General features: G+C 63.0%; 75 protein-coding genes and 3 tRNA genes (1 of these 78 running past the window's edge). 44 read left to right on the plus strand and 34 right to left on the minus strand.

The features are described 5' to 3' along the window. The 3 genes in view from makB to makC (M5G17_RS18685) are tightly spaced (at most 15 nt apart) and all read right to left on the minus strand, a layout consistent with a single transcriptional unit that may run on beyond the window. Nucleotides 1-1035: the 5' portion of an alpha-pore-forming cytotoxin subunit MakB gene (gene makB, locus M5G17_RS18675; protein ID WP_273894397.1), read on the minus strand. The gene continues 42 nt to the left of window position 1, outside the view; 1035 of the gene's 1077 nt are visible here — the first part of the coding sequence; the start codon lies at nucleotides 1033-1035; its stop codon lies off the left edge, out of view. Between the two features lies 1 nt (nucleotide 1036). After that, a complete protein-coding gene (gene makC / locus M5G17_RS18680) occupies nucleotides 1037-1429 on the minus strand; it encodes an alpha-pore-forming tripartite toxin MakABE regulator (RefSeq protein ID WP_273894398.1) in 393 nt (130 codons plus the stop codon). 15 nt (nucleotides 1430-1444) lie between these two features. Then, nucleotides 1445-1834 carry an alpha-pore-forming tripartite toxin MakABE regulator gene (makC, locus tag M5G17_RS18685; RefSeq protein ID WP_273894399.1) on the minus strand — a complete coding sequence of 130 codons (390 nt, stop codon included), beginning with the start codon at nucleotides 1832-1834 and terminating at the stop codon, nucleotides 1445-1447. Between the two features lie 700 nt (nucleotides 1835-2534). Here makC (M5G17_RS18685) and M5G17_RS18690 point away from each other — a divergent pair. The 9 genes from M5G17_RS18690 to M5G17_RS18730 all read left to right on the plus strand — a co-directional run bounded on the left by M5G17_RS18690 (nucleotide 2535) and on the right by M5G17_RS18730 (nucleotide 9340). Continuing rightward, nucleotides 2535-4187 (plus strand): phospholipase, encoded by a 1653-nt coding sequence (locus tag M5G17_RS18690; RefSeq protein ID WP_273894400.1) that lies wholly within the window; start codon nucleotides 2535-2537, stop codon nucleotides 4185-4187. Nucleotides 4188-4201: 14 nt separating this feature from the next. After that, nucleotides 4202-4402 (plus strand): hypothetical protein, encoded by a 201-nt coding sequence (locus M5G17_RS18695; RefSeq protein WP_273894401.1) that lies wholly within the window; start codon nucleotides 4202-4204, stop codon nucleotides 4400-4402. Further along, nucleotides 4399-5757, plus strand: a complete 1359-nt coding sequence (locus tag M5G17_RS18700; RefSeq protein ID WP_273894402.1) for a vWA domain-containing protein — start codon at nucleotides 4399-4401, stop codon at nucleotides 5755-5757. Before M5G17_RS18695 ends, M5G17_RS18700 begins: the two co-directional genes overlap by 4 nt. Before the next feature lie 145 nt (nucleotides 5758-5902). Beyond that, entirely contained in the window at nucleotides 5903-6127 is a 225-nt protein-coding gene (locus tag M5G17_RS18705; protein WP_038994517.1) for an MbtH family protein, read from the plus strand. A 9-nt stretch (nucleotides 6128-6136) separates the two neighbouring features. Next, the gene (locus M5G17_RS18710) at nucleotides 6137-6856 is read left to right on the plus strand and encodes a thioesterase II family protein (RefSeq protein WP_273894403.1); all 720 of its coding nucleotides are present in this window, start codon (nucleotides 6137-6139) and stop codon (nucleotides 6854-6856) included. 63 nt (nucleotides 6857-6919) lie between these two features. After that, nucleotides 6920-7471 (plus strand): hydrolase, encoded by a 552-nt coding sequence (locus M5G17_RS18715; RefSeq protein ID WP_273894404.1) that lies wholly within the window; start codon nucleotides 6920-6922, stop codon nucleotides 7469-7471. A gap of 73 nt (nucleotides 7472-7544) precedes the next feature. Further along, on the plus strand, nucleotides 7545-7853 hold the full coding sequence (locus M5G17_RS18720) for a hypothetical protein (protein WP_273894405.1): 309 nt from the start codon (nucleotides 7545-7547) through the stop codon (nucleotides 7851-7853). A gap of 35 nt (nucleotides 7854-7888) precedes the next feature. Beyond that, on the plus strand, nucleotides 7889-8200 hold the full coding sequence (locus M5G17_RS18725; protein WP_273894406.1) for a hypothetical protein: 312 nt from the start codon (nucleotides 7889-7891) through the stop codon (nucleotides 8198-8200). A gap of 60 nt (nucleotides 8201-8260) precedes the next feature. Continuing rightward, a complete protein-coding gene (locus M5G17_RS18730; RefSeq protein ID WP_273894407.1) occupies nucleotides 8261-9340 on the plus strand; it encodes a DUF1615 domain-containing protein in 1080 nt (359 codons plus the stop codon). A 280-nt stretch (nucleotides 9341-9620) separates the two neighbouring features. On the opposite strand, the gene M5G17_RS18735 is transcribed toward M5G17_RS18730, so the two are convergent. Genes M5G17_RS18735 through M5G17_RS18770 form a run of 8 tightly spaced genes read right to left on the minus strand, consistent with a single transcriptional unit; the run spans nucleotide 9621 to nucleotide 15732 of the window. Continuing rightward, a complete protein-coding gene (locus tag M5G17_RS18735) occupies nucleotides 9621-10529 on the minus strand; it encodes a metal ABC transporter solute-binding protein, Zn/Mn family (RefSeq protein WP_273894408.1) in 909 nt (302 codons plus the stop codon). Next, entirely contained in the window at nucleotides 10526-11425 is a 900-nt protein-coding gene (locus M5G17_RS18740; RefSeq protein ID WP_273894409.1) for a metal ABC transporter permease, read from the minus strand. Before M5G17_RS18740 ends, M5G17_RS18735 begins: the two co-directional genes overlap by 4 nt. Continuing rightward, entirely contained in the window at nucleotides 11425-12174 is a 750-nt protein-coding gene (locus M5G17_RS18745) for a metal ABC transporter ATP-binding protein (protein ID WP_273894410.1), read from the minus strand. Before M5G17_RS18745 ends, M5G17_RS18740 begins: the two co-directional genes overlap by 1 nt. Further along, nucleotides 12171-13088 (minus strand): metal ABC transporter substrate-binding protein, encoded by a 918-nt coding sequence (locus M5G17_RS18750; protein ID WP_273894411.1) that lies wholly within the window; start codon nucleotides 13086-13088, stop codon nucleotides 12171-12173. The genes M5G17_RS18745 and M5G17_RS18750 overlap by 4 nt, the downstream gene beginning before the upstream one ends. A gap of 28 nt (nucleotides 13089-13116) precedes the next feature. Next, nucleotides 13117-13686 (minus strand): DUF6162 family protein, encoded by a 570-nt coding sequence (locus tag M5G17_RS18755; protein ID WP_273894412.1) that lies wholly within the window; start codon nucleotides 13684-13686, stop codon nucleotides 13117-13119. Next, nucleotides 13683-13997 (minus strand): hypothetical protein, encoded by a 315-nt coding sequence (locus M5G17_RS18760; RefSeq protein WP_130266860.1) that lies wholly within the window; start codon nucleotides 13995-13997, stop codon nucleotides 13683-13685. Before M5G17_RS18760 ends, M5G17_RS18755 begins: the two co-directional genes overlap by 4 nt. Next, nucleotides 13997-14533 (minus strand): thiamine pyrophosphate-binding protein, encoded by a 537-nt coding sequence (locus tag M5G17_RS18765; RefSeq protein ID WP_273894413.1) that lies wholly within the window; start codon nucleotides 14531-14533, stop codon nucleotides 13997-13999. Before M5G17_RS18765 ends, M5G17_RS18760 begins: the two co-directional genes overlap by 1 nt. Then, complete coding sequence (locus tag M5G17_RS18770) at nucleotides 14530-15732, minus strand: PepSY-associated TM helix domain-containing protein (protein ID WP_273894415.1); 1203 nt, start codon at nucleotides 15730-15732, stop codon at nucleotides 14530-14532. Before M5G17_RS18770 ends, M5G17_RS18765 begins: the two co-directional genes overlap by 4 nt. Before the next feature lie 225 nt (nucleotides 15733-15957). Between M5G17_RS18770 and M5G17_RS18775 the strand changes: the two genes are divergently transcribed. From M5G17_RS18775 to M5G17_RS18800, 6 genes are read left to right on the plus strand one after another with little or no spacing between them, the layout of a single operon-like run. Next, nucleotides 15958-23787 carry a non-ribosomal peptide synthetase gene (locus tag M5G17_RS18775; RefSeq protein ID WP_273894416.1) on the plus strand — a complete coding sequence of 2610 codons (7830 nt, stop codon included), beginning with the start codon at nucleotides 15958-15960 and terminating at the stop codon, nucleotides 23785-23787. Further along, entirely contained in the window at nucleotides 23780-27139 is a 3360-nt protein-coding gene (locus M5G17_RS18780; protein ID WP_273894417.1) for an amino acid adenylation domain-containing protein, read from the plus strand. Before M5G17_RS18775 ends, M5G17_RS18780 begins: the two co-directional genes overlap by 8 nt. Before the next feature lies 1 nt (nucleotide 27140). Next, complete coding sequence (locus M5G17_RS18785; protein ID WP_273894418.1) at nucleotides 27141-38246, plus strand: non-ribosomal peptide synthase/polyketide synthase; 11106 nt, start codon at nucleotides 27141-27143, stop codon at nucleotides 38244-38246. Between the two features lie 13 nt (nucleotides 38247-38259). After that, nucleotides 38260-46158: a non-ribosomal peptide synthetase gene (locus tag M5G17_RS18790; RefSeq protein ID WP_273894419.1), complete on the plus strand. Its 7899-nt coding sequence runs from the start codon at nucleotides 38260-38262 to the stop codon at nucleotides 46156-46158. Next, a complete protein-coding gene (locus tag M5G17_RS18795; RefSeq protein WP_273894420.1) occupies nucleotides 46158-57965 on the plus strand; it encodes a non-ribosomal peptide synthetase in 11808 nt (3935 codons plus the stop codon). Before M5G17_RS18790 ends, M5G17_RS18795 begins: the two co-directional genes overlap by 1 nt. A gap of 53 nt (nucleotides 57966-58018) precedes the next feature. Further along, a complete protein-coding gene (locus tag M5G17_RS18800; RefSeq protein ID WP_273894421.1) occupies nucleotides 58019-58972 on the plus strand; it encodes an alpha/beta hydrolase in 954 nt (317 codons plus the stop codon). Between the two features lie 179 nt (nucleotides 58973-59151). Here M5G17_RS18800 and M5G17_RS18805 read toward each other — a convergent pair whose 3' ends face one another. The 6 genes from M5G17_RS18805 to pvdM form a co-directional block, all read right to left on the minus strand. Then, on the minus strand, nucleotides 59152-61641 hold the full coding sequence (locus tag M5G17_RS18805) for a TonB-dependent siderophore receptor (RefSeq protein WP_273894422.1): 2490 nt from the start codon (nucleotides 61639-61641) through the stop codon (nucleotides 59152-59154). Nucleotides 61642-61754: 113 nt separating this feature from the next. Beyond that, complete coding sequence (locus M5G17_RS18810) at nucleotides 61755-63404, minus strand: cyclic peptide export ABC transporter (RefSeq protein ID WP_273894423.1); 1650 nt, start codon at nucleotides 63402-63404, stop codon at nucleotides 61755-61757. Nucleotides 63405-63417: 13 nt separating this feature from the next. Then, nucleotides 63418-64752, minus strand: coding sequence for a lysine N(6)-hydroxylase/L-ornithine N(5)-oxygenase family protein (locus tag M5G17_RS18815; protein WP_273894424.1), 1335 nt, complete (start codon nucleotides 64750-64752; stop codon nucleotides 63418-63420). A gap of 114 nt (nucleotides 64753-64866) precedes the next feature. Further along, entirely contained in the window at nucleotides 64867-65733 is an 867-nt protein-coding gene (gene pvdO / locus M5G17_RS18820; RefSeq protein WP_273894425.1) for a dihydropyoverdine dehydrogenase, read from the minus strand. A 13-nt stretch (nucleotides 65734-65746) separates the two neighbouring features. Beyond that, nucleotides 65747-67018, minus strand: coding sequence for a pyoverdine-tailoring periplasmic protein PvdN (gene pvdN, locus M5G17_RS18825; protein ID WP_273894426.1), 1272 nt, complete (start codon nucleotides 67016-67018; stop codon nucleotides 65747-65749). A gap of 17 nt (nucleotides 67019-67035) precedes the next feature. Then, nucleotides 67036-68397, minus strand: a complete 1362-nt coding sequence (pvdM, locus tag M5G17_RS18830) for a pyoverdine-tailoring dipeptidase-like protein PvdM (protein ID WP_273894427.1) — start codon at nucleotides 68395-68397, stop codon at nucleotides 67036-67038. Nucleotides 68398-68582: 185 nt separating this feature from the next. Here pvdM and M5G17_RS18835 point away from each other — a divergent pair, with 185 nt between their 5' ends. Next, nucleotides 68583-69026, plus strand: coding sequence for a hypothetical protein (locus M5G17_RS18835; RefSeq protein WP_273894428.1), 444 nt, complete (start codon nucleotides 68583-68585; stop codon nucleotides 69024-69026). A gap of 38 nt (nucleotides 69027-69064) precedes the next feature. On the opposite strand, the gene pbpG is transcribed toward M5G17_RS18835, so the two are convergent. After that, nucleotides 69065-69988, minus strand: a complete 924-nt coding sequence (pbpG, locus tag M5G17_RS18840) for a D-alanyl-D-alanine endopeptidase (RefSeq protein WP_273894429.1) — start codon at nucleotides 69986-69988, stop codon at nucleotides 69065-69067. 216 nt (nucleotides 69989-70204) lie between these two features. On the opposite strand from pbpG, the gene M5G17_RS18845 reads away from it, so the two are divergent. Beyond that, entirely contained in the window at nucleotides 70205-70627 is a 423-nt protein-coding gene (locus tag M5G17_RS18845) for a GNAT family N-acetyltransferase (protein WP_273894430.1), read from the plus strand. Nucleotides 70628-70774: 147 nt separating this feature from the next. Here M5G17_RS18845 and M5G17_RS18850 read toward each other — a convergent pair whose 3' ends face one another. Further along, nucleotides 70775-70957, minus strand: coding sequence for a hypothetical protein (locus tag M5G17_RS18850; RefSeq protein ID WP_273894431.1), 183 nt, complete (start codon nucleotides 70955-70957; stop codon nucleotides 70775-70777). A gap of 130 nt (nucleotides 70958-71087) precedes the next feature. Here M5G17_RS18850 and M5G17_RS18855 point away from each other — a divergent pair, with 130 nt between their 5' ends. Further along, nucleotides 71088-71906: a shikimate 5-dehydrogenase gene (locus tag M5G17_RS18855; RefSeq protein ID WP_273894432.1), complete on the plus strand. Its 819-nt coding sequence runs from the start codon at nucleotides 71088-71090 to the stop codon at nucleotides 71904-71906. A gap of 105 nt (nucleotides 71907-72011) precedes the next feature. Here the strand turns inward: M5G17_RS18855 and M5G17_RS18860 are convergent, their stop codons facing one another. The 3 genes from M5G17_RS18860 to nhaR form a co-directional block, all read right to left on the minus strand. Continuing rightward, nucleotides 72012-72656 carry a YceH family protein gene (locus M5G17_RS18860; RefSeq protein ID WP_273894433.1) on the minus strand — a complete coding sequence of 215 codons (645 nt, stop codon included), beginning with the start codon at nucleotides 72654-72656 and terminating at the stop codon, nucleotides 72012-72014. A gap of 96 nt (nucleotides 72657-72752) precedes the next feature. Then, nucleotides 72753-73964 carry a serine/threonine transporter SstT gene (sstT, locus tag M5G17_RS18865; RefSeq protein ID WP_273894434.1) on the minus strand — a complete coding sequence of 404 codons (1212 nt, stop codon included), beginning with the start codon at nucleotides 73962-73964 and terminating at the stop codon, nucleotides 72753-72755. Nucleotides 73965-74109: 145 nt separating this feature from the next. Beyond that, complete coding sequence (nhaR, locus tag M5G17_RS18870; RefSeq protein WP_273894435.1) at nucleotides 74110-75006, minus strand: transcriptional activator NhaR; 897 nt, start codon at nucleotides 75004-75006, stop codon at nucleotides 74110-74112. A gap of 135 nt (nucleotides 75007-75141) precedes the next feature. On the opposite strand from nhaR, the gene M5G17_RS18875 reads away from it, so the two are divergent. Continuing rightward, a complete protein-coding gene (locus M5G17_RS18875; RefSeq protein WP_130265345.1) occupies nucleotides 75142-75393 on the plus strand; it encodes a hypothetical protein in 252 nt (83 codons plus the stop codon). Nucleotides 75394-75424: 31 nt separating this feature from the next. Then, the gene (locus M5G17_RS18880) at nucleotides 75425-76174 is read left to right on the plus strand and encodes a TerC family protein (protein ID WP_273894436.1); all 750 of its coding nucleotides are present in this window, start codon (nucleotides 75425-75427) and stop codon (nucleotides 76172-76174) included. Between the two features lie 111 nt (nucleotides 76175-76285). Here M5G17_RS18880 and M5G17_RS18885 read toward each other — a convergent pair whose 3' ends face one another. Further along, complete coding sequence (locus tag M5G17_RS18885) at nucleotides 76286-76447, minus strand: hypothetical protein (protein WP_273894437.1); 162 nt, start codon at nucleotides 76445-76447, stop codon at nucleotides 76286-76288. Between the two features lie 216 nt (nucleotides 76448-76663). Here M5G17_RS18885 and M5G17_RS18890 point away from each other — a divergent pair, with 216 nt between their 5' ends. Then, the gene (locus tag M5G17_RS18890; RefSeq protein ID WP_273894438.1) at nucleotides 76664-77341 is read left to right on the plus strand and encodes a peptidase C39 family protein; all 678 of its coding nucleotides are present in this window, start codon (nucleotides 76664-76666) and stop codon (nucleotides 77339-77341) included. 22 nt (nucleotides 77342-77363) lie between these two features. Here M5G17_RS18890 and M5G17_RS18895 read toward each other — a convergent pair whose 3' ends face one another. After that, nucleotides 77364-78647, minus strand: coding sequence for an NAD(P)/FAD-dependent oxidoreductase (locus M5G17_RS18895; RefSeq protein WP_273894439.1), 1284 nt, complete (start codon nucleotides 78645-78647; stop codon nucleotides 77364-77366). A gap of 186 nt (nucleotides 78648-78833) precedes the next feature. On the opposite strand from M5G17_RS18895, the gene M5G17_RS18900 reads away from it, so the two are divergent. From M5G17_RS18900 to M5G17_RS18920, 5 genes are all read left to right on the plus strand, one after another. After that, nucleotides 78834-78910, plus strand: a tRNA-Val gene (locus tag M5G17_RS18900). Nucleotides 78911-79069: 159 nt separating this feature from the next. Beyond that, nucleotides 79070-79146: transfer RNA gene (locus tag M5G17_RS18905), tRNA-Val, on the plus strand. 281 nt (nucleotides 79147-79427) lie between these two features. Next, the gene (locus tag M5G17_RS18910) at nucleotides 79428-80000 is read left to right on the plus strand and encodes an SPOR domain-containing protein (RefSeq protein ID WP_273894440.1); all 573 of its coding nucleotides are present in this window, start codon (nucleotides 79428-79430) and stop codon (nucleotides 79998-80000) included. 54 nt (nucleotides 80001-80054) lie between these two features. Then, complete coding sequence (locus M5G17_RS18915; protein ID WP_273894441.1) at nucleotides 80055-80570, plus strand: GNAT family N-acetyltransferase; 516 nt, start codon at nucleotides 80055-80057, stop codon at nucleotides 80568-80570. Nucleotides 80571-80583: 13 nt separating this feature from the next. Then, the gene (locus M5G17_RS18920) at nucleotides 80584-81009 is read left to right on the plus strand and encodes a GTP pyrophosphokinase (RefSeq protein ID WP_273894442.1); all 426 of its coding nucleotides are present in this window, start codon (nucleotides 80584-80586) and stop codon (nucleotides 81007-81009) included. Between the two features lie 3 nt (nucleotides 81010-81012). On the opposite strand, the gene M5G17_RS18925 is transcribed toward M5G17_RS18920, so the two are convergent. From M5G17_RS18925 to M5G17_RS18935, 3 genes are all read right to left on the minus strand, one after another. After that, nucleotides 81013-81705 carry an endonuclease I family protein gene (locus M5G17_RS18925; RefSeq protein WP_273894443.1) on the minus strand — a complete coding sequence of 231 codons (693 nt, stop codon included), beginning with the start codon at nucleotides 81703-81705 and terminating at the stop codon, nucleotides 81013-81015. A gap of 6 nt (nucleotides 81706-81711) precedes the next feature. Further along, entirely contained in the window at nucleotides 81712-81981 is a 270-nt protein-coding gene (locus M5G17_RS18930) for a DUF1654 domain-containing protein (RefSeq protein WP_130265288.1), read from the minus strand. Between the two features lie 165 nt (nucleotides 81982-82146). Then, entirely contained in the window at nucleotides 82147-83235 is a 1089-nt protein-coding gene (locus tag M5G17_RS18935) for an asparaginase (RefSeq protein WP_273894444.1), read from the minus strand. A 335-nt stretch (nucleotides 83236-83570) separates the two neighbouring features. Here M5G17_RS18935 and M5G17_RS18940 point away from each other — a divergent pair, with 335 nt between their 5' ends. The 7 genes from M5G17_RS18940 to M5G17_RS18970 are packed head-to-tail and all read left to right on the plus strand — an operon-like array spanning nucleotide 83571 to nucleotide 90492. Beyond that, complete coding sequence (locus M5G17_RS18940; RefSeq protein ID WP_273894445.1) at nucleotides 83571-84530, plus strand: sugar ABC transporter substrate-binding protein; 960 nt, start codon at nucleotides 83571-83573, stop codon at nucleotides 84528-84530. Between the two features lie 27 nt (nucleotides 84531-84557). Then, entirely contained in the window at nucleotides 84558-86108 is a 1551-nt protein-coding gene (locus M5G17_RS18945; protein WP_273894446.1) for a sugar ABC transporter ATP-binding protein, read from the plus strand. Continuing rightward, nucleotides 86105-87097, plus strand: a complete 993-nt coding sequence (locus tag M5G17_RS18950; protein WP_273894447.1) for an ABC transporter permease — start codon at nucleotides 86105-86107, stop codon at nucleotides 87095-87097. The genes M5G17_RS18945 and M5G17_RS18950 overlap by 4 nt, the downstream gene beginning before the upstream one ends. Before the next feature lie 4 nt (nucleotides 87098-87101). Next, complete coding sequence (locus M5G17_RS18955; protein ID WP_273894448.1) at nucleotides 87102-88124, plus strand: LacI family DNA-binding transcriptional regulator; 1023 nt, start codon at nucleotides 87102-87104, stop codon at nucleotides 88122-88124. A 13-nt stretch (nucleotides 88125-88137) separates the two neighbouring features. Further along, nucleotides 88138-89046 (plus strand): ribokinase, encoded by a 909-nt coding sequence (gene rbsK, locus M5G17_RS18960; protein WP_273894449.1) that lies wholly within the window; start codon nucleotides 88138-88140, stop codon nucleotides 89044-89046. Then, entirely contained in the window at nucleotides 89043-89447 is a 405-nt protein-coding gene (gene rbsD, locus M5G17_RS18965; protein ID WP_273894450.1) for a D-ribose pyranase, read from the plus strand. The genes rbsK and rbsD overlap by 4 nt, the downstream gene beginning before the upstream one ends. Before the next feature lie 31 nt (nucleotides 89448-89478). Continuing rightward, nucleotides 89479-90492, plus strand: coding sequence for a nucleoside hydrolase (locus tag M5G17_RS18970; RefSeq protein ID WP_420793393.1), 1014 nt, complete (start codon nucleotides 89479-89481; stop codon nucleotides 90490-90492). Here M5G17_RS18970 and M5G17_RS18975 read toward each other — a convergent pair. Beyond that, nucleotides 90464-90676, minus strand: a complete 213-nt coding sequence (locus tag M5G17_RS18975) for a hypothetical protein (RefSeq protein ID WP_273894452.1) — start codon at nucleotides 90674-90676, stop codon at nucleotides 90464-90466. The genes M5G17_RS18970 and M5G17_RS18975 overlap by 29 nt on opposite strands. Nucleotides 90677-90867: 191 nt before the next feature. Here M5G17_RS18975 and M5G17_RS18980 point away from each other — a divergent pair, with 191 nt between their 5' ends. Both M5G17_RS18980 and M5G17_RS18985 read left to right on the plus strand, forming a co-directional pair. Beyond that, nucleotides 90868-91170, plus strand: coding sequence for a hypothetical protein (locus M5G17_RS18980; protein ID WP_273894453.1), 303 nt, complete (start codon nucleotides 90868-90870; stop codon nucleotides 91168-91170). 130 nt (nucleotides 91171-91300) lie between these two features. Continuing rightward, a complete protein-coding gene (locus M5G17_RS18985; RefSeq protein WP_273894454.1) occupies nucleotides 91301-91621 on the plus strand; it encodes an I78 family peptidase inhibitor in 321 nt (106 codons plus the stop codon). Nucleotides 91622-91781: 160 nt separating this feature from the next. Here the strand turns inward: M5G17_RS18985 and M5G17_RS18990 are convergent, their stop codons facing one another. After that, the gene (locus tag M5G17_RS18990; protein ID WP_003179963.1) at nucleotides 91782-91994 is read right to left on the minus strand and encodes a cold-shock protein; all 213 of its coding nucleotides are present in this window, start codon (nucleotides 91992-91994) and stop codon (nucleotides 91782-91784) included. 160 nt (nucleotides 91995-92154) lie between these two features. Next, on the minus strand, nucleotides 92155-92451 hold the full coding sequence (locus M5G17_RS18995) for a hypothetical protein (RefSeq protein ID WP_273894455.1): 297 nt from the start codon (nucleotides 92449-92451) through the stop codon (nucleotides 92155-92157). Nucleotides 92452-92772: 321 nt separating this feature from the next. Here M5G17_RS18995 and thrS point away from each other — a divergent pair, with 321 nt between their 5' ends. From thrS to M5G17_RS19040, 9 genes are all read left to right on the plus strand, one after another. Further along, nucleotides 92773-94695: a threonine--tRNA ligase gene (thrS, locus tag M5G17_RS19000; RefSeq protein WP_273894456.1), complete on the plus strand. Its 1923-nt coding sequence runs from the start codon at nucleotides 92773-92775 to the stop codon at nucleotides 94693-94695. Continuing rightward, on the plus strand, nucleotides 94695-95246 hold the full coding sequence (infC, locus tag M5G17_RS19005; RefSeq protein ID WP_177414079.1) for a translation initiation factor IF-3: 552 nt from the start codon (nucleotides 94695-94697) through the stop codon (nucleotides 95244-95246). Before thrS ends, infC begins: the two co-directional genes overlap by 1 nt. Nucleotides 95247-95306: 60 nt before the next feature. Next, nucleotides 95307-95501, plus strand: a complete 195-nt coding sequence (gene rpmI / locus M5G17_RS19010) for a 50S ribosomal protein L35 (protein WP_002553160.1) — start codon at nucleotides 95307-95309, stop codon at nucleotides 95499-95501. Nucleotides 95502-95530: 29 nt separating this feature from the next. Then, entirely contained in the window at nucleotides 95531-95887 is a 357-nt protein-coding gene (rplT, locus tag M5G17_RS19015; RefSeq protein WP_010222414.1) for a 50S ribosomal protein L20, read from the plus strand. Nucleotides 95888-95991: 104 nt separating this feature from the next. Then, nucleotides 95992-97008: a phenylalanine--tRNA ligase subunit alpha gene (gene pheS, locus M5G17_RS19020; RefSeq protein WP_130265273.1), complete on the plus strand. Its 1017-nt coding sequence runs from the start codon at nucleotides 95992-95994 to the stop codon at nucleotides 97006-97008. Nucleotides 97009-97044: 36 nt separating this feature from the next. Beyond that, entirely contained in the window at nucleotides 97045-99420 is a 2376-nt protein-coding gene (pheT, locus tag M5G17_RS19025; RefSeq protein WP_273894457.1) for a phenylalanine--tRNA ligase subunit beta, read from the plus strand. Nucleotides 99421-99423: 3 nt separating this feature from the next. Further along, complete coding sequence (ihfA, locus tag M5G17_RS19030) at nucleotides 99424-99726, plus strand: integration host factor subunit alpha (protein ID WP_002553164.1); 303 nt, start codon at nucleotides 99424-99426, stop codon at nucleotides 99724-99726. After that, nucleotides 99707-100063: a MerR family transcriptional regulator gene (locus tag M5G17_RS19035; RefSeq protein ID WP_010222411.1), complete on the plus strand. Its 357-nt coding sequence runs from the start codon at nucleotides 99707-99709 to the stop codon at nucleotides 100061-100063. Before ihfA ends, M5G17_RS19035 begins: the two co-directional genes overlap by 20 nt. 106 nt (nucleotides 100064-100169) lie before the next feature. After that, a tRNA-Pro gene (locus tag M5G17_RS19040) sits at nucleotides 100170-100246 on the plus strand. A gap of 642 nt (nucleotides 100247-100888) precedes the next feature. Here M5G17_RS19040 and M5G17_RS19045 read toward each other — a convergent pair. From M5G17_RS19045 to M5G17_RS19060, 4 genes are all read right to left on the minus strand, one after another. Further along, complete coding sequence (locus M5G17_RS19045; RefSeq protein WP_273894458.1) at nucleotides 100889-101677, minus strand: M48 family metallopeptidase; 789 nt, start codon at nucleotides 101675-101677, stop codon at nucleotides 100889-100891. Next, nucleotides 101674-104949 (minus strand): type I restriction endonuclease subunit R, encoded by a 3276-nt coding sequence (locus tag M5G17_RS19050; RefSeq protein WP_273894459.1) that lies wholly within the window; start codon nucleotides 104947-104949, stop codon nucleotides 101674-101676. Before M5G17_RS19050 ends, M5G17_RS19045 begins: the two co-directional genes overlap by 4 nt. Nucleotides 104950-105116: 167 nt before the next feature. Further along, nucleotides 105117-105953, minus strand: a complete 837-nt coding sequence (locus tag M5G17_RS19055) for an HAD family hydrolase (RefSeq protein WP_273894460.1) — start codon at nucleotides 105951-105953, stop codon at nucleotides 105117-105119. Then, on the minus strand, nucleotides 105953-106616 hold a 664-nt coding region (locus M5G17_RS19060; RefSeq protein ID WP_273894461.1), incomplete at its 5' end, for a restriction endonuclease subunit S. The genes M5G17_RS19055 and M5G17_RS19060, both read right to left, overlap by 1 nt.

Here is a 106616-nt window from a genome sequence, read left to right on the forward strand (position 1 = left end):
CGGTGGTCCTGCAGCCCCGGTCAGGGCCGGGATGGCGCGGGCGAAGCCGGCAATGCTGTGCCAGTTGGCATTGGCGGTTGGCAAGGTTAGGAGGTCGAAGTAGTTGCTGGCATCGGCCCCTGCCTTGAGCGCGTCGATGACCATCTGCACTTTTGCGCGCTCGTTTCTCCACAGGGTCGAAATCTGTGGAAGGCTATTGCCCATCGAGGCAAAGGTCAGTTCAAGGCTGTAGAGCAGTTGCAGGACCATTTTGCTGCCTGCCGCTGCCTGGGCTTCTTCGGTTGCCTGAACTTGCAGGGTGGCGATGGAGCGCAAGGTATCGGCCACTTCGGCATTCTTGCTGATGATGTCGTAGTAGAACTTTCCGACGGTAATGGCCGACACCGCCATGCCGAGGAACGAGAAGCTGCCACCCGCTTCGGTGGCAACGTTGTAAAGCATGGTAACGGTGGTGCTGGTCACACTCTGGCCGGTGCTGATATCCGCCGTGGTAAGGGCGTCCTGCAGCGAACTGACCAGGTCTTGCAGGCGTTGCAGCTCGGCCGCGATCTTGACCATCTGTTTCTCTTCGCTGGCAAGTTCCGCCCAGCCGGCATTGATGCTCTGTTCAAGCAGCGGCTGGATGTTACTGAATGCCTGGCGGTGGCTTGCCAGTGCCTGGGTGGCGACATCGGTGGCGGCAATGGCACTGTCCAGCTGGCTGAGCAACACTGAACGTAGCAGCTCCACCCATTGATCGTTGGTGCGTATGCCGGGCGAGCACTGCATGTTGGCCAGGCCGGCGATGGCCGAGCTGTAATTGCAAAACTGCAGCAGGACATTGGCCCAGATCTGTGGCTTGTCCTCGATCCAGCTCGCGCCTGCGCTGCCCAGCATGCTTACCCGGCTTCGAACACTGGCCAGCCAAGCGGGATCCTTGGGCAATTTACCCACCAACAGGTTACCGGTGGTGTGCGCATAGCTGTCCAGTTGCGTCACTTCGTTGAGGGAGAGGGTCAATAGGTTCAATGTCGTATTGACGGAGGGGCTCAACATGTCAGCTGATCTCCAGGAACGGGTCGAAACTCATGGCCTGGCCATCCAGGCTGAGCTCCACCGAGTACTGCTGACTGCCCGTGGCGCCCTGCGCCTCGACGCGCCCTTGCCAGTAAATGCCATCAGGGGTAGTGACCTGGCTGGGAATGCAGAACCTGTCGTTGATCATCTGTCCGGTAAACTGTGTGATGCTCACGTCGCTCGAAGGCGAGACTGCGGCTACCCGCCAGTTGATGACCTGACCATCCTTGCACACCGTCTTGAGCTCGGCCTGGCCCTCGCTGCCGGACCCCACATGTTTATTGGTATCGATCAGGTAAACGTTGCTGCCGAGATCTTTCGACGCCAAAGCACCTTCTGCATCCACGACAATAAGTACGTCAATCTGGCTCATGGGAACCTCCCTGGTTCATATCACTTTGATTTGCGCATTAAGAGATAACTGCACCCCGCCAACAGCCAGGGTCAGCACATAGGAAAAGGCAACGAACTGCCCTCTGGACTCCACTCTAGCGAGCCACGGGTTGCCGTCGCTGGATTGCAACGTGGGTCTGCAGACCCCCTGCTCAAGCATTGCCCCGGAAAACCCTGCTATCGAGACATCGCCAGTGCTGGCGATGGGAATGACTGTCCAGCACACCAGGTCACCGTCCTCGCAGACGGTATGCAGCACCGGAGTGCCTTCCTGCCAGGAACCTAGAAAGCCATTGGTGTCGACGAGGTAGGCGTTGTCGATGGCGGATCGACTGGCGAGGGCGCCTGCAGTATCGACAACCACCAGCACGTAAATGGTTTTCATAACTGTCCCTAGCGATGAAAAGTTACCAAGTGAGTCCCAGTTAAGCAGGCGTCTTGATATGCGCAAATAGGAAAAAGAAGAAAAGGCAGATCATTAGAGGTTTGGGCAATTCGAGGGGGTTGAGTTCGAACAGGTGAACAAGTGCAGGGTGAAATAATTGTTCGATAATTTTGTTTTATATCAAAGTTTTGTATTTATATTTTGAAGATGGTTGGTGGCGGATGAAAGGCGTCTCATATAGCAAGTCGAAATAAAATGACCTTGGGAGGTCGCACTTTTATTGGCACTGAGAGGTGAATATCAGGTCGAGTGATTAATTATATAAGTTGTCAGCTTACAGTACGCGTGAGCGCGCGCGAGGGTTTTGTTAGCGTACTCGCCGACGAGTGGTGGCCATTTGTCACCCAGGGCAATTGACAGCGTTTTTACCGTGGCTAACATCCACTGGCAGCACATCACTGTGCTGCTCTGCCATGGAGGCACTGTCATGTCCGGATTCACGGATGTTTCACGTCTATGCTGCGTCGCTCGGCGCCCATCCTGCCTGTTCCCTTCGCCTCGATACTTGCTGGTTGCCTGCGGCGCGCCCTGAGCTGCGCGTGCTGATGCGTTGAACACTTGCCTTTGTAATCCGGTGCACTGTCTGCTGCTGTCGGTTGCGTGTGCCCGGGCTTGATCACAGTCAAAATGGAGACTGGAAATGACCGAAGCCAATAAGCCAACGGACCCTGGTACTGCTTCTGGCGGCAGGATCTACGAGCGTCTGGACCGTTTGTTCAGTGAAGAGGGCATCGCCATTCCCGGCGATGGGGCGGTGCTGGAACTGGTTGCCCTGGGTGAGCACACGCTCAAATACCACCAGATGGTCAACCCGCCACCGCAGTTGGCGATGGCCAGTGACAGCGTGCCACGCGAGCGATTCGAAGGCGGTGAGCACACGGCTATTGGCGACAGTGCAACGCTGTACTTTTCTGGCAGCGACAGTGGTACCCCGGCCTGGGAAGTGGAGCTGGACCTGCCGAACGGCCTGGCCCTGACCTATGGCCAGATCGTCGCCCTGGGCGGTGACTTCTACGGCGATCCGGACCGGCCGATCTCCGACGGTGGCACTGTCAGCGAGCGCATGCAGCGCTTTACCGCCGCCTTCAACTCGTTGGCCAGCTTGCCGGCCTCCAAGAGCGAAGCCGAGAAGATCCTGGCAGTGATGCAGGAAGAAATCCAAGCGGCCAACCAGGCGATCAACAACGGTGTGCAACCGCATGAAGCCTACGACAAGCTCGGTGATGAGCTGTCAGCCAAGTGGAACCGCATCACCGGTGGTGGCAGTATTTTTACCCCGTGGGTGCCGTTGGGCCGCTACCTGAAACTGGCGGCGACCAACTGGGACCATTTTGGCACCTGGGCGGTGGCCGCTTACAAGGCCGGTCACGCTGTGGCGCTGCAGCAGGCGGCCAAGGCGCACCGCAGCGGGCAGCGCAAGGACCTGGAACTGGCCTATGCGATGAACGCGTTCGCCGACCACTTCCTCTCCGACCTGTTCTCCGGAGGCCACCTGCGCACGCCGCGCAAGCAGTTGTACGAAACGGTTACCCCCAGCGACGTCGGTTCGCTGCTGTCGCGCTACATGCATGATGAAGACTGCAAGTTCGGCCTCAACGTGTTCAATGCCATGGATGAAAGCTGGCATGCCTATGGCGACAAGCGCTATTTCGACACTGTGGACGTAGCCAACCGCAACCATGTCAATGCCGTGGTGCAGACGTCGGTGGACGAAGTGTTCCAGAGCTTTAGCGATGGCACCGTGCCGTCTGAGGAGGCGTTTGAAGCCTTGCTCTGGTTACCCGATCTCAAGCAACTGCAAAACCACTTGAGCAACGTCAACTATTCGGCCCTGTTCGTCGCGCAGAACAATACCGTGCTGCGCCGCCAGGACATCAACAACCTCAATGATCGCAACTGGACTGACAACTGGTGGGGCAGCACCACCCTGGCCTTGCTGAAAAAGGACTACGACCCCAAACCGCCTGCCGGTTACCTCAACCCACCGCTACAAGCGCCAACGATCCAGGCCAGTGGCTGGCAAAGCCATAAGCCGAGCCCACCGAACTGGGTGGATGGCCAGGCGGTGCGTTACGCCTTCAGCTTCACCAATGGCCTGAACGAGTCGTACACCGGGCCCTGGTCGAGCTACGTCACCCTCGAGGGCAGCTACCACCCGACCCTCAACGTGCCCCTCGACGCTACGGGCAAATCCACCGGGCGCAACATCTTCCGCCAGTTCCGTGGCAGCGCGCCAGCCCTGGTCGGCAGCCTGGGCAGTACACAAACCTCGTTCATCGACCAGCAGAACTGACAAGGAGTCCCAGCATGTCTATCACCATCACGGTAAACCTGGCCTCGGGTGATTCAGCCAAGGGTATGGTCCTGGAGCTTTTGTCCGATGGCCTGCCGGTGGCACGCGCCAAGGTCGACGACCAGGGCAATGCGCTGTTTCATCCTGCCAGCACCGCTGGGCGCCTGGCAGTGCGGGTCGATCATTCGGACTTGAGCAGGGAGCATTCAGCATGAGCACTGTTTCAGTCGTGCCAATCGTCGATACCTCGGCCAGCATGAGCACCTATGGCTATGTGGCGCAGACGGTGATCGATACCAAAGCGTTCTTGCGCCTGCTCAAGCCCGGAGACAAGCTGGCGGTGGTGGCTTATGACAGCAACGCGCGCAATGTCTACGCCGATAACGGCGGCCTGGCCACGGTCGATCCGGCGTTGAGCGTGACCGCCAATGCGGCGGTAGCGGTCGGCGGCCTCAGCTTCGATGGCAATTCCACCGCCATTGGCCGCGGCCTGCAGCAGAGTCGCAGCTTTCTTGATAACGCCAGCGAACCGCGTGCTGGCGTGCTGCTGACCGACGGGTTCCAGAACGACGGGCCGCTGCCGCTGGATGTCTTGCCCAAGTACCGGATCATGACATGTGCCATGGGCCAGCTATCGGATCAGGATCTGCTTCTGGAGATCGCTCGGCGCACGGGTGGCACTTACTTTTTTGCACCGCGCGCCGCCGACATGATGAAGGTCTACAACACCATCCGCGCCACCACGGCGTCGGCAGCGCTGCTGGCCAATCAGCTCATCGATATTCCGCTGAACGACTACCAGTTGATCCCCGCAGTGGTTTCCCAGGGGCCAGGTGGCGCGCAGATTTCTGCGGTGTGGTCCAATACCGAGGTGAGTTACACCCGGGGCAGCCCATCGGGTAACCAGCTGTCGGTCACCCTGGTCGATCCCACAGGCAACACCAGTGCGCTGAACCCGACCATCATCGGCGACGGTTTTGTCATCTACAACGTCGATAACCCGGCGCCTGGGCAGTGGTACATCCAGCTTGAGTTCGCCGGCAGCGGGCAGGCCATCAACTGTACCGGCGGGGCGTTGCAGTATCGGTCGTCGGCACGCAGCAATGCCGCCAGCCTGCAATTGAGCGTCGAGCTACCTTCGTTGCACCGGGTTCGCCAGCCATTGCCGTTGAAGGTGCACCTGGATGCGGGGGGCGAAGTGTTGAGTAATGTGCGCGGGTACGCGATCGTGCAGCGACCGACAATCAGCATCGCCGACGCGCTGCAAAAGTACGACGATCAGCTGGGCTCTGTGCAGCCGCACGCACTTGATCTGGCCCGTGGGATTTCGCAGCCCATGGCCAGGCTGGCGGCCCTGCGTCAGGCCTTGTTGCCGGAGCTGGATATTCTCGCCCATCAACAGAGCGTTGTGCACTTCAACGCGGCAACCCATCAGTTCGGCGTACAACTCGACACACCGGTCGCGGGGTCGTACAGCGTGCAGGTGGTGGTCAGCGGCGAAAGCCAGGCATCGGGGCCGTTCCAGCGCTGTGGTCTGGTCAGCGTGCTGGTGAGCGACCAGCGTTTGTGAGCATGACGCTGCTCTGCAACCGGCCTGGCAATGGCGGGTCGGTTGCAGGACAGTGCGGACTAATTTGTTGCGCCCCTCGCTCGTTCTCTAGAAAGCAACCGTACGCCACTGGCGCGACGGGCCCAATCAATCCAGGAGACAGGCAATGACATCCGTATTCGACCGTGAAGACATCGTGTTCCAGGTAGTGGTCAACCACGAAGAGCAGTATTCCATCTGGCCTGACTACAAGGCCATCCCGGCGGGCTGGCGCACGGTTGGCAAAAGCGGCCTGAAGAAAGAGTGCCTGGCGTACATCGATGAAGTCTGGACCGATATGCGTCCCTTGAGCCTGCGCCAGAAAATGGCCGAAACCGCTGCGGCACAGTAAGGGGCGCGCGTGTCTGCATTGACCTTGCTGTGCCTGCCGTATTCTGGTGCCAGTGCCATGGTCTACAGCCGCTGGCGGCGCAAGCTGCCGGCCTGGCTGAACCTGCGCCCGGTGGAATTGCCCGGACGTGGGGCGCGCCTGGGCGAGCCGCTGTTGACCGACATGCAGGTGCTGGCCCGCCAGCTTGCCAGCGAGCAGCGCCTGGCGGCCAGCCAACCCTACGCCTTGCTCGGGCACAGCCTGGGCGCCTTGCTGGCCTTCGAACTGGCCCATGAGCTACAGGCCCTAGGTTGCCCGCCACCTGTGGCGCTGTTTGCCAGTGGCACGGCTGCACCAACCCGGCGCGAAGACTATGACGGCGGCAACTGGCGTGAACCCAAGAGCGATGGGGTATTGATCGACGAGTTGCGCACATTGCAGGGTACGCCGGAAGAAGTGCTGGCCAACCAGGAGCTGATGAGCCTGACCTTGCCGGTGCTGCGCGCCGACTTTCTGCTGTGTGGGCGCTATGTCTACCGTCAGCGTCCGCCCCTGCAGTGCCCCGTGCATGTATTGGGCGGGGAAGACGACAAGGCCAGCCAGGCGCAGTTGCTGGCCTGGCGGCAGGAGAGTGTCGGCGACTTCTCGCTGGAGATTTTCCCCGGTGGTCACTTCTTCATCCATGAGCATGAAGAGCGCGTGCTGGGTGTCCTCAGCGCCGCCCTTGAGCCCCATCGCCTGTCGGCTTGAACATTGACGCGGCGACGGTTAATGAACGAGCCTTGGTGTTTACCCATCACCAAGGTGCTCGCGATGTTGATCCAGCCGACCCAGGCCAGCTTGCTGGTCATCGATGTTCAGGAAAAACTCATTGGCGCGGTAAGCGACCCGGCCGGCACCCTGGCGCGTACTCGCTGGCTGTTGGCGGCGACCGCCACCCTGGGCCTGCCGACGGTGTTTTCCGAGCAGTACCCCAAGGGCCTGGGGCCGACCGTGGCGCAGCTCAAGGAGGCCTCGCCGGCTGCCCTGGTGGTGGAGAAGCTGCATTTTTCCTGTGTGGCGGCCGAGTGCCTGCCGGCGTCCTTGCTGGCGCGCGAGCAGGTGATCGTCTGCGGCATGGAAACCCATATCTGCGTACTGCAAACCGTGCTCGGCCTGCTTGAGCTGGGCAAGCAGGTGTTTGTGGTCGAGGATGCCTGCGACTGTCGCGGTGCCCACAACCGTGAGGCTGGCATTGCCCGCATGCGTGGGGCCGGGGCGCAGATCGTCACCCGTGAGATGGTGGTGTTCGAGCTGATGGGCAGCAGTGCCCACGCGCAATTTCGCCACATCAGCAAAACCTACATGGTCGGCGAGCAGCCATAGGCGCACGAGCAGTGGTGTTGCCTGCGATGCTGCATTACAGTGCGCGCCACCTCATTGCTTACAGGATGTTCAGATGAAACCGCGTGCACTGCTGACGATCGGCTCGGCCCTTGCCCTGGCCTGCCTGCCGCTGTTCGCCCAGGCTCAGGCCACGGTCGCCCGGGTCTTCAATGGTGAAATGCTCGGCAGCAACCTCAAGTACTTCGAATCGGTCGCCGGCGTCGCCCGTACCAGCTTCGGTGACAAGCACACCTACAAGGTGCAGGGCTGCGAAATCACCGCCGACGCAGCCGGCGGCAGCATCAACGAGCTGCGCCTGCAACTGTCGCCCACCTGCACTCGTTCATCGGCGACTTCGCCCCGGCCACCAAGCAACCGCTGACCGTCGCTGCTCTGCATGAGTCCACCGGCGGCCCGTTGGAATTCTATGCCGATTGCCTGGAAATGTGTGGCAACGCCGCCGATCCATCGGTGTATGCCCTGTGGGAAGGGCCGCGGGCGATTGGCTTTACCCAGGTCCTGGCCGAAATCATGCTCACCGATGACGCGGCCATCGCCGCCTCGAACCAATGGGCGGACGAGATGAAGAAGCACAAGGGCGAAGACTTTGTCATGGAAACCAAATTCAACTGCGAGCGCAGCTTCGACCCGGTCGCTCTGCAGAGCTTCAAAGCGGCGGCCATCACTGCCGTGACTATTGGCACGCAACTGAGCAAACCAGGCTGCTGATTGCAGTTGCGTCCCGCCGCCGTTACTGTGCAGCAATTGCCAGATGCGGCGGGAGAACCCATGCAAGTACCCGGTTGGCTGGTTGTGGTCAGCGTGCTGCTGGCAGTTCAGGGCTGTGCCACCCAAAGCGAAGCCCCTGAACAAGCCCCGGCCAAAGTGCGCGCGCTAATCGTGCGCCTGCTGCCAGCCAGTGCCAACGACCGTGAAGGCTGGGCGCGGGATATCCAGAGTGCCTTCGCCGCGCAGCAGATCAACCCCAGCAAGAGCAACCTGTGCGCGGTGCTGGCGGTCACTGAACAGGAGTCAACCTTCCAGGCTGACCCAAAGGTGCCGGGCCTGGGCCGCATTGCCCGGCAAGAGATCGACCGCCGCGCCGCCAGCCTGCATATCCCCAAGCTGTTGATCGACGCCACCCTGCAAACCCGCTCGCCGACCGGCAAGACCTACGGCCAGCGCCTGGAGGCGGTACGCAGCGAAAAGCAGCTCAGCGAGCTGTTTGACGAGCTGATCGGCGCCTTGCCCATGGGCAAGACCCTGCTTGGCGGCTTCAACCCGGTGCGTACCGGCGGGCCGATGCAGGTCAGCATCGACTTTGCCGAGCAGCATGCCCAGGGCTATCCCTACACCTATGCCGGGACCATTCGCCAGGAAGTCTTCAGCCGTCGTGGCGGCATGTACTTCGGTATTGCGCATTTGCTCGGATATCCCACTCACTATGATCGCCAGCTCTATCGCTTTGGCGACTTCAATGCTGGCTGGTACGCCAGCCGCAACGCGGCGTTCCAGAGCGCCTTGAGCCGGGCCAGTGGTGTGACGCTGGCGCTGGACGGCGACCTGATCGCGCCGGGGGCGATCATGCCAGGCAGCACCGAGCGTGCTGCCCGGCGCTTGGGGGTGAAGCTGGACTTGCGCAATCTGAGCATCCGCAATCAGCTGGAGCAGGGCGACAGCCTGGCGTTCGAAGACTCCCGCCTGTACAAGGGGGTTTTCGCCCTGGCCGATGGTGCGGCGGGCAGGGCGGTGCCACGGGCGCAGCTGCCGGGGATCGAACTGAAAAGCCCGAAGATCACCCGCAAACTGACCACGGCCTGGTTTGCCAAGCGGGTGGATGAGCGTTATCAGCGTTGCATGAAACGTTGAATCGGTGGTGAGCCCATCGCTGCATTGGTATCTACACATCTCTAATCCTGATCTATGAAGAGGGCTCAGGGTTGGCCTGCGCATGTGTGCATATCCACATCAACTGGATAAGCACGCATATCAAGAGCCAATAGGCTGACTCGCTAGAGATGTGTAGATACCTATGCCCATCGCTGGCAAGCCAGCTCCCACAAGACCTGCATCCATCCTGAGAGCACTGCAAAACCTGTGGGAGTTGGCTTGCCGACGATGGGCTGCAAAGCAGCCCCAAAATAGCCGATCAGCTGTTGCCCGCCACCAACGCCCCGACCACCTGCTCAACACTGGCCTTCAACCCCGCCAGTGAATCCTGGGCATCGGTCTCCACCACCAGCAGCTTGGCCCCCGAGGCGGCAATCACTTCAGCCACGTCCTTGCTCGGCTGCTTGTGATGCAGCACCAGCGCCACGTCCTGGCCTTTGAGCTCATCGCCCAGACGCTTGAGCGCTGCCGCATCCCATTGGTCATCCGCCACCTGAGGATGATCGATCAAGTCCAGGTTCAGGCCGCTGACCAGATAGTCCAGGCGCTCCGACAGGTTGACCACGCTCAGGTTGTCCGCCTCGGCCAGGCGCGCTTCGCTGCTGGCGCTGAGCTCAAGCAACTGGCGCTTGAGGCTGGCCAGGTTGCTCTGGATCTTCGCCTGGTCCGCCGGGCTCAGGCGCCCCAGGTCATTGGCCAGGACATCGGCCATGCGCCCAAGGTTGGTCGGGTTGAGCCACGGGTAGCCGGCGAAGCCGTTGTTGCCCTGCACGGCGATGCCCGGCAGGGCGCCGTCCACAGGCCGCGCGGCATCGATCTCGATGATGCGGATATTACTGCGCCGAGCCACCGGGTAGAGCGGATCGTCGCTCCAGATCGAACGCAGGCCAATCACAGCGTCAGCCCCGTTCGCCGCTTTCTGCAGGCTCGCACCGCCACGGCCACTGAAGTACGACGGCTGGCGCGACGCCGGAATGTTCGCCGGAGCTGCGCGCTGCAGCTGCACCGAGGTGCCGTCGAGCAGGGCGCTGGCCAGGGTGTTGGTCACCGGCAGCGAGGCCAGTACGGTGACCTTGGCCGCTGCTGTCGCAGGCGTCTGGGCCTGGCTCAGGATTGGCAGCCCGGCGAGCGCCAGGGCCAGGCACAGGTGCTGGAGTTTGAAGGTCATGCCGGGTTTCCTTGCAGGCGTGGAACAAGGCCGCGGGCGAGGGCGGCGAGGGCGAAGCAGCAGCCGGCGACGAGGATGATCGCCGCGCCCGAAGGCACGGGCAGATCGAACACGATCGGCAGCAGAATCCCAACCAGTGTGCTCACGGTGGCGATCAGTACCGAGGCCCAGAAAAAACCCTTGAGCGACTGGCTGATCAAGCGTGCCGCCGCTGCCGGAATCACCAGCAGGGCGCCGACCAGGATCGCGCCGATGACTTTAACCGCCGCCACCGTCACCAGAGTCACCAGCACCACGAACAGATAGTCCAGGCTTTTCACCGCCACCCCACGCACCGCCGCCAGCTGTGGGTTGAAACTGGCCAGCATGATGCGGTTGTACAGCGGCAGGGCCAGGGCCAGCACCAAGCTGCCGACGATGCCCAGCACCAGCAGGTCCTGGCCGCTGACGGTCAGCACTGAGCCGAACAGCACGTTCTCGAGGATGTGCACGTTGATCTTGCCTGCCAGCATCAGCAGCAGGCTGGCGCCCAGGGCCAGGGACACCGAGAGGAACACGCCGATCAGGGTGTCGGGCGACAGGCCGGTGCGGTTACGCAAAAAGTTCAGCAGGATGCCGAACAACAGGCAGTAGCCAAACAGGCTGCCGTATGGGCCGGTGTAGGGTTCGCCGAGCAGAATGCCGATGGCAACGCCGGTGAGCGCGGCATGGCCGACCGCTTCGGAGAAGAAGGCAAAGCGCTTGACCACCACCAGGGTGCCGAGGCCGCCGAGCACCGGGCCGATCATCAGGCCGGCGAGCAGGGCATTGACCACAAAGCCGTAGGCCAGGGCTTCGGGCAGGTAACCCGCGGTGGCCCAGCTCTGGATCAGCAGGCGAAACTCTTCGTAGTTCATCAGGCGACGCTCTCGCTGCGCGGGTGAATGGAGAACAGGCTGAGCAGACGGTCCGGGGTCAGCGCCTGTTTCGGCGGGGCGTCGAACAACACCCGGCGGCTCAGGCCGGTGACCTGGTCGGCCAGGCGGGCGACCGCTTGCAGGTCATGCTCGATCCACAGCACCGTGGTGCCGGCGGCGCGCCAATCGTGCAGCAGGCGCTCGAACACCTGGATGCCGGCCTCGTCCAGTGCCGACATCGGTTCATCGAGTACCAGCAACTGCGGCGCCGGGATCAGCCCCTGGGCCAGCAGCACGCGCTGGCGCTCGCCACCAGAGAGGGCGCCCATGCGCCGCTTGCGCTTGTCGAGCATGCCGACCCGCTCAAGCGCTGCGTCAATTGCCGGCGCAACCTTGCGCGACAGGCCGAGGAACGCCGGCCGGCGCTGGCACATGGCAGCCATGAAATCGTCCACCGTCATCGGCAGGCCACGGTCAAATTCCAGGGCCTGGGGCACGTAGCCAATCACCTGTTCATCACCCGGCCAGCTCAGGGTCAACTGGCCTTGGTGCGGCATTTGCCCGAGCAGGGTCTTGATCAGCGAACTCTTGCCGCCGCCGTTGGGCCCGACCAGCGCATGCACGCTGCCGGCGGCGACTGTGAAACTGACCTGGTCAAGGATCCGCGTACGACCCAGGGTCAGGTCCACTTCGCTGAAGGTAATCTGCGGCCCGCAGGCAGGGCTGATCAGTGCTTGGGCCATGGTCATGCCTGGGACTCCTTGATCGCTCGCACTACAGTGTCGAGGTTGCGCTTCATTTCGACCTCGTACTTTTCCTTGCTGTAGTCGCCGTAGGAGATGTGCGTCAGCGGGTAGATTTTCACTCCCGACTCACGCTGGATGGTTTCGACATAGGCCGAGGGGAAGTCCATTTCCGAGAAGATCACTTTGACGTCCAGCGCCTTGAGCTGGTCGATGGTCTTCTTCAGCTGGCTCGGGCTCGGCTCGATGCCGTGGGCCGGCTCGACCACGGCGGTGACTTCCAGGCCGAACTCGCGCACCAGGTAGTCGTAGGCGGCGTGAATGGTCGCCACGCGAAACTCGGCGCCCGGCGCTTCGGTGACCTGGGCCAGGGCCTCGGCGCGCAGCTTGCGCAGACGCTTGGCGTAGGCGCGGGCGTTCTGGCTGTAGTACTTGGCGTTGTCCGGGTCGAGCTTGCCCAGCTCACGGGCGATGTTGTTGACCTGGGCAATGCTGGCGCTGATCGACAGGAAGGTGTGCGGGTTGACCACCTTGCCGGCACCGCGCGCAGCCACGCCGGTGGCGGCCAGCAGCGGAACGTTGCTGTTGGATTCGATGGTGGCGATGTTTGGCTTCTCGCTGGCGGCGATCATGCGGTCGGCAAAGTCGTCATGGCCTACGCCGTTGAGGACGATCACGTCCAGGGTGCCAATGCGCTTGATGTCCTCGGCCCGTGGCTCGTAGGCATGAGGGTTGAAGCCTGCCGGAATCAGCGGCACCACCTCGGCCTTGTCACCGACGATATTGCTCACGTAGCTGTAGTACGGGTGCAGGGTGATGCCTATGCGTAGCGGCTTGCCATTCTCGGCCAGGGCCAGCGCGGGCAGGGCACAGGCGAGCAACACAGTCAGAAGGCGACGGGCGAGGGTAGCGCGAAACATGGGGCGTCCTTGTGTCAGTGGCGGTGTGTCAGTGGCGATGCTGGCGGGGGACGCCGGCGTCGTAGTGGGCGGCGATCTGTTGCCAGCCAGCGGCGATCAAAGCGGCCTGGCTGAGCTCAGCCGGTACGCTGGCGCTCGGGCTGCGCTGCAGCCAGACATCGGCGGCGCCGTCATGGGCCTGGGGCACCAGCAGCAGAAAGCTGCCGGCCACTGTGCTGGCCTGGCTCAGGCCAAGGTAGGCCTGCTGTGGCAGCAGTTGCCACTGGTGCTGGCCGCGGCTGGCGGCGCTGGCATCGGCGACGAAGGGCGGGAAACCTTCTTCGGCCAGGACCTCGACGGCCAGCAGTTGCGGTTCCTCTTCGCGGCGCGCCTGGATCTCGTCGAAGGCCACCCGCAAGTCGGCATACACCCCTTGCTCGGCCGCATTGAGGTCGCGGCGGGCATCCAGTTGATGGGCCTCGAAGCTGACCTCGTCATGGCGTTCGCCGCGCAGGGCGACGATGCCGGCGGCCAGCGCCAGGATCAGCAGGCTGACCAGCAGCACGTACAGGGTTTCATGCCCGGCGCCGGCCGGGCGCACCACCTGGACCCGGCTCATGGTTCGATATCTGCGTGGTCGATTTCCACCACGTGGCCGGGGCCTGCGTCGAACAGCACGTAGAACTCGCCTTCAGGGCGCTTGAAGGTCAGCTTGGAGTTTTCCCCCAGCTTGCCCGGCACCAGGATCGACTCGTCGTAGCCGATCACATCCAGGGTCACCCCCGGCGCGCCGCTGCCATCGGAAAAGCCGCCGGTACATTCGATCTGCCCGCCGTCGATCGGTTTGCATTCGCACATCGGGTTGTGGGCCAGCGCCTGGCCGGCAGCGCCGAGCAGCAATAGCGGCAGGAGCAGCGTGCGCAACTTCATCATTTGCCTCCTTGTTTGTTCAGCCAGGCTACGGTAGCCGGCGAGGCTTTGCTCAGGGGGATGGCCGCCTGTTGCATGCTGCCGTCCCAGCCTTCGAGGGTGATCCAGATTTCAGCGTCCGCGCGGGTCTTGACCGGGACCGGCAGGCTGGTGCCCATGCGGTACGGGGTGCCGAAGAAGATCGTACCGGCGGCGCGCAGGCTGCGCGGTTTGCCGATGCGCAGGTAAGCCGCCTTGACCTCGGGGATACAGGCCTGGCACAGGGCCAGATTGAAGGACTTGAAGTAACCGGCCGGGCCATCGGCGCGTGGCGGCTCATCGCGCAACTCGGCCAGTTGCACGCTCCATGGGCCGACCTTGATCTCGCCCAGCTCACGCTCGCCCAGGCCGCTGTCGCCGCGGAACAGTGCGGCATCGGCAAAGTACTTGGGCATGAAGCCGAGCGGAATCAGCAACAACAGGATGTTCAGGTGAAAGCGCCACTTGTGCCAGAAGCGGCTCAACGGGCTTTGCGGCGCAACTGCTGCCTTGCTCATAGGCTGGCCTCCGTGGCGGTATCGGTGGCAGTGGCGGTTTGCTTGCGTGGGCGCTGCTCACGCTTGAGGGCGGCAGCGGTGGCCTGGGCCGTGCGCTTGGTCCAGATCAGCAGGCCGCTCAAGACCATCATCGACAACACCAGGCCGAAGAAGGCCCAGATCAGCTTGATCGCCAGGCCGCCGAAGTCACCGGTGTGCAGCGGGCGCATGGACTCGGTGACGAATTCCAGGGTCGAGCGGTCATTGATCAGGAACTGCGCCTCGATCTTGCTGTTGTACGGGTTGACGTTGACCGTCTGGAACATCAGCGGGTACCAGCCGCGACCACCCAGGTAGACGTGGGCATAGGCGTTGCCGGGCAGGGAAACGAAGCTTACATCAAGGCCCGGGATTTGCTCTTTGGCGATGCGCGTGGCCTCATCCAGGCTGATGCGCGGGGCCGGTGCACCCGATTCGGTGCGTGGCACGTCTTCACGGGCAATCACCGGCACCACCGGTTCAGTGGAGATGGTGATGTGGTTGTCACCCAGGATCGCCTGGATCAGGAACCAGGTGCCGGTGATGGAAATCACGGCAATGAACCAGATCGACCAGATGCCGCTCAGGCGGTGGAAGTCGCCCCAGAAAATTCGTGCGCCGTGGTTGAAGCGCAAGGTCGGCTTAAAGAAACCCTTCCAGAACCGTTTATAGACCACAAGCCCGGTGACCAGCGAGGCCAGCATCGGCAGGCCGAGCAGCGACACCAGGTACCAGCCCCAGCTGTAGCCATTGGTGAACGGCACCAGCCACCAGCCATGCAGGGCGCGGGTGAAGGCCTCGAAACTGAACGACGGGCTCTTGCCCTGGATCGCCCCGGTGTAGGGGTTCACATACAGGGTTGGCGCGCTGCCGTCAGGGAACACCACCGAGGCGGTCAGGGCGAAGTGCGAGCCATCGGGCTGGCTGATGAAATTCACGGCCATGTCCGGCTCGGCTTTGTGCAGCGCATCGAGCACCTGCTGGAAGCTCAGCCGTTCGGCATCGCCATCAGGCTTGCTGGCGCGCACATCGGGGTTGGCCAGCCAGACGATTTCCTGGCTGACCACTGCCAGGGTACCGGTCACGCAGACGATCAGGACGAAAAACCAGATCGGCAGGGCGAGCCAGCTATGCACCAGGAACCACAGCCTGGATTTGGACTTTTTCGCTTTCTGGGACATTGCAGGTGTCTTTTCAGAGAAATTGAGGTCGAGCCAATGCTCAGCCTTGGGACTGCAATAGATAAGACGAACGAGAATCGTAAAACCCGCAGGGTTAGTTGAAAGCAAATGTTTCAAAGGCCTGTGACGAACTCGCGCTCGCGGCTAATTTTCAGGCGCTGTCATCCGTTTTTCTGGAACTACCGGGCCTGCAGGCTCGTTGTTCCCCTGGATGGATGAAAGTCGATGAATGCCGAAGATGCCCGCAAGCTTGCCCGCCGATTCATAGAGTTGCCGTTGGAAAAGCGCCGGATCTTCCTCCAGGGCCTGCGTCGCGAGGGCGTCGACTTCGCCCAGTTCCCGATCCCTGCGCAGGTGCCGGTGGCCGAGCGCGGCGGCCTGTCCTATGCCCAGCAGCGCATGTGGCTGCTGTGGCAGCTCGAGCCTGCCAGTGCCGCCTATAACCTGCCCAGTGCCGTGCGCTTGCAGGGGAAATTGCAGGTGGCAGCCCTGGAGCAGGCCTTCGCCAGCCTGGTGCAGCGCCACGAGACCCTGCGCAGTGTCTTCGTGCAGCAGGCCGACGAGCAACTGGCCCTGCTGCCGGCGCCGCAGTGGCCGCAGGTCGAGCACCTGGACCTCAGTGCCATGCCAGAGCAGGCGCGTGAGCAACGGCTGCGAGCGTTGGCCGAGGCGCAGTCACTGCAGCCATTCGACCTGGCCGGCGGGCCCTTGCTGCGGGTGCTGCTGCTCAAGCTTGCGGCCGACCAGCATGTGTTGCTGATGACCCTGCACCATATTGTTTCTGACGGCTGGTCGATGAACGTGCTGATCGAGGAGTTCAGCCAGCTGTATGCCGCGCACCTGGGCAACCAGGCGCCGACGCTCGCGGCGCTGCCGATCCAGTACAGCGACTATGCCCTGTGGCAGCGTTGCTGGCTGGAAGCCGGCGAGAAGGAACGCCAGCTCGAATACTGGCGCGCCAAACTGGGCGAGGAGCATCCGCCGCTGGAACTGCCGCTGGATCATTCGCGCCCGGCGCTGCCCAGCTATCGCGGCGCCCGCCAACGCTTTAGCGTGGACCCGGCGCTGGCCGAGGCGCTGGGCGCCTGGGCGCGTAGCGAAGGGGTGACCCTGTTCATGCTGCTGCTCAGCGCGTTCAACATCCTGCTCTATCGCTATACCGGCCAGGGCGACCTGCGCATCGGTGTGCCGATTGCCAATCGCAATCGCAGCGAGGTCGAAGGCCTGATCGGTTGCTTCGTCAACACCCAGGTGCTGCGCAATCAGCTCGACGCTCAGATGACCGTGCGCCAGTTGCTGGCGGCGGTCAAAGAGACCGTGCTGGGCGCTCAGTCGCACCAGGATCTGCCGTTCGAGCAACTGGTCGATGCTTTTGACCTTGAGCGCAGCCTCAGCCACACGCCGCTGTTCCAGGTGATGTACAACCACCAGCCACAGGTTGCCGACGTCACCACGCTGAAGCTGGCCGGTGGTTTGCAGATGAGCCAGGTCGATTGGCAGAGCCGCACCACCCAGTTCGACCTGAGCCTGGACACCTACGAGCAAGGTGGCCAGTTACAGGCGGCGCTGACCTATGCCAGCGACCTGTTCGATGCACCCACCATCGCGCGCATGGGCCGGCATTGGCTGAACTTGCTGCGCGCGATGCTTGCTGCGCCGAACCAGCCTCTGGAGCAACTGGCGATGCTCGATGCGCCCGAGTTGCAGCGGATCGTCGTCGACTGGAACGACACCGGCGTTGACTACCCGTTGCAGCAACCGCTGCAGCGGCTGATCGAAGCCCAGGTCGAGCGCAGCCCCGATGCCAGCGCATTGATTTTTGCCGGGCAGACCCTGACCTATGCCGAGCTCAACGCCCGCGCCAACCAGCTTGCCCATTGCCTGATCGAGGCCGGCATCGGTGTCGACAGCCTGGTCGGCATCGCCGTCGAACGCTCGGTGGAGATGGTCGTCGGCCTGCTGGCAATACTCAAGGCTGGCGCCGCTTATGTGCCGTTCGATCCGGACTACCCGGCCGAGCGCCTGGCCTACATGATCGAAGACAGCGGCGTGCGCCTGGTACTGACCCAGGCGGCATTGACCCAGCGCCTGCCGTTGCAGGCGGTACAGGTGCTGGTGCTGGACCAGGCCGGGGCCTGGCTGGGCGGCTACAGCACGGCTAACCCGCAGTTGCTCATTGACCCGCAGCAACTGGCCTATGTGATCTACACCTCAGGCTCCACCGGCCGCCCCAAGGGTGCCGGCAACAGCCACGCGGCCCTGGTCAACCGCCTGTGCTGGATGCAGCAGGCCTATGGCCTGGACGCCAGCGACACGGTGTTGCAAAAGACCCCGTTCAGTTTCGATGTGTCGGTCTGGGAGTTTTTCTGGCCGCTGCTGGCGGGTGCCCGCCTGGCGGTGGCGGCGCCGGGAGAGCACCGTGAGCCTGCGCGTCTGATCGCCAGCATCGAGCGCATGCAGGTTACCACCCTGCATTTTGTGCCATCGATGCTCCAGGCCTTTATCCATGAGCCGGGTGTCGAGGGCTGCCACAGCCTCAAACGCATCGTCTGCAGTGGCGAGGCGTTGCCGGTGGATGCCCAGCAGCAGGTGTTCGCCAGGCTGCCCCAGGCTGCGCTGTACAACCTCTATGGCCCCACCGAGGCGGCCATCGACGTTACCCACTGGACCTGCGTCGACGAGGGCCGGGACAGCGTACCGATCGGTCTGCCGATCGCCAATCTGAGAACCCTGGTCCTCGATGCCAGCCTTGCGCCCGTGCCGCCTGGGGTATCCGGCGAACTGTACCTGGGCGGGCAGGGCCTGGCGCGGGGTTATCATCGGCGCCCGGGGCTGACCGCCGAGCGCTTTGTGGTCGACCCGTTCGGCACGGGCGAGCGCCTGTACCGTACCGGCGACCGCGTCCGCCAGCGCGAAAGCGGCGTGATCGAGTACCTGGGGCGCTTCGATCATCAGGTCAAGATCCGTGGCCTGCGCATCGAACTGGGGGAAATCGAGGCACGCCTGGCCCAGCACGCACTGGTGCGCGAGGCGGTGGTGCTGGCGCACAACGGCAAGCAACTGATCAGCTACCTGGTGCTCGAGCAGGCGCCCGCCGACTGGCAGCAGCAGCTCAAGGACTGGCTGTTGCTGGCCTTGCCCGAGTTCATGCTGCCGAGCCAGTTGCTGGCGCTGCAGCACTTGCCGCTGACCCCTAACGGCAAACTCGACCGCAAGGCCCTGCCAGCGCCGGATGCCCAGGCCCAGGTGGCCTATGCTGCGCCACAGAGCGCTTTGCAACAGCAGCTCGGGGCCATCTGGCAGGCTGTGCTGGGGGTTGAGCAGGTCGGGCTGGATGACAATTTTTTTGCCCTGGGTGGCGATTCGATCATCGCCATTCAGGTGGTCAGCCGCGCCCGCCAGGCCGGCTTGCAGCTCAGTCCGCGCGATCTGTTCCAGTACCAGACGCTGCGCAGCCTCGAACCCTGGGTCGGGCAGCAGGCGCAGGTCGAGGCCGAACAGGGGCGGGTTAGCGGCGAGGTGCGGCTTACGCCTGTACAGCAGGGCTTTTTTGCCCAGGCCATGGCCGGCCGTAGCCACTGGAACCAGTCGCTGTTGCTGACCCCGCGCCAGGCGCTGCTGCCGGCGCTGTTGAACAGTGCGCTGCAGCAGCTGCTGGCGCAGCACGATGCCTTGCGCCTGCGCTTCGAACAGAGCGTCGATGGCTGGCACCAGTACCACGTTCAAGAACCTGCCGACGACCTGCTGTGGCTACGCCAGGCAACCGATGCCCAGGCGTTGGCCTCGCTGTGCGAGGCGGCGCAGCGCAGCCTTGACCTGGCCAACGGGCCGTTGCTGCGCGCCATGCTGGTGGAGATGGCCGACGGCGGCCAGCGCTTGCTGGTGGTGATTCACCACCTGGTGGTGGACGGGGTGTCGTGGCGCATCCTGCTCGAAGACCTGCAGCATTTCTACACCTGCCTGCAGGCCGGGCAAGCGGCGGCGCAACTGGCCAAGACCAGCGCCTACCAGGCCTGGGCCGAGCATTTGCATGACTACGCCACGCTTGCGGCGCAGCAGTTGCCTTACTGGCAAGCACAACTGGAGCAGGCGCTGGACCTGCCCTGTGACAATCCCCAGGGTGGCCTGAGCAATCGCGATGCCGGCAAAGTCGAGTTCACCCTCGATGCCGCCAACACCCGCCGCCTGTTGCAGGATGCTCCCGCCGCCTATCGCACTCAGGTCAACGACCTGTTGTTGACGGCCCTGGCCCGGGCGGTGTGCGACTGGAGTGGCGAAGACAGCATGCTGGTGGAGCTCGAAGGCCATGGCCGCGAAGAGTTGTTCGCCGGTATCGACCTGACGCGCACAGTGGGTTGGTTCACCAGCCTGTTCCCGCTGCGTTTACAGCCTGCGGCGCAGCTGTCGGCCTCGATCAAAGGCATCAAGGAGCAGTTGCGCGCGGTGCCCGATCGCGGCCTGGGCTATGGCGTGCTGCGCTATCTGGCGCCTGCCCAGGTGCAAGCCAGGCTCAAGGACAGCCCGGGGCGGGCGCGGATCACCTTCAACTACCTGGGGCGTTTCGACAGCCAGTTCGATGAGCGCTCGATGTTCGTTCCGGCCCAGGAAAGCCCCGGTGCCAGCCAGGCTGCCGATGCCCCGTTGGCCAACTGGCTCAGCGTCGAAGGCCAGGTCTATGGCGGGCAACTGAACCTGTCGCTGACCTTCAGCCAGGCCATGTTCGACACCTCGACCATCCAGTCCCTGGCCAATGCCTATGGTGCCCAGCTGCTGCAACTGGTGGAGCATTGCTGCAGCCAGGACAGCGTGCAGCCTACGCCTGCGGATTTCCCCCTGGCCGGGCTTGACCAGCGCCAGCTTGACGAGCTGGCGCCATTGCCCGGGTTGGTCGACGACCTCTATCCGCTGTCGCCGATGCAGCAGGGCATGCTTTTTCATGGCCTTTACGCTGAGCAAGGTAGCGCCTATATCAACCAGTTGCGGGTCGATGTCGACGATCTTGAACCTGCACGCCTGCATCAGGCCTGGGAGGCGACGCTGCAGGCCCACGATATCCTGCGCAGCGGTTTTATCTGGCAAGGCGAGCTGGCGCAGCCGTTGCAGCAACCCTTGCAGTTTGTACGCAAGCAGGTCGCGCTTAGCTTGCTCGAGCACGACTGGCGCGACAGGCCGGACCTGGCCCAGTTGCTGGACGCCCAGGCCCTGGCGCAACGTGAACAGGGCTTCGACTTGCAGGCGGCGCCCTTGCTGAACCTGGTGCTGGTGCGCGTCGCCGAGCGCCGCCATCACCTGATCTACACCCATCACCATATCCTCATGGATGGCTGGAGCAATGCCCGGGTGCTGGCCGAGGTATTGCAGCGCTACCACGGCCTGGTGCCGGCGCGGCCGGCCAGCCGCTACCGTGACTACATCGAGCGCTTGCAGCAGCTCGACAGCAAGGCGGCCAGGCAGTTCTGGACGCATCAGCTGCAGGCGCTGGATGGCCCCTTGTACCTGGCCCAGTACGTCCCCGGGGCACACCGCGACAGTGCGCTGCGCGGCGACTATCACCAAACCATCGGTGTCGAGCAGAGTGCGCGCCTGAGCCAGTTTGCCCGGCAACAGCAAGTCACCCTCAACACCCTGGTCCAGGGTGCCTGGCTGCTGCTGTTGCAGCATTACAGCGGGCGCAGCAGCGTAGTGGTCGGGGCCACGGTGGCCGGTCGCAGTATGGCGCTGCCGGGCCTGGAACAGCAGGTCGGTCTGTTTATCAACACCTTGCCGGTCATTGCCAGCCCGCGCCCCGAGCAGACCGTGGCGCAGTGGCTGCAAACGGTGCAGGCGCTCAACCTTGAACTGCGCGAACACGAGCACACGCCCTTGTTCGAGATCCAGCGTTGGGCCGGGCAACAGGAGGCGCTGTTCGACCATATCCTGGTGTTCGAGAACTACCCGCTGGCCCAAGCCCTCGAGCAGGCGCAAGGGCCGCGCTTCGGCACCCTGCACAACCACGAGCAGACTCACTACCCTTTGTCGGTGGCGGTCAACCTGGGCGAGCAACTGAGCCTCGATTACAACTATGCCTGCCAAGCGTTCAGCGACGAGGCCTTGCACGCCCTGGCCGGGCACTTCCAGCACCTGCTGGTGGCGCTGGCCGAGTCCGCCGAGCGCGCTCTGGGCGAGCTGCCGATGCTCGCTGCCCGGCAGCGCGGCGAAGTGCTGCAACTGGCCGGGGCAGAGGCTGCGGTGCCGGCGCACGAGGGCTTCATCCACCAACTGATTGAAGCCCAGGCGCTGGCCACCCCGCAGGCCCCGGCCCTGGAGTTTGCCGGCAAGCACCTGAGCTACGGGCAGCTCAATACCCAGGCCAATCACCTGGCATTGCGCTTGCGCGAAGCCGGCGTGGGGCCGGATGTGGTGGTCGCGCTGGCGGTTGAACGCAGCCTGGAGATGCTCGTCGGCTTGCTGGCCATCCTCAAGGCCGGTGGCGTTTATTTGCCGCTGGACCTGAACTACCCGCAGGCGCGGATCGACTTCATGCTCGCCGACAGTGATGCACGCCTGTTGCTCAGCCGTCCAGGTGTTGCGCTGCAGGTGCCGGCCCAGGTCAAGGTGCTGATGCTCGACGACGCCCGCGTGCCCAGGCCGCCGATTGCCGACCTGGGCGTAGCGCTGGATGCGCAGCACCTGGCGTACATGATCTACACCTCCGGCTCGACCGGTACGCCCAAAGGGGTCCAGGTGCGTCACCAGGCCTTGACCAACCACATGCGCTGGATGCAGCGCACACTGCCGTTGCACGCCAGTGACCGGGTCCTGCAGAAGACCGCACTGAGTTTTGATGCGTCGGTCTGGGAGTGCTGGCTGCCGTTGATGTGCGGGGCGCAACTGGTGATCGCCGAGCCGCAACTGGCCAGCGACATGTCGCGCCTGTGGACCCAGGTGCAGGCGCTGCAGATCAGCGTGGTGCAGGCGGCGCCGTCGTTGCTGCAAGCGCTGCTGGGCAATGCTACGGCGCAGAACATGAGCAGTCTGCGTTACCTGATGGTCGGCGGCGAGGCCCTGAGTGGCGCGCTGGTCAACCAGGTTCGCGAGTACTGGTCGGGGCCGATCGTCAACCTCTATGGGCCGACCGAGGCCACCATCGAGGTGACCTGCCAGATCATCGATAGCGTCGCCCAACCGCTCATGGCAGCCATTGGCCGGCCAATCGACAACGTCCGCGTGCAGGTGCTCGGCAGCCACATGCAGTGCCTGCCGGCCGGTGTCGTCGGCGAGCTGTGCATTGCCGGCCGTTCCTTGGCCCGCGGCTATCACCGGCGCCCCGGGCTTACGGCCGAGCGCTTTGTACCCGACCCGCACGCTGAGGATCCCGGTGCCCGGCTCTACCGCACCGGCGACCTGGGCCATTACGGCGAAGCGGGGCAGCTGTGCTACAGCGGGCGCAGTGACCAGCAAGTGAAGATCCGCGGCTTTCGTATCGAGACCGGCGAGATCCAGGCTCAGCTGTTGCGCCAGCCCTCGGTGGCCGATGCGCTGGTACTGGCTTTGCCCGGCTCGGGCGGGCCGCAACTGGTGGCCTATGTGGTGCCAGCGGGTGCAGCCAGCCTGGCGCCCGATGCTCTGCGCCAGGCTCTGGCCCAGAGCCTGCCCGAGTACATGCAGCCTTCGCACTGGCATGTGCTTGAGCGCCTGCCGCTGACCGCCAACGGCAAGCTCGACCGCAAGGCCTTGCCCGCCAACGATGCGCCCTCGGCGCATGGCTACCGAGCGCCGCACAGCCAACTGCAGGTGCAACTGGCCGACATCTGGCAGGCGCTGCTGCAAGTGCCGCAGGTCGGCCTGGACGACGACTTCTTTGAGTTGGGCGGTCATTCGCTGCACCTGGTGATGCTGCAATCGCGTTTGCGCAGCCAGTTGGGCCTGGATGTAACGCTCAAGGAATTTCATCGCCTGCGCCGTCTCGAAGCGCTGGCCAATCATTTACAGCAATCCCTGGGCGAAGACGACCAGGCGCTGGAGCTCGACCTGATTTTCGGCGCGCTCGACGAACTGGAGGAACACAATGCTTGATCAAGGCCAAGGGCGGATGCAGGAAATGGTCGAGCGCATTCGCGGTCTCGACAGCCACAAGCGTCAGCAACTGTTTGCCAAACTGCGCCAGGCCGGTGTCAAGGTCGAGCGTCTGCCGATCATCCCGGCCAGTGAACAGGGGCCGCTGGCGTTGTCGTTTGCTCAGCAGCGGCAATGGTTCCTCTGGCAGTTGGACCCTCAGGGCAGTGGCTACAACATCGCCACGGCCTTGCGCCTCAAAGGTGGTTTTCAGCCCCTGGCCCTGGAGCACAGTCTGGCGCTGCTGGTGCAGCGCCACAGCAGCCTGCGCACCGCCTTCGTGCAGCAGGGTGAAGCGGTACTGCAGCAGGTGCGTCAAGCGTTGCCGGGCTGCCTGAGCTGTGAAACCTTCGTCAGCACCGGCGCTGAGGTGCAGGCCGAACTGGTCGAGCGGGTGCGTGCCGAGGCTCGCCGGCCGTTCGATTTGCGCCAGGATCCGCTGATCCGTGCACGCCTGCTCAAGGTGGCCGAGGATGACCATGTGCTGGTCCTGACCCTGCACCATATCATCGCCGACGGCTGGTCGATGAACCTGCTGGTCAGTGAGCTGATGGGCCATTACGCCGCCCAGGTCGAGGGTCGCACCCTGGCGCTGCCCGCAGCGGCCATCGAATACCGGGATTTTGCCGCCTGGCAACGCCAGTGGCTGGCCGCCGGCGAAGGGCAGCGGCAACTGGACTACTGGACCGGGCAATTGGGTGGCGAGCAGCCGGTGCTGGAACTGCCGGCCGACCGCCCGCGCCCGGCGCAGCAGAGCTTTCGCGGTGCGCGCCTGGACTTCCAGCTCGATGGCGAGCTGACCCGCGCGCTCCGGCGCCTGGCCCAGGACGCCAATGTCAGCCTGTTCATGCTCCTGCTGGCCGCCTTGCAGGTGTTGTTGCACCGTTACAGCGGCCAGAATGACATCCGCGTCGGGGTACCGGTGGCCAACCGCAACCGTGAAGAAACCGAGGCGCTGATCGGATTTTTCGTCAACACCCAGGTCATGCGCGCCGAGCTTGAGCCGAGCCTGCCGTTCAATGCGCTGCTGCAACAGGTCGCCGAGCACGCGCACCAGGCGCAGAGCCACCAGGACCTGCCGTTCGAGCAACTGGTCGAGGCCTTGCAGCCCGAGCGCAGCCTGAGTGTCAACCCATTGTTCCAGGTCATGTTCAACCATCAGGTCGATGACCAGGGCGCAGTCCCTGCGCAAGCGTTGGCAGGGCTGAACCTGGAGAACATCAGTTGGGCCAGCCACGAGACCCATTTCGACCTGACCCTCAATACCACCGAACAGGCTGATGGTGTGCAAGCGGCGCTGGTGTACGCCACCGACCTGTTCGATGAGGCGCGTATGGCGCGCATGGCCGGTCATTGGCAGCAGTTGCTCAAGGCCCTGGTGGCTGCCCCCGGGCAGCCAATCGGCCAATTGGCACTGCTCGAAGACGATGAAATCCTGCGCTTTGAGCAGTGGAACAGCCCCCCGGCCTACCCGCTAGAGCGCTTGATTCACCAGCGTATCGAAGACTTCGCCGAGCGCACGCCAGAGGCCGTAGCGCTGGTGTTTGCCGAGCAGCAGATGAGCTTTGCGCAGCTCGACCAGCAGGCCAACCGCCTGGCTCACGAGCTGGTGGCGCGCGGGGCGGGGCCTGAGGTGCGGGTCGCGGTGGTGCTTGAGCGTGGCCTGGACATGATGGTCGCCTTGCTGGCGGTGCTCAAGGCTGGCGCCGCCTATGTACCGATCGACCCGCAATACCCGCGCCAGCGCCTGGAGTACCTGATCAACGACTGCGCCATGGGTGTGCTGCTGACCCAATCGAGCCTGCAGGCGCAGTTGCCCGCGCTGCCACAGGCCGCTGTGCTGGTGCTCGATCAGCTTGATCTGCAACACCTGCCGGCGACACCGCCAGCGGTCACACTGCACGGCGACAACCTGGCCTATGTGATCTACACCTCAGGCTCCACCGGCCAACCCAAGGGGGTTGCCGTGACCCACGGGCCGCTGGCCATGCACTGCCAGGCGATTGGCGAACGCTATGCCATGAGCCCGGCCGATTGCGAGCTGCATTTCATGTCGTTCGCCTTCGATGGCGCCCATGAGCGCTGGCTGACCACCTTGAGCCATGGCGGCCGCCTGCTGATCCGTGACGACAGCTTGTGGACGTCGGCGCAAACCTACCAGCAAATGCATCGGCATGGCGTCAGCGTTGCCGCTTTCCCGCCAGCTTATCTGCAACAGCTGGCCGAGCATGCCGAGCGCGACGGCAACCCGCCACCGGTGCGCATCTATTGCTTTGGCGGCGATGCGGTGCCCGAGGCCAGTTTCGAGCAGGCCCGACGCGCACTGCGCCCGCAGTACATCATCAACGGCTATGGGCCGACCGAAACCGTGGTCACTCCGCTGCTCTGGAAGGCCGACGCCCAGGCCCGTTGCCAGGCGGCCTATGCACCGATCGGCAGCCGCGTGGGCGATCGCAGCGCCTACGTGCTCGACGCCAACCTGCAACAGGTGCCGTGCGGCCATCCTGCCGAGCTGTACCTGGGCGGGCAGGGCGTTGCCCGCGGCTACCTGCAGCGTCCGGCGCTGACCGCCGAACGTTTCGTCCCGGACCCGTTCAGCAGCAACGGTGCACGGCTCTACCGCAGTGGTGACCTGGTACGTCAGCGCGACGACGGGGTCATCGACTACCTGGGCCGGGTAGATCACCAGGTCAAGGTTCGTGGTTTTCGCATCGAGCTGGGCGAGATCGAGGCGCGCCTGCAGGCACTCGAGCTGGTGCGCGATGCGGTAGTGGTCGCCAGGGCCCTGGACAGCGGTACCCAACTGGTCGGCTATATCGTGCCGCGCCAGGCCAGCCTGGACGCGACGGCCCAAGGGCAGTTGCGCGACGCAATCAAGGCGGCGCTCAAGCAGTCGCTGGCCCACTACATGATCCCCGCGCACTGGGTACTGCTCGAACAGTTGCCGCTGACCCCCAACGGCAAGCTTGATCGCAAGGCGCTGCCCGCCCCGCAGCCTGCCGAGCAACCACGCTACGTCGCCGCCGAAACCGAGCTGCAGGGCCAGCTCGCGGCGCTGTGGCAGGAGGTGCTCAAACTTGAGCAGGTGGGCCTGGATGACAACTTCTTTGAAATCGGCGGGCATTCGCTGCTGGCCACTCAGGTGACGGCTCAGGTGCAGTTGCAACTGGGCGTCAGCGTGCCGCTGGAACAGCTGTTCATCGCCGCTTCGCTGAGGGATTACGCAGACGCCGTCGAGCGCTGCCTTAACGTCAATGGACAAGAAGACCTGAGCGACCTGCATGACTTTCTCGCCGAACTGGAGGCCAACTGAAATGGCACAGATGGACAACACCTCGCTGGTTCAGCGGTTTATCCGCTTGCCGCTGGCGCAGCGCCAGGCCTTCCTGGAAAAATTGACCAGCAAGGGCATGAGCCTGGCCAACCTGCCGATTCCGGTGTGCCGGGACGCCTTCGCGCAACTGCCGCTGTCCTATGCCCAGCAGCGCCAGTGGTTCCTCTGGCAACTGGACCCGACCAGCAGTGCCTACCATGTGCCGTGTGCCTTGCGCTTGCAAGGTGCCCTGGATATCGACGCCTTGCAGCGCAGTTTCGATGCATTGCTGGTGCGTCACGAAACCTTGCGCACCTGCTTTGTCGAAAGCAGCGATGGCCTGGTGCAGCAGGTCCAGGCCAGTGGCTCGGTACAGGTCACCCTGGAGGTCATCGCCGCCAGCGCACAGCAAGCCACGGCGGCGGAGATCGAAACCTTCATCGAAACCGAAACCCAGCAGTTGTTCGATCTGCAGCGTTGTCCGCTTCTGCGGGTCAAGCTGCTGCGCCTGGGGGCGCACGACCACGTCCTGGTGCTGACCCAGCACCACATCATCTGCGATGCCGCCTCGATGCCTGTGATGGTCGATGAGCTGGTGCAGTTGTATGCAGGTTTCAGCCAGGGTCAGGCACCCGAGCTGCCTGCCTTGCCAATCCAGTACGGCGACTACGCCATCTGGCAGCGCCAATGGATGGAGGCGGGGGAGAAGGACCGCCAACTGGCCTACTGGACCCGGCACCTGGGCCATGAGCCGGCAACCCTGGAACTGCCCAGTGATCGGCCGCGTCCGGCCCAGCAGAGTTTTCGCGGGGCGCGCCAGGACATCCGCCTCGATACCCGGCTCGGGTTGCAGTTGCATGCATTGGCCAGGCAGGAAAATGTCACCCCGTTCATGTTGCTGCTGGCAGCGTTCCAGACCTTGCTGTACCGCTACAGCGGCCAGGAGTCGATCCGGGTCGGGGTCCCGGTGGCCAACCGCAACCGTGTGGAAACCCGTCAGCTGATCGGCTTCTTCGTCAACACCCAGGTCATGCAGACGCGCTTTGACGACGGCTCGACCTTCCGCCAGTTACTGGCCCAGGTCAAGCGCCATGCCCTGGACGCCCAGGCCCATCAGGACCTGCCGTTCGAGCAACTGGTCGAGGCCCTGCAGCCGGAGCGCAGCCTCAGTCACAGCCCGCTGTTCCAGGTGATGTTCAACCATCGGCGCAGCCAGGCTGGGCCGCTGGTGACCCCTCAGGGCCTGCAGGTCCAGGCGCTGGATTGGCAAGCGCACACGGCGCAATTTGACCTGAGCCTTGATGTGCTGGAGTCGGCGCAGGGCTTCGACTGTTCCCTGAGCTACGCCACCGATCTGTTCGACGCCGCGCGCATCGAACGCCTGGCCCGGCACTGGCAGAACCTGCTGGCAGCCATCGTCGCCGACCCGGCGCAGCCGGTCGCCGAGCTGTCGATGCTCGATGCCCAGGAGCGTCAGCGCAGCCTCTATGACTGGAACGCCACCGCCACTCGCTACCCGCTGGAGCAGAGCATCCAGCATCTGATCGAAGCCCAGGTGGCACGTACACCGCAGGCACCGGCCTTGCTGTTCGGCGAGCAGGTGCTCAGCTACGCCCAGCTCAACGCCCAAGCCAACCGCCTGGCGCATCGGCTGATCGAGCAGGGCGTGGGCGCCGATGTGCTGGTCGGCATCGCCGCCGAGCGCAGCCTGGAGATGGTCATCGGCCTGCTGGCGGTGCTCAAGGCTGGCGGCGCCTATGTGCCGCTCGATCCAGAGTACCCGCAGGAACGCCTGGCCTACATGTTCGAGGACAGCGGCATTGCCTTGCTGCTGACCCAGGCGCCGCTGCGCGAGCAACTGCCGCTGCCGGCCGGGCTCAAGGTCCTGCTGCTCGAAGATGCCCTGGACGGCTACGGCGAAGACAATCCCAACGTCGCAGTGGACGCGGAAAACCTCGCCTATGTGATCTACACCTCTGGCTCCACCGGCAAGCCCAAGGGCGCCGGCAACCGTCACGCGGCGCTGACCAACCGGCTGTGCTGGATGCAACAGGCCTACGGCCTGGACGCCAGTGACACGGTGCTGCAGAAGACCCCGTTCAGCTTCGACGTGTCGGTGTGGGAGTTCTTCTGGCCGCTGATGACCGGGGCACGCCTGGCCATTGCCGGGCCGGGCGATCACCGCGACCCGGCGCGGCTGGTGAGTTTGATCCAGCAGCACGAGGTGAGCACGCTGCATTTTGTGCCGTCGATGCTTCAGGCGTTCCTGCTCGACGAGCAGGTTGGCCAGTGCACGGGGCTCAAGCGCATCGTCTGCAGTGGCGAGGCCTTGCCGGTGGATGCCCAGCAGCAGGTGTTCGCCAAGCTGCCGCAGGCTGGGCTGTACAACCTCTATGGCCCGACCGAGGCGGCCATCGACGTCACCCACTGGACCTGCCGCGACGAGGGTGCCGACAGCGTGCCGATCGGTGAGCCGATCGCCAACCTTGGCACCTATGTGCTCAGCGCCGACCTGGAGCCGGTGGCGCTGGGCGTGATCGGTGAGCTGTACCTGACCGGCGAAGGCCTGGCGCGCGGTTACCACCGGCGTCCGGGGCTGACCGCCGAGCGTTTCGTTGCCAGCCCGTTCGTGGCCGGCCAGCGCCTGTACCGCACCGGCGACCTGGCCCGGCAGCGGCCGGACGGGGTGATCGAGTACGCCGGGCGCATCGACCACCAGGTGAAGATCCGCGGCCTGCGCATCGAGCTGGGCGAGATCGAAGCGCGCCTGCTGGAACTGACTGAGGTGCGCGAGGCCGTGGTGCTGGCGGTTGAGGGTGTGGGCGGTCTGCAACTGGTCGGCTACCTGGTACCCAGCGACGCGGCGCTGCTGACGGCGGATGCCCAGGTGCAGGCGGCGTTGCGTGATCAGCTCAAGGCCAGCCTGCTGCGCAACCTGCCGGACTACATGGTGCCGACGCACCTGCTGTTTATCGAGCAGATGCCCTTGAGCGCCAACGGCAAGCTTGAACGCCGGGCCTTGCCCGCGCTGGACCTGGCCCAGGTGCAGCAGGCCTACGTGGCTCCGCGCAGTGAACTGGAGCAGCGTATCGCTGCCATCTGGCAGGAGGTGCTCAAGCGCGAGCGCATCGGGCTGACCGACAACTTCTTCGAGCTCGGCGGCGACTCGATCATTTCCATCCAGGTGGTCAGTCGCGCCCGTGCGGCCGGTATTCGCTTTACCCCCAAGGCGCTGTTCCAGCACCAGACCGTGCAGGGCCTGGCCACAGTGGCCAGCCTCGATGACGGCCAGTTGACGATCGACCAGGGGCCGGTGCAGGGCGACCTGCCATTGCTGCCGTTCCAGCGGGTGTTCTTCGAGACGGTCAGCAGCACCCAGCATCACTGGAACCAGTCGGTCTCGCTGCGCCTGACCCGCAGTGTGCCAGCGCCGATGCTCGAACGGGCCCTGGCTTTGCTGGTGGCGCATCACGATGCCTTGCGCCTGCGCTTCGTCCAGCACGACGGTCACTGGCTGGCCAGCCACGCCGACCTGGCGGCGGCCGAACAGCCCATGCTGCGCGATGTTGGTGTAGTCGAAGGGCAAGCCCTGTTGCAGTTGGCCAACCAAGCCCAGGCCAGCCTTGACCTGCAACACGGCCCGTTGCTCAGGGCGCTGTTGGCGACCCTGGACGATGGCAGCCAGCGCTTGATCCTGATCATTCATCACCTGGCGGTGGACGGCGTGTCCTGGCGGGTGTTGCTCGAAGACCTGCACACCCTGTGCAACCAGCAACTGGCCGGGCAGGCCTTGCAGGTGCCCGCCAAGACCAGTTCGCTTCAGGCCTGGGCGCGGCGCTTGCAAGCCTACGCCCGTGACCCGGCGCTGCAGCAGGAGCGCCAGTTCTGGCGGCGCTGGCTGGCCGATGCACCGGCCAGCCTGCCGTGCGACACGCCTCAGGCCGTGGCGCTCAACCGCGATGCCAGGCATGTGCAGACCCGTCTGGATGCCGACCTGACCCGGCAATTGTTGCAGAGCGCGCCGGCGGCCTACCGCACTCAGGTCAACGACCTGCTGCTGACGGCCCTGGCGCGGGTGATTGCCCGCTGGACGGGGCAGGCGCAGGTGCTGGTACAGCTTGAAGGCCATGGCCGCGAAGCGCTGTTCGACGACATCGACCTGACCCGCAGTGTCGGCTGGTTCACTAGCCTGTACCCGGTCAAGCTGACGGTCGAGGACGACCTGGCCAGCAGCCTCAAGGCGGTCAAGGAACAACTGCGCAGTGTCGCCAACCACGGTATCGGCTACGCCGCCTTGCGCTACCTGGGCGACAACCAGGTCCGCGCCGAACTCGCGGCACTGCCGCAGCCGCGGATCACCTTCAACTACCTGGGGCAGTTCGACAACAGCTTTGGCGACCACCAGGGGGCGTTGTTCATGCCTTCGGCAGAGTCTGCCGGCGACGATCAGCACGCCGCGGCGCCGCTGGCCAACTGGCTGTCGCTCAGTGGCCAGGTGTATGGCGGCGAGTTGACCCTGAACTGGACCTTCAGCCAGGCCATGTTTGCCCCGGGGACCATCGAGGCACTGGCCGAGGCTTACCGGCAGGCGCTGGTGGCAACCATCGAGCACTGCTGCCAGCACGAAAACGCCGGCAGCACTCCGAGTGACTTTCCCCTGGCCGGGCTGAGCCAAGGCCAGCTGGATGCCTTGCCGGTACCGGCGCGTGAACTCGAAGAGCTGTTCACCCTGGCACCCATGCAGCAAGGCATGCTGTTCCACTCGTTGTACGAGGAAGCCGCGGGCAACTACATCAATCAACTGCGGGTGGACATCGATGGCCTCGACGTGGCCCGCTTCCAGGCCGCCTGGCAGGCGGCCGTCGACCGTCACGACAGCCTGCGCAGCGGTTTCCTCTGGCAGGGTGAGCTGAGCCAGCCGCTGCAGTTCGTCCGGCGCCAGGTGCGCGTGCCTTTTGTTGTGCAGGACATGCGTCAGCACGCCAACCTGGATGCCGCGCTCGACGCCCTGGCCCTGGCCGAGCGCGAGCAGGGCTTCGACCTGGCCCAGGCGCCGCTGCTGCGTGTGCACCTGGTGCGCTGCGGTGCGGAGCGTCACCACCTGATCTACACCCACCACCACATACTCATGGATGGCTGGAGCAGTTCGCAGTTGCTCGGCGAGGTGCTCCAGCACTACGCCGGGCAACCCCAGGCGGCAGCCAGCGTTCGCTACAGCGACTACATCGCCTGGCTGCAGGCCCAGGATGGGGCGGCCAGCCAGGCCTTCTGGCGCGAGCAGACCGCCGCCCTGGCAGCACCGACCAGCCTGACCCAGGCCATCGCCAAGCAGGCCGATGGCCAAGCGCCGGCCGGCCAGGGCGAGTACCTCAGGACCCTGGACCGCGCAGTTGCCCTGGGTGAATTCGCCCGGCAGCAGAAAATCACCGTCAACACCCTGGTCCAAGCCGCCTGGTTGCTGCTGTTGCAGCGCTACACCGGCCAGCCGAGCGTGGCATTCGGCGCCACGGTGGCCGGGCGTCCCGCGCAACTGCGCGGCGTTGAGCAGCAGATCGGCCTGTTCATCAACACCTTGCCGGTGATTGCCGCGCCACAGCCGCAGCAGTCAGTGGCCAGTTGGTTGCAGGACGTGCAGCGCTGCAACCTGGCCCTGCGTGAGCATGAACACACGCCGTTGTTCGAGATCCAGCGCTGGGCCGGGCAGGGCGGTGGTACACTGTTCGACAGCATCCTGGTGTTCGAAAGCTATCCGGTCTCCGAGGCGCTGCAACAGGCTGCGCCCCAGGGCCTGCGCTTTGGCGAGCCGCGTAACCATGAGCAAACCAACTACCCGCTGACACTGATGGTGGAGCTGGGTGAGCGCCTGTCGATCCAGTACCGCTATGGGCAGCAGCACTTTGACGCTGCAACCGTTGCCCAGTTGGCGCAGCACCTGGAAAACCTGCTAGTGGGCATGATCGCCGCGCCCCTCTCAGCGTTGGGCGAACTGCCCATGCTGGCGGCCGAGGAGCAACAGCGCATGCTCGGCCAGTGGAATGCCACGGCCCGTGATTACCCGCTCGACACGCCCGTGCAGCAGTTGATCGCAGCCCGTGCCGCCCATGCGCCGCAGGCGCCGGCCTTGATCTTCGCGGGCCAGCGGCTCAGTTACCAGGCCCTTGAACGCCAGGCCAATCAGCTGGCGCACAAGCTGCTGGAATTGGGCGCGCGGGCCGGGCAGCGGGTGGGCATTGCCCTTGAGCGCGGCCCGGACATGATCGTCGCCTTGCTGGCGGTGCTCAAGGCGGGTGCTGCCTATGTGCCGCTGGACCCGAGCTACCCCGAGGAACGCCTGGCCTACATGATGACGGACAGCGGCATGGATCTGCTGTTGAGCCACAGCCAGGTGCTTGAGCGCCTGCCGGTGCCGGCGAAGGTTCGGGCGCTGGCGCTGGACCACCGGGAGCAATGGCTGGCCGGCTATGCCGACACCGCGCCTGCGGTGGCGGTCGATGCCGAAGACCTGGCCTACGTGATCTATACCTCCGGTTCCACCGGCAAGCCCAAAGGGGTGATGGTGCGCCACGGCGCCCTGGCCAACTTCATTGCCAGCATGATCCGCGAACCGGGTTTCAGTGACGCAGATCGCATGCTGTCGCTGACCACCTTCTCGTTCGACATCTTTGGCCTGGAAATCTATGCCCCTCTGGTCGTCGGTGCCAGCGTGGTGCTGATCGACGAAGCGGTGCTGCATGATTCCGACGCGCTGCTTGAGGTGATCCAGAACCAGGGCGTTACCCTGGTACAAGCCACGCCTTCGTCCTGGCGCATGCTCCTGGACAACCCGCGCAGTGCCAGCCTTGCCGCGTGCCGTCTGCTCTGCGGCGGCGAAGCCCTGCCCAGGGCCCTGGCCGAGCGCATGCTGGGTGTCGGCGCCGGGGTCTGGAACCTGTACGGCCCCACCGAAACCACTATCTGGTCGGCCCTGCATGTGCTGAGCGCAGAACAACCCACGCCGTGGCTGGGGCGGCCGATCGACAACACCGCTTTCTACCTGCTGGGCGACGACCTGTTGCCGGTACCGGCCGGGGTCAGTGGCGAGATGCTGATCGGTGGCAGCGGTTTGGCGCGCGGCTACTTCGAGCGGCCGTCACTGACCGCCGAGCGCTTCGTGCCCGACCCCTACTCGGCCACGGGCGAGCGCTTGTACCGCACAGGCGATTTGGGGCGCTACCGCCGCGACGGCGTGCTCGAGTACATCGGCCGCCTCGACCATCAGGTCAAAGTGCGCGGCTTGCGTATCGAGCTGGGCGAAATCGAGGCGGCGCTGCTGGCCCAGCCAGCGGTTCGCGACGCCGCCGTGCTGGCCCTGGAGGGTCAGGGTGGTGTGCGGCTGGTGGGCTATGTAGTCGCTCACCAGGCCACGCCTGGCAACAGCAGCGAACAGCAACGCCTGGGCGAGATACTGGCGGCGCGGCTTCTGGAGCGCCTGCCGGACTACATGGTGCCGGTGCAATGGCTGTTCCTCGAACGCTTGCCGCTGACACCCAATGGCAAGCTTGATCGCAAGGCCTTGCCCCGCCAGGAACTGGCCAGTGAGCCGCGTCCGTTCCGCGCGCCCGGCTCGGCGCTGGAGCAGCAGGTCGCCGCCATCTGGCAGGCCGTGCTCGATCAGCCCCAGGTCGGCCTGGATGATGATTTCTTTGCCCTGGGTGGCCATTCGCTGCTGGCCACCCAGGCCATTTCGCGGGTGCGCCATGCGCTCAAGTGCGAGGTGCCGCTCAAGTTGCTGTTCGAGCACAGCGTGCTGGCCGGTTTTGTCCAGGCGCTGGACGCCAGCGCAGGCAGCCAGGAGCCGCCACTGCAGGCGCTGGCGGCGGACCAGCCGCTACTGCTCTCCTATGCCCAGGAGCGGCAATGGTTCCTCTGGCAATTGCAGCCGGACAGCACCGCCTACCATGTTCCCAGTGCCTTGCGCCTGCGTGGCGCGCTGGATGAAGTGGCCTTGCAGCGCAGCTTCGACACCTTGGTGGCACGCCATGCAAGCTTGCGCACGGTTTTCGTCGAAGACGCTGAGCGCGTGTTGCAGGTGGTTCACCAGCAGATGCACATCGCCGTGCAAACGCTGCACCTGGATATACCCGATGCGGCTGGGCGCGACGCGCAGATCGACGCCTTCATCGACCGTGAGGTCCGCTCGCTGTTCGACTTGCGCCAGGGGCCGCTGCTGCGGGTCAAGTTGCTGCAACTGGCGGCGGACGATCATCTGCTGCTGATCGTGCAGCACCACATCATTTGCGACGGCTGGTCGGTGCAGGTGATGATTGATGAGCTGGTGCAACTGTATGCCGGTTACAGCCAAGGGCAGGAGGTGGCACTGCCGGCATTGCCGATTGGCTACGCCGACTTCGCCAGTTGGCAGCGCCAGTGGATGGATGCCGGCGAACGCCAGCGCCAACTGGACTATTGGACCGCGCAACTGCCAGCACCTCACCCGGTACTGCAGCTGCCCAGCGACCGTCCGCGGCCGGCGCGCCAGTCCTACCGTGGTGCCCGCCAGGCCGTGCAATTGAGCCAGACGCTGGCCACGCAACTGACGGCCCTGGCCCGGCGTGAAGGGGTGACCCTGTACATGCTGCTGTTGGCATCGCTGCAAGTATTGCTGCATCGCTACAGCGGGCAAGACGATATCCGGGTCGGGGTCGCCAATGCCAACCGCAACCGCCTGGACACCGAGCGGCTGATTGGTTTCTTCGTCAATACCCAGGTGTTGCAGGCGCGCTTTGACGACGGCCCGACCTTCCGCCAGTTGCTGGCCCAGGTCAAACGCCATGCCCTGGATGCCCAGGCCCATCAGGACCTGCCGTTCGAGCAACTGGTCGAGGCCCTGCAGCCAGAACGCAGCCTGGGTCACAGCCCGCTGTTCCAGGTGATGTTCAACCACCAGAGCGAAGGCCGTGCCGAGCGGGTCACTCGTGAATTGCCGGGGCTGGAAATCCAGGGCCTGTTGCGCGACCAGCAGACGGCCCAGTTCGACCTGACCCTGGAAACCTTCGAGGCCGGCCAGCAGCTGGCGGCGGCCTTCACCTATGCCACCGACCTGTTCGACGCCGCCCGCATCGAACGCCTGGCCCGGCACTGGCAGAACCTGCTGGCAGCCATCGTCGCCGACCCGGCGCAGCCTGTCGCCGAGTTGCCGATGCTCGATGCCCAGGAGCGTCAGCGCAGCCTCTATGACTGGAACGCCACCGCCACTCGCTACCCGCTGGAGCAGAGCATCCAGCAACTGATCGAAGCCCAGGTGGCACGTACACCGCAGGCACCGGCGTTGCTGTTCGGTGAGCAGGTGCTCAGCTACGCCCAGCTCAACACCCGGGCCAACCGTCTGGCGCACAGGCTGATCGAGCAGGGCGTGGGCGCCGATGTGCTGGTCGGCATCGCCGCCGAGCGCAGCCTGGAGATGGTCATCGGCCTGCTGGCGGTGCTCAAGGCTGGCGGCGCCTATGTGCCGCTCGATCCAGAGTACCCGCAGGAACGCCTGGCCTACATGTTCGAGGACAGCGGCATTGCCTTGCTGCTGACCCAGGCGCCGCTGCGCGAGCAACTGCCGCTGCCGGCCGGGCTCAAGGTCCTGCTGCTCGAAGATGCCCTGGACGGCTACGCCGAAGACAATCCCGAGGTGGCGGTGGATGCCGAAAACCTCGCCTACGTGATCTACACCTCCGGTTCCACCGGCAAACCCAAGGGCGCCGGCAACCGTCACGCGGCGCTGACCAACCGGTTGTGCTGGATGCAACAGGCCTATGGCCTGGACGCCAGCGACACGGTGCTGCAGAAGACCCCGTTCAGCTTCGATGTATCGGTGTGGGAGTTTTTCTGGCCGCTGATGACCGGCGCGCGCCTGGCCATTGCCGGGCCGGGCGATCACCGTGACCCGGCGCGCCTGGTGAGCTTGATCCAGCAGCACGAAGTGAGCACGCTGCACTTTGTGCCGTCGATGCTCCAGGCGTTTCTGCTCGACGAGCAGGTTGGCCAGTGCACGGGGCTCAAGCGCATCGTCTGCAGCGGCGAGGCCTTGCCGGTGGATGCCCAGCAGCAGGTGTTCGCCAAGCTGCCCCAGGCCGGGCTGTACAACCTTTATGGCCCGACTGAGGCGGCCATCGACGTCACCCATTGGACCTGCCGCGAGGAAGGCGCCGACAGCGTGCCGATCGGTGAGCCGATCGCCAACCTTGGCACCTATGTGCTCAGCGCCGACCTGGAGCCGGTGGCGCTGGGCGTGATCGGTGAGCTGTATCTGACCGGCGAAGGCCTGGCACGCGGTTACCACCGTCGCCCGGGGCTGACCGCCGAGCGTTTCGTGGCCAGCCCGTTCGTGGCCGGTGAGCGCCTGTACCGCACCGGCGACCTGGCGCGGCAACGGCCGGACGGGGTGATCGAGTATGCCGGGCGTATCGACCACCAGGTGAAGATCCGCGGCCTGCGCATCGAGCTGGGCGAGATCGAAGCGCGCCTGCTGGAACTGACTGAGGTGCGCGAGGCCGTGGTGCTGGCGGTTGAGGGTGTGGGCGGTCTGCAACTGGTCGGCTACCTGGTACCCAGCGACGCGGCGCTGCTGACGGCGGATGCCCAGGTGCAGGCGGCGTTGCGTGATCAGCTCAAGGCCAGCCTGCTGCGCAACCTACCGGACTACATGGTGCCGACGCATTTGCTGTTTATCGAGCAGATGCCCTTGAGCGCCAATGGCAAGCTTGAACGCCGGGCTTTGCCGGGCATCGAGGCGTTGTTGGCGATGCGCAGTTTCCGCGCCCCGCAAACCGAGCTGGAATGCCAGGTGGCGGCCGTCTGGGCGCAACTGCTGGGGGTTGAGCAGGTCGGTCTGGACGACGACTTCTTCAGCCTCGGCGGGCATTCGTTGCTGGCGACCCAGTTGATTGCCCGGGTGCGCGAGCAACTGGGCGTGGAGGTCGAGCTCAAATCGGTATTCACCGCCACGCGCCTGGACGCCTTCTGCGACCAGGTGCAGACGGCGAAAACCGCCCATTCACCGCTTCAGGACGAATTGGCTAAATCTTTGGAGGCCCTTAAACGTTTATCAGGAGATGAGCTGGAACAGCTAATTTCTTGACGAGGGTAAAGGTGTGCAAGAGTTGATCGGGGCGGTAGGAGAGCTGTCGCCAAAGGAACGCAAAGCCTTGGCGGTTCTGCTGAAACAAAAAGGTATCGATCTCTTCAGTGTCGCGCCGGTATTCAAGCGAAACGCCAGTGAGCCGCTGCTGCTGTCCTATGCCCAGGAGCGGCAGTGGTTTCTCTGGCAACTGGAACCGACCAGCACCGCCTACCATGTCCCCGCTGCGCTGCGTTTACGCGGCCAGCTGGACATTCAGGCGTTGCAGCACAGCTTCAACACCCTGATCGCTCGTCACGAAACCTTGCGCACCACCTTCGCGTCGACCGCAGACGGCGCCCGCCAGGTGATTCATGCCCAGTGGCCGCTGCTGATCGAGGCGCAAACGCTGCCAGCGGATAACCCGGCGCAAACCCAGGAGCGGCTCGATGCCTGGTTGGCCGGGCACAGCCAGCAGCTGTTCGACCTGCAGGCCGGCCCGCTGTTGCGGGTCGGCTTGTTGCGCCTGGCCGCTGATGAGCATGTGCTGGTACTGACCCAGCACCATATTGTTTCTGATGGCTGGTCGATGCAGGTCATGGTCGACGAGCTGGTACAGCTGTACGCCGCCTACGCGGGTGGCACGCAACCTGTGCTGCCCGCGCTGGCGGTGCAGTACGCCGATTTCGCCCTGTGGCAACGGCAGTGGATGGAGGCGGGCGAGCGTGACCGCCAGCTTGTCTACTGGAAGGACCGACTCGGTGGTGAGCAGCCGGTGCTGGCGCTGCCGCTTGATCATCCGCGGCCACTGGAGCAGAGCTTTCGCGGGGCGCGCCATACCCTGGTGCTCGAACAGCGGCTGGGCAATGCCCTCAAGCAACTGGCCCAGCGCCAGGGCGTCACCTTGTTCACCCTGTTGTTGACCAGCTTCCAGGCCTTGCTCCACCGCTACAGCGGCCAGGCGGACATCCGTGTCGGCGTGCCGGTTGCCAACCGCACCCGCGGCGAAATCCAGGGCTTGATCGGCTTTTTCGTCAACACCCAGGTGCTCAAGGCCGAGGTCGACGGCGCGGCGCGCTTCAGCGACCTGCTGGCCCAGGTCAAGCAGGCGTTGGTCGAGGCCCAGGCGCACCAGGACCTGCCGTTCGAACAGTTGCTCGAAGTGCTGCACCCCGAACGCAACCTGAGCCGCAGCCCGCTGTTCCAGGTGATGTACAACCATCAGAGCGACGCCCAGGCCAGCAAGACCGCGCAACTGCCGGGGCTGACCGTGGACAGCGTGGTGCTGCCGCGCACCACCGCGCAGTTCGACCTGACCCTGGACACCCATGAGTCGCCCGAGGGCCTCAGTGCAGCGTTGTCCTATGCCCTGGACCTGTTCGAGGCGCCGACCATCGAAGCCATGGGCCGACACTGGTGTAACCTGCTGGAGGCCATTGTTGCCAATCCCGAGCAGCGGATTGGCGAGTTGCCGATGCTCGATGCGGATGAGCTGAGGACGACGCTGAGCGACTGGAACCCGGCCACCCGCGACTGGCCCGGCACTGGCAGCCTGCACGGCTTGATCGCTGCCCAGGCCGCGCACCGCCCCGAGGCCATTGCCCTGAGTTTCCAGGGCCAGCAACTGAGCTACGGCGACCTCAACCGCCAGGCCAACCGCCTGGCCCACCGTTTGATCGAACAGGGCGTAGGCCCCGAGGTGCGGGTTGGCCTGGCCTGCGAGCGTGGCTTTGCCATGCTGGTGGGGCTGCTGGCGATCCTCAAGGCCGGCGGCGCCTATGTGCCGCTCGACCCGCAGTACCCGCAGGACCGCCTGGCCTACATGATCGACGACAGCGGCATTGCTCTGGTGCTGGCCGAGCCTGGCTTGCTGGCCAGCCTGCCACTGCCCCAGGGCTTGGCCGTGCTGACGCTGGGCGAGTCGCTGGAGGGGTATGCCGAGCATGATCCTGTTGTGCCGCACGATCCGGACAACCTGGCGTATGTGATCTACACCTCCGGTTCCACCGGCAAGCCCAAGGGCACCTTGCTCACCCACCGCAACGTGTTGCGCCTGTTCAGTGCCACCCAGGCCTGGTTCAACTTCGGTGCGCAGGATGTCTGGACCCTGTTCCACTCCTACGCCTTCGACTTCTCGGTCTGGGAAATCTTCGGCGCCCTGACCCTGGGCGGGCGCCTGGTAATCGTTGCGCACGAGGTCAGCCGCTCGCCAGAGGCATTCTTCGAGCTGCTGTGCCGCGAGCAGGTCACGGTGCTCAACCAGACGCCGTCGGCGTTCCGCCAGTTGCTGCCGGTGGCTTGCGCGCCGGAGCACGGGCAGCGCGCCAATGCCTTGCGTTATGTGGTGTTTGGCGGCGAGGCGCTGGAGGTCAACCAGCTGCGGCCATGGTTCGAGCGTTTCGGCGACCGTGCCCCGCAACTGATCAACATGTATGGCATCACCGAAACCACCGTGCACGTGACCTACCGGCCGCTGTCGCTGGCCGATCTGGGCCAGGGCGCCAGCAGCCCGATCGGCGAGCCGATCAGCGACCTGTCCTGGTACTTGCTCGACGGCGAACTCAACCCGGTGGCCAAGGGTTGCACCGGCGAGCTGTACATCGGCCGCGCCGGCCTTGCCCGGGGTTACCTGAACCGCGCGGACCTGTCGGCAACGCGCTTTATTCCCGATCCCTTTGCCGCTGACGGTGGCCGCCTGTACCGCACCGGCGACCTGGCCCGTTACCGGCGTGACGGGGTGATCGAGTACGTCGGGCGCATCGACCAGCAAGTGAAAATCCGCGGCTTCCGCATTGAACTGGGTGAAATCCAAGCGCGCCTGCAGGCTGCCGCCCAGGTGCGCGAAGCCCTGGTGCTGGCCCAGCCCGGGCCGAGCGGCCAGCAGTTGGTGGCCTATGTGGTGGCACAGAGCGCGCCGGTTGATCCGGGCCAATTGCGCGAAACCCTCAAGCAGGGGCTGAAGCAGGACCTGCCGGACTACATGGTCCCGGCGCATTTGCTGTTCATCGAGCAGTTGCCGCTGACCAGCAACGGCAAGCTCGACCGCAAGGCCTTGCCACTGCCCGATGCCAGCCAGTTGCAACTGGCCTACGTGGCGCCACAGAGCGAACTGGAGCAGCGCATCGCCGCGATCTGGCAGGAGGTGCTCAAGCTTGAACGGGTCGGCCTTAGCGACAACTTCTTCGAGCTCGGTGGCGACTCGATCATCTCCATCCAGGTGGTCAGCCGCGCCCGCCAGGCGGGGATTCGTTTCACTCCCAAGGAGCTGTTCCAGCACCAGACTGTGCAGGGCCTGGCCAGCGTCGCGCAGTTGGGCGAGGGCGGGCCGCTGATCGATCAGCGCCCGGCCAGTGGCACGGCCGAACTGCTGCCGATCCAGCAGGTGTTCTTCGCCAGCAACACCCCCGAGCCGCAGCACTGGAACCAATCGGTGCTGCTAAAACCTGCCAGCCGTTTGCAGGTGCCGGTCTTGCAGCGCGCGCTGCACGCGCTGATCGAGCAGCACGATGCCTTGCGCCTGAGCTTCAGCCAGGGCGACCAGGGCTGGGGCGCCGAATTCATGCCAGCACCCGCGGTAGAGGATGTGCTCTGGCAGGTCGAGGCCGACAGCCTTGAGGCCGTGGAGGCCCTGGGCGAGCGCGCTCAACGCAGCCTCGACCTCGGCGACGGTCCACTGCTGCGCGCACTGCTGATCAACCTGGCCGATGGCGAACAGCGCTTGCTGCTGGTGATCCATCACCTGGCGGTGGATGGCGTGTCGTGGCGGGTGTTGTTTGACGACTTGCAAAGCGCTTATCGCCAGGCGCAGTCGGGGCAGACGCCGACGCTGCCGGCACGCACCACTTCGGTCCAGGCCTGGGCCGAACAGCTGCGCGAGTACGCCCGCAGCCCGGCCTTGCAGGCCGAGCTGGGTTACTGGCAAGGCCAACTGGCCGGCGCCGACGGCGCCTTGCCGCTGGACCACCCCAACGGCGGGCGGCAGAACAAGCTGGCGCGCAGCGTGCACAGCCAGCTCGACCGCGACACCACCCGGCGCCTGTTGCAGCAAGCCCCGGCGGCCTACCGCACCCAGGTCAACGACCTTTTGCTGAGCGCCCTGGCGCGGGTGCTGACGCGCTGGACCGGCAGCGATTCGCTGCTGGTGCAACTGGAAGGCCATGGCCGCGAAGAGCTGTTCGACGGCGTCGACCTGACCCGCACCGTGGGCTGGTTCACCAGCATGTTCCCGGTGCGCCTGCGCCCGGCCGAGGGGCTGGGCGACTCGCTCAAGCAGATCAAGGAACAGCTGCGGGCGATCCCCAACAAGGGCCTGGGCTACGGCGCGCTGCGCTACCTGGGCGATGACCAGGCGCAGACGGCGCTGAGCGCGCTGACCCAGGCGCAAGTGACCTTCAACTACCTGGGCCAGTTCGATGGCAGCTTTGACCAGTCGACGGCGTTGTTCCGGCCCACCGGCGAAGCCCGGGGCGCAGAAAAAAGTGCCGAGGCCTTGCTCGGCGAAACCTTGAGCATCAACGGCCAGGTCTACGATGGCCAGTTGAGCCTGGGTTGGACCTTCAGTGGCGAGCAGTTCGACAGCGCGACCATCCAGCGCCTGGCCGATGCCTACGCGCTGGAGCTGGCGGCGCTGGTCGAGCACTGCTGCCAGCCGCAGGTGCACGGCGTGACGCCGTCGGACTTCCCCCTGGCGCGCCTGAACCAGGCCCAGCTCGACAGCCTGCCGATCCCGGCGGCGCAACTCGAAGACCTCTATCCGCTCTCGCCAATGCAGCAGGGCATGCTGTTCCACACCCTGTACGAGCAGAGTGCTGGCGACTACATCAACCAGATGCGCATCGCTGTCGACGGCCTCGACCCTCAGCGCTTCCAGCAGGCCTGGACCCAGGCCGTGCAGGCCCACGCGGTGCTGCGTAGCGGCTTCCTCTGGCAAGGGCTGCAACAACCGCTGCAGTGGGTGGACAAGGCTGCGCAAGTGCCGTTCATCGAGCATGACTGGCGCGACCAGCCGGACCTGGAGGCGGCCCTTGAAGCGTTGGCCCAGGCCCAGCGTCAGCAAGGTTTTGACCTGAGCAACCCGCCCTTGCTGCGCCTGGTACTGGTGCGCACCGGCGACAACAGTTACCACCTGATCTACACCAACCACCATGTGCTGATGGATGGCTGGAGCAACTCGCAACTGCTCGGCGAGGTGCTGCAGCGCTACAGCGGCCAGGCCCTGTCGGCCCCGCAGGGCCTGTACCGCGACTACATCAGCTGGTTGCAAGAACAGGATGCCGAAGCCTGCGAGCGCTTCTGGAAAGCCCAGACCCAGAACCTTGCGCAGCCGACCTTGCTGGCACGTGTCTGCACTGCCGGCGGTGTGCTGGAGCCAGGTTATGGCGACTATCGCAGTGTCCTGGATGCTGAGCGAACACAGCGTCTGGGCGCATTTGCCAAGCGCGCCAAGGTCACTGTCAACACAGTGTTGCAGGCGGCCTGGCTGCTGCTCTTGCAGCGCTACAGCGGGCAGTCGACGGTGTGCTTTGGCGCCACGGTTTCCGGGCGCCCGGCCGAACTCAAGGGTGTCGAGCAACAGATCGGCCTGTTCATCAACACCTTGCCGGTGATTGCCACGCCGCGCCCGCAGCAGACGCTCGACAGTTGGTTACAGGCCGTGCAGGCGCAGAACCTGGCCTTGCGTGAGCAGGAACATACGCCGTTGTTCGATATCCAGCGCTGGGCCGGGCAGGGTGGCGAGGCGCTGTTCGACAACATCCTGGTGTTCGAGAACTACCCGGTGGCCGAGGCCCTGCAACAGGCCTCGCCCCAAGACTTGCGTTTCGGCGACATCAGCAACCGCGAGCAGGCCAACTATCCCTTGACCCTGGCGGTGAGCCTGGGCGAGTGTCTGGCCTTGCACTTCAGTTACGACGGCAGCTGTTTCGATGCCGGGCTGGTGGCCCAGCTGGATCGGCACCTGGTCAACCTGCTTATGCAGATGGTCGAGGCCAAGGCGGCGATGCCGCTGTCCGAACTGCAATTGCTGCAGGCCGGGGAGCAACTGCAGACCCTGACCGAATGGAACCCGGCCACCCGCGACTGGCCCGGCACTGGCAGCCTGCACGGCTTGATCGCCGCCCAGGCGGCGCGCCGCCCCGAGGCCATCGCCCTGAGTTTCCAGGACCAGCAGCTGAGCTACGGCGACCTCAACCGCCAGGCTAACCGCCTGGCTCACCGTTTGATCGAGCAGGGCGTAGGCCCCGAGGTGCGGGTTGGCCTGGCCTGCGAGCGTGGCTTTGCCATGCTGGTGGGGCTGCTGGCGATCCTCAAGGCCGGCGGCGCCTATGTGCCGCTCGACCCGCAGTACCCGCAGGACCGCCTGGCCTACATGATCGACGACAGCGGCATCGCCCTGGTGCTGGCCGAGCCTGCACTGCTGGCCAGCTTGCCGCTGCCCCAGGGGTTGGCGGTGCTGACGCTGGGTGAAGCGCTGGACGCTTATGCCGAGCATGACCCTGTTGTGCCGCACGACCCGGACAACCTGGCGTATGTGATCTACACCTCCGGTTCCACCGGCAAGCCCAAGGGCACCTTGCTCGCCCACCGCAACGTGTTGCGTCTGTTCAGTGCCACCCAGGCCTGGTTCAACTTCGGCGCGCAGGATGTCTGGACCCTGTTCCACTCCTACGCGTTCGACTTCTCGGTCTGGGAAATCTTCGGCGCGCTGACCTTGGGCGGGCGCCTGGTGATCGTTGCGCACGAGGTCAGCCGCTCGCCAGAGGCATTCTTCGAGCTGCTGTGCCGCGAGCAGGTCACGGTGCTCAACCAGACGCCGTCGGCGTTCCGCCAGTTGCTGCCGGTGGCTTGCGCGCCGGAGCACGGGCAGCGCGCCAATGCTTTGCGTTATGTGGTGTTTGGCGGCGAGGCGCTGGAGGTCAACCAGCTGCGGCCATGGTTCGAGCGTTTCGGCGACCGTGCCCCGCAACTGATCAACATGTATGGCATCACCGAAACCACCGTGCACGTGACCTACCGGCCGCTGTCGCTGGCTGACTTGGGGCAGGGCGCCAGCAGCCCGATCGGCGAGCCGATCAGCGACCTGTCCTGGTACCTGCTCGATGGTGAACTCAACCCGGTGGCCAAGGGCTGCACCGGCGAGCTGTACATCGGTCGCGCCGGCCTTGCCCGGGGTTACCTGAACCGCGCGGACCTGTCGGCAACGCGCTTTATCCCCGATCCCTTCGCCGCTGACGGCGGCCGCCTGTACCGCACGGGCGATCTGGCGCGTTACCGGCGCGACGGGGTGATCGAGTATGTCGGGCGTATCGACCAGCAAGTGAAGATCCGCGGCTTCCGTATCGAGCTGGGTGAAATCGAAGCGCGCCTGCAAGCGGCCCCACAAGTGCGTGAAGCCCTGGTACTGGCCCAGCCCGGGCCGAGTGGCCAGCAACTGGTGGCCTATGTGGTGGCGCAGAGCACGCCGGCTGATCCGGGCCAGTTGCGCGAAACCCTCAAGCAGGCGCTGAAGCAGGACCTGCCGGACTACATGGTGCCAGCGCACCTGCTGTTCATCGAGCAGTTGCCGCTGACCAGCAACGGCAAGCTCGACCGCAAGGCCTTGCCGCTGCCCGATGTCAGCCAGCTGCAACAGGCCTACGTGGCGCCGCAGAGCGAGCTGGAACAACGCATCGCCGCGATCTGGCAGGAGGTGCTCAAGCTTGAACGGGTCGGCCTTACTGACAACTTCTTCGAGCTGGGCGGGCACTCGCTGCTGGTGGTCAACGTGGTCTCGCGCATCCAGCTGGAGGAGGGCCTGAAGCTGTCCCCGCAACTGCTGTTCCAATACCCGACCCTGGGCACTTTTGTCGAGCAACTGGCCGAATCCGGTGAGCAATTGAATACGTCGAAACTGAACAAGCTGGAAAGCCTGCTTGATGAAATGGAGGAAGTTTGATGGACGCAGGTGTCGCTGCACGAATTGCCAAGCGCTTCATCACACTGCCTTTGGACAAGCGCAAACTGTACCTGGAGAAGATGCTCGCAGAGGGTGTTTCTCCGGCCAACCTGCCGATACCTGAAACCCGTGCAGAGCTTGTCCACATTCCCCTGTCCTATGCCCAGCAACGCCAGTGGTTCCTCTGGCAGCTGGAGCCGCAAAGCCCGGCGTACAACCTGTCGATGGCGTTGCGCTTGCACGGTGAGTTCGATGCCGCAGTGCTTGAGCGCTGCCTGAACCAGCTGGTGGCCCGCCATGAAAGCCTGCGCACCCGTTTTGTCAGTGACCAGCAGCACACCGTGCAGGTCATTGCACCTGCACTGCACGTGCCGGTTGTGCTGAGCGAGCAACCGTGCCCGCAGGCCGAGCGCGCAGCGCTGATCAAGGCCTTCGTCAATCGCCAGGGCCAGCAGTTGTTCGACCTTGCGACAGGCCCGCTGTTGCAGGTCGACCTGCTGCGCCTGGCCGACGACGACCAGGTGCTGGTCCTGACCCAGCATCACATCATCAGCGATGGGGTCTCGCTGCAGATTCTGCTCAAGGAGCTGATCCAGCTCTACGCCGGGGCGGTCCAGGGTCAGGCGCCAAGCCTTGAGCCCCTGCCGATCCAGTACGCCGACTACGCCATCTGGCAGCGCCACTGGATGGAAGCGGGTGAGCTGGAGCGGCAACTGAGCTACTGGAAAGCGCACCTGGGCGATGAGCAACCGGTGCTCGAGCTGCCCACCGACCACCCACGCCCGGCGTTGCAAAGCTTGCGCGGCGGCCAACACAGCGTGCAATTGGACGCCGGGCTGAGCCGCGGCTTGCAGCAACTGGCCCAGGCGGAAAACGCGACGCTGTTCATGGTCTTGCTGGCGGCCTTGCAACTGCTGTTGCAGCGCTATAGCGGCCAGCACGATATCCGTATCGGCGTGCCAATGGCCAACCGCAATCGGGTCGAAACCGAAGGCTTGATCGGCTTCTTCGTCAACACCCAGGTATTGCGCGGGCAGGTCGACGAACAGGACGACTTTCTGGCCTTGCTGCGCCAGGCGCGGGCCTCGGTACTGGGCGCACAAGCCCATCAGGATCTGCCATTCGAACAACTGGTCGATGCCCTGCAACCTGCGCGCAGCCTGAGCCGCAATGCGCTGTTCCAGGTGATGTTCAACCACCAGCGCGAAGCTGCCAGCGACCGCAGTACGCCTGGGTTGAGTCTGCCGGGGCTGCGCCTGGAAGGGTTGCATCAGGACAACCCGACGGCACAATTCGACCTGACCCTGGATACCTTCGAGCACGAGGGCGGGCTGTCGGCCACCTTCAACTATGCCGCCGACCTGTTCGAGGCAAGCAGCATCGAGCGCATGGCCGGGCACTGGCAGCGCTTGCTGCAGGCAATTGTCGCCACCCCGCGGCAACGCCTGGGCGAGCTGGCGATGATTGACCCTCAGGAGCACCAGACGGTGTTGCAGCAGGGCGTGGAAGCGACGCCGGTGGCCGGTGCCGATGCCTGCGTGCACCAGTTGATCGAGCGCCAGGCCCGGCGCCAGCCGCAGCAGCCGGCCGTGCTGTTCGAGCAGCAAAGCCTGAGTTTCGCCGCGCTGGACCGCCAGGCCAATGCGCTGGCCCATCGCTTGCGGGCGCAGGGGGTTGGCGCGGATTGCCGGGTCGGTGTTGCCCTGGAACGCGGCCCGCAACTGCTGGTGGCGGTGTTGGCGGTGCTCAAGGCCGGCGCCGCCTACCTGCCGCTGGACAGCAGCTATCCGCGCGAGCGCCTGGCCTACATGGTCAAAGACAGCGGCCTGGTGCTGCTGTTGACCCAGTCCCGGCTGCTGGCGCACCTGCCGGCCAGCGATGGGGTGCAGACGCTGGTGCTCGATGCCCTGGACGACAGTTTCACTGACCTGGCGGACAGCGCACCGGCCGTTCATGTCGAGCCGGACAGCCTGGCCTATGTGATCTACACCTCCGGCACCACGGGGCAGCCCAAGGGGGTCGGGGTCAGCCACCGCGCCCTGGCCATGCACTGCCAGGCGGCTGCCCGGGTCTATGGCCTGAGCGCAGCCGACTGCGAGCTGCAGTTTGCCTCGCCCAGCTTCGATGCGGCCTGGGAGCAGATGTTCATGCCGCTGATCTGCGGTGCCCGGATTGTGCTCGGCGACGTCGGCCAGTGGTCGGCGGAGCGTCTGTGCGAGGTTATTGCCGAGCAACAGGTGACGGTGCTCGACCTGCCGCCCGCCTATCTGCTACAGCAGGCGGCGGTGCTGCGTGAATTGCAGCGCACGGTGCAGGTGCGGGTCTGCATTCTCGGTGGCGAGGGCTGGGACCGGCATACCCTGGAAGCACTCGAGGTCGTGCGTGCCGAGCAATTGTTCAACGCCTACGGGCCGACTGAAGCGGTGATCAGCCCGCTGATCTGGCGCCATGACGCCAGTGACCGGTTCAACGGCTACGCGCCTATCGGCCAGCAAGTCGGGCAGCGTTCGGTGCTAATTCTCGACAGCAGCCTCAACCTGCTGCCCGCCGGGCATGTCGGCGAAATTCACCTGGGGGGCGTGGGCCTGGCCCGTGGCTACCTGAACCGCCCGGGCCTGACGGCGCAGAGTTTCATTCCGGATCCTTATGCCAGCAAACCCGGTGGCCGCCTGTACCGTACCGGCGACCTGGGCAGCCGACGTGCCGATGGCGTCGTCGAGTACCGCGGGCGCAGCGATGAACAGGTGAAAATCCGTGGCTTGCGCATCGAGTTGGGCGAGATCCAGACGCGCCTGCAAGCTGCACCGCAAGTGCGCGAAGCCCTGGTGCTGGCCCAGCCTGGGCCGAGCGGCCAGCAACTGGTGGCCTACGTGGTCGCACAGCATGCGCCGGCCGATCCAGGTCAATTGCGTGAAACCCTCAAGCAGGCGCTGAAGCAGGACCTGCCGGACTACATGGTGCCAGCGCACCTGCTGTTCATCGAGCAACTGCCGCTGACCAGCAATGGCAAGCTCGACCGCAAGGCCTTACCACTGCCCGATGCCAGCCAACTGCAACAGGCCTACGTGGCGCCGCAGAGCGAGCTGGAACAACGCATCGCCGCGATCTGGCAGGAGGTGCTCAAGCTTGAACGGGTCGGCCTTAGCGACAACTTCTTCGAGCTCGGTGGCGACTCGATCATCTCCATCCAGGTGGTCAGCCGCGCGCGCCAGGCGGGAATTCGTTTCACTCCCAAAGAACTGTTCCAGCACCAGACTGTGCAGGGCCTGGCCAGCGTCGCGCAGCTGGGCGAGGGCGGGCCGCTGATCGATCAGCGCCCGGCCAGTGGCACGGCTGAACTGCTGCCGATCCAGCAGGTGTTCTTCGCCAGCAACACCCCCGAGCCGCAACACTGGAACCAGTCGGTGTTGCTCAAGCCTGCCAGCCGTTTGCAGGTGCCGGTCTTGCAGCGGGCGCTGCACGCGCTGATCGAGCAGCACGATGCCTTGCGCCTGAGCTTCAGCCAGGGCGCACAGGGCTTGCGCGCCGAATTCAAGCCAGCACCCGCAGTAGAGGATGTGCTCTGGCAGGTCGAGGCCGACAGCCTTGAGGCCGTGGAGGCCCTGGGCGAGCGCGCCCAGCGCAGCCTCGACCTCAGTGAAGGCCCGCTGCTGCGTGCACTGCTGATCAACCTGGCCGATGGCGAACAGCGCTTGCTGCTGGTGATTCATCACCTGGCGGTGGACGGCGTGTCGTGGCGGGTGCTGTTTGAAGATCTGCAAAGCGCCTATCGCCAGGCGCAGTCGGGGCAGGTGCCGACGCTGCCGGCACGCACCACCTCGGTCCAGGCTTGGGCCGAACAACTGCGCGAGTATGCCCGCAGCCCGGCCTTGCAGGCCGAGCTGGGTTACTGGCAAGGCCAGTTGGCCGGCGCCGACGGCGCCTTGCCGCTGGACCACCCCAACGGCGGGCGGCAGAACAAGCTGGCGCGCAGCGTGCACAGCCAGCTCGACCGCGACACCACCCGGCGCCTGTTGCAGCAAGCCCCGGCGGCCTACCGCACCCAGGTCAACGACCTGCTGCTGACCGCCCTGGCGCGGGTGTTGACGCGCTGGACCGGCAGCGATGCGCTGCTGGTGCAACTGGAAGGCCATGGCCGTGAGGAACTGTTCGACGGCGTCGACCTGACCCGCACCGTGGGCTGGTTCACCAGCATGTTCCCGGTGCGCCTGCGCCCGGCCGAGGGCCTGGGCGACTCGCTCAAGCAGATCAAGGAACAGCTGCGGGCGATTCCCAACAAAGGTCTGGGCTACGGCGCGCTGCGCTATCTGGGCGATGACCAGGCACAGGCGGCGTTGAGCGAGCTGACCCAGGCGCAAGTGACCTTCAACTACCTGGGCCAGTTCGATGGCAGTTTTGACGACTCAGCCGCGCTGTTCCGCCCCACCGGCGAAGCACGGGGCCTGGAGCAGAGTCCCGAGGCATTGCTCAGTGAAGTGCTGAGCATCAACGGTCAGGTTTACGACGGCCAGCTGAGCCTGGGCTGGACCTTCAGCGGCGAGCAGTTCGACAGCGTGACCATCCAGCGCCTGGCCGATGCCTACGCGCTGGAACTGGCGGCGCTGGTCGAGCACTGCTGCCAACCCCAGGTGCACGGCGTGACGCCGTCGGACTTCCCCTTGGCACGTCTGAACCAGGCCCAGCTCGACAGCCTGCCGATCCCGGCGGCGCAGCTCGAAGACCTCTATCCGCTTTCGCCGATGCAGCAGGGCATGCTGTTCCACACCCTGTACGAGCAGGGCGGCGGTGACTACCTCAACCAGATGCGCCTGGACATCGACGGCCTCGATCCGCAGCGTTTCGAGCAAGCCTGGCAGGCGGCCGTGGACGCCCAGGAGATTCTGCGCACCGGGTTTGTCTGGCAAGGCGAACTGCAACAGCCGTTGCAACTGGTACAGCGCCAGGTGCAGGTGCCGTTCACCGCGCTGGACTGGCGTGACCACCCGCAGCTGCCGCAGGCCCTGCAGTCACTGGCCCAAAGCGAGTACGCCAAGCCCTTCGACATGAGCGTGGCACCCTTGCTGCGCCTGGTTCTGGTGCGGATATCTGCCAGCGCCTACCACCTGATCTACACCAATCACCACATCCTGCTCGATGGCTGGAGCAACTCACAACTGCTGGGCGAGGTACTGCAGCGCTACAACGGCCAAGCCCCGGCACCGCGCAGCGGCCATTACCGGGACTACATCGCCTGGCTGCAGCAGCGCGATGCCCAGGCCACCGAGCAGTTCTGGCGTACGCAACTGGCCAAGGTCCAGGAACCGACCCGGTTGTCCAGGTCGATTGCCCGCGAACCCGGGCAGTACAGCGGCCATGGCAACCACTACCAGTGGATCAGCGCGGAACGCACCCAGGCCCTGGGCGACTTCGCCCGGGCTCGCAAGGTCACGGTCAACACGTTGGTGCAGGCGGCCTGGTTGCTCCTGCTGCAACGCTACACCGGGCTTGATTGTGTTTGCTTCGGTGCGACGGTGTCGGGCCGACCTGCCGAGCTCAAAGGCGTCGAGCAGCAGATCGGCCTGTTCATCAACACCTTGCCGGTGATTGCCCAGCCACGCCCGGAACTGAGCGTCGAGCAGTGGCTGCAGCAGGTCCAGGCCTGCAACCTGGCCCTGCGTGAGCAGGAGCACACGCCGCTGTTCGATATCCAGCGCTGGGCCGGGCAGGGTGGCGAGGCGCAGTTCGACAACATTCTGGTGTTCGAGAACTACCCGGTGGCCGAAGCCCTGCAACAAAGCGCCGCCGATGACTTGCGCTTCGGCGAGGTCGGCAACTACGAACAGACCAACTACCCGCTGACCCTGTCGGTGAACCTCGGCCAGACCATGGCCTTGCACTACAGCTTCAACCAGGCGGATTTCGCCGAGGTCAGCATCGAGCGCCTGGCGCGGCACCTGGCGGCACTGCTCGAAACCATGATGCACAGCCCGGAGCAGTTGCTGTCGCAGCTGAATCACCTGGGTGAAGAGGAGCGTCAGCAGTTACTGGTGGCGTTTAACGACACCGCCACCGTCTACCCGCTGGAGCAGAGCATTCAGCACCTGATCGAAGCCCAGGTGGCACGCACGCCCCAGGCTCCGGCCTTGCTGTTCGGCGAGCAGGTGCTCAGCTACGCCCAGCTCAATGCCCGGGCCAACCGCCTGGCGCACCGGCTGATCGAGCAGGGCGTGGGCGCCGATGTGCTGGTCGGCATCGCCGCCGAGCGCAGCCTGGAGATGGTCATTGGCCTGCTGGCGGTGCTCAAGGCCGGTGGCGCCTATGTGCCGCTCGATCCAGAGTACCCGCAGGAACGCTTGGCCTACATGTTCGAGGACAGCGGCATTGCCTTGCTGCTGACCCAGGCGCCGCTGCGCAAGCAACTGCCGCTGCCGGCCGGTCTTAACGTCCTGCTGTTAGAGGATGCCCTGGACGGCTACGCCGAAGACAATCCCGAGGTGGCGGTGGATGCCGAAAACCTCGCCTACGTGATCTACACCTCCGGTTCCACCGGCAAGCCCAAGGGCGCCGGCAACCGTCACGCGGCGCTGACCAACCGGCTGTGCTGGATGCAACAGGCCTATGGCCTGGACGCCCGCGACACGGTGCTGCAGAAAACCCCGTTCAGCTTCGACGTGTCGGTGTGGGAGTTCTTCTGGCCACTGATGACCGGCGCGCGCCTGGCCATTGCCGGGCCGGGCGATCACCGCGACCCGGCGCGGCTGGTGAGTTTGATCCAGCAGCACGAAGTGAGCACGCTGCACTTTGTGCCGTCGATGCTCCAGGCGTTTCTGCTCGACGAGCAGGTCGGCCAGTGCACGGGACTCAAGCGCATCGTCTGCAGTGGCGAGGCCTTGCCGGTGGATGCCCAGCAGCAGGTGTTCGCCAAGCTGCCGCAGGCTGGGCTGTACAACCTCTATGGCCCGACCGAGGCGGCCATCGACGTCACCCACTGGACCTGCCGCGAGGAAGGCGCCGACAGCGTGCCGATCGGTGAACCAATCGCCAACCTTGGCACCTATGTGCTCAGCGCCGATCTGGAGCCAGTGGCAGTGGGTGTGATCGGCGAGCTGTACCTGACTGGCGAAGGCCTGGCGCGCGGTTACCACCGTCGCCCGGGGCTGACCGCCGAGCGTTTCGTGGCCAGCCCGTTCGTGGCCGGTGAGCGCCTGTACCGCACCGGCGACCTGGCGCGGCAACGGCCGGACGGGGTGATCGAGTATGCCGGGCGTATCGATCACCAGGTGAAGATCCGCGGCCTGCGTATCGAGCTGGGCGAGATCGAGGCGCGCCTGCTGGAGCTGGCCGAGGTGCGCGAGGCGGTGGTGGTGGCCGCCAACGGCCCACGGGGGACCCGCCTGGTGGGCTACCTGGTCGCCAGCACGGCGCAGGAGGAAAGCCGCCTGCTCCAGCACATCACTGCGCAACTGGCGGTCAACCTGCCGGAGTACATGGTGCCGGCGCAGTGGGTGGTGCTTGCGCAGATGCCGCTAAGCCCCAATGGCAAGCTCGATCGCAAGGCATTGCCCGACCCGCAAGCCGGCGCTGGCGCGACTGAATACGTGGCGCCGCACACCGCCCTGGAGCAGACCCTGGCCGATATCTGGGCTGCCGTGCTGGAGCTTGAGCAGGTCAGCGTCAACGACAACTTCTTCGAGCTCGGCGGCGACTCGATCATCTCCATCCAGGTGGTCAGCCGTGCCCGCGCCGCAGGGATTGCCCTTTCACCCAAGGATATCTTCCAGCAGCGCACCATTGCCAAGCTGGCTCTGCTGGCCGAACAGGCCGGCAAGCTTCAACCCGCCGTGCCGGCCTTGCCGACGGCGGTCGCCTTGCACGCCTTGAGCGCGCAGCAGGTGGCGGCGCTGGAGCTGGATCATGAGCGGGTGAGCCATCTGTACCGGTTGTCGCCGATGCAGCAGGGCATGCTGTTCTTGTCGCTCAACAGCGATGCGCTGTACGTCAACCAGCTGTGCCTGCCGATTCAGGGCCTTGACGCCGAGCGTTTCAAGGCGGCCTGGATCGCCGTCAGCCAGCGCCATGACGCGCTGCGCACCGGCTTCTACTGGCAGGATCTGGACGAACCGGTGCAGTTCGTCATGGAGCAGTTGCTGCTGCCGATTCATGAACTGGACTGGTCGCAGCGCAGCGCCAGCAGCGAACAACTGCAGGCCCTTGCCGATGCCGATCGGCGCCTGGGCTTTGCCATGGACTGTCCGCCGCTGCAACGCCTGACCCTGGTGCGCACTGGCAGCAACAGCCACCAGTTGATCTGGACTTACCACCATATCCTTCTCGATGGCTGGAGTGTTTCGCAGCTGCTCGCTGAAGTACTGGCCCATTACACCGGGCAGGCGCTGGACCCGGTGGTGCCTTATGTCGATTACATCGCCTGGCTGCAACGCCAGGATCCGGTTGCCAGCGAAGCCTTCTGGCGTACGCAACTGGCCGGGTTGCCGGCCCCGACCTACCTGGCCAATGCCCAACCGGTGCGCGAGGGCGGCGCCGGTTACCAGGCCATCTACAGCCACTTCGGCGCGACGCACACCCAGCACTTCAAGGACTTTGCCAAAGCGCAGCAGGTGACCCTCAACACCCTGGTGCAGGCGGCCTGGCTATTGCTGCTCAGCCGTTACAGCGGTCAACAGCAGGTGGTGTTCGGCGCAACGGTGGCCGGGCGTCCGGTCAACCTTGAGCACTCGCAGCGCATGCTCGGCTGCTTCATCAACACCCTGCCGGTGATCGCCGATGTCGCCGCCCAGGCGGCAGTGGGTGACTGGCTGCGCGAGCTGCAGGACTACAACCTGGGCCTGCGGGAGCTGGAGTACACACCGTTGACCGACATTCAGCGTTGGGCCGGGCAACCTGGCCAGGCGCTGTTCGACACTATCATTGTGTTCGAGAACCACCCGGTGGAGCAAAGCCTGCAACGCTGGAGTGAAGAGTCGGTAAGCTTTGGCCAGAGTGAAAGTGCCGGCCTGACCAACCTGCCGATGGACCTGATGGTCACCCTTGAGGACGGCCTGGTCATCGAGTACGCCTACCTGCGCGAGTTCTTCGACGACGCTGTCGCCGATGCGATCCGCCAGGATATGGAAGGCCTGCTGCACGCCCTGTGCGCCAACGCTAAGCAGCGCCTGGGCAACCTTGGCCTGCCACGCGGGGCCGCACGTCCGTTGTTGGCCGGCGTGGTGCAAGCGCACGAGCCGCTGGTTCATCAACTGATCGGCGACCAGGTGCAGCGCCAAGGCATGCGGCCGGCGGTCAGCAGTGGCGGGCGGCAACTGAGCTTCCGCCAGCTCGATGACCAGGCCAATCGTCTGGCCCAGGCGCTGCTCGCCCAGGGCGTAGGTGCTGAAGTGCGGGTCGGCATCGCCTTGCCGCGCAGCGAACTGACGATCGTGGCGATGCTCGCGGTGCTCAAGGCAGGGGGCTGCTACGTTCCGCTGGACATCAGCCACCCGGCCGAACGCCTGGCCTACATGATGGCCGACTCGGGCATGGCCCTGTTGCTGTGTGACAGCAGCCTGAGCCCAGCGTTAGCGGTGCCGGCAGGGATGCGTCAGGTGCTGCTTGATCGCCTGGGGCTCAATGGGTTTTCGGACCAGGCCCCGCAGGTGAGCATCGACCCCGAGCACCTTGCCTATGTGATCTACACCTCCGGTTCCACCGGCCAGCCCAAAGGGGTGGCGGTGGCCTACGGGCCGCTGTCGGCGCACTGTCGCGCCATCGGTGAGCTGTATGCGATGAGCGCCGATGACTGCGAACTGCATTTCATGTCGTTTGCCTTCGACGGCGCCCAGGAGCGTTGGCTCACGGCGCTGTCCCATGGGGCGCGGCTGGTGGTGCGCGACGATGCCCTGTGGACGCCGGAAGAGACCTACCAGCAATTGCATGCCCAAGGGGTCAGCGTCGCGGCGTTCCCACCGGTGTACCTGCAACACCTGGCTGACCATGCTGAGCGGGTGGGTAATCCACCTGCGGTGCGCATCTACTGCTTTGGTGGTGACGCCGTTGCCGAGGCCAGTTTCGAGCGGGTCAAGCGCACCCTGGCGCCCCAGGCAATCTTCAACGGCTATGGGCCGACCGAAACCGTGGTCACTCCGTTGCTCTGGCGGGCCGGGCCGCAGCAGCGTTGCGAGGCCGCCTATGCACCGATCGGCAGCCTGGTCGGGCAACGCAGCGCACATGTGCTGGACGCCGATCTCAACCCCTTGCCGCCAGGCATCGCCGGTGAGTTGTACCTGGGTGGGCACGGGGTGGCGCGGGGTTACCTGGACCGTCCCGGGCTGAGCGCCGAACGTTTTGTCGCCGACCCGTTCAACGCCGGTGGCCGCCTGTACCGCACCGGCGACCTGGTGCGCGAACGCGCTGACGGGGTTTTCGACTACCTTGGACGTATCGATCATCAAGTCAAGATTCGCGGTTTCCGCATCGAATTGGGTGAGATCGAGGCGCGTCTTGGCGAGCAGGACGGGGTGGCCGAAGCGGTTGTGGTGACCCATGACAGCCCGCTGGGCAAGCAGTTGGTGGCCTATCTGGTGGCCAGTGCACCGACGGCAGCCAGCGGGCTCTGCGAGCAGGTACGCCAGGCACTCAAGGCGACGCTGCCGGACTACATGGTGCCGGCGCACCTGGTGTTGCTCGAGCGCATGCCGCTTTCGCCCAACGGCAAGCTCGACCGTAAGGCCTTGCCGGCGCCGCAGGTTGCCAGCGAACGGCAGTACCTGGCTCCGCATAGCGAACTGCAATGGGCGTTGGCCGAGATCTGGCAAGCAGTGCTCAAGGTCGAGCGGGTTGGCTTGAACGACAACTTCTATGAAATGGGCGGCGACTCGATTCTCAGCCTGCAGGTGGTTGCGCGCTCGCGCAGCCTGAAGAAGCTTGGTTTTAGCCTCAAGCTGCGCGACTTGGTGCAGAAACCGACGATCGCTGAACTCACCGCCAGCGATACGCCCAAGGCGGCCGGCCTGCTGTCGCTCAACAGCGATGCGCCGGGCAAGCCGACGCTGTTCTGCGTGCATGCCGGCTTCGGTACGGTGTTCGACTACGAACCTCTGGCCCGGCGTCTCGACTCGCACTGCAAGGTGCTGGCGATCCCCTGCCGGATGTTGTTTGACGCCACCTGGCGGGATGTCTCGCTAACCGCCATGGCCCGTGACTATGTTGCCCTGGTGCGCCAGCGTCAGGCCCACGGTCCCTATCATCTGCTCGGCTGGTCGCTGGGCGGCACCCTGGCCAGCCTGATGGCTGCCGAGTTCGAGGGCCAAGGCGAAACCGTGGCGTTTCTCGGCCTGGTGGACGGCTATGTGCCGGGTGGTGCCGAAGCGCTGCAGGTGGACAATTGGCAAGGCGACTTGCAGGACTTCCTCGACCTGCTGTCGCCGGGCCTTTCCCAGCAGTTGCCAACCCTGGCGCCCGCTGAGGCAGGTGTGGATTTTCAGGCCTTGTTCCAGCAGTTGCTGGCGCCGCTGCCGGCAGCGCAGGTGCAAGCCTCACGTTACCTGGCCATGGGGCCGGAGGAGCTGGCCAACCTGTTCGTCGTCGCCCGTCGGCTGATGGGCCTGTCCCGCGCCTTGCCAGCGTGTACTGCTGTCCAGGTGCCGGCCCACGCCTGGTGGACCCCTGGCCGCCAGACCGAGCGCGATGCGCTGGCCAGCCAGTTGGGCCAAGCGCAGTTGGCGAGCCAGACCATCGCCTGCGGGCACTTCCAGATTCCTCGCGACGAGCGCCTGCTGCAGGCGTTGCAACAGGCGCTGGAGCAGACCCAGGCATTGTTGTTGATCGATTAATCCGTATGAACCCGCGGCCGGTGTGTACCGGCCGCGCTTGAGAGTGATCTGGAATGTCAGTGAATCCCGATATTGCCGCTTACCTGCAATTGGTCAATGCCGGCCGCGTTAGCGGCAAGAGCCAGGCCATGCATTTGCTCAGCCCCGAACAGGCGCGCCTTGAGTTCGACCAGTCGTCATTGTTGATGGGCATGGGGGGCCAAGGGTTGGGCCAAGTCAGCGCGGTGCACATCCCTACCCGTGACGACCAGCGACTCGATGCGCGCCTGTATCGCCCCTCGGACTGCGCCGCCGGGTTGCCGGTGTTGTTGTACTTTCATGGCGGCGGCTATGTGGTCGGTAGCCTCGACTCCCATGATGCGATCTGCCAGGAACTGGCCGAGAACAGCACTTGTCTGGTGCTCTCGGTAGCGTACCGGTTGGCCCCGCAGTGGCGTTTCCCGACCGCCTACGAAGATGCTGAAGATGCCTGGCGCTGGCTGTGCAGCGAGGCTGCGGCACTGGGCGGGGACCCGCAGCGCCTGGCGGTGGCCGGCGACAGCGTGGGGGGCAGCCTGGCGACGCTGGTCGCGCAATCTGCTGCGGCGCATCAGCAGCCGTTGTTGCAGGTGCTGATCTATCCGGTCACCGATGCCAGCCAGGTGCGCGCCTCCATCGACCGCTATGCCCAGGGTTATTTGCTGGAGAAAGACACCCTGGCGTGGTTTTACCAGCAGTACGCCAGAACCCCGGCCGACCTGCGCGATCCACGATTTTCACCGTTGCTGGCGGCGCTCGACGGGGGCCAGGCACCGGTGTTGATGGTGCTGGCCGAATGCGACCCGCTGGTGGACGAAGGCCAGGCCTTTGCTGCGGCGCTGGGCGAGGCGGGAGTGGCGGTGGACCTGCAACTGTACGCTGGCATGACCCATGACTTTCTGCGCATGGATGCCCTGGTCGATGAGGCTGAAGAGGCTCTGCAGTACATTGCCCAGGCGTTGCGCAAGGCGTTTGGGGGTAGGCCGTAAGGTTTGTAGCGTTCTTGAGATCGAGCGCCGCCCGCGCGGCGCATCGCCGGCAAGGCCGGCTCCCACATTTGTCGCAACGTGCCATGGCCTGTGAGAGTGGCGTTGTCAGCTTTGGTGCAGATCCCTTGTGGGAGACAAACTAAAACGCCGTGGCCCTTGGGGCCACGGCGTTTTTTTCTTCAGAAGAACTTGTAGCGGGCGGTGACCATGAAGTTGCGTGGCTCGCCGAAGAAGTTGGCTTCTGTCGGCGCGGTGATGGTCGAGTAGTAGTGCTTGTCGAACACGTTGTTGAGGTTGAGGTTCACCTGCAGGTTACGGTTGACGTCATAGGAGGTGAACAGGTCGTAGACGGTGTAGCCGCCTTGCTCAACCCCGAATGGCGTATAGATCTTGCTTTGCGTGCGCATCGCGCCACCGACCCGCCAGTCTTTCAGGTCGTCCGGCAGGCGATAGGTGGTGGCCAGCTTGAACAGGTTGGCCGGCAGGTTGGTGCCGTAGCGCTTGCCCTTGGTAAAGGTGCCGATTGGGTCATACGCCGAATCCTTGATGCGTTCGGCGGTGTTGTAGGTGTAGCCCGCAGAAACCTGCCAGTTCTCGGTCAGGGCCCCGCTCAGCTCGAACTCGATGCCACGGCTGCGAATTTCGCCTGCAGCGGTATAGCAAGTGGCAAAGGGATCGAAGCAGGTGCCCAGGGAAGTGGGTATCGCTTCAGGCAGGTTCTCCAGGTTGATCTGGAAGATCGCGATGCTGGAGTTCAGGCGGCCATCGAAGTGCTCACCCTTGAGGCCGATTTCGTAGTTGGTGCCCTCGATCGGCTTGAGCACGGTGCCGGAGGCGGACTGCTCGCTTTGCGGCTGGAACACCTTGGTCGCACTGGCATACACCGAGTAGGTGTCGTTGAGGTCATAGACCAGGCCGAAGTAAGGCGTGACCTTGCGGGTGACCTTGAAATTGGCCTCACCCCAGGGGAAGTCACCGTCGTACTGCACCTTGTCCAGCTTGTACCAGTCCAGGCGCGCGCCGGCGATGAAGGTCAACGGGTCGGCCAGGCTGAAGCGTGCGGTGGTATAGGCGCTGGACTGCTCGATGCGCTGTTCGCTGCCCACTGCGCCGTATTCGAGCAGTGCTGGCCGGGGGAACGCGCTCGGGTCCCAGTTGGTCGGGTCGAAGCTGCCCAGGTCGAAGGCCGCCGAGTCAAAGCCTGGCTGGGTCTTGAACGGGCCGCCGAGGTTGTCCCATTTGCTTACCCGGCGACTGCCGCCGACCACCAGCGAGTGGGTGCGTCCGAGCAAGTCGAAGGGGCCGCTGAAGTAGCCGTCGAAGCTGTACTGGTCGCGGTCGTAGTCATAGGCGCCGCCACGCAGGGTCATGCTCGGGTTGCCGTTGGCATCGATGCTGCTGTTGCTGATGAACGTGCCTTGCATGTTCATTTCGCTGGTGATGTAGGTCGCCGCGCCCTTGGCCTTCCAGCCATTGTCGAAGCGGTGTTCGATATCGGCGAACACCGTGGTGCTTTCCTTGTTCCAGTACGACCAGCTTGGGCTCATGCGTGTCGAGCGCGAGATGGGCAGGAAGCTGCCGTCAGGGTAGGTGCCCATGCCGTTCCAGTCGGCGCCGGGGTTGTTCTCGTCGCTGTAGGACACGCCCAGGCTGACGGTGGTGTCATCGGTGACATCGGCCTCGACAATGCCATAGAGCAGGGTGCGTTCGTTGCTGTAGTCGTCGATGAACGAATCTTTCTTCTGGTAGCTGAGCACGGTGCGCCCGCGCAGGCTGCCTTGTTCGTTCAGGGCCGAGCTGGCATCGATCTCGAACAGTTGGTTGTCCCAGCTGCCCAGGCCGCCCGTGACCGAGACCTGCGGGGTGACGGTAGGGCGCTTGCGGATCAGGTTGATCGAGCCCGAAGGCAGACCAGCGCCTTCCATCAGGCCAGCAGCCCCGCGCACCACTTCGACCCTGTCGTACATGGCCAGGGAACCGGTGGACAGTGCGGCTTCTTCATAGGCGACCGGCACGCCATCGAACATCAGGTTCTCGATGCCGAAGCCGCGCGCGTTGAAACGCGGGCGTTCGCCGCCCCATTGGTTGAGGGTCAGGCCGGGGGTGTATTTGACCACATCACTGAGGGTGGTCATGCCCTGGTCTTCAATGCGCTGGCGGGTGATCACGCTGGTCGACTGCGGGGTTTCGCGCGGTGACAGGGCCAGCTTGGTCGCGGTGTTGGCGCTGCCGGTGGTGTAGGAGCCGGTGTTCTCGGTAATCGCGCCCAGGCCCTGGCCCGAGACGTTGGTCACGCCCAATTGCACCGCGTCGGAGGTTTCGCCACCGGTCACGGTGATGGTATCGCCCTGCAGGCTGTAGCGCAGCCCGGTGCCCCTGAGCAGTTCGGCAATGGCCGTCGCCACACTCAGGCGCCCGCGCAGCGGGTTGCTGCGGATCCGTTGCACCGCCGATGGCTCGAACAATACTTGCACACCCGACTGGCGGCCGAACTCGAGCAAGGCATTGCTGACCGGTTGGGCGCCAATGTTGAACTCGATTTCCTGCGCTTGAACCAGCATCGACACACTCAGGGTCGAAGCCAGCGTTGCGCCCAGCAGAGCGGGTTTGAGCAGCCTGCGCATCATCAATGCTTTGGCCAGAGGGGTGAAGGCGGGGAGTGCTGGCATTGTTCGTGCTCTAGGAATTAAGTGTTAATGATAATGATTCTTTTGTAGAGGTGAGACGTGCGACTGCGCTGAAACCGGAAAACTTTTTTGGGTTTTCCGGTTTCAGGCACAGTTCAGGCAGGTTGCAGTTGATCCACGACCTGGCCGGCGTGCAGGCGCACCAGTTGGTCGGCAACGTCGAAGTAGCGGTCGTCGTGGGAGATCACAATGATGGTCTTGCCCAGGCGCTTGAGGTCCGGCAGCAGCTCGGTGTAGAAGATCCGCCGGAAGGTCGGGTCCTGGTCGGCGGCCCATTCGTCGAACACCAGCACCGGGCGCTTTTCGATCCAGGCATTGACCAGCGCCAGGCGCTTGCGCTGGCCGGTGGACAAGTCGGTAGTGCTGAACTGCCCGTCCTCGACCCTGACCTTGTGGGCAATCTCCAGGCGTTGCAGGTACTTGTTGGCGTCCTCGGGGATCTGCTGGTCGTTCTGCACCACATCGTCGAACAGGTAGTAGTCGGCGAAAATGGTCGTGAACAACTGGCGGTAGTCGTCCCGTGTTGCCGCTTCGATCGCCTGGCCGTTGACCCGGATCTGGCCTTGCGCCGGTGGGTAGAGCCCCAGCAGCAACTTGATCAGGGTGGTCTTGCCGCAGCCGTTCTCACCGACGATGAAGACGATCTCGCCCTGTTCGATGGTAAGGTTCACCGGCCCCAGGCGGAACGGTTCGGCGCCTGCCACCGGATCGAAGGCATAGCCGACGTTGTCCAGCTCCAGACTATGGAACGCCGGCGTGGCGCGCGTGGTGTCGGTCAGCAGCAGGTGCGGTTCAGGGGTGGCGAACTGTTCCGACAACTGCGCGATACGCTGGAAGGCGATCTGCGCCCGGCTGACGATCGGCAGGGTGCTCACCAAATGCTCGAGCGGCCCTTTCATGTACAACAGCACCAGGACGAACCCGCTCATGACGCTGGCATCGGCGCTGGGCCATAGCGACTGCAGGGCCAGGGCCAGGCCGATCACCACGAAGAACAGCATCGAGCCCAGGCTCTTGGCGATCACGAAGGTGTTGATCGAGCGGGTCTGGATGGCGCAGATCTGCTCTGCGGTGTGTTCGATGCCCTGTTTGAACATGCGCTGGCGCCGCGGGCGATGGATTCGCAGCTCCTTGGCCCCTTCAGCGATAGCGTTGTAGTGCTTCTGCAGTTGATCCTCGGCATCCCTGGCCTGCATGAAGCCGCGAATGCCGCGGGCCCGGGCGATGTACTGGATGACCGTGCCGATGGCAATGGCCACCAGCATCATCAGGAACATCGGCCAGGACAGCATGGCCAGGTAACCCAGGCAACCCAGGGTCACCGTCAGTGAAATGGCCAAAGGAGCAAAGGCGAAGGCAAAATCGCTGATGGTGTCGACGTCATGGGTCAGGACCGGGATCAGCCGGTGGCTGCGGTAGCGCTCGATCTGCTCGATAGGTGCCGACAGCACTTTTTCGCCCAGCTCTTTGCGCAGCTTGGCAATGATGTGCTGGCCGACATGGTTGGTACCGATGTCAGAGCAGATCGTGCTCAGCAGCGCCAGGGCGCACAGCCCGGCGAAGGCCAGGACCACCTGCTGGGTCAGGCCGCCTTCGCTGTGCAGGCCACTGTTGATCGTCGCCAGCAGCGCGGTGACGCTCAGGCCACCGATCATGCCAAGGACAATCGACAAGGTCACGATTGGCCAGAAGGGTTTGAGCAGGGCGAACAGCTCGCGCAGCGCCCCGCGTGGTTGCTTGGTCATCGAGAGGTCCTGCTCAGGCGCTGGTGAGGACGACAGCCTCACGCGGTTGGCTGGCATGCTTGCCCAGGGTCTGGTACAGCGACTGGCCGATCTCCGCGGCACGCACCGGCAGTACCGACAACAGGGTGTCGCTCAAGCCATGCGAGCCTTCACAGAAGCCCTGCAGGTAAACGGCGGCGTTGAGCTGGGGGGTGCTCAGGGCGCGGTAATTGCGGTCGACCTCGAAGTCTTGCAGGTGATGCTGCAGCGGCGCCAGCAGTTCGCGGTGGGAGCGACGCTCATAGCCGGTGGCGAGAATTACCGCATCGTAGCGATGGGTCTGTTCGACATCGGTGGCCAGGTCGCGCAGGGTCAGCTCGATGCCTTCGGCGGTGCTGGCCACCGCTTCGATCTGGCGACGGCAGAGGACCGAATGACGGAACTGGTGCGCGACTTTCTGCCGATAGAGGATGCCGTAGATGCGCTCGAGCAGGTCGATGTCCACCACCGAGTAGTTGGTGTTGTGATACTCCTCGATCAACTTGGCGCGCTCGCTTTGCGGCTGGTTGAACACAAGGTCCGTGTAGTTGGGGGCGAACACTTCGTTGACGAACGGGCTGTCATCGGCCGGTTTCAGGGCCGAGGCGCGCAGGATCATGTCGACCTTGACCGACGGGTAGCTGTCGTTGAGGTCGATGAAGGCTTCGGCCGCGCTTTGCCCGGAGCCGACGATGGCTATGCGCATCGGCTCGCCCTTGGCGCACGGCAGTTGCGCAAGGCTGTTCAGGTACTGGGAGTGGTGGAACACCCGAGGGTCGCCCTTGAACGAGGCGAACGCGGCAGGAATCTTCGGCGTGCCGCCGCTACCGACCACCACCGAGCGTGCCCGGCGCAGGTGCTCCTGGCCGTGCTGGTCACGGGAGATCAGACGCAGGTGATCGACCTGGCCATCCACCAGCTCAGGTTCCACCCGCAGCACTTCCTCGCCATATACCGCCTGGGTGGCGAAATGGTCCGCGGCCCAGCGCAGGTAGTCGTTGTACTCCAGGCGGCAGGGGTAGAAGGTGCCCAGGTTGATGAAGTCGACCAGGCGTTGCTTCTGGTGCAGGTAGTTGACGAAGCTGTAGGGGCTGGTGGGATTGCGCAGCGAGACCAGGTCCTTGAGGAAAGAGATCTGCAGTTCGCTCTGGGTCGCCAGGGTGTTGCCGTGCCAGCGGTAGTCAGTCTGTTTGTCGATGAACAGGGCATCGAGGGCGTGGCCGTTGGTTTCGGCAAGCTCTTCCAGGGCAATGGCCAGGGCCAGGTTGGAAGGGCCGAAGCCAACGCCGATCAGGTCGTGGATTTTTCCGGAGGATTGGGTCTGGCTCATGGGTGCGGTTCCTTGGGTGGTCGAGTGGGGGCGCCTGTAAAGGGCGCCCCGGATCCTGCGCAAGTACACCGATAGAACGAGCCTTGGAACTGAGAATTTACCGCTTTTGCATGCTCAGAGCTCGCGCGCTACTCGAAAGCCGATCCAGTCGCCGCGGTTGTCCGGGAGATTGTTGTTACGGTTGCCCGAGCGCGAGAAGATCGGTGCTTCGCCCCAGTCGTTGCCGCGGATCTGCACCAGTTCACAGCCGGCTTGTTTCCAGGCGCTGCCGTCGCTGGGTGCGCCGACGTAGTCGTCGTGGGTGCAATCAGCGACCCATTCGTAGACGTTGCCATGCATGTCGTAGACGCCAAAGGCATTGGCCGGGTAGCTGCCCACTGGCGCGGTGAAACTGTAGCCATCCTTGGGACCGTAGACGTTGGCGTGCTGGCTGATTTCGTACTCGGCGTTGGGGTCCAGCGGGAAGGGGAACGGGCCGCTGCTGCCAGCCCGTGCGCCGTACTCGCGCTCCGCCTCGCTGAGCATGCGGTAGTGCTTGCCCGTCTTTTTTGACAGCCATGCGGCATAGGCTTGCACATCGTGGTAGCTCATGCACACGGCCGGCTGCTTGGGGCCTTGCTTGTAGCGCGGTTTGCTGGCCTTGCACTCACGGCCCGGGCGGGTGTCGCCATCGGCAATCTTTACCCCTGACTCGCGCAGGTAGGCGTCCCACTCGCCGGCGGTGACCTGGTAGCGGCTGATGGCGAAGGGCTTGGCAAAGGTCACCTGGTGCAGCGGGCCTTCATCCGGCTGGCGCCCGACTTCGTCATCCGGGGTGCCCATCATGAAACTGCCGGCAGGCAGCACGACCATGTCCGGGCAGGCCGCCTTGCAGTCGCGAAAGACGCTGCCAGGCGTGTTCGGTGTGTTGCCCGCCAGGGCCGGGAGGCTGCAGCCGGCGAGTAGCGCGGCCAGGGTCAGGTGGTGCAGGGTACGCGTCATAAAAGGGCCTTTATCAGAGTTTCTTGATCAGCAGGGCCATGGCCCGGTCGATTTCCTGTTCGTTGTTGAGCAAGCTTGGGGCAAAACGAATCACCGGGCCGACGTCGCGCTCCACCGCATCGACCATCACCCGGTTTTGCACCAGGTAGGCGGCAATGGCATCGGCATCGCGTTGCTTGATCCGGAAGAAGGTAAAGCCCGCCGAATGTTCCGGGCTGCGCGGGGTGACCAGTTCGATGGCCTTGTGCTCGCTCAGGCGCGCTTTGAGCAGGTCGTTCAACTGGTGGATGCGTACCTGGACATCGGCCTTGCCCAGCTGCAGGTGCAGCTCGAAGGCCTTGCCCAATGCCCAGCGGTGCTCGAAGGCGTGATAGCCGCCGGGGGTCATGATGGTGGCGAAGTCTTCGTCTTCGGAGAAGGTGGCGAAGGTCGGGGTCAGGTGCTCCATCTTCTGCGAGGCGGCGCAGATGATCCCGGTACCGCGCGGGCCGAACATCCACTTGTGGGTGCCGGCGATGAAGTAGTCGCACTTGAAGTCGGCGAAGTTGCTGTCCTCGACGCCGAAACCGTGCACGCCATCGACCACGTAAAGGATTCGCTGGCTTTCATCGCGACTGCGGTTGTGCTGGCGCACCAGCTCGCCAATCTGCCCGACTGGCAGTTTCACCCCGCTGCCCGAATGCACCCAGGTCATGCCCAGTACTCGGGTGTTGGGCTTGATGGCTTTGTCGATGGTGCTTAGCACCTGGTCGGTGGAGATTTGCCAGGGTTGCTCGAACAGGCGCAGCTTGCGCACCTGGGTGCCTTCGTGGCGTTGACGGAAGGCCAGGGTGTTGTGGGTGGAATAATGTTCGTGTTCGGTGGTCAGGATTTCTTGCCCGGCACCGACCTGCAGGCGCCCGTAGATCATGCCCAGGCCTTCGGTGGTGCTGCCGGTCAGGGCGATCTGGCGGGGCTGGACCTGCAGGTAGCGCGCGGCCCACTCACGCACCTCGCCTTCGCGCTGCCATTCGTACTGGCTTTCCCAGTCCATGCGGCTGGCCGGGTTGCGGTCGACTTCTGCGCGGTAGTAGTCGATAGCCTCCTGCACCGGGCGCGGGTGGGCGGTCACCAGGAAATTGGCGAAATGGGCGTAGTCCGGGTCCAGGGGGAACAGCTGGCGCAGGTTACGCCATTTGTCGCTGCCGGACAGCGGTGCAGCAGGTGTGGCCAGGGCCTGGGGCAGCAAGGGCAGGCTGGCAGCGAACAGGCCGGCCTGCTTGAGAAAGGTACGGCGATCAGTCATGTCGGGTGATGTCCGGCTCAAGGCATTGAGGTGCTGGCAACGGGCTGGGCGGCTTTTTGCACCTGCTCCCAGACACGCAGGAAGTTGCCGGCCCAGAGCTTGGTGATATCTGCCTCCGAGTAGCCGCGGCTGAGCAGTTCGGCGGTAATGTTGCGAATCTCGCTGACGTCCTTGAAGCCGTCGAGGCCGCCGCCGTCGTTGAAGTCGGAGCTGAGGCCGACGTGGTCGATGCCGACCTTTTTCACCGTGTAGTCGATGGCATCGACCAGGTCTTTGAGGCCCGCCTTGGGTTCCTCTTCAAGGATGCCGTAAAGGCTGCCGGCGTACTCACCAAAGCGTGCCTCAGGCCAGATGGCGATCACCGCGTCGCCGGGCATCAGCGCGTTGGTCAGGCCCTGTAGCGGTTGCAGGTCGAAACGCACGCGCAGGGCTTCGAGCTTGTCCAGGGTCGGTTTGCTCAGGGGCTTTAAGTACTGGCCGAAGCCGACCACCTGGATCACGCCGCCACTGTCCTTGATCAGTTGCATTTCCTTGTCACTGAGGTTGCGCGCAATATCCACCAGGGCCCGCGGCGCCGAGTGCGAGGCCACGATCGGCGCCCGGCTCAGGCGCGCGACGTCTTCCAGGGCCAGGGTCGACATCTGTGATACATCGATAATTACCCCCAGTTCATTGAGGCGCTTGACCGCCTGTTCGCCCAGCGGGGACAGACCGCCTAGGGCATCGGCGGTGTCATTGAAGAACGGCAGCGGGCGCGAGGAGTCGGCCCAGTCGTTGTTGCCGGTGTAGCTGAAGCCGAACATGCGCATGCCGCGCTTGGCCCACAGGTCCAGTTGCGTCAGGTCATGGCCGAGCGGGTAGGCGTTGAGCATGCTGATGAACACGGCGAACTTGCCTTCGCCATTGAGGCGGCGGAAGTCATCCGGGGTGTAGGCAATGCCCACCTGGTTGGGGAAGTCGCGGACCATGTTGCTGATGATCTTGTAGCGGACTTCCTGCTGGTGCCGAGCTTCATCGACAAAGCCCGGGGTAGGGCGGTGCGGGGCGTTGGGACCGTTCCACAGCTCCGGCCAGCCGAAGATGGTCAGGGCCGCGCCGGACAACCGCCCCTGGCCGGCCTTGACCAGGTCGAACTGGCCGCTGCCGTTCTTGTCCACTTCATTGCCGGCGCTGCCAAAATCCAGCGGCACGGTGATATGGCTGTCGAACGACAGCATGTGCTCATGCAGGGCATTGGCTTGCTCGACGATCTGCCGCGGGTAGCCGGCTTGCGGCTGGACGTACAGGTAACCGGCAATGCCGGCGCCCAGGGCCACCGCCAGGGCAAGCGGCAGGCCGATGTATAGGGCTTTGCGGGATCGGGTCTTGGTCTTGGTCATTGCCATCTCGACGCTGGGCTGATCGGAACGGCTTGCCCGGTGCACGGGTGTGCCGGGGGCAAAGCGCGGGTATCAGGAGGGACGAATGGCGTGCCGGCAAATTTATCCAGAGGCCCGGCTGGCTCAAGTTTGCGCCTGTTCAGCCGATAGCCCGGTTACCCCAACACCATCAGGACGATAGAAACATGGCAGGATTTAGCGCCGTATCCATCAACGGGACCCCTTTGAACAGCGCCATCAACACCGGCATTACCATTACCGGTCAAGACAAGCAGGCTGAGCTTGAGGCAACAGGCGCGCTTGGCGTCGATCTGTCCAAGTTGCGTGATAACGGCAAGACCGAAGAGGCCAAGGAAAGCGAAGAGGCTAGCGGTGAACCGCCACACATCAAGCAAATGCGCGAGATGATCAAGAAACTGCAAAAGCAGTTGGCCGAGGCGGAGAAGCGTTTGCAGGAAATCATGTCCCGTGACATGGAGCCGACCCTCAAGACTTCGGCTGTCTCTGCCGCGCAAGCTGCAGTGGGTGCGATCTCAGGGGCACTCGCAAACGCCACGGCGGCGCTGCTCAAGGCGCTGACCGAAGTCGGTGGCAACAGCTCGGGCGCATTGGTCGACACCAGCGCCTGAGGTAAAAAAAGGGCCTGTGCATGCACAGGCCTTTTTTTTCAGTCCGCCAGCTGGCGGTTCTGCGTGCGCTCGGACTTGTAGCGCATGGCCACCGCCGGTGCCGGCTTGGTGCTGCCGGTTTCCAGCCACTGGCGCATGCGGCTGGCGTCGGCAAAGTGGGTGTACTTGCCGAAGGCATCGAGAATCACCATGGCCACCGGGCGGTTGTCCATTTTGGTCAACAGCACCAGGCAGTGGCCGGCATCGTTGGTGAAGCCGGTCTTGGTCAGCTTGATGTCCCAATTGCTCTTGTTGACCAGGTGGTCGGTGTTGCGAAAGCCCAGGGTGTAGTTGGGTTTACGAAACGCCACGGTCTGCTCGCGGGTGGTGCTCAATTGGCTCAGCAGCGGGTAGTTGCGTGCAGCCATCAGCAACTTGCTCAGATCGCGAGCGGTGGAGACGTTGCTGGTCGAAAGCCCGGTTGGCTCCACATAGCGGGTATGGCTCATGCCCAGCGCCCGGGCCTTGGCGTTCATCGCCTTGATGAAGGCGTTGTAGCCTCCCGGGTAGTTGTGCGCCAGGGTCGAGGCGGCGCGGTTCTCCGAGGACATCAGGGTGATCAGCAGCATGTCCTTGCGGTTGAGCTGGCTGCCCAGCTTGACTCGCGAATACACCCCTTTCATTTCCTTGTTCTGGGCGATGGTGACCGTGAGCATCTCGTCCATGTTCTGCTTGGCGTCGAGCACCACCATGCCGGTCATCAGCTTGGTCACCGAGGCGATCGGTACCACCCGATCGGGGTTGTTGGCGTAGAGCACTTTGTTGGTTTGCAGGTCAATCAGCAGGGCGCTGCCCGAAGCCAGGTGCAACTTGGCGGGATCGCGTTGTTGTTGGGCCGGGGGTTGTGCAGCAGCGGTCGACGTGACAGTCGCAGTACCTGTGAGCAACAGCAGCAGGCCAAGAATCGATAGGGGAGTTTTCACGTTGAGGCTCACTAAAAGTTGGTATGTTGTTGGCTGTGCAAGGGTTTTCCCCCAAAGACCCTTGCATTCTGGAGTATGGCCCAGATCCTGTCGATTGCCCCGTATCGGTTGGGCGAAACATGAAAAAAAATTAATCCTGTGTCAATCCTGTACCAATTTCAGGGTGCGTATTTGCTATTGTCGTGCCTTTACCTTGGTCAACTGGACGACCTCTTCATGACAGCCCACATCGAGTTCACCTGCAGCCCCAGCGAGCAGCAACGCGAAGCAATCCTCAAGCCACTACGCGCCCACAACATCAGCCAAGCCGGTGAGCCACAGTTGCAAACCTTTGCCTGGTCGCTGCGCGATCCGCACAGCGGCGAAGCCAGTGGTGGCTTGTATGGCAAGATCTCTTCTGGCTGGATGTTCATCGAACTGCTGGCCGTGCCCGAATCCCTGCGTGGTCACGGGCTGGGGCGCGATTTGATGGCCCTGGCCGAGGCCAGGGCGCGCGAAGCAGGTTGTCTCGGTATCTGGCTGGACACCTTCAGCTTTCAGGCGCCAGCGTTTTACCGCAAGCTTGGGTTCACGGTGTTTGGTGAGCTGGCCGACTATCCGCCAGGGCATACCCGGTACTTTATGCGCAAACTGCTCTGAGTCCGTTGGTCAATGGTCATTACCGATCCATGACCCGATCGGTTCTTAGCGCATGCGCAGCGATGGCCGAGCGCCCATAAAAAGCCCCGCCAAAAGGCGGGGCAAGGGGCTGTGCGGAGCAACGCACGATAAACGGGTTGGCTGGCCTCAGGCGCGCAGGCCGGGGCTTTCGAGGCGGTCGGCGAGGGCTTGGGCGGCGGGCAACGAGGTCAATGGCCCGGAAATTGCCTCGCCATTGCGCACCAGGTACCAGCAGGCCAGCAGGCCCAGCTCCCTGAGCGAGGTGGGGACGGCACTGCCGATGACGGACATGATGTTGATAGGGGACATGTGGGGTTCCTCCTGCGAATCATGGGCCTACCTTAACGGCCAGGGCGTCGCGGTTGAAATCAACCGGCTTGATAGTGATCATCATCACCATGCTTGGGCATAATGCCGGTTCGCTCGCAGGGAGAAGGCAATGACTACTGTTCCAGGCAAAGACACCGTACTGTGCATCTCGCTGGCCGGGCGCCCCGGCACCTTTGGCGTGCGTTTTCATAACCATCTGTACCAGCAGTTGGGGCTCGATTACTACTACAAGGCCATGACCACCCAGGACCTGCCTGCGGCGATTGCCGGCATTCGCGCACTCGGCATTCGCGGCTGTGGCGTGTCGATGCCTTACAAGGAAGCCTGCATGGCCCTGGTCGATGAGATCGACCCGTCAGCGGCGGCGATCGAGTCGATCAATACCATCGTCAACAGCAACGGCCAGCTGAAGGCCTACAACACGGATTACCTGGCGGTGCGGCAGTTACTGGCACAGCATCGGATCAATCCGTCCACGGCCTTTGCCCTGCGCGGCAGCGGCGGCATGGCCAAGGCGGTGGCCAGCGCTTTGCGTGATGCTGGTTTCACCCAAGGCATTATCGTCGCCCGCAATGAACAGGCCGGCCGGCAACTGGCCGACAGCTGCGGGTATCGCTGGCAGGCGCAGTTGGGCGATGTGTGCCCGCCGATGCTGGTGAATGTCACGCCGATCGGCATGGCCGGTGGGGTCGAGGCTGATCAGCTGGCGTTCACGCCAGAGGCGATTGCGGCGGCGCAGCAGGTGTTCGATGTGGTGGCGATGCCTTCGCAGACGCCGTTGATCGTCGAGGCCCAGCGCTTGGGCAAGCCGGTGATCACCGGGCTTGAGGTGATTGCCTTGCAGGCACTGGAGCAGTTTGTGCTGTACACCGGGGTGCGGCCGAGCGATGAGCAGGTGGCGCGGGCGGTGGCGTTTGCCCGTGGTTAGCGAGTAGGCCCCATCGCCGGCAAGGCCGGCTCCCACAGGATGGTGAATGCAGGGCCCTTGTGGGAGCTGGCCTTGCCAGCGATGGGCTGCAAAGCAGCCCCAGCTCTACTCGAACTGCGCCAGGCGCTCTTCCAGCGCCGCAATCCGCGCCTCCAGCGCTTCGATACGCTCCAGCGACACAGCGCCGCCTGCCGAGCGCTCCGGGCCTTGCTGGCGCGCTGCCAGAATCGCTTCGATCTCGGCCGGGTCACCCAGGGCATGTGTGTAGCGATCCTCGCGCTGCCCGGCCTGGCGCGGCAGGTGCAAGGCGAAACCACGGGCAATCAGGCGCTCCAGTTGATGCACGACTTGCTCTGCGTCTTCGAACTCGTGCATGCGGCTGCTGCGGGTCAGCAGTTCGTTGACGGTCTGCGGCCCGCGCAGGAACATCAAGCCGAGCAGGGTCACCTGCGCCGGTACCAGCTCCAGGGCCTTGTCCACCCGCTGTTCCCAGCGGTCGGCGCGGCTGCCCATCTGCAGGCGGGTCAGACCCTGGCCTTCCAGCGCACGCAGGGCCTGGCCGACCTGGCCCTGGCTGAGGTTCATCACCGGTTCACGGCTGGTCTTCTGGTTGCAGGCCAGCACCAGGGCGTTGAGGGTCAGGGGGTAGGTTTCCGGACTGGTGGCCTGTTTTTCGATCAGCGAACCGAGCACACGGATTTCGGTGCTGGTGAAGCGGGCGTCGGAAGGGGTTTGGTGTTCGGCGGACATGGCCCTGTCTCTATGCGAAGAAAGGCCTCTAGCCTAGGTGCGCAACAGGGTAAAACACAAGCCGCCGGTGCATCACGCACCGGCGGCCGGCCAGGCTCAGGCGGCCTGGCGTTCCTCGGCCATGCAGGCCGCGGCGGTGAACAGCACGTCGGTGGAGGAGTTCAGCGCGGTTTCCGCCGAGTCCTGCAGTACGCCAATAATGAAGCCGACCGCCACCACCTGCATGGCGATCTCGCTGGGGATGCCGAACAGGCTGCAGGCCAGCGGGATCAGCAGCAGCGAACCACCGGCCACCCCCGAAGCGCCACAGGCGCACACGGCGGCAACGACGCTGAGCAGGATCGCGGTCGGGATGTCGACAGTAATGCCCAGGGTATGCACGGCGGCCAGGGTCAGCACGGTGATGGTGATCGCGGCGCCCGCCATGTTGATGGTCGCGCCCAACGGGATCGACACCGAGTAGGTGTCTTCATGCAGGCCGAGTTTTTCGCTCAGGGCCATGTTCACCGGGATGTTGGCGGCCGAGCTGCGGGTGAAGAAGGCGGTGATGCCACTCTCGCGCAGGCACAGCAGCACCAGCGGGAAGGGGTTGCGGCGGATTTTCCAGAAGACGATGACCGGGTTGACTACCAGCGCCACGAACAGCATGCAGCCGATCAGCACGGCCAGCAGGTGCAGGTAACCGAGCAGGGCGTCGAGCCCGGACTGGGCCAGGGTCGAGGCGACCAGGCCGAAAATCCCCAGCGGCGCGAAACGAATCACCAGGCGCACGATCAGCGTTACCCCGTTGGACAGGTCGGCGACCACTGTGCGGGTGGTTTCCCCGGCATGCCGAATGGCTACGCCCAGGCCGATGGCCCAGGCCAGGATGCCAATGAAGTTGGCGTTCATCAGCGCGCTCACCGGGTTGTCGACCACGCTCAGCAGCAGGCTCTGCAGCACCTCGGTGATACCGCCGGGCGCACTCAGGGCAACGTCGGAGGTGCTCAGCGCAAGGTTCGAGGGGAAGGCCATGCTGGCGATCACCGCGACCACGGCCGCGGCGAAGGTGCCGAACAGGTACAGCACCAGGATCGGGCGGATATGGGTCTCGGTGCCGTGACGATGGTTGGCGATCGAGGCCATGACCAGGATGAACACCAGGATCGGCGCCACCGCCTTGAGGGCGGAGACGAACACCTTGCCGATGAAGCCGAGGCTTGCGGCGGTGTCGGGAGCGAACACCGCCAGGGCGATGCCGGCGACGAGGCCGATCATGATCTGGACCACCAGACTGGTACGGTTCAACAGGTTTAGAACAGGGGTCATGTCAGGTGTTTCTCTGTCTTGTTCAGGGGGCGCCTGGCAGGGCAGGGCCAGAAAAAGGGCGCGACTTTAGCACAGCAGGGCACATTAGGTGTTTGCGCTGTGTCAGACGGTAGGTTGGGCGTGCAGCGCCCGCACCTGCAGCCGGCTACCAGTTGAACAACTGGCGGCGGGCGCCTTCGGTGATGGCGAGGATGCCCGGGTGCTTGACCTTACGTTCCACCGAGATGGCATAGAACGACTCGATGACCGCGTCGGTCTGGCCGATCAGCTCAACGCCGTATTGTTTGCAGACCTCGTCGGCAATCACGCTGGGGGCGATGAAAACACCGCTACCCGATTGCCCGAAGGCCTGCATCAAGGCGCTGTCGTCGAACTCGCCGACGATCCGCGGCTGCAATTGCTGCTCGGCGAACCAGCGCAGCAGGCGGCTGCGCACCACGGTTTCCTGGCCGGGGATCAACAGCGGTGCGTGTTGCAGGCAGGCCGGGAAGTCGTGGCCATACTGCTCGGCCAGTGCCGGTGTGGCAAAAAAGCTGATGCCGCATTCACCGAGTTTCTGGCTGTAGCCCTTGATGTCCAGGTGGCTGGGCATGGGGCTGTCGGAAATCACCAGATCCAGGCGCTGGATCGCCAGGTCCGCCAGCAGTCGTTCGAGTTTGTCTTCGCGGCAACTCAGGCGCAGGGCGTCTTCCATGGCCATGGTCGGTGCCAGCAGGCGATAGACGATGGACTTGGGCACCACATCCGCCACCCCGACCCGGAACAAAATCTGCTGCTCATCGGGCCGTGCCCGCAGCATGGCCTCAAGCTCGCCACCGATCTGGAACATCTGTTCGGCGTAGGTCAGGGTCTGCCGGCCGCTCTCGGTCAGCTCCAGCTGGCGCCCCACGCGCCGAAACAACTCGATGCCATAGGTTTGTTCGAGCAGGGTGATCTGCCCGCTGATAGTCTGCGGGGTCAGGTTCAGCTGCTCGCAGGCCCGCACGATGCTGCCGGTCTTGGCCACCACCCAGAAGTAATGCAGTTGCCGGTAATTGAGCATGCCGATTCCCGATTCGTAAAAACCGAAGTATAACCGCTGAAAATACGAATTTTCCTGATGTATCCAGATATTTAGAATCCTCTGCCATCACGGTGCTACTGATTTGGCACCGAATACTTGCATGGAGAACCCCAGATGCTTCACTTCAAATCCATCGGTACACCCTTGGTGTTGCTGCTGGCCCTGATGGCCATGAGCGGTTGCGAGCAGGCGGAAAAGTCCGCCCAGCAGATGCTCAACCAGGCAGCGGAGTCGGCCAAAGAGGCCATCGACAAAACCAACGAAGCTGCTCAAGAGGCATTGAGCGAAGCCACCGGCTCCGAGGGCGGCGACAAGGCTGATAAGGCCGACAAGCCACAAAGCGATAAAAGCGCCCAGGAAATCTGACCCACCCTTTAGCCTTGTGCAGGATTGATTCATGGAATACTTGTTGGAACTCGCTGCAAGCCCGACCGCCTGGGTCGCCCTGGCCACCCTGGTGGCCATGGAGATTGTCCTGGGTATCGATAACCTGATCTTCATCTCCATCCTTACCAACAAGTTGCCTGAAGAGTTCCGCTCCAAGGCACGGCGCATTGGTATCAGCATGGCCCTGATCATGCGCCTGGGCCTGCTCAGCACCGTGGCCTGGATCGTTCAACTGACCGAGCCGGTCATCGATGTGTTCGGTCATACCTTCTCCTGGAAGGACATGATCCTCATCGCCGGTGGCTTGTTCCTGCTGTGGAAGGCGACCAAGGAGATCCACGAAAGCGTCGATCCGCGTGCCCAGGCTGAAGCCAAGGCATCGTCGACCATCACCTTGGGCTTTGCCGCGGCGATTGGTCAGATCCTGGTGCTGGACATCGTCTTCTCGATCGACAGTATCATCACCGCTGTGGGCATGACCGAGCACCTGCCGATCATGATCATCGCCGTGGTCAGCGCCGTGATCGTGATGCTGGTGGCGGCCGACCCGCTGGCCAAGTTCATCAACGACAACCCGACCGTGGTGATGCTGGCCCTGGGCTTCCTCATCATGATCGGCATGACCCTGATCGCCGAAGGTTTCGGTGCTCATGTGCCCAAGGGTTATGTGTATGCGGCGATGGCTTTCTCGACAGCGATCGAAGTGCTCAACATCATGTCGCGCCGGGCACGCTTGAAGCGCGAGGCGGCTGAGGGCTGAAAGTTGTTGAAGTAAAACCTGTGGGAGCCGGCCTTGCCGGCGATGGGATCTGCGCGGTGCTTGTGACTGCGCGGTGTCTGCATCGCTGGCAAGGCCAGCTCCCACAGTGCTTTATGCCTTTCTGAAGTTCCCGGTAGGAGCTGGTTTGCCTTCAGGCGCAATACGATGATGCGGATGATGGTGCCGGGCGATGCGCAACACCCCCCAGAGCATGGCAGCCGCGACGCTCAACCAGGCGCCGACCAGCATCAGGATTGCCATTGTCAGGCTCATGCTTGCCTCCTTACGTCACGTCCACGCCAGCCAGGTTCGCCACGCGGACACGTCTTCAGTCTAGCTGTTTGCCCATTACAGGCTATTGACCGATGGTCTAGCGGCTTGGGCCGCTTTGTTCTAAGCCTGCAGCAGGCTATACCCCGGGCGCGCGCCAGCCTATGATCAGCGCTCAGGGCCGGGCAGTGGCTGCCGGCCGTCATCGAGCGAGTGTTCATGCTGACTTCCCCCATCGGCTTCATCCCCCGGCGCCTGCTGGTGGCCTGTGCGCTAAGCCTGGCCTTGGCCGGTTGCGCCAGCCCGCCAGCATCCCAGCTCAAGAGCCTGCCGCAACGGGTCGAGATCGGCTCGGTTCCGTTCTACCGTGGTGAAGCCAACCAGAGTGCTTCGATGGCCCTGGCGGCCTTGCTGTCGCAACAGGGCGTGCGCATCACCCCGGGCCTGCTCGACAAGCCTCTGGGCCTGCCGGCGAACCTGGACACGCTTGAAGGCTCGATCCAGCGGGTTGGCCGTGAATACGGCATGGTGGTCTATCCGCTCGAGCCACGGCTGGACGCCTTGCTGGCCCAGGTCGCGGCGGGCAATCCGGTATTGCTGCGCTTTGAGCAGGGTTCGGCGTTCTGGGGCGAGCCGCGCTATGCCTTGCTGGTCGGCTACGACCGTTACAAGCAGCGGGTGTTGTTGCGGGCGGGGATGAACCGGCGCCTGGCGATGGACTTCGATGACTTCGAGTCGGCCTGGCAAAAGCAGGGGAGTTGGGCGATTTTGCTGCAGCAGCCGGGCCAGTTGCCGGCTCAGGTTGACCGCCAGCGCTGGCTCAAAGCGGCCAATGACCTGGCCCAGGCGGGCCAGGAACAAGCGGCCCGGCAGGCCGTCAGCGCCCTGGGGCAGTGACGGCACCGGCCGGGCAGGGCGATCAGAAGCCCAGGCGGTCGCGCAGACTGTAGTACCAGGCGCCCAGGGCGCTGAACGGTACACGCAGCATCTGGCCACCCGGGAACGGGTAGTGCGGCAGCTCGGCGAAGGCATCGAAACGCTCGGCTTGGCCACGCAGGGCCTCGGCCAGCACCTTGCCCGCCAGGTGGGTGTAGGTGACGCCGTGGCCACTGCAACCCTGGGAGTAATAGATGTTGTCACCCAGGCGGCCCACTTGCGGCAGGCGCGACAGGGTCAGCAGGAAGTTGCCGGTCCAGGCGTAGTCGATCTTCACATCCTTGAGCTGCGGGAAGGCCTTGAGCATTTTCGGGCGGATGATCGCTTCGATGTTGGCCGGGTCACGGGCACCGTAGACCACGCCACCGCCGAAGATCAGGCGCTTGTCGCCGGTCAGGCGGTAGTAGTCGAGCAGGTAGTTGCAGTCCTCGACGCAGTAGTCTTGCGGCAGCAGGCTGCGCGCCAGGTCGTCGCTCAGCGGCTCGGTGGTGATCACCTGAGTGCCGCACGGCATCGACTTGGCTGCCAGCTCCGGCACCAGGCCGCCCAGGTAGGCGTTACCGGCAACGATGATGAACTTGGCGCGCACTTTACCTTGCGGGGTGTGCACCACCGGGTTGGCGCCGCGTTCGATGCGGATGGCCGGCGATTGCTCGTAGATCTTGCCGCCCAGCGACTCGACCGCGGCGGCTTCGCCCAGGGCCAGGTTCAGTGGGTGGATATGGCCGCCGCTCATGTCGAGCATGCCGCCGATGTACTGGTCGCAGTTGACCACTTCACGGATGCGCTTCTGGTCCATCAGCTCCAGCTGGGTGTGGCCGAAGCGTTCCCACAGGCGCTTTTGCGATTCCAGGTGGCCCATCTGCTTGGGCGTCAGGGCGGCGAACACGCCACCGTCCTTGAGGTCGCACTGAATGTTGTACTTGGCCACGCGCTCACGGATGATGCGCCCACCCTCGAAGGCCATGTGGCCCAGCAGTTGCGCCTGCTTGGGGCCGACGGTGCGTTCGATGACGTCGATGTCGCGGCTATAGCTGTTGACGATCTGCCCGCCGTTACGGCCCGACGCGCCGAAGCCGACCTTGGCGGCTTCGAGCACGGTGACCTTGAAGCCGCTTTCAAGCAGGAACAGGGCGCTGGACAAGCCGGTGTAGCCGGCGCCGATTACGCAGACATCGGTCTGTACCTCTTCCTGCAGCGCCGGGCGCGGCGGAACCGGATTGGCCGATGCGGCGTAGTAGGACTGAGGGTAGGGGGTATTGGCCATGCTGCGAAACCTCTGTTTTATATTTTTTACGACTGTACCGATGCTATCAATAATAATAAACACCCGCTAGTCGTGTGTTGAAAATCCTTTACCCCGGGTTTTCACAAATACTTTTGTTATTCAGTGGCTTAGCGTTAAAAAAAGAGTTGACACCGTTCGGCGATTGCGTAGAATGCGCCCCACAGCAGGCACATAGCTCAGTTGGTTAGAGCACCACCTTGACATGGTGGGGGTCGTTGGTTCGAATCCAATTGTGCCTACCAAATCAAATCCGCCCCTGCTGGCGGTACACAAAAAGGCGATCCGCAAGGGTCGCCTTTTTTGTTTGCGGGCATTTTTTGCCGGCAAAGCAAAGCTGCTGATTTTTTTATGAAATTTCGCTTTACGAAGGTCACATACCTGCGTATTATGCGCCCCACAGCAGGCACATAGCTCAGTTGGTTAGAGCACCACCTTGACATGGTGGGGGTCGTTGGTTCGAATCCAATTGTGCCTACCAAACAAATCCACACTGCTGTGTGGTACCAAAAAGGGCGATCCGCAAGGGTCGCCCTTTTTGCATTCTGGCCCCATGGCTGGTCAGTATCCCTGTGGGAGCCGGCGTTGCCGGCGATGAGGCCGGTACAGTCAGCCCATCAGCTGTTGCCTGAATGGCGACCGCTGCGCGCTCGATCGCTGGCAAGGCCAGCTCCCACAGGGTCGGTGAAAGGCTGTTGATTGTAACCATTGCCCTGCCTGCAAATGCTAAAATCCGCCGCTTGCATTCAGGAGATAACACGCGTGCGCAAAGTGGCGGTGGTAATGGCGGTGCTGGCTCTGGCCGGTTGCGAAAACGAAGTCGAAGGTGTGCACCAGCAGGTGGCCGAACACCTGCAGAACCCCAAGACAGCCAAGTTCGCCAATGTACGACTCGACCCGGATGGCATCATCTGTGGTCAGGTGCGTGGCAAAGATGATGCCGGAAAATTCCAACCTTACCGTAGCTATGCGGCCGTCAAGCAGCCCACGGGCGGCTTCGAAATTCTTGTTGCCGACAGCAGCACCCTCATGGAAATCCGCGAACTTTGCGGCGGCGCCGAGCTGCAGCGCGCTGCCGACGCTGCGGCTGACAAGCCTGCACCTCAAGGCTGGGATGTGGAGATCGTCCAGGGCGCGAACATGGGCGCCCTGAGCGACATGACCGCGCGCCTGATCGAAAAGCAGATCCCGTCCTCGGTGGTCTACCGCAACGGCAAGCCGGTGGTGCTGCTCGGCCCTTATCCCGACAGGGTGCAAGCCGAGGCGCAACAAGCTGACGTCATGGCCCGTCTGGGCACCGATTCGATCGTCATCCAGCACGACGCCCCGCGCTAGTCAGCGCCTTCGGGCTCCTCGTACACTGGCGGCTCATACGCAAGGAGAGCCGTCATGAGTGATTCATCCGCCGCCATTACCCTGCAACGCTGTACCGAGCAGCATGTCGATGGCCTGACCGCGTTGTACAACGATCCACGGGTGGCGCGTCAGGTGCTGCAGATGCCGTATCAGGCGCCTGAGCTGTGGCGCAAGCGGTTGAACCTGGATAATGAGCGGATGCTGTTTCTGGTGGCGCTGCACCAGGGTGAAGTCATTGGCAGTTGCACGTTGGAGCAATTCGCTCGCATCCGTCGCGCCCACTGTGGTGGTATCGGCATGGCCGTGGCGTCTGCCTGGCAGGGGCAGGGCGTGGGCAGCCGCCTGCTTGAGGCGGTGCTGGAAGTGGCCGATAACTGGATGGGCCTGCAGCGGGTCGAACTGACGGTGTACACCGACAATCAACCGGCGCTGGCCTTGTACAAGCGCTTTGGTTTCACGGTTGAAGGTCAATTGATTGACTATGCTATGCGTGACGGTGAGTTGATCGATGTCTACAGCATGGCGCGTCTGCGACGGCGCCAACGCTGAGCGGGAGGGCCATATGTCGACGCTGGAGCGGGCCATTGCGGTGGCGGCGAGGGCGCATGAGGGGCAGCATGACAAGGGCGGCGCGGCGTACATACTGCACCCGTTGCGGGTGATGCTCCGGGTTTCGACGCCAGAGCAACGCATCGTCGCGGTGCTGCATGATGTGCTCGAAGACTCGCCGCTGACCCTCTCTGACCTTGCCCGCGAAGGCTTCGCCCTGAAAATTCTGGCGGCAGTGCAAGCGCTTAGCCGGCGCGATGACGAAAGTTACCAGGACTTTGTCGTGCGCCTGGGCCATGACCCGCTGGCGAGGGTGGTCAAGTTGGCCGACCTTGCCGACAACAGCGACTTGTCGCGCATTGCCATCCCGGGCCCGGCAGACCTTGCGCGCCTGGCCCGTTACCAGCAGGCCAGCGCCTACCTGCAGGCGCTGGCCTGAGCCTCAGCCGCAAGCGCTGAGGCTCACCGGGCCGACGAACTCATTGCCATGGCCCATCACGCAGGCGACCCGCTGGTTACGCTGGCGCTCCCAGGGCTGCGGCGGGTAGGTCTTGTTCCAGGCTTCGTACAACTGGCGGTCCTGTTTGGACAGCTTGAGGTTGTACTGCTTGCTCATATAGAAGTAGGTGCGCGCGATCATCCCGCGGATGGACGGCCGCGGCATGACCTTCTTGGCCTTGAAGTCCACCTGGGTCAGGCACGAGCCATATTGCCCGCGCTGCTCGGGCAACCAGCCGAAACTGAAGTTGCTGCGATCGCCATTGACCTCGCCGATGCTCGGCACCAGGTTGTGCAGGTCGGCCTCGGCGCGCTGGTAGGCCTTGTCATTGCGCGAGCAATTCTTGCGCCCGCCACTTTGCCAGCACTGGCGCTGGTGGCCGATCTGCCAGGCCGGAACAATATGCTCCCACTCGATGCGCGCGGCGCGGTTGGCATTCTTGCGCGGCACATAACCACAGGCATTCAAATCGACCTTGTTGCCGCTGTACTTGCAGCCGCAGTAAAACTCGGTGGACTGCGGCGCATACAGGCGCCAGGCGAGCTTCTTGGCTTCGCTGAAGGTGCGCGGTGCGTCGGCGTGGGCGGTGGTGACACTGAACAACAGGCAAGCTACTGCAAAAACCGGAAATCTCATGCGCTTTCAATCTTCCTTCGGCACTACCCAGAAAATCTGCACGCCGCCGTCATCGCGGTAGGCGAGGGTGACGTTGTCGTTCTCGGCGATTTCGTCGAGCAGGGTGGCCCAGTCTTCGGGTGTTTCATGCTCCAAGCGGAAGATCAGCGCGGCCCGGGCTTTTTGCGCGGTGGGGGAATTGATGATTTTCTGGATGCGGATGCCCAGTTGTTGGTAACTGCTGGCAGGGGCGGAAGGGGTGGCCACGAAGCGTTCCTTTTTTAGCTGTATGCGCATACAGTATTTTACTGTACGCAATTTCGCAACAGCTCGTCGGTGAAAGAGCGCATGTGACCGCAAACCGCGCGGTTTGCTGCGGCTTGTTTAAAGTTTTTTTTGCAAGGTTCAGGAAGGCAGGCTTGCCCGTCCTACAGGGCGGGCAAGTACTTGGGGGTTACTCGATCAGTATTCCCAGAAGATCCGCTGCAGCTCTTTGCTGTCCTGGGTCTTGGTCAGGGCGACCATGGCCAGAATCCGGGCTTTTTGCGGGTTCAGGTCGTGGGCGACGACGAAGTCGTTCTTGTCGTCAGGCTGCTCGGCGTTACGCAGCACGAAGCCGCCGGCATTGACGTGGGACGAACGAATGATCTGCACGCCTTGCTTGCGCAGTTCCTGCAGGGTCGGTGCTACACGCGAAGAGACCGAGCCGTTGCCGGTGCCGGCGTGGATGATTGCCTTGGCGCCGTTCTGTGCCAGGGCCTTGTAGGCGGTGTCGGTGACGTTGCCGTAACCGTAGGCGATATCAACGGCAGGCAGGCTGCTGATTTTCTTGATGTCGAATTCCGAGTCGGCAGTGTGACGCTTGGCCGGCAGGCGGAACCAGTAGGATTTGCCTTCCACGACCATACCCAGCGGGCCCCATTGGCTCTTGAAGGCTTCGGTCTTGATGTTCACCGACTTGCTGACGTCACGGCCCGACTGGATCTCGTCGTTCATGGTGACCAGCACGCCTTTGCCACGCGATTCCTTGTTGCTGGCCACGGCCACGGCGTTGTACAGGTTGAGCATGCCGTCAGCCGACATGGCGGTGCCTGGGCGCATGGAGCCGACCACCACGATTGGTTTGTCGGTCTTTTCTACCAGGTTGAGGAAGTAGGCAGTCTCTTCCAGGGTGTCGGTACCGTGGGTGATGACGATGCCGTCGACGTCCTTGCTGTCGGCAAGTTCTGCGACGCGTTTGCCCAGTTGCAGCAGGTTTTCGTTGCTGATGCTCTCGGAGGCGATCTGCAGCACTTGCTCGCCGCGCACATTGGCCAGGGTGGCCAGTTCCGGAACACCGGCGATCAGTTTGTCGATACCGACCTTGGCGGCCTGGTAGGTCGCGCTGTTGGCGGTGCTGGCGCCGGCGCCGGCAATGGTGCCGCCGGTGGCGAGGATCACCACGTTGGCCAGTTTCTGTTGGTTCTCGACTTCCTTGGCGTTGACGCCTGCGGGCATTAACAGCAGCAGGGCCAAAGCGCCCGGAACGAAGGAATTAAGTGCAGCTTTCATCGTTGATCTCTCTTCTGTCTGGAGTTCGCTGTGTAACGCGCTATCAGCAGCAGATTCCGTACCAGAACAGCCGTTCGTCGGTTTTCATCTTCAATCGCTTGATTTTGTTGGGTCTGAGCGGGCTGCTAAAACGCTGTCAGGGAATCATCTGGTTCGGAATTCCGAATATTCAGTGTATAAGTGTTCGGTTTTCCGATGTTTTTGAGGATAATTCCTACATACGTCGTACCAGCAAAACTGCTCGGGTCGAATTGACAAAACCGGGTGGCATTCGCATAGTGAGTTAACGCAAACGTTTGCGACCCGATAAAAATCATAAGATCCGGAGTAAACCCATGAAGCTGCCCTTTGCTGGACGCCTGCTGGCTGTCGCCGTACTGTCCTCGCTGACCCTCGCCGCACCCTTGTCCCAAGCCCTTGCCGATGAAACCAAGCCCAAAGTGGCGCTGGTGATGAAGTCGCTGGCCAACGAATTTTTCCTGACCATGGAAGACGGCGCCAAGGCCTATCAGAAAAACCACGCTGATGATTTCGAACTGGTGTCCAACGGCATCAAGGACGAGACCGATGCCGGCAACCAGATCCGCATTGTCGAGCAAATGATCGTCTCCGGAGTCAACGCCCTGGTCATCGCCCCGGCCGACTCCAAGGCCCTGGTGCCGGTGGTGAAGAAGGCCATGGACGCCGGCATCACCGTGATCAACATCGACAACCGCCTCGACCCTGAAGTGCTCAAGAGCAAGAACCTCAGCGTGCCCTTCGTGGGCCCCGACAACCGCAAGGGCGCGCGCCTGGTCGGTGAGTACCTGGCCAAAGAGAAGCTCAAGGCCGGTGACCAGGTCGGCATTATCGAAGGCGTCTCGACCACCACCAACGCCCAGCAGCGCACCGCAGGCTTCAAGGATGCGATGCAGGCGGCGCAGATCGAGGTCGTTTCCGTGCAGTCGGGCGACTGGGAGATTGCCAAGGGCAATGCCGTCGCCGCCGCGATGCTCAACGCCAACCCGCAGCTCAAGGCGCTGCTGGCCGGCAACGACAGCATGGCCCTGGGCGCGGTGTCGGCAGTGCGTGCCGCCGGCAAGGCCGGTCAGGTGCAGGTGGTCGGTTACGACAACATCAACGCCATCAAGCCGATGCTCAAGGACGGCCGCGTGCTTGCCACCGCCGACCAGTACGCCGCCAAGCAGGCGGTGTTCGGTATCGAGGCGGCGCTGAAGATGCTCAAGGGCGAAAAGCCTGAAGTCGACGTCGACAACGTCATCCAGACGCCGGTTGAGCTGGTCACCCAAAAGTAGTCGCATAGCGCGCCAGGAGAACAGGCAATGTCAGCGACTGCGGATGTCGTACTTTCAGTCAGCGCCATCGGCAAGACCTACGCCCAGCCGGTGCTGGGCGATGTCGATTTGAGCCTGCACCGGGGCGAGGTGCTGGCCCTGACCGGCGAAAACGGCGCGGGCAAGAGCACCCTGTCGAAGATCATCGGCGGCCTCGAAGCCGCCACCACCGGGCACATGCTCTACCAGGGCCGTGCCTATCAGCCTGGCAGCCGCGCCGCCGCCGAGCGCCTGGGCGTGCGCATGGTCATGCAGGAACTCAACCTGCTGCCGACCCTGACCGTGGCCGAGAACCTGTTTCTCGACAACTTGCCCGGGCGCGCCGGCTGGATCAACCGCAAGCGCCTGCGCCAACTGGCCCAGGCGGCCATGGCCCAGGTCGGCCTTGAGGCGATTGACCCGGATACCCCGGTGGGCGAGCTGGGCATCGGCCATCAGCAGATGGTCGAGATCGCCCGCAACCTGATCGGCGACTGCCATGTGCTGATCTTCGATGAGCCCACGGCGATGCTCACTGCCCGCGAGGTCGAGTTGCTGTTCACCCAGATCGAACGCCTGCAGCAGCGCGGCGTGGCCATCGTCTACATCTCCCATCGCCTTGAAGAGCTCAAGCGCATCGCTCAACGTATCGCCGTGCTGCGCGATGGCAAGCTGGTATGTGTCGAGCCGATGCAGCGTTACAACAGCGAGCAACTGGTCAATCTGATGGTTGGCCGCGAGCTGGGCGAGCATATCGACCTGGGCGTGCGCAACATTGGCGCGCCGATTCTCAAGGTGCACAAGCTCAGCCGTGGCGACAAGGTCAAGCAGGTGTCGTTCGAGGTGCGCAGTGGCGAGGTTTTCGGTATCTCCGGGCTGATCGGTGCCGGGCGCACAGAGCTGTTGCGGCTGATCTACGGCGCCGATAGCGCCGACAGCGGCAGCATGGAACTGGGCGATCCCTTGCTCCCGGTGCGGGTCGATTCGCCCGTGGACGCGGTGCGCCAGGGCATTGCCCTGATCACCGAGGACCGCAAGGGCGAAGGCCTGCTGCTGAGCCAGTCGATCAGCGCCAATATCGCCCTGGGCAACCTGCCGGCGATTTCCCGCGCCGGCGTGGTCAGCAGCGCTGCCGAGCGCGCACTGGCTGAACGGCAGATCGCCGCCATGCGCATCCGCAGCTCCAGCCCCGAGCAGGTGGTCGGCGAGCTGTCGGGCGGCAACCAGCAAAAAGTGGTGATCGGTCGCTGGCTGGAGCGCGATTGTACGGTGCTGCTGTTCGATGAGCCTACCCGTGGCATCGACGTCGGCGCCAAGTTCGATATCTACGGCTTGATGGCCGAACTGGCGCGCCAGGGCAAGGCCCTGGTGGTGGTGTCCAGCGACCTGCGCGAGCTGATGCTGATTTGTGACCGCATCGGCGTGCTCAGTGCCGGCCGGCTGATCGAGACCTTCAAGCGCGACAGCTGGACCCAGGATCAATTATTGGCCGCAGCCTTTGCCGGCTATCAGAAACGTGATGCGTTGCTGCATGAAGCGGCACCCAGGACTACCCCATGAAAACCACGCAACTGCACACCGCCGCCCCCAGCGCCAAGCGCAGCGGCAACTACTTTGGCCTGGGTAGCTACCTGGGCCTGGCCGGCGCTTTGCTGGCGATGATCGTGCTGTTCTCGTTGTTGAGCAGCCACTTTCTGTCTTACGCCACCTTCAGCACCCTGGCCAACCAGATCCCCGACCTGATGGTGTTGGCGGTGGGCATGACCTTCGTGCTGATCATCGGCGGCATCGACCTGTCGGTGGGCTCGGTGCTGGCCCTGGCCGGTTCCGCCGTCAGTGTGGCGATGCTCGGCTGGGGCTGGAGCGTGATGCCCGCCGCCATGCTCGGCATGGGCGTGGCGGCGCTGGCCGGTAGCATCACCGGCTCGATCACCGTGGCCTGGCGCATTCCCTCGTTCATCGTCTCCCTCGGCGTGCTGGAGATGGCCCGGGGCATGGCCTACCAGTTGACCGGTTCGCGCACCGCCTATATCGGCGACGCCTTTGCCTGGCTGTCCAACCCCTTGGCGTTCGGCGTCTCGCCGTCGTTCATCATTGCCTTGCTGGTGATCATTCTCGCCCAGCTGGTGCTGACCCGTACGGTGTTCGGCCGCTACCTGATCGGCATCGGCACCAACGAAGAAGCGGTACGCCTGGCTGGCATCGACCCGCGCCCGTACAAGATCCTGGTATTCGCGCTGATGGGCCTGCTCGCCGGGCTTGCCGCGCTGTTCCAGATTTCCCGCCTGGAAGCCGCCGACCCCAATGCCGGCTCCGGCCTTGAACTGCAGGTGATCGCCGCCGTGGTGATCGGCGGCACCAGCCTGATGGGTGGCCGCGGCTCGGTGATCAGCACCTTTTTCGGCGTGCTGATCATCTCGGTGCTGGCTGCAGGGCTGGCGCAGATCGGTGCTTCGGAGCCGACCAAACGCATCATCACCGGGGCGGTGATCGTCATCGCCGTGGTCCTCGACACTTACCGCAGCCGGCGCGCGCGCAGGCGGACCTGAAACAATGGCAACCATCAAAGATGTCGCGGCACTGGCGGGGATTTCCTACACCACCGTGTCCCATGTACTGAACAAGACCCGACCGGTCAGCGAGCCGGTGCGCCTCAAGGTCGAGGCGGCGATCGCCGAGCTCGACTACGTGCCCAGCGCCGTGGCTCGTTCGCTAAAAGCGCGCAGCACCGCGACCATCGGCCTGCTGGTGCCCAACAGCGTCAACCCGTACTTCGCCGAGCTGGCCCGGGGTATCGAGGACGGCTGCGAGCGTAATGGCTACTGCGTGATCCTCTGCAACTCCGACGACAACCCGCAAAAGCAGCGCAGCTACCTGCGCGTGCTGCTGGAAAAGCGCATCGACGGCCTGATCGTCGCCTCGGTCGGTGAAGACCACGACCTGCAGGGTAGCCTGGCCAACGTGCGCACCCCCATGGTCATCGTCGACCGGGCGCTGGAGGGTGTGGAGGCGGACCTGGTGAGTATCGACCACGAGCAGGGCGCTTATCTTGCGACCCGCCATCTGCTCGAACTGGGCCATCGCGACATTGCCTGCATCGGTGGCCCGGCCCACACCAGCGTCGCCCAGTTGCGCCTGGCCGGGTTTCATCGGGCGCTGGCCGAGGCCGGTGTCACGGCCCGTGACGCCTGGCTGCTGCACAGTGACTTCACCAGCCTGGGCGGATACGCGGCGGCGGCCCTGCTGCTGGAAGGCGAGCGGCCGACGGCGATTTTTGCCGGCAACGACATGATCGGCATCGGCGTGTTGCGCGCCGCCGCCGAGCGCAACATCTGCGTGCCCAGCGAGCTGTCGGTGATCGGCTTCGACGATATCCAGATCAGCCAGTACGTGTTCCCGGCCCTGACCACCGTCGGCCAGTCGATCCGCGAGCTGGGCGAGAGTGCGGCCGAGCTGTTGCTGCGGCGCATCGCCGAACCGCTGCGTGGAGCGCCGGAGCAACGCATCGTGGCGCCGAGCATTGTCTTGCGCGAGTCGACCGCACCGCGCCCCGACCTTTTCAATGATTACCGCTGAGACGAGCCCGCACATGCAAGCCAATGTAGTAGTGGTAGGTAGCCTGAACATGGACCTGGTCACCCGCGCCGAGCGCCTGCCCCGTGGTGGTGAAACCCTGGTGGGTGAATCCTTTGCCACCGTGCCGGGCGGCAAGGGCGCCAACCAGGCGGTGGCCGCGGCGCGCCTGGGGGCGCAGGTGGCGATGGTCGGCTGCGTCGGTGATGATGCCTACGGCCAGCAATTGCGCCAGGCCCTGACTGACGAGCAAATCGACAACCAGGCCGTCAGCATTGCCGCCGGGGTGCCCACCGGCGTGGCGCTGATTGTGGTGGATGCGGCCAGCCAGAACGCCATCGTTATCATTGCCGGTGGCAATGGCCAGTTGCTGCCTGAATCAGTGCAGCGCTTCGATGCCTTGCTGCAAGCGGCGCAGGTGATCATCTGCCAACTGGAAGTGCCCATGGCCACCGTCGCCTACACCCTTGAGCGGGGCAGGGCGCTGGGCAAGACCGTGATTCTCAACCCGGCGCCGGCCAGTGGCCCGCTGCCGGCGCAGTGCTTGGCCAATATCGATTACCTGATCCCCAATGAAAGCGAAGCCGAAGCCTTGACCGGGTTGCCGGTCAATGACCTGGCCAGCGCCAAGGCTGCCGCCACTCATCTGCTGGGCCTGGGCGTCGGCAAGGTGATCGTCACCCTCGGTGCCCAGGGCGCCTTGTTTGCCAATGGCCAGGGTTTCAGGCATTTCCCGGCGCCGCTGGTGAAAGCGGTGGACACCACGGCCGCGGGTGATACCTTTGTCGGCGGTTTCGCTGCGGCCCTGGCGCGTGGCGAAGAGGAGGGCGCAGCCATCGCCTTCGGTCAACGTGCGGCGGCCCTGTCGGTTACCCGCGCCGGTGCGCAGCCATCGATCCCGCGCCTGGCCGAGTTGCAGCCATGAAAAAGACGCCATTGCTCAACATTGCCTTGTCGCGGCTGATCGCCTCCCTTGGCCATGGCGACATCCTGCTGATCGGTGATGCCGGCTTGCCGGTGCCGCCGGGAGTGGAGCTGATCGACCTGGCGCTGACCCCGGGTATCCCGGACTTCGCCAGTACCCTGCGGGTGGTGCTCAGTGAAATGCAGGTCGAAAGCCACGTGCTGGCGGATGAAATTTTCCAGCATCAGCCGCCTGGCCTGGCCGCGATCGAGCAACTGAGCGCTCGGGGCGAGCTGGGCAGCCGCAGCCTGCTCAGCCATGACCAGTTCAAGCAGCTGAGCCGCAGTGCCCGGGCCATCGTGCGCACCGGTGAGTGCCAGCCGTACAGCAATATCGCCCTGGTCGCCGGGGTAACCTTCTAGTGTTTAATACCTGTTCATAAGGATGTGTCGTATGTTGTGTCATGCCAAACGTTTGCTCCAAGGAGTACTGCTGATGTCCGTGTTGTCGGCCGGCGCCCAGGCTGCGCCCATTGACCTGATCATCGATACCGACCCTGGCGCTGACGACGTGGTGGCGCTGTTCATGGCCATGGGCTCGCCGGACGAGCTGAAGATCCGTGCCATCACCACCGTGGCCGGCAACGTGCGCCTCGACAAGACCTCACGCAATGCCCGCCTGGCGCGCGAATGGGCTGGGCGCGAAGACATTCCGGTGTATGCCGGCGCGTCCCGGCCGCTAATGCGCACGCCAATCTACGCCGACAATATTCACGGCGAGGAGGGCTTGCCAGGCATTACCGTCAGCGAGCCGAAAAAGGGCCTGGCCAAGGGTGATGCCGTCCAGTACCTGATCGACACCCTGAGCACTGCCAAGCCACACAGCATCACCATCGCCATGCTCGGCCCGCAGACCAACCTCGCCCTGGCGCTGATGCTGAAGCCAGAGATCGTCAGCGGCATCAAGGAAGTGGTGGTCATGGGTGGCGCCCATTTCAATGGCGGCAATATCACGCCGGTGGCCGAGTTCAACCTGTTCGCCGACCCCCAGGCCGCCGAAGTGGTGCTCAAAAGCGGCGTCAAACTGACCTACCTGCCACTGGACGTCACCCACAAAGTGCTGACCAGCGAAGCGCGGCTCAAGCAGATCGCCGACCTCAACAATGCCGCGAGCAAGCGCGTGGCGGATATTCTCAATGCCTACGTCAAGGCCGACATGGTGCACTACGGCATCCCGGGTGGCCCGGTGCACGACACCACAGTGATTGCCTACCTGCTCAAGCCCGAGCTGTTCAAGGGGCGTCAGGTGTCGATGGTGGTCGACAGCCGCGAGGGCCCGACCTTTGGCCAGACCATTCCCGACTGGTATGGCAGCCTGAAGGCACCGGCCAATGTCACCTGGATTACAGAGGGTGATGCCCAGGGCTTTTTTGATCTGCTCAGTACGCGTCTGAAGCGTCTTCCATAGCCTGCGGCTGGGCGTAGCGTTCAAAGACCTGGTCGACGTAGTTGCGTGCCTCCTCCGGGCCCAGGTCTTTGACCAGCAGATCCAGGGCAATCAGCAGCAGCTCTTCGGCAGTGGCCGGGCTGTAGGCGCTCTGGCCCTCGGCCCATTTGACCTTGATGTCGGCATCGATGGTGTGGCTTGTCATGGGTGTTCTCGGGTGAGACCTACGCGCGCTGTGGGTTCAAATGCCGGGCCCTGGCGTTTGAAGGGGAGGCTGGTCTGCGCTCCGCCACTGCTTGCAGTAAATCATGCCGAGGGCCGGCATCGCACTGCGACTTAGGCATAAGCGCGGCGGCGTGGCAAACTAACAGTGTTTTAGTTTGCCGGGACAGCGCAGTGCAGATCGATCTGAACAATCCGCAGGACTTTACCCTTGAGCACGTCCGGGCCTTGCTCGTGGCTGGCAATGGCGCGGTGCACAACCAATTGCGCGTCAGTCGCGCAGGCATTGCCTGGTTGTCCCAGGTCACTGGCGGGCGTGAGCTCGAAGGTCTGTCCTTTCGTCTGGAAACCTGGGCTGCGGGCTCGGGGTGCGTCGGCCCGCAGGTGGCGGATGACCAGCGCTGGGTATCGCAGGTGTTCAACGCCCTGAGCAACAACTGGCCGAACCCGAGCAACGATTACATCGACTTGTATTAGGGCTGTGCAAAATCCGGTCACGATTGCCTTGGGCCTTGAAGGCTCTGGCTCGGGCACAATGCTGCGGTTTTGCAACGAAAAACCAGCGGTGCTGTCACATAGGCAGCATTCAAGTATTTAAGGAGGATTCATGTTCCGCACGCGTGCATCATTGGCAAGCCTGTTGGCTGTCGCCGTATTGGCAGGGTGCAGCAGCACTGGCGGCTCTTCGTCGAAGGCCCCCGAGGCAGTTGCTGCCAATACCGATGGCCGCTGCCAGGCCAGCGGCGCCGAGTTTGCCATCGGCAAACCGGCCAGCCCCGAGCTGCTTGAACAAGCGCGCAAGGCCAGCGGCTCGCAACTGGCCCGTGTACTCCAGCCGCACGACGTCATGACCCTGGAATACCGCTCCGAGCGCCTGAACCTCAACGCCGATGAAAAGGGCGTGATCACCCGCGTCAACTGCGGCTAGGTTCTGCGGCCCCATCGCTGGCAAGGCCAGCTCCCACAGGTCCTGTGTGCATCGCTCCATTGTGGGAGCCGGCGTTGCCGGCGATGGGTTGCGAAGCAGGCCCAAAATCCGGGCACAAAAAAACCCGCCACAAGGACGGGTTTTTTTATTCGGTCAGAGCTTACTCTGGACGAACTTGTGCAGCCTGCATGCCCTTCTGGCCTTTTTCGGCAACGAAGGAGACAGTCTGGCCTTCCTTCAGGCTTTTGAAACCGTCGGATTCGATAGCCTTGAAGTGAACGAACAGGTCGTCGCCGCCACCTTGTGGAGTGATGAAGCCGAAGCCTTTCTCATCGTTGAACCATTTTACGGTGCCGGTTTGGCGATTAGACATGGGTGTATCTCCAAGAAACATGATTTTCAGTAGTGCGGTGTTGCCGAGGCCAACAGGGTGCACGCTGACCATCATAGTATAATTATGGGCTTGTAGCCCCTTTTACCTTCGCAGAATGCTGATCTGGAGCAAATTAGCGATGGATAACGGGCCAAAGGCCCTATTTTTTCGGGCCGCAGACCGCTGCAATATTTTTTTGCGCACGCTCCATTACCGCAGCATCCACGCCATCTTCCAGGGTGTCCAGGTCTTTCATCTCTTTGTCGCTGAGGTTTTTCTGCAGCACCTCGCCTGCGCATTGGCAGTGCTGTTCGGCTTTATCCTTTGCCAGGCCTTGTTTCTGCGCCTGCGCTACGCAGGTCATCTGGTAGTTGGCGGGCAGCTTGCCGGCATGGGCGCCCAATGGCAGCAGCAGGGCAGAGGCAGCCGCCAGGGCCAGAAGAGACTGAAGTCGCATATCCAAACACTCCTTGGGTCGAGTCTTACAAGAGTAGGCCGCTTCAAAAACTCTGAGCAGAAAAATTCCACGCAAGTTCCCCTCAGTCGCCGCAACGCTTTGTGCTAGCATGTCTGGCTCGGGATGTTCGGCAGCTTTTCTGCCGCCCCGTGACCTTCGTTTGTTTTACTCCAGTCACTCTGGTTCGTTCCCTGGCAGGCCTTCGGGCTTCTGCCACTGTGAGGCAGGCTTTGCGCATGCAAAGGCAGGGGCGGATCGCGTACTGGCTCATCCCAACCCACGTGACCTTTGGTAGGGGTCACCACTAGGAGAGGAGGCGCCATGCCCACTATTACTCTTCCCGATGGCAGTCAACGTTCATTCGACAAGGCAGTTTCAGTTGCCGAAGTCGCCGCATCCATTGGTGCAGGCCTTGCCAAAGCCACCGTCGCCGGCAAGGTCGACGGCAAGCTGGTCGACGCTTGCGACCTGATCGAACACGATGCCAGCCTGCAAATCATCACGCCCAAGGACGAAGAGGGGCTGGAGATCATCCGTCACTCGTGCGCCCACCTGGTCGGCCACGCGGTCAAGCAGCTGTACCCCACCGCGAAAATGGTCATCGGTCCGGTCATCGACGAAGGCTTTTACTACGACATCGCCTACGAGCGTCCTTTCACGCCCGAAGACATGGCGGCCATCGAACAGCGCATGCAGCAGCTGATCGACACCGACTACGACGTCATCAAGAAGGTCACTCCGCGCGCCGAAGTGATCGAAGTTTTCAAGGCCCGTGGCGAAGACTACAAGCTGCGCCTGGTCGAGGACATGCCCGACGAACAGGCCATGGGCCTGTACTACCACGAAGAATACGTCGACATGTGCCGCGGCCCGCACGTGCCGAACACCCGTTTCCTCAAATCCTTCAAGCTGACCAAGCTGTCCGGCGCCTACTGGCGCGGCGACGCTAAAAATGAGCAGCTGCAGCGCGTCTACGGCACCGCCTGGGCCGACAAGAAGCAGCTGGCTGCTTATATTCAGCGCATCGAAGAAGCAGAAAAACGCGACCACCGTAAAATCGGTAAGCGCCTGGGCCTGTTCCACCTCCAGGAAGAAGCGCCGGGCATGGTGTTCTGGCACCCCAACGGCTGGACCCTGTACCAGGTACTCGAGCAGTACATGCGCAAGGTGCAGCGCGACAACGGCTATCTTGAGATCAAGACGCCGCAAGTGGTTGACCGTTCGCTGTGGGAGAAGTCTGGCCACTGGGCCAACTACGCCGACAACATGTTCACCACCCAGTCGGAAAACCGCGACTACGCCATCAAGCCGATGAACTGCCCGTGCCACGTGCAGGTGTTCAACCAGGGCCTGAAGAGCTACCGCGAGCTGCCGCTGCGTCTGGCCGAGTTCGGTGCCTGCCACCGTAACGAGCCGTCGGGTGCGCTGCACGGCATCATGCGCGTGCGTGGCTTCACCCAGGACGACGCGCACATTTTCTGCACCGAAGAGCAGATGCAGTCCGAATCCGCAGCCTTCATCAAGCTGACCATGGATGTCTACCGCGACTTCGGTTTCAAAGACATCGAAATGAAGCTCTCGACCCGCCCTGAAAAGCGCGTCGGTTCCGATGAGCTGTGGGATCGCGCCGAAGCTGCACTGGCCGCCGCCCTCGACAGCGCTGGCCTGCCGTACGACCTGCAGCCGGGCGAAGGCGCCTTCTATGGGCCGAAGATCGAGTTCTCGCTCAAGGATTGCCTGGGCCGTGTCTGGCAGTGTGGTACCCTGCAGCTCGACTTCAACCTGCCGATCCGCCTGGGCGCAGAGTTCGTTTCCGAAGACAACGGCCGCAAGCATCCGGTGATGTTGCACCGTGCAATCCTCGGTTCGTTCGAGCGTTTCGTCGGAATTCTCATCGAGCACTATGAAGGCGCATTCCCGGCTTGGCTCGCGCCAACCCAGGCGGTGATCATGAATATCACCGACAAGCAGGCCGAATTCGCCCAAAATGTTGAAAAAATTCTCAACGAAAGCGGGTTCCGTGCCAAGTCCGACTTGAGAAATGAGAAAATCGGCTTTAAAATCCGCGAGCATACTTTGCTCAAGGTCCCTTACCTTTTGGTTATAGGTGATCGCGAAGTCGAAACGCAAACCGTCGCCGTACGTACCCGAGAAGGCGCAGACCTTGGCTCCATGCCGGTCGCCCAGTTCGCGGAGTTCCTTGCGCAGTCGGTTTCCCGGCGTGGTCGCCAAGAATCGGAGTAATTACTATTAAGCGTGAAATGAGAAACGATAAACGAACTGCACCGAAGGCCCCGATCAACGAGAATATCTCGGCACGCGAGGTTCGGTTAATTGGCGCTGACGGCGAGCAGATTGGCATCGTCTCGATTGATGAAGCGCTTCGTATCGCTGAAGAAGCGAAGCTGGACCTGGTAGAAATTTCTGCCGACGCAGTACCGCCTGTCTGCAAGGTCATGGACTACGGCAAGCACCTCTTCGAAAAGAAGAAGCAAGCTAACGAAGCCAAGAAGAACCAGAAGCAGGTCCAGATTAAAGAAATCAAGTTTCGTCCAGGGACGGAGGATGGGGATTACCAGGTAAAACTACGCAACCTGGTACGTTTCCTAAGTGATGGGGACAGGGCCAAGATTTCCTTGAGATTTCGCGGTCGTGAGATGGCCCACCAGGAGCTGGGTATGGAACTGCTGAAGCGGGTTGAAGTTGACCTCGCCGAATACGGTACCGTCGAACAGCATCCTAAGATGGAAGGACGCCAACTGATCATGGTCATCGCCCCCAAGAAAAAGAAATAACCACCAGGGCACGGCAGGCCTTGCGGTTATGTTTATCAACTGAATGCGGAGTATCCGAACATGCCAAAGATGAAAACCAAAAGCGGTGCAGCCAAGCGTTTCTTGAAAACGGCTAACGGCATCAAGCACAAACACGCTTTCAAAAGCCACATCCTGACCAAAATGTCGACCAAGCGTAAGCGTCAACTTCGTGGTAGCAGCTTGCTGCACCCGTCGGACGTGGCAAAAGTCGAGCGCATGCTGCGCCTTCGTTAATTTTTGGTTAAAGATAGAGGAAGTTACTCATGGCTCGTGTAAAGCGTGGCGTCATCGCTCGTAAGCGTCACAAGAAAATTCTGAAACTGGCTAAAGGCTACTACGGCGCACGCTCGCGCGTATTCCGTGTTGCCAAGCAAGCGGTCATCAAGGCAGGCCAATACGCCTACCGCGACCGTCGTCAGAAAAAACGTCAGTTCCGCGCTCTGTGGATCGCTCGTATCAACGCCGGTGCGCGTATCAACGGTCTGTCCTACAGCCGCCTGATCGCTGGCCTGAAAAAAGCGTCGATCGAAATCGACCGCAAAGTTCTGGCTGATCTGGCAGTGAACGAAAAAGCGGCGTTTGCTGCGATTGTCGAGAAAGCTAAAGCCTCGCTGGCTTAAGTACCCCCGACAATCACCTGGCGTCATTTCCGGCGCCTGGTGTTAAACGTCTTAATAGGGGAAGAGCCTGCGCTCTTCCCCTATTTCGTATCTGGAGTCTGTACATGGAAAACCTGGACGCGCTGGTCTCCCAAGCCCTGGAGGCCGTGGAACGCGCTGAAGACATCAATGCCCTGGAACAGATCCGGGTGCACTTCCTTGGCAAGAAAGGCGAACTGACCCAGGTGATGAAGACCCTGGGCAACTTGCCTGCCGAAGAGCGGCCAAAAGTTGGCGCGCTGATCAACGACGCCAAGGAACGCGTCACCGAGGTCCTCAACGCGCGCAAGGCGGCGTTTGAAGAGGCCGAGCTCAGCGCCCGTCTGGCCGCCGAGTGCATTGATGTAACCCTGCCGGGCCGTGGCCAGACCTCCGGTGGTCTGCATCCGATCACCCGTACCCTGGAACGCATCGAGCAGTTCTTCACCCACATCGGCTACGGCATCGCCGAAGGCCCTGAGGTCGAAGACGACTACCACAACTTCGAAGCGCTCAACATTCCCGGCCACCACCCGGCCCGGGCAATGCACGACACCTTCTACTTCAATGCCAACATGCTGCTGCGTACCCACACCTCGCCGGTGCAGGTGCGGACCATGGAGTCCACTCAGCCGCCGATCCGCATTGTTTGCCCGGGCCGCGTCTACCGTTGCGACTCGGATATCACCCACTCGCCGATGTTCCACCAGGTCGAAGGCCTGTTGATCGATCGCGACATCAATTTCGCCGACCTTAAAGGCACCATCGAAGAGTTCCTGCGGGTGTTCTTCGAAAAAGAGCTGGCGGTACGTTTCCGTCCGTCGTTCTTCCCCTTCACCGAACCTTCGGCTGAAGTCGACATCCAGTGCGTGATGTGCAGCGGCAAAGGCTGCCGCGTGTGCAAGCAGACTGGCTGGCTGGAAGTCATGGGCTGCGGCATGGTTCACCCCAACGTGCTGCGCATGTCGGGCATCGACCCCGAAGAGTTCCAGGGCTTTGCCTTCGGCATGGGCGCCGAGCGCCTGGCCATGCTGCGTTACGGCGTCAACGATTTGCGCCTGTTCTTCGACAACGACTTGCGGTTCCTTGCGCAATTTCGCTAGGTCGCGCACCCGTAACGAATCTTTCAGGAGAGCAGGATGAAATTCAGTGAAAAGTGGCTGCGCGGTTGGGTCAACCCGCAGGTATCCCGTGACGATCTGGTCGCCCGTCTGTCGATGGCCGGCCTTGAGGTCGACAGCGTCACCCCGGCCGCTGGCCAGTTCAGCGGCATCGTCGTCGGTGAGGTGCTAAGCACCGAACAGCACCCCGATGCCGACAAACTGCGCGTGTGCCAGGTCAGCAGCGGCAGCGAGACCTTCCAGGTCGTGTGCGGCGCGCCCAACGTGCGCCCTGGCCTGAAGATCCCCTTCGCCATGATCGGCGCCGAACTGCCGGGCGACTTCAAGATCAAGAAGGCCAAGCTGCGTGGCGTTGAATCCAACGGCATGCTGTGCTCGGCGGCCGAGCTGCAGATCAGCGAAGAAAACGACGGCCTGCTGGAACTGGCAGCCGACGCTCCGGTTGGCGAAGACATTCGCGTGTACCTGGACCTGGACGACGCCAGCATCGAGATCGGCCTGACCCCGAACCGTGGCGACTGCCTGTCTGTAGCGGGCCTGGCCCGTGACGTCGGCGCCCTGTACGACGCACCGGTCACCCGCCCGGTAGTGCCGGCCATTGCTGCCGTCCACGACGAAGTGCGCCCGGTCGAAGTGCTGGCCCCAGCGGCCTGCCCACGCTACCTGGGCCGCGTCATCCGTAACGTCGACCTGTCCAAGCCAACCCCGCTGTGGATGGTCGAGCGCCTGCGTCGCTCCGACGTGCGTAGCATCGACGCTGCCGTCGACATCACCAACTACGTGATGCTCGAACTGGGCCAGCCGATGCACGCCTTCGATCTTGCCGAAATCAACGGCGGCATCCGCGTGCGCATGGCCGAAGAGGGCGAGAAGCTGGTACTGCTCGACGGCCAGGAAGTCACCCTGCGTCCCGACACCCTGGTGATCGCCGACCACACCCGCGCCCTGGCCATTGCCGGCGTGATGGGTGGCGAGCACAGCGGCGTTGCTGCTGGCACCCGCGACATCTTCCTTGAGAGCGCCTTCTTCGAGCCGATTTCCGTGGCTGGCAAGGCCCGCTCCTACGGCCTGCACACCGATGCTTCGCACCGTTACGAGCGCGGCGTCGACTCGCAACTGGCCCGCGAAGCCATCGAGCGCGCCACCGGCCTGCTGCTGGACATCGTTGGCGGCGAAGCCGGCCCGGTGATCGACGTCACCAGCCAAGCGCACCTGCCCAAGGTTGCACCGGTCACCCTGCGTGCCGAACGCCTGACCCAGATGCTGGGCATGGAAATGGCCAGCGCCGAAGTCGAGCAACTGCTCAACGGCCTGGGCCTGAAAACCACCGCTGGGGAAGGGCAGTGGCAGGTCGAAGTACCAAGCCATCGCTTTGACATCAGCCTGGAAGTCGACCTGATCGAAGAACTGGCCCGCCTGTACGGCTACAACCGCCTGCCGGTCCGTTACCCGCAAGCGCGCCTGGCCCCGCAGGGCAAGCCTGAAGCTCGTGGCGAACTGCCAGCCCTGCGCCGCCTGCTGGTGGCCCGTGGTTACCAGGAAGCCATCACCTTCAGCTTCATCGACCCGAAACTGTTCGAACTGTTCAGCCCGGGCGTTGAGCCGCTGCTGCTGGCCAACCCGATCTCCAACGACATGGCGGCCATGCGTGCCTCGCTGTGGCCGGGCCTGGTCAAGTCGCTGCAGCACAACCTCAACCGCCAGCAAGACCGCGTGCGCCTGTTCGAAAGCGGCCAGCGCTTCGTCGGCCAGCTGGGCGACCTCAAGCAGCAGCCGATGCTCGCCGGTGTGGTATGCGGCAGCCGCCTGCCAGAAGGTTGGGCCAACAGCCGTGACAGCATCGACTTCTTCGACGTGAAGGCCGATGTAGAAGCCGTACTGGGCTTCTCCGGTTCGCTTGCCGAGTTCAGCTTCGTCCCGGGCAAACACCCGGCGCTGCACCCGGGCCAAACCGCGCGCATCGAGCGCGATGGTCGCGAAGTCGGCTACCTGGGCGCTATCCACCCAGAGCTGGCCAAGACCCTGGGCCTGGACCGTCCGGTGTTCGTCTTCGAGCTGGTATTGGCCGAAGTGGCCGAAGGCCGCCTGCCGACCTTCAGCGAGTTGTCGAAATTCCCGGAAGTGCGTCGTGACCTGGCCTTGGTGGCAGGACGTGATGTTGCTTCGAGCTCGGTGCTTGAAGTAATTCGTGACAATGCAGGCGAATGGCTCACGGACCTCAGGCTGTTTGATGTTTATCAGGGTAAAGGCATTGATCCTGATAGAAAAAGCCTGGCCGTCGGCTTGACCTGGCAGCATCCATCGCGCACTCTTAATGATGAAGAGGTGAACACTGCAACCCAGAACATCCTCACCTCGCTCGAACAAAGGTTGAACACCACGTTAAGGAAATAGCGTATGGGTGCTCTGACGAAAGCTGAGATGGCCGAACGGCTGTACGAGGAGCTGGGCCTGAACAAGCGCGAGGCCAAGGAATTGGTCGAGCTGTTTTTTGAGGAAATCAGGCACGCTCTTGAAGACAACGAGCAGGTCAAATTGTCCGGATTCGGCAATTTTGACCTGCGTGACAAACGCCAGCGGCCGGGCCGCAACCCCAAGACTGGGGAAGAGATCCCGATCACGGCGCGTCGAGTCGTCACCTTTCGTCCAGGGCAAAAACTCAAAGCCCGAGTTGAGGCCTATGCTGGAACCAAGTCATAACGACGAGCTTCCGCCGATTCCAGGCAAACGCTACTTCACCATTGGTGAAGTGAGTGAGCTTTGCGCGGTAAAACCGCACGTGCTCCGCTACTGGGAGCAGGAATTCCCGCAACTCAACCCGGTAAAGCGCCGCGGTAACCGGCGGTACTATCAGCGCCAAGACGTGCTGATGATCCGCCAGATCCGCGCGCTGCTGTACGACCAAGGCTTCACCATCGGCGGGGCGCGCCTGCGCCTCTCTGGCGATGAAGCCAAGGACGACACCACCCAGTACAAGCAACTGATTCGGCAGATGATTGTCGAGTTGGAAGACGTCCTGGTGGTGCTGAAGAAGTAACCCATATCGGGCCCGGAATTTTGGAAAAAATGCTTCCATAATTCAAAAGGTTAGGGTACATTCTTCAACGTTCTCAGCAACAAGGGGAACATGCTTCAAGCCCAGTCGGGGCGTAGCGCAGCCCGGTAGCGCACTTGCATGGGGTGCAAGGGGTCGAGTGTTCGAATCACTCCGTCCCGACCATTATTTAGAACGACTAAGCCACCTTCGGGTGGTTTTGTTGTTTCTGGGGTAGGGCATTTCTGATTGACTTGGCCTTATCCATCATCCTGATCTTTACTTCAGAATCGTCAGCGCTGATCCTCGCGAGGCGTTGACCGATTCCATGTTATCGCCTCGATTAACTGACCCAACTCGGCCCTCGAGTTGTGAGTGGTGAGACTCCTGTTCATGTTTCCGGGCAGGGCCTTGCGGCTTTCCTCGGGTACTCCGTGTGTTTCAGGTCGTGAATCTTGATGGGGGTAGGCCTAGGGTGAGCAGGGGTAGGTATTCTCCTTTCAGAGTTTTGCTCTGACGAGCCTTGATGAAAGTCTCAAGCGGCTGCTTATCAATGTTGTGCCGGGGTAATTTGAATCTGCGCTGTATATTATTGATTAATAGCGATAATACTGGGTTTAATTTTTGAGTTGGAATACCGGTTGGCATGCTGCTCGGATCAATATTTTCACTATAGGCAGGGGGGAAGTATCCGAGCGTAGATTTAGAGCTAATGAGGAAATTAGTCTGCTCGAAGTGAGTTCGCTACGATTGGGTGGATGAATCGATAGACCTAAACCGCCCAGTTGTGACTTCTAGCAGTCAAACGCTTTCGTGGGTACTCGCAAATCAAAAGCGGTCAGCCCCGCCGTTTAGCAAAACAGCCGCCATCCCATCCAACCGCTTTTTGGTCTTTTCCCATTGCGGCATCACCTGGTGCATAAGCCTGTAGAACCGCTCGCTGTGGTTGTGTTCGGCGATGTGACAAAGTTCATGCAAGATCACATAGTCGATGCACTCGCGGGATGCTTTAACCAAGTGGGGGTTGAGCGTGATACGGCCCGCAGGTGAACAACTGCCCCACTGTGTCTGCATGCTTAAGATGCGCAGTGGGGGCTTGGATGCAACCCAAAGTGCTTGTTGCAAGGCAGCTTCTAGACGTCGATCAAATACCTCACGGGCGCGCGCTTTGTACCAAGTGTGCAGGAGTTCGCGAATTTTCTCTGCCGACTTCACCCGGACAGACACCTCTAGCTTGCCTCGCAACAGGCGCACCTGCTGTAGCTCATCAGGCGCTTCTATAACCTTGAGCACGTACTGCTTGCCTAGGTAGTAGTGACTTTCCCCGCTGATGTACTGCCTTGGGCGGACGTGTGTGAGCTGCGCACGAAACTCACGAAGCTGCTCATAGATCCAGCGGCCGCGTCGCTTCAGCGCGGCCAATACCTGTTCATCGCTAGCCCCATCCGGCGCACTGACGCGCACGCGACAGTCGGGGTCAACCCTGATCAGTATGCGTGAAACCTCGCGCGCCCTTCGCGATCTCTCAACCTGAATCAGCTCGTCGGCATAGTGGAAGCTCAGCCAGCTCGATACTGCGGAGGCAGAAGGAGCACTCATGACGATGGGCACACTCATAAGCCGGACAAGCCTACCCGCGTGATTTTCACCACCCACTCAACCATGGACTTCGCCTGATCCATACCAGCGCCCACCGCTTTGCATTCCTTGAAGAGCAACGGCAGTAGCTTCTTACGAATATCGCTTTCGATGTTCTGTGGGTTGATTGAATGTTCGGCCACGGAGGTCATGACCATTTTATCCAGGCTGAAAGCCAGTTTTACCCAGTGTTCCTGTACCTGCTCATCAGCTGAATTGAGGGCGTCAGGAAGGTTTTTCTTGAAAATACCGAAGTACGCCTGGGCATGCCGGTTACCCGCAAAAACATCAGGCAGCTCATCAAGCTTACGGGCCTGCACCTGCTGCTCAAATTCGTGGAATAGCAGGTACTGCTTGAGCGGATGATCAAATAGCTTTGCCGTCTCTTCGATGGCCTGGCGCAGCAGTTTGGAGAACGCTTCCTGAGCATAGGGATCGTCACGAAGCTCCTGCTCAATCATCTTGCTGACACGGGTCTTGATGATGTCGGTTTCGTTGCGCGTCTTGCCTTCACTCCACTGCTCGGGCTTCTGTTGCCCCATCTTGCCGACTTCGTAAACGCCGACAGGGTCTTTTACCTCCACGCCTACCACGTGCTTATTCAGCAGCTTGCACACCTGTTCGGCGTACTGGTCATAGTTCACCGTTTCGCCGGCATCCTGTCTGGCCAGTTGGCGCAGGCTGGAGAACTGCTTGAGGGTTTCCTTGTATTGGGTGCGGTCGGCATCGCTGAAACTGGTGTCTTCAAAGAAGGACGCGGACTGCAAAGCAACTTTTAGGCAACTGGCGAACTCGGTTAGCGCCTCGTAGAAGTCATCGCGCACCTTGAGATTTACATCAACCAACTCGCCGTCACGCTCCTGCATCTTGGGCACCAGTACCTGGCGCAACTGCTCTATATCCCCTTTGTTTTTCACACCGGAGAAAATAGCCCAGAGGTTTTTGTGCAACTGAGGTAGCCGTTTGTACTCGCTGCTCATCTGGTTGTAGAGCCCAGCGATGTCATTGATGTCATAGCCGCCCTGGGTGCGCGAAGCCAGATCCTGATACTTCTGGATCGTGGTATCCAGCTCCGAAAGAATGCCCCTGTAGTCGATCAGCAGACCAAATTTCTTTAGCGGATGTAGGCGGTTTACCCGAGCAATCGCCTGGATCAGATTGTGCTCCTTAAGTGGCTTGTCGATGTAGAGCACGGTGTTTTTCGGCTCATCGAAACCCGTCAGCAGTTTATCCACCACGATCAAAAGCTTGAGCGATTCATCCTTGTCGAAGCGCTCGATCAGCTGTCTGGTGTAAATCTGCTCATCGGTGCTGCCAACGTTTTTCTTCCACCATTGCGTTACCGCAGGTGAGGCCGCTTCATCCACGTCGGTGTTGCCCTCACGGCTATCCGGTGAGCTCATCACCACGGCGCTTTCGAACAACCCTGTCTCATCCAGATACTGTTTGTACTTGATTGCTGAAGCCTTACTGTCACAGGCCAGCTGGCCTTTGAGGCCCTCGTCGATGTTCTTCACGAAGTGGTTGGCGATATCCAGAGCAATCAGGCGAATACGGTCATCAGCGCTGTATATCAGGCCTTTCTTGGCGAACTTGCGTTTGAGGTCGGCCTTCTGTTGCTCGTTTAGCCCTTCAGCAATGCGCTCAAACCAACTATCGATAGCGCGCGCATTCACATCCAGATCGGGAATGCGCTCCTCATAGAGCAACGGCGTCACGGCCTGATCTTCCACCGCGCGCTGCATGGTGTAGGCATGCACGATGGGACCAAACTTGTTCGTCGTCTTGTCATCCTTGAGCAGCGGCGTGCCGGTAAACGCGACAAAGGCCGCATTGGATAGCGCCTGCTTCATACGGATATGGTTTTCACCGCCTTGGCTACGGTGGCCCTCATCGATAAGCACGATGATGTCGGCGCTGGTATTCACGCACTGTGGCAGCTTGGTAGCGCTGTTGAACTTCTGGATCAGCGAAAAAATAATACGCTCGTTGCCCTTGCCGATTTGTTCAGCCAAGCGCGTGCCAGAAGTGGCCATGGCCGCCTCACGGTCCTTCTTGCCAGCCAGCTCGCCACCGGAAGCAAACGTCTTGCTCAGCTGGCTTTCCAGATCAACCCGGTCAGTGACCACCACAATGCGGCACTGCTTGAGTGAGTCATGCAGGATCAGCGCCTTGCTCAGAAAAACCATAGTGAATGACTTGCCCGAGCCAGTCGTGTGCCAGATCACCCCGCCCTCACGGCCGCCATCTTTTCGTTTGTGGCTAATCCGCTCGATCAACCGCTTGATACCGAAAACCTGCTGATAACGGGCAACGATCTTGCCGGCCTTCTTATCGAACAGCGTGAAGTAGCGAGTCATCTCCAGCAGTCGGGCAGGGGAAAGCAGGCTGATAAGCAACTGATCCTGGCCAGTCAGCGCCAGCTCACCACCGGCAATCAGGGTTTCATACCAGTCCAGGTCACGAGCAGGGCGGTGGCTAAAGATTGAGGTTTTCTGCGCTGCAGTTAGTTGGCGATTCTTCAATGCATACAATTCAGCAGTGGCGATATCTTCCTCACGCCAGGCTGCCCAGAATTTCGCAGGCGTACCACAGGTGGCGTAGCGCCCATCGCTACCATTGATCGACAGCAACAATTGGCTGTACGCGAACAGCCTGGGGATTTCATCGTGACGCTGGTTGCGCAAACTCTGCGAAACGCCTTCGTCGATGCTCGGGCCTTTCTGCGCATTGCTATCGGGACGCTTGGCCTCGATTACTGCTAACGGGATACCGTTGACGAAGCAAACAATATCCGGCCTTCGCGACTCCACACCACCGCTGCGCAGCACGCGAAACTCTTCGGTGACGATGAAGCTGTTATTCGCGGGGTTGTGCCAGTCGATCAACGCCACGGTCGGGTTAGCTTTTTTACCATCCACGAACTCCGTCACCGAGATGCCATACAGCAAATGGTTGTACAACCGCTCGTTGGCAGCCTGTAGCCCTTCGTTAAGCGCCGGGCTGCATATTTCACTGATCAGGTTGTCGATGGCTTTGGCCGATAGTGGATATTCATTCCCACCAAACATGAAACGCCGCTTGCTCAGTTGCTCGCGCAATACATCACGCAAAACCACCTCGTCACTTTTGCTGCTCCTTGTTGTAAATGCCTGCTCGGGCGAGAGGAACTGCCAGCCGAGGTTGCATAGAAGAGCCAGAGCCGGAAGTTTCGCACTGTATTCTTCCTGGAATTTAGGTGTTGGTATCATCCGCCGTAGTTCTCCAAGCCGCCCGCCAGCTATGCTGGTACCAATCAGCTCATGAATTTATTTGCTATACGGGTCATTGACCCACTCATGGTCGAGCATCCATCCCGCGTTGGGTGAGCTGTGCAAGACCATCACCTCTGTAGAGAATCAGGTTGCTACCTGTGATGTCAGCCATTAGCCTCTGCGATTGCGCGATCCGATACCACCTTGTCGATCATTGCCTTCACGGCGCGATCAATAGCCGAACCATCAGTGTAATCGGCAGTGGTCGCCAGGTTGGTACGCCCTTCCTTGACCAGCATGAGTGCCTTTTCGCGGGCGCCGCGTTTGCCCTTACCGTACACGGCAATCGAATGACCGCCCTGATTCTTGACCAAGCGCATGGAGGGAATATCGGTCTCGCCGTCGCCGATAAAAACCATATTACTGAACGGCACAGGCCGCTCGGCTGGCTCGACGAACTTGTTGATCACCGAGTTATCGTGTACATCCAGGCTGCCCTTATTAATGCGGAACAGGTATTGGGTTTTGGTGGTGTAGTTCACCGCCAATGCTGGCCAGTGCGCGACGTCGTTATGGTCGTACATAAAGCCCGAGGCATAGACACGAGTGAAATGCTTGTTGATTGGAGTTCCCTCGATCATCTCGCGCAGCCCCGACGAGATGATGAAGTGTTCGACCTTTACGCCCTTGGCACGGCCATATTCAGTGATGCGTTTGAACCAGTCTTGCACGCCTGGAAACAGCTGAATATGGGCCCCGAAGTCGGCAAAATTCTTTTTGCGCACCGGCACCCGGGCGGCCTGAGCCTTCTCGATCATCAGCCGCATATAAGCCAGAATCTCGTCAGCCTGCTGCTCCTGAGCCATAGCCTTGGCCTCGCGCCAGAACTCAACGGGCTTGATGCCCAATGCCGGCACAAAGTTGTACTCCTGCATATTGCCGGGTGACAGGGTGCCGTCGAAGTCATAGGCAATCACAAAGGGAATGTGCTTCTTGGCCATTAGGCGAACTCTTGTTGATTGACTTTCACTCGGCGCCTGCCTGTCAGCAGTTGCTGCATAAGTGCTTTTTTCTCTTGCTTTAAACAGGAGAGTTTAGTTCTTAGGGCTTCTATTTCTTGATCAGCGCTGAAGAGTATCTGGGCAATTCTCTGTTGCTCAATCAGGGTTGGCGGAACGCTAGCCTTGTATGATTTTAGATAGTTAGTTGTAACGCGTTTTTGCCCCGCGGACCCCTGCATATTAGCTTCGCCCCGCACCCTAAACTCCCGTGTATTAGTAAGGAAATAAATGAACTGAGAACAATTTCCTTGCTTTGCCCGGAGTACATGAAATTCAGTGCTACCAAATCCTATGTCATTTTTCAGTCCAAATGCATAAGCACCTTTGCCATTTTCAAAGCAGGGGGTTATCTTCGCCACTAGTACGTCATGATTTTGGAATGATGTAAATCCGGCCGACACTTCAGAATATTTTCTGATCTCGCTTTTAAAGATTTTTGCATCCTCTGACACCGAGTCCATTGAAATAAACGATGCGAGACCATCAGTCGGCTCCGAAGGCTTGGGCGGATTAATGCTGCATATATCTGCCAACCGCTTTATTTTCCACTCTTCGGAGCATCCGGGAAGGCGCTTACTGCCGCTTAGGGATGCTCCGAACAAG

Source organism: Pseudomonas rubra, from assembly GCF_028656935.1.
Lineage (GTDB): Bacteria > Pseudomonadota > Gammaproteobacteria > Pseudomonadales > Pseudomonadaceae > Aquipseudomonas > Aquipseudomonas rubra.

What these genes read in the sequence shown, in the direction of transcription:
- makC (WP_273894398.1), bottom strand. Translation starts at nt 1,429, where the DNA reads ATGAGCCAGATTGACGTACTTATTGTCGTGGATGCAGAAGGTGCTTTG.
- makC (WP_273894399.1), bottom strand. Translation starts at nt 1,834, where the DNA reads ATGAAAACCATTTACGTGCTGGTGGTTGTCGATACTGCAGGCGCCCTC.
- M5G17_RS18690 (WP_273894400.1), top strand. Translation starts at nt 2,535, where the DNA reads ATGACCGAAGCCAATAAGCCAACGGACCCTGGTACTGCTTCTGGCGGC.
- M5G17_RS18695 (WP_273894401.1), top strand. Translation starts at nt 4,202, where the DNA reads ATGTCTATCACCATCACGGTAAACCTGGCCTCGGGTGATTCAGCCAAG.
- M5G17_RS18700 (WP_273894402.1), top strand. Translation starts at nt 4,399, where the DNA reads ATGAGCACTGTTTCAGTCGTGCCAATCGTCGATACCTCGGCCAGCATG.
- M5G17_RS18705 (WP_038994517.1), top strand. Translation starts at nt 5,903, where the DNA reads ATGACATCCGTATTCGACCGTGAAGACATCGTGTTCCAGGTAGTGGTC.
- M5G17_RS18715 (WP_273894404.1), top strand. Translation starts at nt 6,920, where the DNA reads ATGTTGATCCAGCCGACCCAGGCCAGCTTGCTGGTCATCGATGTTCAG.
- M5G17_RS18720 (WP_273894405.1), top strand. Translation starts at nt 7,545, where the DNA reads ATGAAACCGCGTGCACTGCTGACGATCGGCTCGGCCCTTGCCCTGGCC.
- M5G17_RS18730 (WP_273894407.1), top strand. Translation starts at nt 8,261, where the DNA reads ATGCAAGTACCCGGTTGGCTGGTTGTGGTCAGCGTGCTGCTGGCAGTT.
- M5G17_RS18735 (WP_273894408.1), bottom strand. Translation starts at nt 10,529, where the DNA reads ATGACCTTCAAACTCCAGCACCTGTGCCTGGCCCTGGCGCTCGCCGGG.
- M5G17_RS18740 (WP_273894409.1), bottom strand. Translation starts at nt 11,425, where the DNA reads ATGAACTACGAAGAGTTTCGCCTGCTGATCCAGAGCTGGGCCACCGCG.
- M5G17_RS18745 (WP_273894410.1), bottom strand. Translation starts at nt 12,174, where the DNA reads ATGACCATGGCCCAAGCACTGATCAGCCCTGCCTGCGGGCCGCAGATT.
- M5G17_RS18750 (WP_273894411.1), bottom strand. Translation starts at nt 13,088, where the DNA reads ATGTTTCGCGCTACCCTCGCCCGTCGCCTTCTGACTGTGTTGCTCGCC.
- M5G17_RS18755 (WP_273894412.1), bottom strand. Translation starts at nt 13,686, where the DNA reads ATGAGCCGGGTCCAGGTGGTGCGCCCGGCCGGCGCCGGGCATGAAACC.
- M5G17_RS18760 (WP_130266860.1), bottom strand. Translation starts at nt 13,997, where the DNA reads ATGAAGTTGCGCACGCTGCTCCTGCCGCTATTGCTGCTCGGCGCTGCC.
- M5G17_RS18765 (WP_273894413.1), bottom strand. Translation starts at nt 14,533, where the DNA reads ATGAGCAAGGCAGCAGTTGCGCCGCAAAGCCCGTTGAGCCGCTTCTGG.
- M5G17_RS18770 (WP_273894415.1), bottom strand. Translation starts at nt 15,732, where the DNA reads ATGTCCCAGAAAGCGAAAAAGTCCAAATCCAGGCTGTGGTTCCTGGTG.
- M5G17_RS18775 (WP_273894416.1), top strand. Translation starts at nt 15,958, where the DNA reads ATGAATGCCGAAGATGCCCGCAAGCTTGCCCGCCGATTCATAGAGTTG.
- M5G17_RS18780 (WP_273894417.1), top strand. Translation starts at nt 23,780, where the DNA reads ATGCTTGATCAAGGCCAAGGGCGGATGCAGGAAATGGTCGAGCGCATT.
- M5G17_RS18785 (WP_273894418.1), top strand. Translation starts at nt 27,141, where the DNA reads ATGGCACAGATGGACAACACCTCGCTGGTTCAGCGGTTTATCCGCTTG.
- M5G17_RS18795 (WP_273894420.1), top strand. Translation starts at nt 46,158, where the DNA reads ATGGACGCAGGTGTCGCTGCACGAATTGCCAAGCGCTTCATCACACTG.
- M5G17_RS18800 (WP_273894421.1), top strand. Translation starts at nt 58,019, where the DNA reads ATGTCAGTGAATCCCGATATTGCCGCTTACCTGCAATTGGTCAATGCC.
- M5G17_RS18805 (WP_273894422.1), bottom strand. Translation starts at nt 61,641, where the DNA reads ATGCCAGCACTCCCCGCCTTCACCCCTCTGGCCAAAGCATTGATGATG.
- M5G17_RS18810 (WP_273894423.1), bottom strand. Translation starts at nt 63,404, where the DNA reads ATGACCAAGCAACCACGCGGGGCGCTGCGCGAGCTGTTCGCCCTGCTC.
- M5G17_RS18815 (WP_273894424.1), bottom strand. Translation starts at nt 64,752, where the DNA reads ATGAGCCAGACCCAATCCTCCGGAAAAATCCACGACCTGATCGGCGTT.
- pvdO (WP_273894425.1), bottom strand. Translation starts at nt 65,733, where the DNA reads ATGACGCGTACCCTGCACCACCTGACCCTGGCCGCGCTACTCGCCGGC.
- pvdN (WP_273894426.1), bottom strand. Translation starts at nt 67,018, where the DNA reads ATGACTGATCGCCGTACCTTTCTCAAGCAGGCCGGCCTGTTCGCTGCC.
- pvdM (WP_273894427.1), bottom strand. Translation starts at nt 68,397, where the DNA reads ATGACCAAGACCAAGACCCGATCCCGCAAAGCCCTATACATCGGCCTG.
- M5G17_RS18835 (WP_273894428.1), top strand. Translation starts at nt 68,583, where the DNA reads ATGGCAGGATTTAGCGCCGTATCCATCAACGGGACCCCTTTGAACAGC.
- M5G17_RS18845 (WP_273894430.1), top strand. Translation starts at nt 70,205, where the DNA reads ATGACAGCCCACATCGAGTTCACCTGCAGCCCCAGCGAGCAGCAACGC.
- M5G17_RS18850 (WP_273894431.1), bottom strand. Translation starts at nt 70,957, where the DNA reads ATGTCCCCTATCAACATCATGTCCGTCATCGGCAGTGCCGTCCCCACC.
- M5G17_RS18855 (WP_273894432.1), top strand. Translation starts at nt 71,088, where the DNA reads ATGACTACTGTTCCAGGCAAAGACACCGTACTGTGCATCTCGCTGGCC.
- M5G17_RS18860 (WP_273894433.1), bottom strand. Translation starts at nt 72,656, where the DNA reads ATGTCCGCCGAACACCAAACCCCTTCCGACGCCCGCTTCACCAGCACC.
- sstT (WP_273894434.1), bottom strand. Translation starts at nt 73,964, where the DNA reads ATGACCCCTGTTCTAAACCTGTTGAACCGTACCAGTCTGGTGGTCCAG.
- nhaR (WP_273894435.1), bottom strand. Translation starts at nt 75,006, where the DNA reads ATGCTCAATTACCGGCAACTGCATTACTTCTGGGTGGTGGCCAAGACC.
- M5G17_RS18875 (WP_130265345.1), top strand. Translation starts at nt 75,142, where the DNA reads ATGCTTCACTTCAAATCCATCGGTACACCCTTGGTGTTGCTGCTGGCC.
- M5G17_RS18880 (WP_273894436.1), top strand. Translation starts at nt 75,425, where the DNA reads ATGGAATACTTGTTGGAACTCGCTGCAAGCCCGACCGCCTGGGTCGCC.
- M5G17_RS18885 (WP_273894437.1), bottom strand. Translation starts at nt 76,447, where the DNA reads ATGAGCCTGACAATGGCAATCCTGATGCTGGTCGGCGCCTGGTTGAGC.
- M5G17_RS18890 (WP_273894438.1), top strand. Translation starts at nt 76,664, where the DNA reads ATGCTGACTTCCCCCATCGGCTTCATCCCCCGGCGCCTGCTGGTGGCC.
- M5G17_RS18895 (WP_273894439.1), bottom strand. Translation starts at nt 78,647, where the DNA reads ATGGCCAATACCCCCTACCCTCAGTCCTACTACGCCGCATCGGCCAAT.
- M5G17_RS18915 (WP_273894441.1), top strand. Translation starts at nt 80,055, where the DNA reads ATGAGTGATTCATCCGCCGCCATTACCCTGCAACGCTGTACCGAGCAG.
- M5G17_RS18920 (WP_273894442.1), top strand. Translation starts at nt 80,584, where the DNA reads ATGTCGACGCTGGAGCGGGCCATTGCGGTGGCGGCGAGGGCGCATGAG.
- M5G17_RS18925 (WP_273894443.1), bottom strand. Translation starts at nt 81,705, where the DNA reads ATGAGATTTCCGGTTTTTGCAGTAGCTTGCCTGTTGTTCAGTGTCACC.
- M5G17_RS18930 (WP_130265288.1), bottom strand. Translation starts at nt 81,981, where the DNA reads ATGCGCATACAGCTAAAAAAGGAACGCTTCGTGGCCACCCCTTCCGCC.
- M5G17_RS18935 (WP_273894444.1), bottom strand. Translation starts at nt 83,235, where the DNA reads ATGAAAGCTGCACTTAATTCCTTCGTTCCGGGCGCTTTGGCCCTGCTG.
- M5G17_RS18940 (WP_273894445.1), top strand. Translation starts at nt 83,571, where the DNA reads ATGAAGCTGCCCTTTGCTGGACGCCTGCTGGCTGTCGCCGTACTGTCC.
- M5G17_RS18945 (WP_273894446.1), top strand. Translation starts at nt 84,558, where the DNA reads ATGTCAGCGACTGCGGATGTCGTACTTTCAGTCAGCGCCATCGGCAAG.
- M5G17_RS18950 (WP_273894447.1), top strand. Translation starts at nt 86,105, where the DNA reads ATGAAAACCACGCAACTGCACACCGCCGCCCCCAGCGCCAAGCGCAGC.
- M5G17_RS18955 (WP_273894448.1), top strand. Translation starts at nt 87,102, where the DNA reads ATGGCAACCATCAAAGATGTCGCGGCACTGGCGGGGATTTCCTACACC.
- rbsK (WP_273894449.1), top strand. Translation starts at nt 88,138, where the DNA reads ATGCAAGCCAATGTAGTAGTGGTAGGTAGCCTGAACATGGACCTGGTC.
- rbsD (WP_273894450.1), top strand. Translation starts at nt 89,043, where the DNA reads ATGAAAAAGACGCCATTGCTCAACATTGCCTTGTCGCGGCTGATCGCC.
- M5G17_RS18970 (WP_420793393.1), top strand. Translation starts at nt 89,479, where the DNA reads ATGTTGTGTCATGCCAAACGTTTGCTCCAAGGAGTACTGCTGATGTCC.
- M5G17_RS18975 (WP_273894452.1), bottom strand. Translation starts at nt 90,676, where the DNA reads ATGACAAGCCACACCATCGATGCCGACATCAAGGTCAAATGGGCCGAG.
- M5G17_RS18985 (WP_273894454.1), top strand. Translation starts at nt 91,301, where the DNA reads ATGTTCCGCACGCGTGCATCATTGGCAAGCCTGTTGGCTGTCGCCGTA.
- M5G17_RS18990 (WP_003179963.1), bottom strand. Translation starts at nt 91,994, where the DNA reads ATGTCTAATCGCCAAACCGGCACCGTAAAATGGTTCAACGATGAGAAA.
- M5G17_RS18995 (WP_273894455.1), bottom strand. Translation starts at nt 92,451, where the DNA reads ATGCGACTTCAGTCTCTTCTGGCCCTGGCGGCTGCCTCTGCCCTGCTG.
- thrS (WP_273894456.1), top strand. Translation starts at nt 92,773, where the DNA reads ATGCCCACTATTACTCTTCCCGATGGCAGTCAACGTTCATTCGACAAG.
- rpmI (WP_002553160.1), top strand. Translation starts at nt 95,307, where the DNA reads ATGCCAAAGATGAAAACCAAAAGCGGTGCAGCCAAGCGTTTCTTGAAA.
- rplT (WP_010222414.1), top strand. Translation starts at nt 95,531, where the DNA reads ATGGCTCGTGTAAAGCGTGGCGTCATCGCTCGTAAGCGTCACAAGAAA.
- pheS (WP_130265273.1), top strand. Translation starts at nt 95,992, where the DNA reads ATGGAAAACCTGGACGCGCTGGTCTCCCAAGCCCTGGAGGCCGTGGAA.
- pheT (WP_273894457.1), top strand. Translation starts at nt 97,045, where the DNA reads ATGAAATTCAGTGAAAAGTGGCTGCGCGGTTGGGTCAACCCGCAGGTA.
- ihfA (WP_002553164.1), top strand. Translation starts at nt 99,424, where the DNA reads ATGGGTGCTCTGACGAAAGCTGAGATGGCCGAACGGCTGTACGAGGAG.
- M5G17_RS19035 (WP_010222411.1), top strand. Translation starts at nt 99,707, where the DNA reads ATGCTGGAACCAAGTCATAACGACGAGCTTCCGCCGATTCCAGGCAAA.
- M5G17_RS19045 (WP_273894458.1), bottom strand. Translation starts at nt 101,677, where the DNA reads ATGAGTGTGCCCATCGTCATGAGTGCTCCTTCTGCCTCCGCAGTATCG.
- M5G17_RS19050 (WP_273894459.1), bottom strand. Translation starts at nt 104,949, where the DNA reads ATGATACCAACACCTAAATTCCAGGAAGAATACAGTGCGAAACTTCCG.
- M5G17_RS19055 (WP_273894460.1), bottom strand. Translation starts at nt 105,953, where the DNA reads ATGGCCAAGAAGCACATTCCCTTTGTGATTGCCTATGACTTCGACGGC.